The following is a 115,343-nucleotide window of genomic DNA, read 5'->3' as shown; positions in this document are numbered from 1 at the left end:
GGTATTGTTTAATTTAAAAAAAATATAATCCAACATACATTTGAACTATAAATTAATTAATCAAAAAACTATAATCTTAAAACAAACAAATCATGACCAAAATTATCACTACAATCGCTTTTTTTATCTGCAGTTTAATGTCTGCACAAACACAATTTGAACAAGGAATGGGCAAAGCTATGGGGCTTTGGAAAGAAGGAAAAAATACAGAAGCTTCGGCAATGTTTGAAAGAATCGCTTCTGCCGAAAAAAATAGTTGGTTGCCAAATTATTATGTTGCTTTGGTTAATACAACTGCTGCTTTTAAAGAAAAAGATAAATCTAAAGTTGATTTATTATTAGCAAAAGCTCAAGACGCCCTTGATATTGAAATGATAAAAGATCAAAGCAATTCGGAATTATATACGATGCAAGCTTTGCTTTATACAGCTTGGGTTGTGCAGGATCCAATGACGAATTCTCAAAAATATTCGAAAAAAATAATGGAAGCCTATGCTAAAGCTAAAGCAATAGATCCAAATAATCCGAGAGCAGTCTTTGGAGAAGCAGACTATCAATTGGGAGGAGCAAAATGGACAGGCGTAGATACCAAACCATTATGTGCACAAGTTGATAAAGCTATTGCGCTTTTTGCTACTTTTAAGCCTGAAACGCCTTTTTCTCCAAAATGGGGATTAGAAAGAGCATTAGAATCTCAAAAAAATTGTAAAAAATAAGTATTTTAAAAATGAATAAAATTTTCAAAGAGTTACCTAAGATTTTATTTTTATCGATAGTCATTTTCGTGGTTGTTCAGCTAATATATTTTTTATCTGGAACACAAGTGGTTCTAAATTTTAGGCTCTTTGTTTATTTTTTATTTACGTTCTTATACACATTTTCATTGTACACAGCAAATACAACTCTTTACACTTATTTGGATTCTGTTTTTGAGACTGATAGGTTTTCTAAAAAAAGATTGCTGATTGGGTTTGCAGGTTCATTTATGATTTCATTAGTAGTGATTTTTATATTGCGAATTTTTGAAGAAGTAGGGGTTAATAATAATTCATTTCAAGAGTTTTTGGAGAAAGAAAGACCTGTGAATTATATCGTTTCAATTATCATTACTTTTTTTGTTTTGTTAGGGACTCATGCCTTGTATTTTTATAAAGTTTACAATGAAAACCGTGTTAAGGAACAAAAGATTATTGCAGGAACAGCAAACGCAAAATTTGAAAGTCTAAAAAATCAAATCGATCCGCATTTTCTTTTTAATAGTTTGAATGTTTTAAGTTCCTTGATTGAAGAAAATCCGGATAATGCACAGCGATTCACTACTTCGTTGTCTAAAATTTACCGCTATGTTTTAGAGCAAAAAGATAAAGAATTGGTTTCTGTTGATGATGAATTGTCGTTTGCAAAAACCTATATGAATCTGTTAAAAATGCGCTTTGAAAACAGTTTGTTTTACGAATTGCCAACCACAAAGATTAATCCAGAAGCCAAAGTGGTTCCATTGTCATTACAGCTTTTACTAGAAAACACCGTGAAGCATAATGTAGTGAGTGAACAAAGACCGTTGCATATCAGGATTTTTGTTGATGGAGATTATTTAGTAATTCAAAATGATTTTCAAAAGAAAGAGGTTTTACAAGATAGGAAAGGAGTTGGATTGCAAAATATTGTAGATCGTTACGGAATCATTACTAATAGAAAAGTTCTAATTGAGCAAAATGAAGAAAATTTCACTGTAAAAATTCCAATTTTAACCAAACAAATTTCAGTTATGGAAGTAAGTGCAGCGTATAGCGATGAAAATAAATCGTATCTCAGAGCTAAAAAAAGAGTGGAAGAACTCAAAGGGTTTTACGGAAATGCAATTTCGTATTGTTGTGTAATTCCAATTTTGATTTTTGTGAATTTAAAATTTTCTCCCGGATTTCAGTGGTTTTGGTTTTCGGCTGGAGGTTGGGGAATTGGAGTTGTAATGCATGCTTTTAAAGTTTTTGGATACAGTTCCGGTTGGGAAGAAAGAAAAATAAGAGAGATTCTAGAAAAAGAAAAGAATAAAAAAACATGGGAATAAGTTGTTAGGAAATCTGAGTTAGTATACATTTTAAACTAAAAAATAGTCGTCATGGAAGCAAATTATAAAGAGGAAGATCAATACTACTTGGCAAAAAAGAAAGTAGAAAAAATAAAAGGATTTTATGGAAATCTGGTTTCCTATATTGCTGTAAACATACTTTTGATTTTTATTAATCTAAGCACAACACCTAATCATTTATGGTTTTACTGGCCATTAATTTGGTGGGGATTAGGAGTTGTTTTTCATGGATTGAAAACTTTTGAAGTATTTCCAGTTTTCGGGAAAGACTGGGAAGAAAGAAAAATAAAGGAATTGATGGAAAAAGAGAATGAAAGTAAAAATAAATGGCAATAATATTTAAACAAAATGGGACAATTTAGAAAACGCATGTACGAAGATTATAGACAGGAATTTGATACAGATGAGAGCTACAATTTAGCATACAAAAAGGTAAAACGAATAAAAGGGTTTTATTCGCATTTAACAATTTATGTTATTGTGAATGTAATAATCATTGCGACAAACTTGCATAGAGATGCATTAGGCGAAGATATTCTTTATAGCGGATTGCTAAACTGGAAAATATATTCTACAGCTCTATTTTGGGGAATTGGTTTAGTATCTCATTGGTTCTCCGTTTTTGGACGTGATTTGTTTTTTAGTCATGATTGGGAACAAAAGAAAATTCAAAAATACATGGAAATGGAAAAAGAGAATACCAACAAATGGGAGTAAAGAAAGAATCCATTTTTTAGTGTCATTATGTTTCCAAATTGCAAACTTTAAATTCAAAACCTTTACCTTAAAAAATGACCACAATAATTATAGAAGACGAAAAACCAGCCGCAAGATTATTGCAACGGAAACTTGAAAAGTTGAATGTTTCGGTATCTGAAATGTTGCATTCTGTAGAAGAAGCACTTCATTGGTTTTCGACTAATGAACACCCCGATTTGATTTTTCTAGACATACAATTATCGGATGGATTGTCGTTTGAAATCTTCGAAAAAATAGACATCAAAAGTGCCATAATTTTTACTACTGCTTATGATGAATATGCACTAAAAGCATTCAAATTAAATAGCATCGATTATCTTTTAAAGCCGATCGATGAAGACGATTTGGAGACTGCCGTTTTGAAATTTAGAGACCGTTTTGAGTCTGTAAATTTTGTAGGAATAAAATCGGTACAATTGGATTTTGAACAGATCAAAAAAATGTTTGCAAACCCTTTTGAGAAAACTTATAAAAAAAGGTTTACGGTCAAAATAGGGCAACACCTAAAAGTGATTTCTACTGATGAAATCGAATGTTTTTTTAGCGAAAATAAAGGAACCTATATTCACACTTTTGATAATCGAGATTATTTAATTGATACTACTTTGGAACTTTTGGAACAAGAAATTGATGATGAAGCTTTTTATCGGATCAGCCGAAAATTTATTGTTTCGCTAAAAGCAATAAAAGAAATCATGGTGTATAGCAATTCTAGATTAAAGATTATTTTGCCTACGTATAGGGAAGATGAGGTTGTTGTAAGCAGAGAAAAGGTCTCCGATTTTAAAAATTGGATTGGTTAATTTTTATTTAATTTTAAAGTTGAGGTAATTTTATTTAACTATCTGGAATTAAAATTTTTAATATAAGTATATAGATATTGTCTATGGTGGATTTTTAATCGTTTTTAGCGATTTTTAAACTGAAATTAAGAGCTAAAATGTATTTTTTGTTTTGTAAAAACACTAAATTAAAAAATTTGCTTTAGCGAGTTGATTTGTAAAAAAAGCAGTTTGGGAATCAATATTTCCAAGCTGCTTTTTTTGCTTTTTAATAATGTATAGTACCTACTCTTCCGTTGGTTTTAATTTTTGAAATAGTTTTTGTGAAAATGAAAACAGAGAATTCGATTCGTTTTTAGAATTTTGAAGAGCTGATAATGTTTTGTTAATTATGAATCTAATACAACTTGAAAATTGTAAATTAGACCGCATTTAAAAAATAATGAAATTATTATGAAACACATTTTTGCTTTGTTTTTTTTAGTTCTTTTTTCGAGTCAAATTGAGGCTCAAAATGTAAGAGTGTATGATGAATATTCGACTTTAGAAAAAGAAATTTTGAGTGATAAAAACACTATTTATGTAGTCAATTTTTGGGCGACTTGGTGTGCTCCTTGTGTGAAAGAATTACCCCATTTTGAAAAATTGAATTCGGAAAATAAGAGTGTAAAAGTGGTGTTGATAAGTCTGGATTTTAAGAATCAATATGAGACAAAATTGCTTCCGTTTTTGAAGAAAAAAAACATCCAATCGGAGGTAGTTTTGCTAACAGATAAAGATTATAATACTTGGCTTCCGATAGTAGATAAAGAATGGTCAGGATCAATTCCAGCAACCTTAATTATCAAAAATGGAAAGAAGGTTTTTGCAGAAAGAATCTTTTCAAGCGATCAGGAACTTAATGAATTTGTAACTAAAAATATTAACTAAATCATCTTATAACTATGAAAATTGTATCTTCTTTTTTAATGCTATTTACCGTTTTTTTTATTTCGGCATTTGCTCCTGTTGTTCCAACACCGTATAAAATCGGTGATAAAGCCACTGATTTTAAACTAAAATCTGTTGATGGTAAAATGTATAGTATGGCTGATTATAAAAGCGCAAAAGGCTTTATAGTGGTTTTTACATGTAATCATTGTCCTTTTGCTAAAAAATATGAAGACAGAATTAATGATTTGGCTAAAAAGTACAAACCACAAGGTTATATTTTATTGGCTATTAATCCAAATGATCCTGCTTTAGAACCTGCTGATAGTTTTGATTTAATGAAAGTAAGAGCTAAAGAAAAAGGTTTTGTTTTTCCTTATTTATTTGATGATGGACAAAAAATATACCCTCAATATGGTGCTACTAAAACACCACATGCCTTTTTGTTAGATAAAAATCTTGTTGTTAAATACATTGGTGCAATTGATGATAATGTTGATAGTGCTAGTGATGTAAAAGAAAAATATCTTGAGAACGCGATTGCGGCTTTAGAAAGTGGAAAAACGCCTTCGCCAGAAACAACCAAAGCAATAGGTTGTTCGATTAAAGCGAAGCAGTAATTTTACAAAATAAGATTTTAAGAAGAGTGAAAGCAAGTTTGTTTTCGCTCTTTTTTTATGCTGTATGTTTGATATAGGTTTTGAGGTTTACAAGGATATATCTATAGTTTTTATGTTATTGTTTTATTGTTAGTTCGTGTGCAATGTCATTAAGTTAGGGATTGATTGTTCTCGCAAAGGCGCTAAGACACAAAGAAACTGGCTCCGAACTTTGCGTCTTAGCGCCTTTGCGAGAAGTATTTTTTTAAACCTAGAAAAAGACCATTAACTTTTGATAATTAGTTAATTGATATAAAAGTAAGATTGGTTTATATTGGATTAATTAGTGGTTTTATGAATACTAAATTTTTAGTTTAGCCCCGATAGAAGTGAAAATCCTTGTTGGTCGGGGTTCGGACAACAAGATTGAAACGTATAGCGGGACTCAGGTTTCCTGAAAACCCTAATGTTTTTGCTTCTAATAATTCAAATAGATTCAGGTTTTATGAACTTTTTTCGAATGCCTATCAAAATAAAAATCAATAGGGAATAGCCGATGAAAAAGGGAACAATCATTTCTATTCTGTTTAATGATAATAGTAGCGCGATTAGAAGCAACTGAAAGCCTAATCCGTACAAAGAAACTAAAGTCATAAACCAATTTGGGAATGATTTTACTTTGTAAGCGTTGTGATCTAAACGATGAATAATGGCGTCGAAGATACCGTAAACTAAAGTGTAGATTTTGAACAAGACATCGACTGATTTTTGAGTTTCACCAGCCAAAGCTTTCGGAGAATTGTTTTCGAAAATTTTACTGGTTGTGTCTCCGCCAGCCGAGTGATGTCTTAAAATGACATAATAATAATTGTATAAAGTGCCTTGTAACTGGATGCAAAAGAAAGCAATTAGTGTCATTCCTAACGATGTTTTTGAAACGTAACAAATTGTTATGAGAAATAGTAGATTCAAGATGATATCAAATACACTGTCAAGATATCTTCCAACATAAGAAGGCGTTTTTTTGAGTCGGGCTAATTCTCCATCAACAGCATCAATTATCGATTTTAAAATGATGAAAAAGCCAGCTAAAAAGAAATGATTTTTTAAGATGCAGTAAATAGCAATCAAACCAGAAATACCAAAAAGCAACGTGACGTGAATGGGGGTAAATCGCGTATTTTTTAATTGATTAGCAAATAATTTTGCAATTGGTCTTCCATAATCTGATAAATCTAGAAATTGATTTTGTACAGCAAGTTTAGACATTTACTTTTTTTAATGTAGCATGCAACAATATAGTTGGACTGCAAAGATACTTTATAAAATCGTTTTCTTAGTATTTGATTCTAAAATCATATAGAATTGTACTCCAAAAAGGAGTGTCGCTAATACAACATGAATTGTTTGTGTCCCGAAAGGGAAATCAAAATAATACATGGAAATTCCAGAAATGATTTCGATAATTAGTAGAGTAATTACCCAATTTATTTTCGAGAAACCTAAGTTTAGATTTCTATTTAACGAGAGTAAATATAAGTTGGCTAATAAAACTACAATCGAAAATGTTCGGTGAATGTAGAAAGATATACTCGGATTTTGAAGCCATAAAATTTCAGGAGCACCAGTTTTTGATACTATGTCTATATGTTCGCGAACGTTTGTTCCTAAAACAACTTGAATTAGGGTTAAAGCCAATGTAATCAATAAGACCAATTTAAATTTGGGGTCAAAAATTACTGCTTTTTTATCCTTTTTAACGGTATAAATAGTGATTAATTGAAAAGCAATAATCAATAAAGCCGCCAACATATGTATTGTTATTTTTACAGGGTTTAGTACTGAATCGACAACTGTTTTGCCTAGCCAAGCTTGGAATCCCATTAAAATACAAACTAAAAAAGTAAGTAGAATTAGTTTTTTATTGTCTTTCCAAAAACCAAAAGAAAGTATAAAAGTCACAAAACAAGCTATTCCAGCCAATGCTCCACATAATCGATTGATGTATTCTACCCATGTATGTAACGGATTGAAAATAGCATAATCGTGTTTGGTATATTTTTCCCAATTTGCTGGTTCAAAAGTCGATTTTGATGTAAAATTGGCTTTTGCCACTAATAATGATTCGTCTTTTATAATTACTTGGCCTTTGTCATATTCTTTTCCAGCGGTAAAAAGTAATTCTTTTTCCTCTGTTGGCGGAATGTAATATCCAAAGCATTTTGGCCAATCAGGGCATCCCATTCCAGAACCAGTCAGTCGAACAAATGCGCCAGCAAAAATGACAAGATACACAAGAATTAAAGCTATTTTGGCTGATTTTAAAAAATATTTTTTCAATGGAATAGTGTGTTTTGTGAAATTATCTTTTTTATAATAGAAATAAAATAAACGAAAGTTAAACTTTTTTCAATCCTAATTTTGCTGCTTTCATCATCATAAATTCATAAGCTGCATCATAATCATTGGCGATTTCTCCTTCAAGTATTGCTTCTTTAATTGCTTCTTTAAGCATTCCGATTTCGCGGGAAGGTTTTAAATTAAAAATCTCCATAATTTCTTCCCCCGAAATTGGTGGTTGGAAATTACGGACATGGTCACGTTCTTCAACTTCTACAATTTTTTTACGAACAATTACAAAGTTGCTATGGTATTTCCTGAATTTATTTGGGTTTTTGGTGGTGATATCGGCTTCACAAAGTGTCATTAGATTTTCAACATCTTCACCGGCATCAAAAACCAAACGACGTACTGCTGAATCGGTAACAATATCTTGCGCCAAAACAATAGGGCGGGAGCTCATAATAACCATTTTTTGTACAAATTTCATTTTGTGGTTTAATGGCATGTGTAAGCGTTCAAATATCTTTTTTGCCATTTTTCCACCAAGAAATTCATGTCCATGAAAGGTCCAGCCTTGTTTTTTGTTGAAACGTTTGGTTGGAGCTTTTCCAATGTCGTGCAATAAAGCCGACCAGCGTAACCAAACATCATCAGTGTTTGGACAAATATTATCAACCACTTCGAGAGTGTGATAAAAATTATTTTTATGTGTATGACCTTCTATTTCTTCTACCTGATTCAAAGCCGTTAGCTCAGGAAGAATAATATCCAAAAGGCCAGTTTTATACAGCAATAAAAATCCAACGGAAGGTTTATCAGTAGAAAGAATTTTGTTCAATTCTTCGACAATACGCTCCCCAGAAATAATTTTGATACGCTCGGCATTTTTGGTAATAGAATCTAATGAATTTTGGTCTATTTCAAAGCCTAATTGTGTGGCAAATCGAATTCCTCTAAGCATTCGCAATGGATCATCAGAAAAAGTGATGTCTGGATCCAGAGGTGTTTTTATGGTTTTCTTGGTCAAGTCAGTTATTCCATCAAAAGGATCTAAAAGATCACCAAAATTATTTGAATTTAGCGATAAAGCCAATGCATTTATTGTAAAATCACGTCTGTTTTGATCATCTTGAAGCGTTCCGTTTTCTACAATAGGATTTCGACTATCAAGATTATAAGATTCTTTTCGGGCTCCTACAAATTCAATTTCGGTATCTTCAAAACGCAACATTGCAGTTCCATACGTTTTAAAAACCTGAACTTTTGGTTTTTTAGGAAGTAAATCGGATACTTTTAAGGCTAATTCGATACCGCTTCCTACTGCAACAATATCAATGTCTTTTTTTGAATTTCTGTTTAAAAGTAAATCGCGCACAAAACCACCAATCACATAACTTTCAACATTAAGTTCTTGGGATGCTTCCGAAATGACTTCGAATATTTTATTATTTAAGGCTTCTTTGTAATTCATGATTTTTGTTTAGAGTTTAAAGTTTAAAGTTGTTTAACTGAAAACTGAAAACTGAATACTGCAAACTATTTGCGAATTACTTTGACTTGTGAATCATTAGTCAATTTAATAATTGTAGACGGTTTTCCAGCAATTTTATCGCGGTGCAAATTTACAACATAGTCAACGCCTTTTATAATTTCGGGACTAATTTCTTTGAAACTTTTTGGAGTAGGCTGACCAGAAATATTTGCCGAAGTAGAGACCAATGGTTTTTTCATGCGTTCCATCAATTTGAAACAAAAAGGCTCTTTGACAAGACGAATACCCAAAGTATTGTCGGGAGCGATAATATTTGGAGCTACATTTCGCGGTTTGTCTAGAACTAATGTTGTCGGATTTTCGGAAAAATCCATAATTTGCCAAGCTACTTCTGGGATTTCCTTAAAAACATTGTAGATCATTTTTTCGCCATTCATTAGGCAAATCATACTTTGAGTTTCTGCTCGTTGTTTGAGTTTGTATATTTTGGCAACAGCTTCAGGATTAGTTGCATCACAACCAATTCCCCAAACGGTATCGGTAGGGTAGAGTATGATTCCGCCTTCTTTTATCACTTCGAATGCGTTAATTATTTCTTGATTGATGTCCATTTTGTTTTAATTTAATTGTCTTTTTCCTCTTATTTTATCAATTAAATTCCTGAAAAAATAAAAAATTGGATTGGCTTTTTTTAAAGAATCATTGCATTTTTTAAATAATTCTAGGTTGGTATTCGCTATTTTTTTAAAATTAACGGAACAGCCATTTTTTATGTTGTCGGAAATATTTTTGAATTTTAAATAATTACGAAAATAAGATTTTGATAATTGATCAAAATCTTGATATGATTTCGGAACAGTATTACCTAGGATATAATTACTGATTTTTAGATGTTTTTGGATAGTTTTGTTTGTAGTGCTACTTTTTCCACCGATTTGTTGTCCTGAGTGGATTCTGTAGGATATAAGTTCCTCCGTTATATAATTTAATTTTTTTCTTGAAGCGATAATAATGGCAATCCATTCGTCATGATAGTATTTTTTTATGTCTGGAAAAGGCAAAATCAATTCTTTCGTTTCATTTTTGATACAAAGTGTAGCACCAGTTACCATATTTCTTTTAGAACTAATCAGTTTTAATAAACTGATTGGCTTTTCTAATTGGTTTTCCAAAAAGAAAACAGAATCCCATAGTGTATGAATGTTGATTTTTTGGTTAGTTTCATCAATTAAATCCCCATTTGTAAAAACTGCCTCAGTTGATGGATTCTCTAAAAAATATTTAATGATTTTCTCGACTTTAGTTTCTTTCCAAATATCATCTTGATCACTTAAAAAAATATAATTGCCACTGCAAATAGTTATAGCTTTTTCGAAATTTTTTGTGCTGCCTAAATTTTCTTTGTTTTTATGTAAAAAGATTTTATTAGGATTTTCTATTTGAATTTGTGTTATAATTTCAATAGTTTTATCCTTTGATCCATCATCACATATGACTATTTCATCAATGGAGAAGGTTTGGTTTAAAATACTTTCTAATTGTTCTTTAATGTATTTTTCACCATTATAAGTACACATGGCAACAGAAGTTTTCATAGTATGCTTTCTTTTAAATGGAATAAAAAGATATTTTTAACTACAATCTTTTCATGATTTTATAATTGATATTGTAATGAAACTTGGAATTGCATGTTTATTTTATTGTCTCCATATTGATACTGGAAGTTTCTCATTTGGGCAAAGTTGAGTTTTGCTTGAACACCTAAATTGCCAAATTTTCGATAAGCATAAGTATTTAATCTTAAATCCACCCATTTGTGGTCATAATCGGTATAGGCATCATAATAAAAGTCCATATTATGAGCATAACGTTCTAGTTGTACTCCCCATACTTTATCTTTTTTCCAAACACTAAAGTCTAAAGTTTGTACATTACCACCTGGACCTATACCTGCCCCTATAACTTGCCCCTCATTAGTGTATCCGTGAGTTACAAGATCATGCACATACCAAGCTCCTGCGGGTCTTACAATGCGATCTGCGCTTTGTTCCAAACGAGTAGTTTCGAAGTTTACCTTTAAATATTTGTTTTTGTATTTATTAAGCATGAATAATTTGTTGAAACCAAACAAATAGGCTCTAGAGTGTTCAGGAGAGTCATATAAATCCCAAATGGTCGAAGAGTGATCATTCCAGCCAGTTTCTCCGTAAAATTCGAATTTTGATTCTTTCATTGCCCATCTAAAAAAGAGTGAAGCTACTTGATCTCTTCTTTTAGCATCTTCATTATTTAGGTTTTTTTTCTGGAAAGCATCAAATATTGGCATATAATCTGAGAAGGAATGTCCCATGTCATTACGATAAACCTGAATAGCTCGATTTAAGCCTATGAACAACCCGGGAACCCATTTTGGGTGGTAATTTATAGAAAGACCATTAATATAGCGCCAATCATTAGATTTAGGGACTTCATAATCTACACCATCAATAATAAATTGTGATTTTGGGCTAGAAAATCCAGATCCTTCTAGTTTTCCTGAGATAATTTGACCTTCAAAGCTTCCTATTAAAGTTTCTACAGGTTTTGTAGTATTTAGAGTGAAATGTAAAAAGCCGGGAGCCGTATTACTCATTGTTAATGAATTATTAATACCAGGTCCCCACCATAAATTTTCTGAAGATAAACCAATAGAGAACTTTTTAATATTCACTTTTATATTACTTTGTCCCCAATTTAATTTGCTGTATGATTTTTCGCCAAAAAGTAAAGGCATATCGGTATTGTTTTGATAATAGATGTTAAAAAAACGCACATAATTCGATTCTGTTAATGGAAAAATTTCATAATTAGGATTTGCAGCATATACATATTCGGGTTTTAATTGTGCACTCAAAATTCCATATTGAGCATACATACCAGTGCTTAGATAAGTTTGATATCCTTTTGCCGGAATCATAGCGCCATCATTCCAACCATAAGGTGCAAAAGTATTGTACTGTTGTTTTAATGTAATTGGTAGAATTTTTGTAATTATTTTTTTGGATCCTATTTCTGAGGTTTGTGTAGAATCCACCAATTCTATTGCTAGGGGTCTTAAAGTGTACGAAACGAAAGGATTTCCATTCCCTAATAATTGTTCGTTTCGACTTCTTTGTTCTATCATATCAATTGAACCAACAGTAATATTTTGAGCGTTTGATGAGAATCCTATTAAAATGAGTATTATTAATTTGAAAGGTGTTTTCATTGTTTTTTTTTAGAAAAAAGTAGGTAATAAAGCGTTTGTAAAAGAATTAAATTAAAAAAAGCAAATATACTTTATTATTTACTACTAATATGATTTAAGTAATAGTTGGATTAATTTAAAACTTCATTTATCCATCCTTCTATAGTGTACTTTTTTAGGATGTTTTCGGGGATTTTTTGGTATTTAGAATTCAGGAATTCTGATGGTATATTTGGATTTTTTTCATCAATTACTAAAATATTTTGTGGATTGTAAAAATCATAATTTTGAATATCCGGATTTGTTGTAATTAGTTTTTTTTCTAATCCAAGGCTTTCGAAAACTCTAAAAGTTAACCCCAATTGCCCTTTTCTATTGATATCTAGTAAAACTTTAGCATTGTGAATGTAATTATAGACATCAGACAAAGGGATGTGATTTGGAGTAAAATCAATACTCTTGTCTTTGCTTTTATTTTTGTTTTTTTTATCAAAAACTATGAATTTGTAATTTATTTTTTTCTCAAACAGATGAATTGCTATTTTGGATAATATTGGTAATCTATTATCTATAGAGCTTATATTAAATACCTGATACTTGAAATTACTTTCTTCAGTTTTTGGTATTTTACTATCATAAATCCAATTGGTTAAAAATTTCAAGTTATATTTTTTACAGTCTTCTTTTTCAAAGGAATAGACTTCATCAAAATTAGGGATTACTCGGATTATTTTAGGGCAACGAAAAGTATTGTCATTAAAAAAAGCAATTGATTTTTTAGTATAATTTTTAAAATGCAATATACTCTTAGGATCAATAAAATCCCCTTTTATTGTTAAAATTACATCTTGAATTTCATTGTTTTTCTCTAGTCTTTTTAGTATTTCTTTTCCATAATGAATGGTTTTAAGATTTTTTTTAAATAGAGTTTTTAGAATAAAGTTGTAGAGTCTATATAAAAAATTGGGATATTTATAAGTAAAATTACTAAAATTAATATGCTGTATAGTATGACCTGTATTTTGTAAATTAGTTACAATATGGTTGTTAAATCCCCAATTATCATAGCTTACGATCGTTATTTTCATCAAAAAAGTATATTAATTATAGCACATAAATTTAATGCAAATGTAGTTTTTAATTCAAGGTTTTTCTGTTATTTATACTATAAAAATATTTGCTTCAATGGAGTTGATTATCTTGATTTATATTGTCTTAGGAACTTGTTAAAAAGTTATATTAATTAACGATAGTAAGGAGCTTTATAAATTAATCTATTTTTTGTTCTGTTTTTAGTGATTTAGACAAAGGAGCTCCAATTAAAATTAAATAAAATAAAGACCAATTTTTAGGTTTGAAAATACTACTAAAAAAATATTTCACAATTAAAAATATGTGTACTAATTTATATCCCAAAAAGCTATAATGCTTTCTTATAATGTAAAGCAATGAAATTTTAAGTTCTTTTTTAATAGCTAAAGATTTTGTTGTACTGGCACCATGAAAATGAATGAACTCTGCTTCAGGGATTAAATAAGCGAATTTAGATTTTTTATTCAATCGAATACATAAATCTGTTTCTTCATAATAAAGGAAAATGTTGGTGTCAAATCCTCCAATTTCATTAAAATCATTAGCTCTGACAAACATAAAACTTCCAGATATGAAATTGACCTGAGTTGGTTCAGTATATTTTTTTTTTCGGTTTGGGTATTTTTTTGAATTTATAAGTTCTAAAAAGTTTCGTCCTAAAATTTCCCTTGCTGGTGATGCAAAATGATCCAAAGAACCTAGAAAATCGCCATTCTCTTTATATGCTTGAGCACCAGCAATACTAATTCTAGGATTGGTATCTAAGTTGTTTTTTAAAATTAGCAGACAATCGTTTATAAATAAGGTGTCATTGTTTACAAAAGCATAGTATTTAGCATTTGCGTGTTGTATGCCAAACATATTTCCTCCTCCGAAACCTGTATTAATTTTGCTTCTATAAAGAAAAAGGTTTGGGGAGTTTAAATTATCACAAAATGTTTTTAATTTTAAATAATCTTCACTAATAGATGAATTGTCAGTTATAATTATTTGATAATTAAGTGTGTTTGACGTTTTTTCTATTATTGAACGAATACAATTGATACTGTGTTCGCTTGAATTATAATTAATTAAGATTACGGCTATGTCAAACATTATAGATATTGATTTATTCCTTTTTCGATAAAAGTAAGTTTGTTTTCTGTAGTTTGTTTTAAAATCTCGTCATTGATGTCAAGTTGACTTCTTGATTGTTCTTTGTGATATATATGATAAGCTATTGCTGTGTTTTTTAATCTCTTTCCGTTAATTTCAATATTATGCAAGCGTTGAATCATTTCAGAATCATCGATTCCCCAACCTACTAAATTCTCATTAAAGCCATTGATTTTAATAAAATCACTTTTCCAAAATGACATGTTACATCCCCTAAGTTTTGAAGATCGCTCCGTTGTGATTTTTGCAAAATTCATCAAATAAGGAATTCTAATAGTTCTAGCTCTTTTTTTAATTCCTTTTGAAAAAAAATTAAAATGAATATTTTTTTTTGAAAAAAGCTCTGGTAAAAAGTTTTCCTGAATATTTACTCTAGAGCCATATAAGTAAATTCCTTTTTCCGCAAAAGACAAATGATCTTCTATAAAGTATTTATTCATGATAATGTCTCCATCAATTTCTATGATATAGTCATACTTTGCTGCGGCTATACCTTTATTCATAATTTTTGGCTTCTGATTTTTATTGTCTTCATGCCAAATATGAATTAAAGGAACAGGAAATGTGCTTTGAAATTTTTTTATTAATTCTTTTGTGTTTTCGTTAGAACCATCGTCGGCTATTATTACTTCGTTAGGTATAATTGTTTGGTTTAGAATACTTAAAAGTAGTAGCTCTAATGCTTCAGGCCAATTATATGTAGGCGTAATTAAGGTGCAACTTGGGTAGGACATAAACAGAAATTTGTGTAAAAATACATTAAAAATTTGAAGTCTAAAATGCAATACCTACTTTTGGTGAAAGTTAATTAAGCGTTTATAATGAAATCGCTGCTAAGGATAAGTTTCTCACAAGCTAACTCCAATAGATAAAAGGCGATACCATATATGACCTGTAACCAAAAATTTGCCATATATGAAATATGATATAAATATTGCTTTTAAAACAAGTACAACTGAGGTTTTTAGTTTTATAAAAAACTTCAATATAGAAGGTGTTCTCTTTGGTGATGGCAAAAGAAATGTCATCAAATTATTTGAATTAAATGATAAAACAATAAATATTAAATCATTTAAGATTCCTAATTTGATTAATAAAATTGCTTATAGGTATTTTAGAAAATCTAAAGCAAGACGATCATTTGAGTACGCAACACTTTTATTAGAAAAAGGAATTGGGACACCACAGCCTATTGCGTATTTAGAAAATTATAATTGGTTAGGTTTAAAAGATAGTTATTATGTAAGCGAACATCTTAGCTGTGATTTGACATATAGAGAACTGGTTGAAATACCAGACTATCCCGATCATGAAAACATTTTACGTCAGTTTACTCAATTTTCATATCATTTGCATCAAAAAGGAATTGAATTTAAGGATCATTCACCAGGGAATACATTAATTAGAAAAAGTACTGAAGGACATTATAAATTCTTTTTAGTAGATTTAAACAGAATGAATTTTCACGAACAAATGTCTTTTGAATTACGAATGAAAAATCTTTGCCGTCTAACTCCTGTAAAAGAAATGGTAGCTGTGATGAGTAATGAGTACGCTAAGTTATCAGGAGAATCTGAAAAAATGATTTTTGACACCCTTTGGAAATTAACTTCAGATTTTCAAGAAAAATTCGCTAGAAAAAAGAGGTTGAAAAAACAACTTAAATTTTGGAAATAACCGATTGATTACACTACTATAATTTAGTTTTTATAAGTTTCTATTTATAAAAAAATCAATTTTGTCAAAGAATAATTCAGGGTTAAATTGATTGTATAAAACAGTATGGTCTTTTTTTATCTCATCATGATTTACATTTGACAATAATTCGGGTTTATAATCATTTAAATGAACTGATATGTTTTTTGATCCATCTTCAAAAGTGGCCCATATATTCTTTTCTACAAATGGGGAAAAGATAGTAAATGCAGGTTTGTTTAGTGCTTTTGCCATATTTATTGCTCCTCCATCATTACCTATAATTAGAGAACACTGATTCATTATGGTGATAAATGATTTTAAATCTTTGCCGTATAAGTCAAAATGTATTTTTTCTTTTGTGCTTGTGGAGCATAAATTATAGATGAATTTTGCATCTTCAATTTGACTTTCAAAGTAATTAAAAAGGATAACTACATCTCTATCTTTAGCTACTTCTTCTACTACTTGAGCCATGTATTCAAGCGGGTATGTTTTGTTTTTTTCGCTTCCCAATAAGCTTATCATTATTACTTTCTTGTTAGGGTTTATTTTGTGCTTTTCAAAAAGTAAAATGGCTTCTTTGTTTTCTTCTGGGCTTAAAAATAATTTAGGATAAGGATCAATTTTGGTTGAGTCCAGTTTTAGTGGCTCTAATAATAGGAGTCTATTGTCAATTGCAAATCCATACTTAGGTTTAGTATTGTTATCAAAGCGTTTTAAATTATGGGTATAGAATAATGAAGTGTACCATTTGTGATACGCTATTTTAGTTTTTGCTCCTGTAAATAAGGTGATTAGATTGGTTTCTAATTTATTGTAAACATCAATTACAATATCATATTTCTTGGCTCTAATTTCAAAAATGAATTTAAATAATGGAATGTATGATTTTCTAACTTTATTAGATAGAGGAATTATAGTATCAATATTAGGATTTCCGATTAATACATCAATACTATTGGTGTAACACATGAAATCTATCTGAGATTCGGGATATTGTATTTTTAAATTATTACTTATAATCGTACTTGTAAGAACATCGCCAATTCTCTTTTGTTGAATTACTAAAATTTTCATATTTAATTAACTTATTTAGGGCACTAAAGTACAAAGTATTTGAAGATATTTATTAGAGATGCATTGTAAATGGTTTATTTATTTGATAAAAAAGCATAATTCGGTAATGATAAATAAATTAGTATAATGACAATTAGTGGCTTAGTAATTACTTTTAATAAAGGAAAAATCACACGGAATTATATTAGTACACTTTTTAGAATATGTGACAAAGTAATTATTGTTGTATGAAATTATTGCTAGAAATTCTACTTGTCAAAATTTTAACAACTCTTTTTTGTTAAATCGGTAAAATTTCTATTATATGTTAATGCTAGTTGCAAAAAAAAATTACTTTTGAAGTGTTAATAAAAATATAAAAAAGATATAATGTCCAAGTTGCCAATTTTGATGTATCATAATGTTGTCGAGGATGATTCGAAATCAATAAATTTAAGTATTTCTAAACAAAAATTAGAATCGCATTTTAAATATTTATCTGACAATAATTATAAAACTTTTTTTTTTAAGGATTTAGATAATTTAGATGAAATGCCTAAAAAAAGTGTTAGTATTACTTTTGATGATGTAACAGAATGTCAACTTATTTATGCTGTGCCTTTACTTTTGAAATACCAATTAAAAGCCACATTCTTTATTCCATTTTCTTTCGTTGGTAATTATGATTATTGGATTGAAGGAAAAGAAAAAATAATGAATGTTGAACAATTAAAGGGGTTGGATAGTAATCTGATAGAATTAGGATATCATTCTTTTGAGCATAAAAGATATGCATCTTTGTCTAAAGAGGAATTGGAAAGTGATTTTGTAAAATCTAAAAATTTTATAAAGGAAAATCAATTAAATATAGCACCTGTTTTAGCATACCCTTTTGGGAATTATCCCAAAAAAAATAATGATTTTGGTGTTTTTGAAAAAATAATGCATCAAAATGGTATAAAGTATGGTTTAAGAATAGGAAATAGAGTAAATAGTCTTCCGCTAAAAAATAACTTTTTAATAAAAAGAATTGATGTAAAGGGAGAAGATAATTTATTTAGATTTATGTTGAAATTAAGAATAGGAAAGCTTAAATTATTTTAAATGACTATATGAAAATTAGCGGATTAGTAATTACCTATAATGAAGAAAAGAATATAGGGAAATGTTTGGATGGACTTTTTAAAATATGTGATGAAGTAATAGTTATTGATTCATTAAGTAATGATAATACTGTGAAAATTGCTGAAGAAAAGGGAGCTGTTGTAATTTCACAGCCATTTTTAGGTGATGGACCGCAACGAATTTTTGGACTTTCATATTGTAAAAATGATTGGATTTTAAATCTTGATGCTGATGAAGTTTTAGCAGAAGATGCTGAAAAATTTATTTTATCTGGAGAATATGAAAATAAAGATTTTGATGCATATGCTTTTAGTTTGTACAACTATATGGATGGAAAATTAATTGATTTTTCTGGCTGGTATCCTGATAAAACAATTCGTCTGTTTAATAAAAAAACGGCTTCACCTTCTAAAGATATAGTGCATCAAAGAGTTGTAGGGAAGAATAAAACTAATGTAAATGTTCATATAAATCATTATGCGTGGGAGAATTTAGGGCAATTAATGACTAAGAAAAACCAATATTCAAGTTGGCATGCACAACAACTTTTTGATAAAGGAGTGAGAGTAAAGGCATTTAAACCGGTTTTGAATGGAACTGTGTCATTTGTACGTTGTTATTTCTTTAAAAAAGGTTTTTTGAATGGATTAGACGGATTTTCGATGGCTATGATTCAAGCTTTTTTCACTTATATGAAATATGCTAAACTTATTAAAATTCAGAAATTGAATAATTAATTTTCGTTTATTACAAAATATAAAAAAGGGCTTAATTTTAAAAATTAAGCCCTTTTTCTATTAAATATAAAGTTTTAAACTGCTACATCATATTCGCGTAAAGCATTATTCAACGAAGTCTTCAAATCAGTTGATGGCTTACGGGTTCCAATAATTAAAGCGCAAGGTACTTGAAATTCACCAGCAGCGAATTTTTTAGTATAACTTCCTGGAATTACTACTGAACGAGCAGGTACAAAACCTTTCATTTCTACAGGAGTTTCTCCAGTAACATCAATAATTTTTGTAGAAGCAGTCAAACAAACGTTAGCTCCAAGAACAGCTTCTTTTCCAACGTGAACACCTTCAACAACAATACATCTTGATCCAACAAACACACCGTCTTCAATGATTACTGGTGCAGCTTGTAATGGCTCTAAAACACCACCAATTCCAACTCCACCGCTTAAGTGCACGTCTTTACCAATTTGAGCACAACTACCAACAGTTGCCCAAGTATCAACCATTGTTCCAGCATCAACATACGCACCAATGTTTACGTAACTTGGCATCATAATTACTCCGCTAGAAATATAAGCGCCATAACGAGCAGAAGCTCCAGGAACTACACGAACTCCTTTTTCGGCATAATCTCTTTTCAATAACATTTTGTCATTGTATTCAAAGATTCCAGCTTCTAATGTTTCCATTTTTTGAATAGGGAAATACATTACAACGGCTTTCTTTACCCATTCGTTTACTTGCCAACTGTCTCCTTTTGGCTCAGCAACACGCAATTTTCCTGAGTCTAATAATTCAATAACCTCTCTGATAGCATCAGTAGTTTTTGTTTCTTGTAACAAAGCACGGTTTTCCCAAGCTTGTTCTATAATAGTTTGTAATTCGTTCATTTTTGATAAATTTTTGGCAAATATACCATTTTTAACCAATAGCAAAAAAGAGAAATCTGTTGAAAATGTTATATATTTGTATGTTAAAAATTTGGATTATGGAAACCATTAGATTAGAATTTCAGCCCAACATAAAAGAAAAAATTTTAGAATTATTAAGTTCATTTTCTTCAGATGAATTGAAAATAGTCCAGGAAGATGAAACTTTTACCGAGATTAAAAGAGAATTAGACGCCTCATTAGAAAAAATTCATAATGGTACTGCAAAGCTTTACTCATTTGAGGAGTTAGATGAAATTCTTGAAAAAACAATTTCAGAATATGAAAGTTAGTTTTGAGACAAGATTTATTGAAAAATTAAATGAACAAGTTAGATACATTTCACAAGATAAACCTCAAGCTGCTAGAAAATTTAAAGGTGATTTAATTAAAGCTTTAAGAAAAGACTTAAAGCAACCTTTTCAGTTTAAAAAATCAATTTATTATAAAAAAGAGAATATAAGAGATTATGTTTTTAAAGGTTATACCTGTGTTTATGAAATTGATGTTGAGCAAGATATTATAATTATCTTCGGTTTCATAAAACACAAAACCTCTTTATAAAATGCCAAGAATACTCTCCATAGATTACGGACAAAAACGAACAGGAATCGCTGTTACCGATGAATTACAAATTATAGCTTCGGGATTGACAACCATCCCATCTGCCACAGCCATTGATTTTTTAAAAGATTATTTTGCTAAAGAAAAAGTAGAAGCAGTGCTCATTGGTGAACCTAAACAAATGAACGGCGAACCTTCTCAAAGTGCTTCAATAATTAAAGGGTTTGTAACTCATTTTACCAATCATTTTCCAGATATGAAAGTCATTCGGGTTGATGAGCGTTTTACTTCCAAAATAGCTTTTCAAACCATGATTGATAGTGGACTGAATAAAAAACAACGTCAAAATAAAGCGCTTATTGATGAAATATCGGCGACTATTATGCTTCAAGATTATCTGAACAGAAATTAATGGCATTAATTTAACAAACACTTTTGTTATTCTATTGATTTGTAACTAAAAAATAATTTTTTTTTGTGATTTTTAGAGTTATTTTTGCAACTCCTTAAAAACATACTAAAATGTCAGATACAACAATACGTTCTAATTCCGATGTAGTCTTAATTGGTGCTGGAATTATGAGTGCTACTCTAGGTTTAATTTTAAAAGAATTACAACCTGATTTAAAGATTGATATTTACGAAAGATTAGATGTTGCTGCTGCAGAAAGTTCTGATGCTTGGAATAATGCAGGAACAGGACACTCTGCTTTTTGTGAACTTAATTATACTCCGGAAAGTGCTGATGGAACAATAAATCCAAATAAAGCGATAAGTATTGCTGAACAATATGAAGTTTCAAGACAATTTTGGTCTTATTTAGTTCAAGAAGGCAAAGTTTCATCTCCAGAAAATTTTATAAAAAGCGTTCCTCATATCAGTTTTGTTTGGGGTGATGCAAATGTTGCTTTTCTTAAAAATAGGTTTCAAACTTTGCAATCGAATCCTCTTTTTTCTGAAATGATTTTTAGTACTGATTTTTCTGTGTTGGAAAAATGGATGCCTTTAGTAATGGAAGGTAGAAATCCAGATGAAAAAGTAGCTGCAACTTCAATGAAAATTGGAACTGATGTGAATTTTGGAGAGTTGACTAGAAATATGTTTGCTTATTTAACAAAGTTGGATAATGTTACTATTCATTATAGTCATGAAGTCAATAAATTAAGACAGAGAGAAGATAAAACTTGGAGGATAAAAATCACCGATTTAGCTTCAGGTCAAAAGAAAAAAGTGTATACTAAATTTGTTTTTATTGGTGCTGGTGGAGGTTCATTACCATTATTAGAAAAAGCAAATGTACCTGAAGGAAAAGGATACGGAGGTTTCCCTGTTAGTGGTCAATGGTTAAAATGTACAAATCCAGAAGTTATTGCCAAACATCAAGCTAAAGTATATGGAAAAGCGAGTGTTGGTGCGCCACCAATGTCTGTTCCACATGTTGATACTAGAATGATTGATGGTGAAAAAGCATTGCTTTTTGGACCATTTGCAGGATTCTCTACTCGATTTTTGAAAAACGGATCTTATTCTGATTTACCGTTGTCGATAAAACCAGATAACGTAATTCCGATGATTGTTGCAGGGTATAAAAATATTCCACTTACTAAATATTTAATTGAGCAAGTACGCCAATCTCCAAAGGACAGAATGAATGCTTTACGCGAATATGTTCCTGGTGCCAGAACCAAAGACTGGAAATTGGAAAGAGCAGGACAACGCGTTCAGGTTATCAAAAAAGATGAAGAATTAATTGGAAAATTGGAGTTTGGTACTGAAATTATCAATACAAACGATGGTACTTTAGCTGTTTTATTGGGGGCTTCTCCTGGAGCTTCGACAGCGGTTTCTATTATGGTTGAGTTGGTAAGTAAATGTTTCCCTGAGTTATTTAATTCTGCTGAAGGACAAGAAAAAGTAAAAGCTATGATTCCATCTTTTGGGAAAGCTTTAAATGAAAATCCTGAACTTTTGGCAACACTTAGAAACCAAACTGCGGAAGTTTTAAAACTAAAATAATAAATTACTAAATACAAAATGCCTGCTTTCGTTTCCAAATTGAAAACGAAAGCAGGCATTACTTTTTTACTTAATCCTCCATTAGTTTTTTAGTGTTTTTTAGAATACTCTCGGATAAATTAGTTAGCCAAATTAATTGTTCTATCACCAATTGAGCTTCCTGCATTTTTAAAGCAAAATCTTCTTCATCTATTTCATTTCCTTCTTTTAATTCGTTTTGTCGAATGTTTTTTAATTCGGTAAATCGATTCGCTATTTCTTCATTAGAGATTTCATTAGGATCAATTATGCTTTCATTCTGTAAAAGAGCAACTGATTGTTCCAGATTTTTGAGAACTTTTTCGACCACAATGGTTAGTGCTCTAGAGGAAGCTGTAGTTTTGTGAGATTGAGTATAAGTTCCTAACGAAGCTGTTGATGAAAGCAAAGAATGATTAAGTTCGGTCAATTTATAAAGCAATACAATGTTCTTTTGTTTCGATTTCGGTTCTTGTGACATCCTTTGAAAAGAAGCCATAAGATTTCCTATTTCAATAAAAGCATTTTTTCGGGCTACGCGATAAGAGGTTGTAACTTCTCCTTTTTTTGTATAATAAATGAAGATTTCTTTTAAATAATTGCGATTTGCAATAATCGATTTTTCGAGGTATTCTGGAGCTTTGATATATTCCCACGATGGCCATAAAAAATGATTCGCAAAGAAGGCTAATAGTGCTCCTGTAAAAGTATCAGCAATTCTAAATTGGATGACATTAAAATAATCAGTAGTTAGAATACCGTAAATAAATACAATATACATAGTTACAAAAGTAGCACTAACCGTATAATTAATTTGTGTAAATGAAAAACCTAGGAGTATACAAAGTATTACTAAAAGACTTAATACAAAATGATTTGGTACTAATGACAAGATGCTAAATGCGATTATTCCACCAATAATAGTTCCAATGACACGCTGTATGGATCGCTGTTTGGTTAACCCATAGCCAGGCCTCATGATGATGATGATTGTCATCAAAATCCAATACACATTTTGAAAAGGAAGAAATTTACCAGCTATTCCACCTAAAATAAGAGCAAACGTTAATCGTAAAGAATGCCTAAATATAGTTGAAGAAAAACTGATGTTTTCAATAAGAGTACTAATCGGATAATATTGTGGAGTTAGAAATCTATCTAAATCTTTATCTTTTCCTTTAAAATCATATTTGTTAGAAACTGATGTAAAAGCACGTTCGATGACTTTAATTTTTTCGATTTGCTTTTCAGCATATTCCAACATCGTTTTTAGCATTAACACGCCTTCTGAAGCTTCTGCTTTTCCTAATTCATTTTCATAGTCAGTAATAGCAGTTTCCAAGGCTTCTAAATGCTTGCGTAATTTATGTTCAGGGATATAATTCGTTCTCTTTATAATATTTTTGGATAATTCTTTTAATGTAGAGGCCAGATTGTAGGCCAGATTTTGATAAGTAGCAAGAGTCTTTGGGTGCTTTTCGAATTTTTGATGCAATCTATTATGATCAAATGAAGTGGACAAAGCCAATTCTAAAATTTCTACTAGAGAAACAAAGACAATAAGCATTTTTCGATTTTGATGTGAAGTAACTGCATTCAACTGTTTTCCAATGAGTACTCTTCGGATATTATGGTGTATGTCGTTGAGTTCAACTTGCAAATGCAATTGTTTTTCAAGTATTACTTTTCTGTCGGCAGCACTATTCCATAAATCGCCTCTTAGTTTAAGGTATTTTGATGTTAATTTGATGCATTCGGCAACTTGTAATTCTGCATAACGATATGGTTTTATAAAATGGAACAGTAATGAAACAATTAAATAAAAAAATCCTCCTGAAAGCAACAGAGCCGAATATTGAATCATTTCTAATCCAGTATGCATGTGTGAAAAAGAGAGTGATGCTGTTAATAATGCCGAAAATGAAGTGAAAGTAGCTCTTTGCCCATACACAGATAACATGGCAAGAATGAATACCAATATGGAGAAAAACGGATAAAAAATAAAAGGAAAAGGATACGTGAGATTGATCGATAAATTTACTCCCGCAATTAAAAAGGCAGTGACAATAATTCCTTTTATTTTATGATTCAAACTACTTGGAATATCAGATGGATAGGTCAAAAAAGCACCAAGAGCAATAGTAAATCCGATTTCAAAGTGATTAAAATAGTTACATACTAATACAGGAATTACTGCTGCTATTGTTACTCTTAATGCATTGGAAAAATTGGTACTGTCAGTGAATTTTTCTATTTTGGTAAGCATGTAGTTTGATTTAATGCAAAGATAAGTTATAAACGTCTTTGTACGGTTTTATTTAATCTATCTAATGAATAATACAAAAATATGCTAATTATTATAGAGAGATAAATCATTACCTATTTTTTTACTACTTTTGCCACCTTAAATATGTGGATTTTTTCCTTTATTTACGCTAGTTATTAATAAAAATAAATCAGATGATATTACCAATTATAGGATATGGTGATCCAGTTTTAAGAAAAATAGGGGAGGAACTTACTCCGGATTATCCAAATTTGAAAGAAGTTATTGCAAACATGTATGAAACCATGTATAATGCAAGTGGCGTAGGTCTGGCAGCTGAGCAAGTAGGATTATCATTGCGCTTATTTGTTATTGATACCACACCATTTAGTGATGACGAGGATCTAGAAGATAATGAGCAAAATAAGCTGAAAGGATTCAAAAAGACTTTTATTAATGCTAAAATAATAAAAGAAGAAGGTGAAGAATGGGCTTTTAATGAAGGTTGTTTAAGTATTCCTGATGTACGTGAAGATGTATACAGAAAGCCAACCGTTACAATTGAATATTGTGAAGAAGACTTTGTAATGAAAACTGAAGTTTTTGATGGTTTGATTGCTAGAGTTATTCAACATGAATATGATCATATCGAAGGAATTTTATTTACAGATAAAATATCATCTTTGAAAAAAAGATTAATTCAAAAAAAATTAAAAAACATTACCGAAGGGAAAACATTTCAAGATTATAGAATGAAGTTTTTTGCCAAAAAGGGAAGATAGTTATACATTCGTTTAATATAAATAAGAAAAAATAAAATGAGTTTAGAGAAAATATTATCGATTTCAGGAAAACCAGGTTTATACGTTTTAAAAGTGCAAACACGTACAGGTTTTGTTGCTGAATCATTATTGGATGGAAAAAAAGTAACGGTAAGTTTAAAAAGTAATGTAAGTCTATTGTCTGAAATTTCTATTTATACTTATGATGCTGAAAAACCTTTGACAGAAATCATGCAAAATATTGCAAAAAAAGAAAACAAAGGTCAGACAATCTCTCATAAAGAAGACAATGCAACGTTGTTGACTTACTTTAGAGAAATATTACCAGAATATGACGAAGAAAGAGTATATGCATCTGATGTTAAGAAGATTGTAAACTGGTATAATACGCTTCAAGCAAAAGGATTATTAGTTGATGAAACTCCAGTTGTTACTGAAGAAGCTCCAGCAGTAGAGGAAGAGGTTGTTGCTGAAAAGAAAGCTCCTGCTAAAAAAGCAAAAGCAACTAAAGAGTAATTTTAAAAGTTATTCAAAATATATTTTAATCCTGTCAAGATGTTTTCCTGACAGGATTTCTTATTTTTACCAAAAACCAATACACTATGAACACAAGACAAAATCAACTCCAAGCCTTCGAAAGATTATTAGATATAATGGATGATTTGCGTGAAAAATGCCCTTGGGATAAAAAACAAACCATGCAAACGCTTCGTCATCTAACTATTGAAGAAACCTACGAATTAGGAGATGCGATTTTGGATAACGATTTGAATGAAGTAAAAAAAGAACTTGGAGATTTATTATTGCATATTGTTTTTTATGCCAAAATAGGCAGCGAAACCAATGATTTTGATATGGCTGATGTGTGTAATGAAATTTGTGAAAAACTCATTCACCGTCATCCGCATATTTACAGTGATGTTGTGGTTAAAGATGAGGAAGAAGTAAAGCAAAATTGGGAAAAACTAAAGCTAAAAGAAGGAAAAAAATCAGTTCTTGAAGGAGTTCCAAAAAGTTTACCTGCACTTGTAAAAGCTAGTAGAATTCAGGACAAAGTAAAAGGAGTAGGATTTGATTGGGAAGAGCCACACCAAGTTTGGGACAAAGTGCAAGAGGAATTACAAGAATTGCAAGATGAGGTTGCTGTTGGTGACCAAGACAAAATGGAATCCGAATTTGGAGATGTTTTATTTTCGATGATCAATTACGCCCGATTTTTAAACATCAATCCAGAAGATGCTTTAGAAAGAACTAATAAAAAATTCATTAAGCGTTTTCAATATCTAGAAAGCAAAGCCAGTGAATTAGGAAAACCATTAATGGATATGACTTTGGCGGAGATGGATGTTTTCTGGAATGAAGCAAAGAAACTTTAGTGTTCAGTTGGCAGAAGGCAGGAATCAGATGTAATTCTGCAAGCTGACCACTGCCAACGGATTACTATTATTAGTCCGCTATTTTTTTAAGCAACTTAATATCTTTTAAAATAATTTTTTTACCTACTAATTCAATCAATTCTAATTTTTTAAAATCAGATAATAATCGAATACAACTTTCGGTTGCGGTGCCAATCATGCTGGCTAATTCATCTCTGGAAAGTTGCATTTTTAATGTGTCATCAGCATTGGTACCAAAGCTTTCATGTAAATATAGTAAAGTCTCTGCCAATCGCTCTTTTACCGATTTCTGAGCCATATTTACCGTGTGATCATCTGCTGTTTTTAAATCACTGCAAATGGTTTTCATCACATTCATAGAAAATTGATTGTTTTTGTCAAAGAATCCTAATATTTCATTTTTTGGAATAAAACAAACTTGCATATCTTCTAATGCGATAGCGCTCAGATTTGCAGGTTCTTCACTTATCATAGATCGCTGTCCAAGTAATTCTCCTTTTGTAACTAATTTTACAATATGATCTTTTCCGTTTGGACTCAATTTAGTCAGTTTGCAAACGCCATCTTTGATACAAAATATACCGTTTACATTTTCGCCTTCTTCAAAAATGTTTTCGCCTTTTTTGATTGTCATTGAGGTTTTACATTCTGAAATTTTTATGAGTTCTTCTTTATTTAGTGCTTTCAAAGAACTAAATTCTCTAACAATACATTGTTCACATTTACTCATAACGGATAGGATTTTCATTGACAAAGTTATACATTTATATGATATTTGTCATTTTTTTGCTATAATCTATTTATGAAATTTGTATGCCTTAATTAAGTTTTGTTTATGGAGAAGAATAACTGTTTTCATTGTGGTTTAGAAATAATTAAAGAAGAACAAATTGTCTTTGATGAAAAAGATTTTTGTTGCAATGGCTGCAAAACGGTATACGAAATTTTTAGTCTCAACGATTTGACTTGTTACTATGATTTTGAAAAATCACCAGGAGCAACTCCGCAAGATACTAAAGGCAAATATGATTTTTTAGACAATGAAAGTATTGTTTCGAAATTGTTAGAATTTAAAGAAGATACTACGGCAATAATTTCGCTTAATATTCCACACATACATTGCAGTTCATGTATTTGGATTTTGGAGAATTTACAGCGTCTTCAAAAAGGAGTAAATACTTCTCAAGTTAATTTTCCTGAAAAAAAAGTTCGTATCAGCTACAATCCTGAGATAGTTTCCATTAAAGAAATAGTCAACATTTTAAGCTCAATAGGCTATGAGCCTTATATAAGTTTAGAAAATTACGAAACCGGAAAAAACAATATTGATAGAAGTTTGACATACAAACTTGGTGTTGCTTTCTTTTGTTTTGGAAATATTATGTTACTTTCTTTTCCCGAATATTTTGAAGTAAAAGAATTCTGGTTGGATAATTATCGTCCTTTTTTTAGAGGATTAATTTTTGCATTGTCTCTGCCTTCATTTTTATATTCGGCTAGTGGTTATTATGTTTCGGCTTATAAAAGTATCAAGTCCAAAATGCTTAATATCGATATTCCTATTGCTTTAGGAATAATAGTAATGTTTGTACGAAGCACCTTTGATATTGTGATGGATTATGGTTCAGGTTTTTTTGATAGTCTGACAGGTTTGATTTTCTTTATGTTATTAGGGAAAATGTTTCAAATAAAAACCTATAGTTTTTTAAGTTTTGAAAGAGATTTTAAATCTTATTTTCCAATCGCTATAACCAAAATAAATAATGATACAACGGAAGAAAGTATTCCCGTTTATGAAATCGAAAAAGGCGATCGCTTGCTCATTCGCAATCAGGAATTAATTCCAGTTGATGGTATCTTAATATCTGACAAAGCCGAAATCGATTATAGTTTTGTTACTGGCGAAGCGGTTCCAATTACAAAAAAATCAGGAGATAAAGTTTTTGCAGGAGGAAAGCAAATTGGTAAAGTGATTGAAATGGAAGTTTTACATTCGGTTTCCCAAAGTTATTTAACTCAATTGTGGAGCAATGATGTTTTTCAGAAAAAGGTTGAACAAAAACACAAAACTATTACGGATAGCATCAGTCGTTATTTTACACCAATTCTTTTATTAATTGCATTTGCAGGATTTGGATATTGGATATTTTTTGATGCTAATACCGCTTTCAATGTTTTTACGGCAGTATTGATTGTTGCTTGTCCTTGCGCTTTGGCATTAACAGCTCCTTTTACAATGGGTAATATGTTGCGAATTTTTGGAAACAAATATTTTTACCTCAAAAATGCTTTGGTCATAGAGCAATTAGCCAAAGTTGACACGATTGTTTTTGATAAAACGGGAACAATAACGACTAATATGAAATCGAATATTTCTTATGAGGGTGAAGAATTGGATGAATTTAATTCAGTAATAATTAAAAGTGTTCTTCGTGCTTCTAATCATCCTTTGAGTAGGATGCTGTATGATTTTTTACCAGAAGCCAAAAAAGTAAAACTAGATTTTTTTGAAGAAATTACAGGAAAAGGAATTCAAGCTGTGGTTGATGGAGTTTCTGTGCAAATAGGTTCTGCAGCGTTTATTGGTACAAAAGAAAATGAGGCGATACAACAACAGACCGCTGTTCATATAAAAATAGGTGAAGTGTATTTCGGGAAATATATTTTCAATAATGAATATAGAGAGGGTTTATCTGAATTATTCAACAAATTAAGTACTCAGTACCAAGTGAAGGTCTTATCTGGTGATAATGAGGGAGAACGAGGTTTGTTAGAGTCGATTTTACCTTTAGGAACAGAAATGATTTTTAACCAAAAACCAGAACAAAAGTTGCAGTTCATAAAAGAGCTGCAAGAGCAAGGCAGAAACGTTATGATGGTTGGTGATGGGCTTAATGATGCTGGAGCTTTGGCACAAAGTAACGTTGGAGTATCAATATCCGAGAATGTGAATGTTTTTTCACCTGCCTGTGATGCTATTTTGGATGCAAAAGAGTTTAAAAAGCTCCATTATTTTTTAAAATTATCTCAAAAAGCCATTTCAACTATCAAAATGAGCTTCATATTATCACTTTTATATAATGTAGTTGGTTTGTCTTTTGCTATTACTGGAAATCTCTTGCCATTGGTAGCGGCGATTATTATGCCGTTGAGTACCATTACTATAGTGAGTTTTGTGACATTGATGAGCAATTATTATTCCCGAAAAATAAAATAGTTTAACAGGTAATTGTTTAATATTTTTAATTAAATTTAACATATTCAGACTACATATGATAATTGTCATTTTTTATAAAAAGTGAAGCCTATACTTTTGTTAACTTAATATTTAGATATGAGCGTTATATACTTGTTAATCGCTATCAGCATTTTTGTCGCCATTGGATTTTTTATTGCTTTTGTTTTAGCCGTAAAATCTGGTCAATATGACGATGATTATACCCCTTCGGTCAGAATTCTTTTTGATGATGAATTAGTCAAACCCTCACCTAACAAACCTGAAATTGAAAGTTAAACCACTCTTAATCTTTTGATTTTAAACAAAACTAATCTTAAACAACTTTAAAAATAATTATAATATGGAAATGGAACAATTTTATTACGACAACAAAATTGTAAAGAAGTTCATTTATGCCACCATACTTTTTGGGGTAGTTGGAATGTTAGTTGGGCTTATATTGGCCATTATGTTCCTTTTTCCTAATATGACCGATGGAATTTCATGGTTAAGTTTTGGAAGATTAAGACCTTTACATACCAATGCGGTGATTTTTGCCTTTGTTGGTAATGCAATGTTTGCTGGGGTTTACTATTCGCTTCAGCGTTTATTAAAAGCCAGAATGTACAGTGATTTTTTGAGTAATCTTAATTTTTGGGGTTGGCAATTAATTATTGTTGCGGCAGCTATTTCTCTTCCATTAGGATATACTTCATCCAAAGAGTATGCAGAACTTGAATGGCCAATTGACATTGCTATCGCTTTAATATGGGTAACTTTTGGAATTAACATGATTGGAACCATGTTAAAAAGAAGAGAGCGCCACTTATATGTTGCCATTTGGTTTTATTTAGCCACATTTATTACCGTTGCCGTATTGCATATATTTAATAGTTTAGAGTTGCCAATTTCTGCTATGAAGAGTTATTCAGTTTATGCAGGAGTTCAGGATGCATTAGTTCAATGGTGGTATGGGCACAATGCAGTTGCCTTTTTCTTAACGACACCTTATTTAGGATTAATGTATTATTTTGTTCCTAAAGTAGCCAATCGTCCTATTTACTCTTACAGATTGTCTATTATTCACTTTTGGTCATTAATATTTTTATATATCTGGGCAGGACCTCACCATTTGCTGTATTCTGCTTTGCCTACTTGGGCTCAAAATTTAGGAGTAGTATTCTCTGTGATGTTGATTGCTCCGTCATGGGGAGGTATGATTAATGGGCTTTTAACCTTAAGAGGTGTTTGGGATAAAGTACGTGAAGAACCTGTTTTGAAATTCTTTGTTGTCGCTATGACTGGTTATGGTATGGCTACTTTTGAAGGGCCAATGCTTTCTCTTAAAAATGTAAATGCTATTGCGCACTACACGGATTGGATTATTGCTCACGTACACGTTGGTGCATTAGCATGGAATGGTTTTATGGCTTTTGGTATTATTTATTGGTTAATTCCAAGAATGACAAAAACGAGTTTGTATTCTACTAAATTGGCAAATTTCCATTTTTGGATAGGAACTCTAGGAATCATATTATACACATTACCAATGTATTTGGCAGGTTTTCTACAAGCTTCTATGTGGAAACAATTTAATCCTGATGGTACATTAACGTATGGTAATTTCCTTGAAACGGTTACTCAAATTATGCCAATGTATTGGATGAGAGCTATTGGAGGGACGATGTATCTAGTTGGTATGTTAACATTGGTTTATAATATTATTCAAACAGTAAGAGTTGGTTCAGAAGTAGAAGATGAATTGGCAGAAGCTCCTGCATTACAAACTATTAAATCAGGAAGACTTAAAGGCGAAAAATACCACTCTTGGTTGGAAAGAAAACCAATTAAGATGGCAGTTTTCGCTACGATAGCGATATTAATTGGTGGAATTATTCAAATTGTTCCAACGATTATGGTGAAATCAAATATACCAACTATTTCAAGTGTTAAACCTTATTCACCGCTGGAACTTGAAGGACGCGATTTATATATCCGAGAAGGTTGTGTGGGATGTCACTCCCAATCAGTTCGTCCATTTAGAAGTGAAGTAGAACGTTATGGACCACAAGCAAAAGCAGGAGAGTTTGTTTACGATCATCCATTTTTATGGGGTTCAAAACGAACTGGTCCAGATTTATTGAGAGTTGGTGGAAAATATAATGACAATTGGCATTTTAATCACTTTTGGAGTCCGCAAAGTATATCTGCAGGTTCAATTATGCCTAGCTATAAATGGTTGTTTGATAATAAAGCTATGGATGTTTCAATGACCGAAAAAAAAATGAAAGCTATGAAAACTCTTGGCGTACCTTATAGTGATACCCAAATTACAAATGGTTTAAAAGAGTTAAGAACTCAAGCATTAGCCATTGAAGAAAGCCTTAAAAATGACCCTGACTTTGTAAAAAGTTATGAGGATAGCAAAAAGAAAGCTATTGCAAGAGGTGAAAAATTTGTTCCAATGAACGAAAGAGAAATTGTTGCATTAATTGCATATATGCAAAGACTTGGTACTGATATTAAAGTAAAAGAATAATAAAATTAAACAGTTATGTTCGAACAAATTAAACACAATATGGAAACCATTGCGGGAGTTGCAATTTTTCCAATACTATCGTTGTTGATTTTCTTTTTCTTTTTTCTTGGTTTAGGGCTTTGGGTTTATTCGTATAAAAAAGAGACGATAGACGAAATTAGCCAAATTCCATTAGAAGATTAAATTGTACAATTTAAAATATATAGATAATGAAGTCGCCATGATTCAAAAAAGAACATTAAAAATGATGAATGGCGATACCATATTCCTTTAAAAAATTAAATATTAACTACGTATGAAAAAAATAATTCCACCTTATATAAGAGTTCTAGTTCTATTTTTCTTCGTTTTTGGAGCGATGGAATATTTTATCGATTCGGGAAATCAGCCTGCTTTTATAAGATATCCTATGGTTTTGGTCTTTTTGGTTGTTTTTATCTTTGTTTTGGTAGCAATCGAAATAACATTATCAGCCATTAATAAAATGAGTTACCTTTTATTGACAGATGCTGAGAAAGAGAATCTGGCTCGTGAAGAAGCGTTAAATCCACAAAATAATTGGTACCAAAAACTAGTGCAAAATTTTACTCAATCAGTTCCAATTGAAGAGGAAAAGCAACTATTGATGGATCATGATTATGATGGAATCAAAGAATTGGATAATAATTTACCGCCATGGTGGGTGTATTTATTCTACGCCTGTATTATTTTTTCTGTAATATATTTGGTTCGTTTTGAAATTATGGGAGCTCCAAATCAAGAAGAAGAATTGAAAGCTGAAATGGCTCAAGCCAAAATTGATGTGGCTGAATATATGAAAACAGCACCCGATTTGATGGACGAAAAAACGGTTACCTTATTAACTGATGGTGAATCTATAAGTAAAGGGAAAGAAATTTTTGCAACAAATTGTGTGGCTTGCCATAGAGCCGATGCCGGAGGTCAAATTGGACCAAATTTAACCGATGATCATTGGATTTTAGGTGGTGGAATTAAAAATTTATTCCATACAATTACAAATGGAGGTCGTGATGGTAAAGGAATGATTGCTTGGAAAGGAACTTTAAAACCAAAAGAAATTCAAGCAGTTGCCAGTTACGTAATCTCATTAAGAGGAAGTAATCCAAAAGATCCCAAAGCTCCCGATGGTGAAATTTGGGTCGATGAAAATGCTCCTAAAACCGATACAGCTGTTGCAATTCCAGTTGTAGATAGTACAAAAGTAAAGTAGTAATATATTAAAAGGAGCTTTGTCAAAATTAAATTTTTCGCAAGGCTCTTTTTTTTAATGTTTTAAAAACAAAAAAATGGCAGCCAATCTAGACGAATCTTTTAGAGATACCATAGGGACTATTGATGAAGAAGGTCATAGAAAGTATATTTATCCCAAAAAACCTTCGGGTAAGTTTTATGATTATAGAAAAGTGGTTAGCTATTTTTTGTTAACCATCCTTATTGTCAATCCGTTTTTGAAAATAAATGGAAATCAATTTATGATGTTTAATGTGTGGGAACGGCGTTTTAATATTTTTAGTTTCTCTTTTTGGCCTCAGGATTTTTATCTTTTTGTATTGTTTATGGTCATTGGGGTCGTTTTTGTTATTCTGTTTACGGTCATCTTTGGAAGGATCTTTTGTGGGTGGATTTGTCCACAAACCATCTTTATGGAAATGGTTTTTCGCCGAATAGAATATTGGATTGAAGGAGACAGAGGAGCGCAAATCCGTTTAGAAAAACAAGAATGGAATGGAGAAAAAATTCGAAAAAAATCAATAAAATGGTTTTTGTTTTTAGTGATTTCATTTTTAATAGCCAATGTATTTTTGGCTTATCTTATTGGTAGTGACGAATTGTTTCAGTTGATAGATGACGGGCCTTTTGCTCATAAGAGTACCTTTATATCATTATTGATTTTTACAAGCGTTTTCTATTTTGTATTTGCATGGTTTAGAGAACAAGTGTGCATTATAGCTTGTCCTTACGGAAGATTACAAGGTGTTTTATTGGATAAAAAATCTATCAATGTTGCTTATGATTTTGTTCGTGGTGAAAAAGAGGTTGGAAGAGCCAAATTCAATAAGCAAGAAGACAGAGCCGCATCAGGAAAAGGGGATTGTATCGATTGCAAACAATGTGTAAATGTTTGTCCAACAGGAATTGATATTCGCAATGGGGTACAACTTGAATGCGTGAATTGCACAGCTTGTATTGATGAATGTGATGATATTATGAAAAGTGTGGGATTGCCATTAGGATTGATTCGTTATGCTTCGGAAGATGAAATTGAAACCAAGGCCAAGTTTAAATTTACAGCCAGAATGAAAGGATATACAGCTATATTAGTAATATTAGTTGGTATACTTACAGGTTTATTGTTTTTGAGGACTGAGGTCGAAGCAACCATTTTTAGATTACCTGGGCAGTTGTTTCAGCATAAAGGAGATAATATTAGTAATGTTTATACTTTTAAAATCATTAATAAAACAAGCCAAGATATTAAGGATATGCATTTCGAATTGGTTGGAATTAAAGGAACTTTGAAGGTAGTTGGGATTCAAGAATTGAAAGTTCCAAAGCAAGGAATGTCTAGCGGAACAATGTTTATTGAGATTAATAAATATTTATTGGAATCAGATAGAACTAATTTAGAGATTGATCTTTACGAAGGGAACAAAAAAATTGAAACAACTCATACCAGTTTCTTAAGCCCTCGAAGTTTTGATTAGCTTTAATGATTGTTTGAAAAATATTTTAAAAAATAAAAAATGAAAAATAATTGGGGAACTTATATCGTGATTGCCTTTGCTTTATTCATAAGCTTTATCATGTATTTTGTTGTAAAAGTGCAATCAGACAGTAAGTATGATAATGATTTGGTAGTCGAAGAATATTATAAACATGATGTGCACTTTCAAGATGAAATGGCACGCATTCAAAATGCTCATGATTTAAAAGAAAAGCCTGTGATTACTGTTGATGCTGATGGTGTTTCGATTGTATTTCCTGTAGATTTTTCTCCAAAAGATATTAAGGGAACAGTTGCTTTATATAGGGCTTCCAATAAGAAATTTGATTTTCAGGTGCCACTTTCATTTACGGATTCGGCTTCATTGTTTATTCCTAAAGATAAGTTGATTGGCGGCGAATGGAATATAAACATGGAATGGAAATACAATGGAAAGTCTTATTTGACCAAGGAAGAGATTTATATAAAATGAAAAGAAAATAGAGAAAATAGTTTTAAATCACTTTACTTTAAAATCTGCATTCTAAAGTCTGAAATCTTTAATCAAAAATTACAATGCTTTACACTGCCTTTTTATTTGGATTAATAAGTAGTTTTCACTGCATAGGAATGTGCGGTCCTATTGCTATGATGTTACCTGTAGAGCGTAATAATCCTGCAAAAAAAGCAATTCAAATTATCACGTATCATTTAGGTAGGTTAACAGCTTATGGAAGTATAGGTTTGCTTTTTGGATTGCTGGGCAAAGGATTTTTTCTGGCAGGAATTCAACAACAATTATCTATTTTTATTGGAGTCGCCATGATTTTAGTAATTTTAATTCCCGAAAAAGTTTTGGCTAGATATAATTTTTCTAAACCAGTTTATAAATTGATTTCAAAAATAAAGCAAAATCTTGGAAGCCATTTCAAAAATAAAAGTTTTAAATCTATTTTTATAATTGGGTTACTGAATGGGTTTTTACCATGTGGGATGGTGTATGTAGCCTTGTTTGGAGCCATAGCCATGCAAAGTGCTGGTTTTGGAGTTTTGTATATGTTGCTTTTCGGTTTGGGAACTGTACCATTAATGAGTTTGGTGGTATATATTAATTCATTCCTTACTATTCCAATCAGAAATAGAATTCAAAAAGTGATTCCTTACGTTGGAGTTATAATTGGAGTTTTGTTTATTCTGAGAGGGTTAGGACTTGGAATTCCCTACGTTTCTCCTTCAAATATGAGTTTATTTATACAAGAAAAAGCCAATTGTCATTAATGAGTTCCTAAGCTTCTAAGATACTAAGTTTCTAAGTTTCTAAGTTTCTAAGTTTTGAGATTCTTAGGGAATTAGTATCTTCGAAACTTAGCCTCTTTTTCTAAATAGTCATTGAAAATAATGCCGTTTCAGGTGTTTTTCTTTTTAATCTTAAATCGAATGCCATGCAAATGTTGCGCACGTATGGTTTTCCTTTTTCGGTGACTATAATTTTGTTTTCTGTTATAACCAATAAAGAATCCTTTTCCATTTCTTCGAGTTGAGTTAAAATTTCAGGGATTTCAGAAACATAATCCATGGGGTTTTTCCAACTGGTTTCAAAATGACACATTAAATTCAAAATGTGTTTTCTAATGATGAGGTCTTCATTAGATAAATGATGCCCTTTAGATATTGGTAATTTATCCCATTCTAATAATTGATAATAATCTTCGAGATTCTTAACGTTTTGAGCAAAACTGTACCAACTATCACTTATGGAAGAAACTCCCAATCCAATCATTAATTGAATTTTGGAGGAACTATAGCCCATAAAGTTTCTGTGTAATTTTTTAGTGTCAAAAGAGTGATACAAACTATCCGATTTTAATGCAAAATGATCCATTCCAATTTCATAATAGTCATTTTCGAAAAGCAATTCTTTTCCAACTTCATACAATTTTCTTTTAGTATCATCCTTTGGAATATCTTCATCATGAAATCCACGTTGTCCATTGCCTTTTATCCAAGGAACATGAGCATAACTATAAAACGCCAATCGATCGGGCTGTAATGAGTTTGTTTTTTCGATAGTATCAACGATGTTTTCAACTTCTTGAAATGGTAATCCAAATATAATATCATGCCCAATGGAAGTATAACCAATTTGTCTTGCCCAAAATGTTACTTTAGCGACATTGTGAAAAGGCTGTATTCTATTGATGGCTTTTTGCACTTTTTCGGAGTAGTCTTGCACTCCAAAACTGACTCTCCTAAAGCCTAAATCGTATAGTTTCTGCAAATGACCAAAAGTTGTATTATTTGGATGGCCTTCAAAACTGAATTCATATCCTTCCGCTTTTTCTGCATAAGATAATATTCCGTTTATTAAGTTTTCTAGACTTTTTATAGAGAAAAATGTTGGAGTTCCTCCGCCTAGATGGATTTCTTTAATTTTTGGTTTTTCGTCCAGGATTTTACAATAAAGCATCCATTCTTTTAAAATTGCTGCAATGTATGGATTTTCAACCTCATGATTTTTGGTGATACGTTTGTTACAGCCGCAAAATGTACACAAGCTTTCGCAAAATGGTAAATGAATATATAAACTAATGCCTTCTTTGTTATTACTTTCCAGGAAAGACTTTTTTAGAGTTTGAATCCAAATTTCATTTGTAAATTCCAACTCATCCCAATAAGGAACACTAGGATAACTGGTGTATCTGGGACCTGGAACATTGTATTTTTGAATAAGTGAGATTTCCATAGTTCGATTTTAATATAAATCAAAAATAGGATTACTCTTTATTATTTAAAATGATATTTATCATATTAGAAAATAGCTATATATAAACAAAGAGGTTCGCTAGAACCTCTTTGTTGAGTTGTTATAATATGCATTCATTGATTATGTCGACCCATTTTTCTGCTAATTTGTGGTCTTCATACAGGCAATTAAAGTCTAGAAAATGATTTTCAATATTATAAATCGGAATCATTTCTTTTTTCATGGTGTCTTTATGAACCAATTCAATTTCAACTTTTAATACAGTAGTTGATTTATTTTCATGTGTTACTACGATATTACACAAAAGGATGTTATTTAGATTTGCGAAGTAAACGGTCTCTTTATTATAACTAAAATCAATGAATAAAAAACCTTTGTTCTTTTGATCTATAGCTATAATTTTCTTGTTTTGTGTTTCGGTTAATTCAAAATTGTAATTACTATATTGCTTTTTTATTTGTGTTATTCTCTTTTTGTTTAGAAAATTTGAACGAAATGCTAAAGTTAGCGGAATGCCAATTAATATTGCGATTGCAAGTCCTATGAGTGTTACGGAAGTATCCATTTTTTATTTTTTGATAATTATACATAATGATTTGACTTCTTAGTTCGAGATGAATCAAGAAAGAATTAAAAGTTGAGTTAACTTTTATAATACGGAATCAAAGTATGGGATCACCAAAAATAATGAAATGGAAAAAGTAAGATAGAAACTCCATTATATCTGTCGATATCTTGGTTTGATAAGACTATTTTAGGGGTAGTGTCTCTTAAAACAGAAAGAGATTGGAGTTCAGTAGGATAGTGGCCAATGCCAACTGGAATGCGATTGTTATTTTTTAAATCTAATGTAACTCTTTCAATGCTTAATTGAACAAGCTGAAAAGCACTTGAGTTTTCTTTAGTTAAGCTAGTGTTGTCTTTCTTTTGGAAGGAAGGTGTTGATTGTTGATTTGTATTATAAGCGAAGCCAAACTGCGTAAGCAGGCAAGCCAATACAATAAACTTCCAAAAGTTTTTCATGCGACAAATTTAAATAATTGGTTTTTGATTTGCTTTGTTAATATGGTAAATGAAAGTTAAAACTTGTTTTTGTTGACCTTATTTATGTAAAAACCTCAAACGTTTTAAAGTTTGAGGTTAGTTTATTTTTGAAGATTCTAAAAACTTAGAAACTTAGTTTCTTAGAATCTCAGTAACTTATATCTAAATCTATTCTTGACCTAAATTTCTCAATTGTTTTAATTTTTCTTTCCAAACATCTAAGCTTTCTTTGTGAATAGCAATGTTTTTTCGAACTTCTAATACAATTGAATTTTCTTTCTTCGCATTTCTTGTATTGGTAAAAAACTGAATATTATTCTCTAATTGGAAAATTTCGTTTTGTACTTCTTCAATTTTTCGCATTAAGAAAATCTTCTCGTTATCTAATTTTCGAGTATCATTACTTTCAGATAAATGATCCATTCTGTTAGAGAAACGCATCATTTCAGTATCTTTTTTGCTCAAGCTTAATTTTTCAAATAAAGCATCTAAGATTTTGTTGAATTTACCTTCGATATGTCTTCTTGGGAATGGAACTTTACCAAAATTTTTCCAAGTTTCTATATGTAATTTAATGGCATCCAAATCAGTTTTGTGGTCACCAGTCAATTGAAATTCTCTTAGTGTTTCTAAGTATGCTTTCTTTTTATCAAAAGCTTCTACTTCGTCAACGTTTTCGACACTTTTGTGTTCTTTTAACTTGTCAAAATAATGATTGCAAGCTTCTCTAAATTCATTCCAAATTTTGTCAGAGTATTTTCTTGGTACATGACCAATTTTTTTCCACTCTTCCTGGATTTGTTTCATTACAGGAGTTGTGCTAGCAAAATCAACACTTTCTTGTAATTCTTTTGCCTTTTTTACAAGAGCAATTTTTTTATTAAGATTGTCGTTTTGGTCTTTTTTAATGTCTTTGTAAAAAGAATTTTTAAAACTATTGAAGTTTCTTACAGCTGTTTTGAATGCTGCCCAAGTTTCTTCATTTACATCAGATGGAACTTTTCCTGCGGAGAAAAATGCAGTACGCAATGCTTCTACTTTTTCAATTTGAAGTAACCATTGTGAATGAGCATTTACTTTTTCAGTTGCTAAAACTTCAATTTTGGCAATAATTTCTTTTTTCTTTTCAAGGTTTTCAAGTTCGGTCCCTCTTAAGCTTTCAAACAATAATTCGCGCTTATCATGCATTTTTTTTGTTAGTTCACTAAACTGGTTCCAAATTTCATCACGGTGTTCTCTAGAAACTGGACCAATATCTTCTTTCCAAATACGATGAAGATCTTGAAGTTCTCTAAAAGCTTTATTAATATCCGCCTCTTTTAGTAATTCTTCAACGCGAGCTACGATTTTTTGCTTTTGTTCCAGATTGTATTTAAAGTCAATATCTCTAGCTTCTCTATCCAAGTGTAAATAATCATAAAAATTCTCTACGTGAAAATGATAGTTATTCCAAACGTGGTTGTATTTGTCTTTTGGAATTGATCCCGCATTTTTCCATCTTTCTCTTAATTCATTAAAATGATTTAAAGTGTCTTTGATGTTGGCCTGAGGATTAATTAATTCTTTTAACTCTTCTACAATTGCTAATCGAACCTCTAAATTGGTTTTTAAATTAGATTGTAGACTTTTAAAGTGAACGTTTTTATTGTCTTTGTATATCGTATAATACTGATCAAACTTCGATTTTAATGGAGAATGATATTGGAATTCTTCGTTAGGATCTTGATTTTCGTGATTAAATTCCTCTTTTTTCTCTTCAATAAGGTGATTGTATTTGGCTAAAAATGCTTTTCGAATTTCTTCAACATGCTCTTTAATAGACATTACTTTTTCATTTGTAACTAAATTTTTCAATTCATCTACAAGTTTTTCCATTGGTAATGCTTCATAATCCAACAACGGAATATCATGACGCTCCTTTAATGTTTCATCTTCGCTTTCCTCAGCATTTGTTTCAGCAATTGCGTCGATAACAGTTTGCTTTTCATCCGCAACAGTTTCAATTTCCGATACAATTTCTTCATTTGCAACTACGGCATTTCCCTCAACAATTGAATCACTGATTTCAATTTCGTCCACTATAGGCGTTTCAGACTGAATTGTTTCTTGCAATTCATTGATTGTTTTTCCGTCTGTCTCATTGTTATTAAGAGACAGGTTGTCGTTCTTTTCTTCTAACATTTTGTAAATGTATAAGGTTTTTAATTTTTGAATGCGAAAGATACTAAAGGTGCGTTACAATACAAAATAAAACTATTGATTAAAGCTTTTATTTTAAGAAAATACTTTCTTTATAAGCGTAATTTGGTTTGATTCTAGTTTGTTAATTAGCTTTTTGACGTTTTGATGCAAGTTGTGAATGGCTTTCAACATTGTATTTTTACTTACAACTCCCGACTAATAAGGATTATTCCGTTGTTAAAACATTCGAGGCGGCCTTAAAAGGGGCGATTTTTTATGAAAAAAAACCTCAAAAAGGAACTCCATTTTGAGGTTTTTAGTATTTTATAAATTGAATATAAAACAGTATAATTAATCTGGTTTTTATTTATTCCAAATTTTCCATGATTTTTCAGCTTGAAAAATAAGCATGTCTAAACCATTTTTTGTAATAGCTCCTTGTGCTTTAGCCTTACTTAAAAATTGAGTTTCAGCTGGATTATAAATTAAGTCGTAGGCAATGTGTTTTTCTGTGAAATATTCATATGGAATAAGTGGAAATAAATCGATATTCGGACTAGTTCCTACTGGAGAGCAATTAATGATAATTTGATAATTGTCAAAAGTAGTAGCGTTTATTAAACTGTAATCAATGCAGTTTTCTTTAGACTCACGAGATACAAATGTATAAGTGATACCTAATTTGTCTAATGCAAAAGCAACGCCTTTTGATGCGCCTCCAGTGCCTAAAATAAGTGCTTTTTTATGATGCGGTTCTAATAATGGTTGTAATGATTTTTGGAAACCATAATAGTCAGTATTATACCCTTTTAATTTTCCTTTTTTTGTAAATTTTATAGTGTTTACAGCTCCGATTTCTTTTGCGTTTTTAGATAATTTATCCAAAAATGGTAGTATTTCCTGTTTGTAAGGAATTGTTACATTTAGCCCGCTAAGGTCGGTATTATTTTTTCTTAACTCAGTGAAATAATTAATCTCAGAAATATCAAAATTTTCATAAGAGCAACCTTCAAAATGTTCTTTGCTGAATTTTTCTGTAAAATATCCTTTTGAAAAGGAATAACTAATATTACGGCCTAATAAACCAAAACGTTTTCTTAAAACTTCAATCATTATTGTTTGTTATGTTTGTCAATATAATTTCTTACCATTTTCTTTTGCCATACTACTGGGAATAAATCTTCAAGGAGGATGTAGTTTTCAGGATTCAAACGTAAAGCATTACTTAAGTGAAATTTTGCTTTGATATTCTCTGAAATCATGAAATACAATCCTGCTAATCTATATTCAACTTCGTTTTCCTCAGGGAAATATTCTGAAGCTTGTAATAATGTTTGAATAGCACTTTCGAATTCACCTAAAAATTGAAGAATATCTACCCAAAATAACCAAGTGTCCAATTGATAATCTCCAAATTCTACTGCTTTTCTATAACCAAGTTCAGCTTCTTCAAACAAGTTCATTTGTTTGTTAATAGCAGCAAAACGTTTCCAATATAGTTTATTTTGATTGTCTATAGCTAATGCTTTATTGACAAAAAACAATGCTTTTTGGAAGTTTTTTTGGCGTACATAAAAATCGGTAATAGCAATCCAGCCTTTATCTAGTAATGGGTCTTCATGTACGGTTTTATTAAAATATTTAAGAGCGAGAACTTTGTTACCTAATCGTTCGTAGCATTTACCTATTCGAAGTAATGCATAAGAAGTAGCATCGTCTAATTCTAAAGTTCTATTGTAACTTTCAATTGCTAAATCATATTTTTTTAGACGTTCTAGTGCTTTTGCTTTTTCCATAAAAGCACCAAGAAATTCTTCATCAATAAGAGTTGCATAATCAAATGCGCGAATGGCACTTTCATATTCTTTTACACCATAGAACAAACGCCCCAGCTGATGCCAGGCAATTTCGCTATACGGATTTTGGTTAATATATTTATTCAGATAGGCAATCGCTTCTTGATTTTGGTCTAAAAATTCAAAACAATAAACCACATTATACAAAGCAGATTGATCCTCTAAATCTTCTTCTAGACATTTAATAAAGCTTTCTTTGGCTAATTCAAGATTGTCCATAAAAAGATACTCCATGCCAATTAAGTTGTAAACATCGGCAAAGTCATCAGTGTATTGTAATGCTATTTTAAGTATTTCAACGGCCTTTTCATGCTGATCTCTTTTAGAACAGATATTAGCTTTCTGAATGTAAATTTCTTCGTTGGTTGGTTCTATTGCGTACAACTCATTCAATAACTTTTCGGCTATTTCGAGTTTATCATCATAAATTAGCATTTCTACCTGGACTAATTTAAGACCAGTAGATCTTGGATGTTGCTCAAGAGCTAATTTTAGAGCTTTTTTGGCCAATGCAGTCTTGCCCATATCGAGATAATGAAGAATAATTTCTTCAAATTCTTCGGAATCAAAAAAGAGTACTTTGTTGGTTTTCAACATAGACTCAAATTTTGATAGGGATAAGTTATAATCTTCTTCTTCGTTGCTTAATTGCATACTGTGTGTTTTTAAATTATCCTAAAATAAAATTAGGAAAACGTATTGTTGAAATGAGGAAGATTACTATTTGTTGTGAACAATTTAATTAACAGGTTTTTCAATTACAATGTCAATTACAATGTCAATTTTTCAATTTATTTTCTATTTTCTAAAAATCAAAATCAAAAATTAAAATCAAAAATCTTAATTCTGAAATCTTAATTCTGAAATCTTAATTCTGAAATCTTAATTTCGTCCATTACTTCGAGAATTATGGCACAGCCTTCTCTAATTTCTTTTTCAGAAATAGTCAATGGAGGAGTAATTCGGATGGCACAGCCTTCAAACAGCAACCAAAATAGAATTAGACCTCTGTCTTGGCATTTTAAAATCACTTCATTCGTAATGTCAGCAGTTGCAGTCATCGCTGCAAGCATTAATCCTCTTCCTCTTATTTCTTGTATCAAAGGATGTACCAAAAGTGATCTAAAGAGTTTTTCTTTGTTTAAAGTATCTGTAATTATATTAGTTTCAGTTAATTCTTTCAAAGTCGCTAAGCAGGCTGACGCAATGACAGGGTGTCCTCCAAAAGTGGTGATATGACCTAATTTTGGATTTTCGGTCAGTAAATCCATCATTGCTGAGGATGCGGTGAAAGCGCCTACTGGCATTCCGCCACCCATTCCTTTTCCCATAACGACAATATCGGGTACAACATCGTAGTTTTGAAATCCAAAAAGAGCTCCCGTTCTTCCAAATCCTGGTTGAATTTCGTCTAATATCATCAAAGCGCCTACTTCGGTACATCGAGCTTTAACTTTCTTTAAAAAGTCATTATTGGGTTCAATAAAACCAGCACCGCCCTGAATAGTTTCTAATAAGATTCCAGCGGTTTTGGTAGTTATTTTTTGTAAATCGTCTTCGTTATTGAATGTTATAAAATCAATATCTGGGAGTAAAGGTCGAAAAGCTTGTTTGCGTTCTTCAAATCCCATTACGCTCATAGAGCCCATTGTATTACCGTGATAGGCATTATGACAGGAAATGAGTTGGCTTCTTCCTGTTACTCTTTTGGCTAATTTTAAAGAACCTTCGATTGCCTCGGTTCCAGAATTGACCAAATACGTTTTGTCTAAAGGTGCAGGAAGTAGCGAAGCCATTAATTTGCAATATTCAACAGCTGGACTTTGTGAATATTCCCCATAAACCATTACATGTGAATATTTATCCAATTGATCTTTGATAGCGTCATTTACCCTTTTATTTTGATGTCCTAGGGTACAAGCGGAAACACCTGCGACAAAATCTAAATATTTTTTATTATTTGTGTCAAAGATATAAGAACCAATAGCATGCGAAACCTCCATACCCAACGGATAAGGAGAAGTTTGTGCTTGGTATTTTATGAAATCTGGATTCACTTTTTTAAGAGTTTAAAGGTTTAATCGTTTAAAATGTTTTAATTATAAGGCCTGGAAACTGAGACTGAGCACTGTAATCTGATTACTTCTTCGAATTCTTCTTGTCGTAATTCAAAGTTTCTTTTCTAACTTTTATCGGAACACTTTTTTTGGCTTTGTCTTTTGCAGTTGCTTCGATGATTTTGAGTTCTTCAGCATCTTCTTCTTTGCTAAAAACATCGTCTTTCGATTTTATTCTTTCCTCTCCACGCCAATTGAGACCACGGAGAGTCCTAGCATTTTCGGGTAATTCAGCTTCGGGATAAATGATACCATCTACTTGTTTGAAAAAAGTAATAGTATCAATTGCGTTGTTGTCAAAAATAATATTGATTTTGCTACTTACATTTTTATTGATTCCAATGAGTTCTTTTGCATCATTTCTCATATAGTAAATGACTTCGGCGCTTTTTATAATATCGACCTCATGGAGTTTTCCATCTTTGAATTTACCAAATAAATTTTGACCTTTTGTTTGATTATAACCAGTTCCGAGGGTGTCCTTCGAGACCAGAAAAGTATTATTGAGCACTTTGAGAGAATCCAGTTTTTGCGTGTTTTTATCACCAATTAGATGCATTACATCACCAGTAATTTGGCTGTCTCCATTCCAAAGTATCGGGTTTCCTATCAATTTTGTCAAAGAAATTTTAGCACTAGAATGAATAGAATCACATTTCCCACTCATGTCAGTTTTGTAAAATCGAACGTTATTAAAAGCACGAATGATTCTATCATTTTCTTTACCAGTAACCATGAGTTTTTTCCCATGAATATACACAGAATCATTATCTACAAAGTTGACAGCCAAGGCTCTTTTTGTTACAAACATCGAGTCTTTCTTTTTGTATAATTCAGCATAATGTCCCCGAATAACTCCTCGATTAATGGAATCGGTTATTTTTACGTTTCGTGTTGCCGATGCAAATTCTTTATTCCGATCATAATACAAACTATCTCCTTTTATAATTCGATCATCATATTTGATGTAGGATTTGTCTAAAAAATGGGCTAGATTTTTTTTGGTATCATAGAACCCTTTTTCGGTATAAATATAATTGGTTTTACTTGTAATTGTGGATGGCCCAAATAAATAGGAATGTCCCGAATTGCTGTAATAATCCAAATGATTGGATTTGATTTCGTATGTTTTATTAGTAAGTGTAACTGCCGTTAAGAATAGGAATTTCTTCTCTTTTACAAAGTATCTACCTGATTTACTTTTTAAAGTATTGTCTTTGTTGATAATAGTTCCGGGTGTGTTGTAATATACTTCTTGAATATTTCTGTCAAAATTAATGGTGTCAGTTGCCAAAGTAGCATCTGGCGAACTCATTACTGCATTACCAGTTGCAAAAGCTTTTTTTAATTCTCCACTATATTCTGCATAATTACTATTTAAATATAAAGTATCACCTTGTACTAATTGTACATTTCCAAATGCTTTTAAATAATTTTCTTTTTGAAAAAAATACGCTTTGTTACAGGTTAAGACTACGCCATCATGACTTACTTTTACATTTCCAGTAAGTAAAAGAGCATCTGGAAACTTAAGTTCGTCGACATCGGCAAAGTCAGATTGTTCAATATGTATTTTTTTTGGGGCTTGTGCCAAAACAAAGTTTACACTAAGTAATACTAGGCAATAAATAATGAAATATAAAGATTTCTTCAATGGTCTTAATTTTTTTGTAAATTTATGAAAATTGAAACAAACCCTAAGTATATTAGGATTTATTTATAAAATATTAGCATTAAACACAAAAGGAATTTAGGATTGAAAATAATAAAACCTAAAAAAAGCAATGGGATTATAAGTCTCGAGTTAATAGTTACAAGATTTATAATAAAACATAGAACTTAAAGAGATAATAATGAGTGTACAAAAGAATGAAACCAGTTCCGAAAGTAAAGCAGTAGTTTATCAAGTTTTTACTCGATTATTTGGTAACAAGAATACAACGAATAAACTATGGGGAACAATTGAAGAGAATGGAGTTGGCAAATTCAATGATTTTACGGATAAAGCGCTTCAGGAAATAAAAAATCTTGGAGTTACTCACATTTGGTACACGGGAGTTCCGCATCATGCTGTAATTCGGGATTATACTGCAATAGGAATTTCAAATGATAATCCCGAAGTGGTAAAGGGTAGAGCAGGTTCGCCTTATGCTGTCAAAGACTATTATAATGTTAATCCTGATTTGGCAGTTGATCCTGAAAAGCGTTTGGAAGAATTTGAAGCATTGATAAAACGTACTCACAAAGCAAATCTTAAAGTGATTATTGATATTGTGCCTAATCACGTTGCTCGTAAGTATGAAGGGAAAAGTAATCCAGCAGGTATACGAGATTTTGGTGCTGATGATGATGTTACTGTAGAATACAAACGGGATAATAATTTTTATTACATTCCAAATACTCCATTTGAGTTGCCAGATAGTGATAATCCTTTAAACGGTGAAAGTAATCCTCTTATTGATGGAAAGTTTTATGAAAACCCTGCTAAATGGACAGGAAATGGTTCTAGATTGGCAAAACCAGATGTGAATGACTGGTATGAAACTGTTAAAGTGAATTATGGTATTCGTCCAGATGGTTATAAAGATTTTCCTGAATTGCCAACTGGTTTTAATGTACTTTCTTATAAAGAGCATTTTGAATTTTGGAAGGATAAAAGCGTTCCAAGTTCTTGGATTAAATTTAGAGATATTGCCTTGTATTGGACTTCTAAAGGCGTGGATGGTTTTCGATATGATATGGCCGAAATGGTTCCTTACGAGTTTTGGAGTTTCATGAATTCAGCTATAAAAAATGCTAATCCGGATGCTTTTCTAATGGCGGAGGTTTACAATCCAAATGAGTACCGAAATTATATTCATTTGGGTAAAATGGATTATTTGTATGATAAAGTAGAAACATACGATAAATTGAAAGATATTATTCAGGGAAAAACACCTCCGGATGGATTGTCTTATATTCAAAGTGTATTGGCAGATATTGATATTCATATGTTGAAGTTTTTGGATAATCATGATGAACAAAGATTGGCAAGTCCAGAATTTGCCGGATCTGCCGAGAAAGGGAAACCAATGATGGTTGTTTCAACTATGATAAGTTCAGCGCCTATTATGATTTATTTTGGACAAGAAGTAGGGGAGGCTGCAAATGAAAATGGTGGATTTGGTACGCATTCCAGAACTTCAATTTTTGATTATGTTGGTGTTCCAAATCATCAAAGATGGATGAATGATGGCGCTTTTGACGGAGGAAAACTTACTCAAAGCGAAAAAGATTTACGAGATTTTTATAAAAGATTATTAAATTTTTCTGTCAAAAGTTCGGCAGTAATGGGGCAATTTCAAGATCTCCAAGAATTAAACCGTCATGGAGGACTTGGGTATGATCCAAACTATGTTTATTCCTTTGTTCGTTGGTCCGAAAATCAAAAATTAATTGTGTTGACTAATTTTTCTTCGGAAGTATCAAATACTTTTGAATTAAAAATTCCGGAAGATATTATTAGTAAATGGAATTTGAAAGATGGTAGTTATACTATAAAAGACCAATTGTACGGTAGTACAGTTCCATTGATTGTAAATGGTGAAGGAAGAGCGGCAATTACAATACATCCTTTAGAATCATTTATTTACCAATTGTAAATATAACGACTGAGAATAAAAAAAGCTGATGTTAAAATCAGCTTTTTTGTTTTTTATTTTTTGAAAGTTGCTTTGTAATTTTCGTTTACTTTATCCCAATTCACAATATTAAAAAAGGCATCAATATAATTTTTCTTTTTGTATTGATAATCTAAGAAATATGCATGTTCCCAAAGGTCTATTCCTAAAATAGGAGTTCCGTGGAATCCAACAACTGGCGCATAAGTCATTAATGGATTATCTTGATTCTGTGTAGTTGATAATTGAAGTACTCCTGTTTTGTCTACTACAAGCCAAACCCAACCTGATCCAAATTGTTTTAAAGCGGTATCTTTAAATGCCGTTTTGAAATTAGAGAAAGATCCAAAATCTTTATTAATACTCGAAGCCAATGTATCTATTGGCTCACCTCCAGCTTTTGGTGAAATAGTTTTGAAATATAAACTATGATTGTAATATCCTCCTGCATTATTACGTATTACAGGATCATTAATGTCTAATGTTTTTAGTAACTCTTCAATTGTGAGGTTTTCAAATTTAGTTCCAAGAACGGCTTTGTTTAAATTATTAGTGAAGTATAAATAATGCTTTCCGTAATGAGATTCTAGAGTTATAGCAGAAATATCTGGTGCTAAAGCATCATAACCAAAAGAAATTTTTTCCATTTGAAAAGAACCTTCGGCAGCTTTGACATCATTTGGGTTTCCTATTTTTACTTTTTCCTGTACTGATGGAAGCGGTACTTCTACAACCTCTGTCATTTTTTTGTCTTTACAAGAAATCAAAACCAAAATAAAGAGCAAATTTGCTAATATAAAAGTGTTTTTTTTCATATGTTGATATATATTGTTTTTTATCGGTCATATGGAATTTGCATAGCTGCTATTAATGTTTATCACAAATTTGCGGTCATGCTTATTTCATAAAAAGAATACGATTACTTTATTAGGGAATGAATTAGGGTTATATATTCTTTTTTGGCCTCTTCTTGCGTAAGATGACTGATTTGAATCCATGCATTGGTTTTGAATGCATTTCTTAAATCTGAATTATCTGTTATGTTAAACTTTGTTTTGTCAAATGTAGCCTGTTTATAGAAGGCATAAAGACGTAGCTGCACATCCTGCGGCAAAGATGCTTGTGTCATAGCAGAAGCTATTTTTACAGCTTCTAGAAATTTTTTGTCTAAATCTTGTTCGATCATTAAGCTTTAATTGCAATTATAGTTTTTCCTCCAATTGCTTTTTGATTTAGTTCTACATTAATTGGAGTACCTAAAGGTAAAAAAATATCTACTCGTGAACCAAATTTAATAAAACCAGCATCAGTACCTTGTACAACTTGCATACCTTCTTTGGCATAATTTACAATTCGCTTTGCCAATGCACCAGCAATTTGGCGGTACAAAATTGCTCCGAAAGTTTGATTTTCAACAACAATTGTTGTTCTTTCGTTTTCTTCACTTGCTTTTGGGTGCCAAGCCACAAGAAATTTACCTGGATGGTATTTACTAAACTTTACCAAACCACTTATGGCATAACGAGTAACATGGACATTTATAGGAGACATAAATATAGAAACCTGAATTCTTTTGTCTTTAAAATATTCGCTTTCAAATACCTCTTCAATAACCACCACTTTTCCATCAACGGGAGCAATGATGTGATTTTCATTGATTGCTACAGTTCTTTTTGGATTTCTAAAAAATTGTAAAATGATAATCAATAATAATAAAGTTACAATTTCAATAGCCATTTTAATCCATTCCGTTTGAATAAAATAATCTGATGCTAAGATAATTACAGCTGTAAAAATAGTGCCTAATAAAATACTTTGAGTTCCTTCTTTATGAAACATAATTTAAAATTTGATAAAATAAAAATATAATTGGTGCTACAAAGATAACACTATCTAGTCGATCTAGGATACCTCCATGGCCCGGCATGATGTTTCCACTGTCTTTTTTTTCTGAAATTCGTTTAAATTTGGATTCTACTAAATCTCCAATAGTTCCGAAAATACCAACGATAGCAGCTATTATGAGCCAAATGTATGTGTTCTTTTCTGGAAGCATCAAAAAATATTTTGAAATAAAATAACTTGCAATTAATGCAAATCCAATACCGCCAAGAAATCCTTCAATCGTTTTTTTAGGAGAAATCCTTTCAAATAATTTATGCCTTCCAATTGATTTTCCAACTAAATAGGCAAAAGTATCATTAGTCCATATTAAAATGAAAATACTAATTAGAATGTTTGGATTGTAGCCCTTAATTCCAAAAGGTATTTTTGTAATAATAATAAAAGGAAGAATGATGTATCCAATTAAATAAGCAAATTTTGAAAAGGAATCTACTTTTAAGTTTTTATTATCAAATAAAAACACAATGCATTTTAAAGAGACAATAAGAGATAAAAATAATACGGCTAAATCAAAATCTCTATTGTATCTGAGTATATAGAAAAGACCATCATCTTTTATAGCTATTGCAATTTTATAAAAAATGCAATAGAATAAAATAGCTATTATAATTGGTAGGATTTTGTTTAGATGAACTAAGTTGCAAAATTCACTTACCGCTATTAACAAAAAAACACCAAATAGAATAAAAAAAGTTTCTATAGAGTATTGTATTGATGCTATTAGTAATAAGATATATACAGCACCAGATATTGATCTTTTTAGCGTTTCATTCATTTTAAAGATCTTCTAAAAGCAATAAATATAAATTTTTAGCAGAACTTCCGTACTGAGTAAAATCTTCTTCTTTGGCTTTTTCAAAATATTTGATTGTTGTAATATTGGTAGGGTATTCTGTTAAATATTTTTTTCTTATAGCACTAAGACCTTCACTTTTGCCTTCAACGATTTGACTAGTTTTTCCTAAAATCACAATATTAGCAGGCAATTCGTTTGGTTTTTTTTGTTTGATTTGATTAGATGAAAATAGTACAGAACCTTCTTCGGTTACGAGGTTTTCACAACTTGACAATAAAAATTTAGGATTTAAATTTTGACCGTATGTTAGTTTGTTTTCATCTAGTAAGAAAAATAATTTAGGCTCGTAGCACAAAGCTTCACATTCAAACCAATCATTTTCTTCGAGTATGTTTTCAAATTGTTCTTTTACTTCATTTAAATTTTCGCAGTATAAAAATTTACCACCATTTTTTTTAAAATTATAGATAAATTGTTCATCCAAAGGGGCATTAATATCTGGATTTGGTTTACTTGAATTATCATTCCTGCCTTCATCAGATGAAGGGTCGTTAGAACCGAATAATTTTTTAAAAAGATTCATAATTTGTTACTAATCGTTTTGTGTTACTTGAAAACGTTCAAAGATAAAAAAATCTTAATTCAAAACGAGGTTTTGAATTAAGATTTTAAATATTTGTTAATTTTTTAAATTATGAAACTACTTCACCTAAGTTTTTGTCGAAAGTTCTTTTTCCAAATATAGCTTCTAAATCATCTTTAAAGATTACTTCTTTTTCAATCAAGATATCAGCAAGTTGGTTTAACTTATCTTTATTTTCTTCTAAAATCTGAATAGCTCTTTCGTATTGTCCTTCAATTAATTCTGAAATTTCAGCATCTATTATTTTGGCTGTCTCATCAGAATAAGGTTTAGAAAAACTGTATTCACTTTGTCCAGATGAATCGTAATAAGTAACATTTCCTATTTTGTCATTCAAGCCATAAATTGTTACCATGGCACGAGCTTGACGAGTTACTTTTTCCAAATCACTAAGCGCTCCAGTCGAAATTCTGTCAAAAGTAACTTTTTCAGCAGCTCTTCCTCCCATTGTAGCACACATTTCGTCTAACATTTGGTCAGTTCTTACGATTTGTCTTTCTTCAGGAAGATACCAGGCAGCTCCTAGACTTTGTCCACGAGGTACAATAGTCACTTTGATAAGGGGAGCAGCATGTTCAAGCATCCAGCTTACAGTTGCATGACCAGCTTCGTGAATAGCAATTGCTCTTTTTTCTTCAGGAGTAATGATTTTATTTTTCTTTTCAAGACCCCCAATAATTCTATCAACGGCATCAAGAAAATCTTGTTTGTCAACAGCAGTTTTGTTGTTACGAGCAGCTATTAATGCAGCTTCGTTACAAACATTGGCAATATCGGCACCAGAAAAACCTGGAGTTTGTTTGGCAAGAAAATCAAGATCAAGACCTTCTACTTTTTTGATAGGTCCTAAGTGAACTTGAAAAATTTCGGCTCTTTCACGAATATCTGGTAAATCAACAAAAATTTGTCTGTCAAAACGACCAGCACGCATTAAAGCTTTGTCTAAAACATCGGCTCTATTAGTTGCAGCTAAAACAATTACATTAGAATTAGTTCCGAAACCGTCCATTTCTGTTAGTAATTGATTTAAAGTATTTTCTCTTTCATCATTACCGCCAGACATATTGCTTTTTCCTCTAGCTCTACCAACAGCATCGATTTCATCAATGAAAATAATTGCTGGAGATTTTTCTTTAGCTTGTTTGAAAAGATCACGTACACGTGAAGCTCCAACTCCGACGAACATTTCAACAAAATCAGAACCTGATAAAGAGAAGAATGGTACTTGAGCTTCACCGGCTACGGCTTTGGCTAGTAAAGTTTTTCCTGTTCCTGGAGGTCCAACAAGTAATGCTCCTTTCGGGATTTTACCTCCCAAATTGGTATATTTTTCAGGGTTTTTAAGGAATTCTACAATTTCTTGTATTTCTTCTTTAGCACCTTCTAATCCAGCTACGTCCTTAAAAGTAGTTTTGATATCTGTTTTTTCGTCAAAAAGTTTTGCTTTTGATTTTCCAATATTGAAAATCTGTCCACCTCCGCCACCAGGACCACCAGACATTTTTCTCATAATAAAAATCCATACACCAATAATGATTATTATAGGTAATAGGCTTATTAAAATATCAGACCAGTTACTTTTTGGTAAGAAATTAAAATCTTTCAATTTACCTTCGGCAACTGCTTTCTCTAATTTTGTTTGAAAAATTTGATCGTTACCAATATCAAAAGAATAATGTGGTCCTTTATTGATATTGCCTAATAAATCTTTAGCTACTTTTTTGTGTTCAGGGTCGCTTAATGCTTTTTGATTTAAAAAAACTTCTGCTTCACTTTTGTTGTAAACAATTACTTTTTCAATTTGTCCTTTTTCTAAAAAGGAATTAAATTTTGAAGATGTTAATTGAGCAGGTTCTTGAAAATTTGACCCACCAGTTGCAAAACTAATTGCTAAAAAAATCAATATTATTGCGGTATAAATTAACCAAGGACTTACCTTAAATTTATTTGAATTTGGATTATTCTCTTTAGCCATTATAAGATTGTTTCTTTAATATTTATTTTCGATTTTAGTGATTTTGGCATCCCCCCAAAGGCTTTCTATATTGTAATATTCACGAATGTGCTTTTGAAATACATGTACTACAATATGTACGTAATCCATTAATACCCATTCGGCTACATCAGAACCTTCTACATGCCAAGGTTTGTCTTTTAAATCTTTGGAGACTGTTTTTTGGATTGAATTTACAATAGCATTCACTTGAGTGTTAGAATTTCCATTGCAAACCACAAAATAGTCACAAACTGCAGTGTCTATTTCTCTTAAATCCAAAATATCGATATCACTTCCTTTTACTTCTTCTATTCCTTTTATGATGTTTGCCAACAAAACATCATTGTTTATAATCTTTTTCGCCATTTATTTTTTTATATGAATTTGTAAAGTTACCATTTTTTGTGATTAATTTTGAACCTTAACATAATATTAAATTATGTTTTGCAAAAAATGTATAGATGAAGTTAATCAAACTCGATGCCATAGATTCAACAAATGATTTTCTAAAAGGTATATCGAACAAACAAGAGGTTCAAAATTTTACAGTTGTTACTGCCGAGAATCAAATGAAAGGTAAGGGGCAGATGGGGTCTAAATGGGATTCTGAGTCAGGTAAGAATCTTATTATGAGTGTTTTGGTAAAGGGGTTCTTGTTTGATAATGAAGCTGTTTTTGATCTTAATATCGTGATTTCTCTTGCTGTAATTCGGGTTTTAAAAAAATATAATATTCCTGAATTAAGTATCAAATGGCCTAACGACATTATGTCAGCCAATAAAAAGATTGGTGGCATATTGATAGAAAATAGTATTAAAGGTGATGGAACAATTACTTCTATTGTTGGATTGGGTCTGAATGTGAACCAAGCAGATTTTCAAAATTTGCCTAGAGCTTCTTCGTTAGCTTTAATTTGTAACACTACTTTTGATAAAGAAGAGATTCTTTTTACTATCGTTTCTGAAATGGAAGAAATAATTACTGATTATGCATCAAAGTCTTCCGTCTTATGGGAAGAGTATGTTAGTGAATTGTTTAGAATAGGCATTCCTACTGCTTTTACAGATGAAAATCAAAACAATTTTATGGGAATTATAAAAGGTGTTTCGAATATAGGAAAGCTTCAAATTTTATTGGAAGATGATAGTGTTTGTGAATATAATCTGAAAGAAGTACAGATGCTATATTAATAAAAAAAAAGCCTTTTAGATCGAGAACTAAAAGGCTATACTTTTTATTTAAACAGTATGTTATAGTTTTGTCATGTTGTTGGCTAAGGTTTCGATAAATTTCGAAATAGGTCCTTTGATCATCATTGCCATCATAGGATTAAAATCACCTTCAAAATCTAGTTTTACCTCACTTGATTGCTCCGAAACAGTATTGATGTTAGCGACTAAAGTAAATGGAAGTTTATCGCTCGCAGCACCTAAAACGACTTTGTTTGGAGCTACTTTTTCTTTCATTTTTAATTTAATTTCAGGCATTCCTTTTAATCCAAAAATAAAAGCATCTTCTCCTATAATTTCGAATTTTGCAATGTTATCTGGCATTAATTTCTCGAAGTTTTTTACATCACTTAATAAATCGAATAATTCTTGTGCAGATTTTTCAATAGTAACCTTTGGGCTCTCTAAATTCATAGTTGTCTTTTATTTTTATTCTGATTATGCGATCCCAAAATTATATATTCCAAGTTGATGGACTCACATTCCATTCTCTAAGAGTTTGTTCTTCATTTTCGGTTATATACTTTTTTGCAACTGCCAAATTCAATAAGTTTTGGTAATTACTAAGAGTATATAAATCAATATTTGCATTTTGGAAATTTTTGTCAGCAACATCAAATCCATAAGTAAATATTGCTGCCATCCCTTTTATAACGGCTCCTGCTTCTCGTAAGCCATCAACGGCAAGCAAACTACTGTTTCCAGTACTGATTAAATCCTCAATTATTACTACGCTTTGTCCTTTTTGTAAAAAACCTTCTACTTGGTTTTGACGACCATGTTTTTTCGGTTCTGGACGTACATATACAAAAGGGAGTCCCATACTCTCGGCAACGAGCATTCCAATGCCTATTGCGCCAGTGGCTACACCTGCAATAACATCTGGTTTACCAAATTGTTTTTCAATGTTTTTAGAAAATTCGTCTCTAACATAATTTCTTATGGCTGGAAACGAGAGTATTAAACGATTATCGCAATATATTGGCGATTTCCATCCAGAAGCCCATGTAAAAGGATTTCCTGGATTCAATTTAATTGCATTTATTTGCAAAAGCAATTCGGCTGTTTTTTCGGCTGTATCTTTATTAAAAATCATAATACAAATGTATAAAGTTTTTGTTAACGACAAACCACTTTTTTTGACAAATCAAATCTCTAAGGAGACCGATTTTCAACTTTTCTTGTTGGACAGTATTGATGTCGAGCAACTTATTGTAAAAATGTTTCAAAATAAAATTAAGAAAGCTTGTCTTTATCATCCCGATGAGAGCTTGATTATGAAAACTTTGAAAGCAAAAATAGCTGTAAATAAAGCTGGAGGTGGACTAGTATATAATAAAAATAGAGAGGTTTTATTTATTTTTAGAAATGGAAAGTGGGATTTACCTAAAGGAGGTTCTCAAAAAGGGGAATTAATTGAGGATGCTGCTACACGAGAAGTGGAAGAAGAAACTGGAGTAAACGGATTGAAAATTATAGAGAAACTTCAGAAAACTTATCATGTTTTTAAACGCAATGGAAAATATAAATTAAAAATTACGCATTGGTTTGAAATGGAAACAGATTTTGAAGGAACACCAATTGGTCAAATTGAGGAAGGTATTGAAAAAGTGGCGTGGTTAAATCCGGAGCAGATTAAAGAAGCATTGAAAAACTCGTATGAAAATATAAAATTACTTTTTGAAGAAGAAAATGATTAAATAATTACTTTTAAATAAAGTCTTTAAGGTAAAATAGTTAAAACAAATTGCATAGATTTTCACGAATTAGTTAGTGAAAATTTGTGCAATTTTTGCTTTAAAAAGTATGCCATAAAAGCGAATGTAATTTTTAGTTACCTTTGCAAAATGAATAAGAAACACCATTCCAACAATATATTATTGAATTTAGGTATCGAAAGCCTAAACGAAATGCAAGAAGTTGCTCAAGACGTTATTTTAAATGACAATAATGTTTTATTACTTTCTCCAACCGGTTCTGGAAAAACATTAGCGTTTTTGCTTCCTATTTTCGAAATGTTACAGCCTGAGATTCTATCGGTTCAATGCCTGATTCTAGTGCCTTCACGTGAATTAGGTTTGCAAATTGAACAGGTTTGGAAAAAAATGGGAACTGATTACAAAGTAAATGTGTGCTACGGCGGACACTCTATTGATACTGAAATTAAAAATTTGAGTAATCCTCCTGCGGTTTTAATAGGAACTCCGGGTCGAATTGCAGACCATATTGATAGAGGAACTTTTCGATTAGATAAAATCCAAACGCTAGTTTTGGATGAGTTTGATAAATCTTTACAATTGGGTTTTCATGAACAAATGTCTTTTATTATCGGAAAACTGAGTAAACTGAACAAGCGTGTTTTGGTTTCGGCAACTTCGGATATTGAAATTCCAAAATACACAAGGGTTGTCAATCCTACTATTTTAGATTTTATTCCAACAGAAGAAGAACAAGAAAGCAACTTGACTACCAAAATGGTTGTTTCTGTAGCAAAAGATAAAATAGGTAGTTTATTCAATTTGATATGTTCGTTGAAATCACAATCGGCGATTGTTTTTTGTAATCACAGAGATGCTGCTGAACGAATTAGTGATACTCTAAATGAAAAAGGAATTTATGCCACATATTATCATGGTGGTATGGATCAGGAAGAACGAGAACGTGCATTAATTCAATTTCGCAACGGAAGTGTAAGTTATTTAATCACTACTGATTTGGCCGCTCGTGGGCTTGATATTCCAGAAATGAAACACGTAATTCATTATCATTTGCCATTAAAAGAAGATGAATTCACACATAGAAACGGAAGAACGGCTCGTATGCAGGCTTCGGGAACGGCTTATCTTATTGTAAACGATAGTGAAAAAAAACTCGATTACGTTGATTACGGAATGTCAGTTCTAAATGTAGATAACAATACAACTTTACCAAAACCACCCGAGTTTCAAACTATTTATATTAGTGGTGGAAAGAAAAATAAATTAAACAAAATTGACATTGTGGGTTTCTTTTCTCAAAAAGGAAAACTAGAAAAAGGCGATTTAGGTTTAATAGAAGTGAAAGATTTTATTTCGTTTGCGGCAGTAAAATTCAATAAAGTAAAAGATTTATTGCATGCGATTAAAGACGAAAAAATGAAAGGTAAGAAATTTAAAATCGAAGTTGCCAGAAAGGTAATCAAGAAAGAGGAAGAGTAATTCTGCTCTACTTTAAATTGCAATAATTCGTTTCAGAACATTTTATCGAAAATTATTGAGTGCTATTTTGTTTTTGAAAAATGGTGTCCAAAAAGGCTATGTATCAACGTATGAAAAAACTATTTAATTTATTTGATTTCTCACAAAAAGTAAATTATAAAACGGAAGTTTTAGCTGGTTTTACTGTGGCGATGACGATGATTCCTGAATCATTATCATTTGCAATTTTGGCAGGATTTCCGCCTTTGACAGGTTTGTATGCTGCATTTATTGCGGGTTTTGTTACGGCGATATTCGGCGGAAGACCTGGATTGATTTCAGGCGGAGCAGGAGCAACGGTAATTGTTTTGATTGCTTTGATGAAATCAAATGGTTTGGAATATGTTTTTGCAGCTGTTGCTTTAGCAGGAGTTTTACAGATTCTTGTTGGGCTTTTTAAACTTGGTAAATTTATTCGGTTAGTACCACATCCCGTAATGTTTGGATTCGTAAATGGATTAGCTATTGTTATATTCATGTCTCAATTGGAGCAGTTTAAAACTATTGTTAATAATCAAAGTGTTTGGCTTTCTGGAAGTTCAATGTACATCATGGCAGGTCTAGTTGCATTGACTATTGGAATTGTGATGTTGGTGCCCAAATTAACTAAGGCAGTTCCAGCTTCGCTAATAGCTATTATGGTTGTGTTTGCTTTGGTTTTTTTCTTTGGAATTGAAACCAAAACAGTAAAAGATATTGCATCAATAAGCGGTGGTTTTCCACCATTTCATATTCCGAATATTCCAATTAATTGGGAGACTCTGAAATTAATTTTTCCATATTCTTTGATTATGGCAGCTGTTGGGTTGACTGAAGGCTTGCTGACTTTAAATTTAGTAGATGAAATAACAGGAACGAAAGGAAACGGAAATCGTGAATGTATCGCTCAAGGAAGTTCTAATATATTGAATGGTTTTTTCTTTGGAATGGGTGGTTGTCCTATGATTGCTCAAACGTTAGTGAATCTTTCGGCAGGTTCAAGAGCTCGTTTGTCGGGGATTGTAGCTTCATTGACTATTCTTCTAATTATTTTATTTGGAGCACCTATAATCGAGCGATTGCCGATGGCGGCCTTAGTAGGCGTAATGTTTATGGTTGCTATTGGTACTTTTGAATGGGCTAGTTTGAAAATAGTAAACAAAATGCCAAATCACGATGTTTTTGTGGTGGTGATAGTGGCGTTAATCACGGTTTTACTCCATAACTTAGCTTTGGCAGTTTTGATTGGAGTTGTAATTTCGGCTTTAGTTTTTGCTTGGGAAAGTGCTAAAAGAATACGAGCAAAAAAATATGTAGATGCCAATGGAGTGAAAAATTATGAAATCTACGGACCTCTTTTTTTTGCATCAACAGCTGGGTTTGCAGAAAAATTTGATGTCTTAAATGATACCAACGAAGTGATTATTGATTTTAAAGAAAGTAGAATAGCTGATATGTCGGCTATTGAAGCTTTAAATGCAGTTACGCAACGATATAATAAACTTGGAAAAAAAGTACATTTACGACATTTAAGTCCAGATTGTATTCGGTTATTAAAAAATGCCGAAGCTATTATTGATGTGAATATTATGGAAGATCCTAATTATATGGTAGTTGCTGTGAATTAGAGGATGAAATAGCCATTAATTTTATAATGATATATTCGTTGTTGTTCGTTTGTGTTTGGGTTTATAAATAAAAAATGAGCAAATGTTTTAAAAAACAAGATTGATAAAGGGGGTAATTTTTATTATTATTGTTATGTTTGTGAATGAATACTTAACCTATTAGAGTATAATCATTAAACCCCAAATAAATTATGAAAAAAGTTTTTGCGATTGCTATTTTATTTATTAGTGCTGCTGGTTTTAGCCAAATTAAAGTTGTTGAAACGGTGCCTGTAGAGAGATTAGGTAGAATAAATAATAGTTTTTATGTGCAAAAAATAGGAGATGATTTCACCTTTTTCTACACAACTCAATCTACAAATGATGAAGAAGCAGCATTGAAGAATTTTACATTTAAAAATGTGGATAATGCATATCAAAGTTTGTACAGCATTATTTCCAAAGGTTTTACGTCAAGCCCTTTGAATGATGTTAAATTAGAATTACCTAATAATTTTGTTTGGTTGCATTATATTGCTAGTTCAGATAAAACGACGGTACAATTTATGGTAACGAGTAAAGATGCTAGTACAACTAATGTTTCAGAGCCTTTATCAAAAGAGCAAATTGAAAAGTTATTTCAAAAAAGCTAGAAAAACAAGTGCTCAGTGTTCATGAATTTAGTATTCAGTAAACATTGATAAGTATAAAAAAATCGTTAACAGACAATTTTCTGTTAACGATTTTTTATTTAAACCTTTTGTTACGTTTAATCAGATAATAGTTTTAGAATGTCTGATCACTTGTTTGTTATATTTTCTTAACGTATTGTGTAATGATTACAATTTGTTGACCATCAACTTTTCCTTCAATATATTCGGCATTTTCATGGTCTAAACGGATGTTACGTACCGAAGTTCCTTGTTTGGCAACCATACTTGAACCTTTTACTTTTAAATCTTTAATCAATACTACAGAATCTCCGTGCGTTAAAATAACACCATTTACATCGCGGTGTATAATCTTATTTTCATCGTCTTCTCCTTCACCTGTAGCCTGAGCCCATGCTAGAGTATCTTCGTCAAAATACATTTGCTCCAGTAAATCTTGATTGCGCAAACGGCTTAACATTCTCCAAGCTACTACTTGCACTGGAATATGTTCATTCCACATACTATCATTTAGACATCTCCAGTGGTTTAAATCTTCATTGCCTGGATTGTCTATTTGATTAATACAAGTAGTACAAGCATAAATACTTTCGTCTAAACCTCCTTTTTGAGTTGGTAATACTTGGTATTCTTTTAAATTTTCGGTGGCAGCACATAATTCACATTGTGAACCGCTGCGTTTATTTAATTCTCTTTCGAAACTCATTGTAAAGGATGTATTTTTTAGGTTGCGAAATTACGTTTAAATGGTAGGTTTCGCAAGTTTATGTTTTGAGGTTTTGACTGTTCAGTTATCAAGATTTAGAAATGGAAAACTATTTACAATACTCAAATTAATTGTAGTGTCTGTTGATATAGCCAATAATTGCGTTTAGTTAAAATTATAATTCGTTTTTTCACTCCATTCTAATTCGTTTGGTAACTTTTGATTGCTAAACTCAATATGAATTACTCTTCGTCTTTCATTATTTGTAGTTTTGTTTGATGCGTGAAAAAGTAGAGGTTTCATTATCATTATACCGCCTTTTTCAACTTCACAAAACGTTTCTATTTCTTTTTCTATTTCTATATTTTCAGTTCTAAAAATTCCTTTTTTGTGTGATTTATTCAATACTTTCAACGCTCCGTTTTCTTTTGTTGTTTTATCAATATGGATTCTTATTGTAAAGTTTTGGTCTAAAATTTCTTTTGGTGGCTGTACAGCAAATTGATTTTGTTTGGTTGTCCAATTCTCATAATTTTCAATTTCTACTTTCTGATTAACCGAAATTGTCAAATCTTGATGATAGCCAACAAACCAATTCGATTTTTCTGGTTTGTCAAAGTAAATAGATTTAGTTATGAAATAATTTTCTCCAAAGTTTAATTTTATTATTTCTCTCAATTTTTGGTTAAAAATAAAACCTAGTGTTTCTGGAATTTCTTTGTGAAATTGTCTGATAGCAAATAAATCTTCAGATTTTCTAAACGTTGAGTTTGCAGTTTCGTTTTCTATAACTTTTTCTATTTCTGAAATTATTGTATTGATTTCATTTTCAGAATAAACTTCGTTAATAATTGCAAAGCCCTCAGAATTAATTTCGTTTAAATAGTTCATTTTTAATTTGCTTTTCCTTATTTCCTAATTCTTTTCATTGTAGTCGGCCAAATAATTGTTAACTACTTATGCAACTTAACCCTTACAGCATTAGGGACCAGCATTTCATATTCTCCATGATTTCGGATAACGTCTCTCACGATGCTAGAGCTGATATAGGAAGTTCGGGCTGCAGTTAATAAGAAGACTGTTTCAATTTTTGATAATCGTCTGTTGGTGTGGGCGATAGCTTTTTCAAATTCAAAGTCGGCTGGATTGCGTAGTCCTCTTAGGATAAAATCCGCTTTGATTTTATGGCATAAGTCGATGGTTAAGCCTTCGTATGTAATGACCGTAACTTTGGGCTCGTTTTTGAATGTTTCCTCGATGAAACGTTTTCTTTCTTCGAGGCTAAACATGTATTTTTTTTCGGCATTTATTCCAATTGCAATTACTATTTCATCAAAAAGCGAAATACTTCTATTAATGATATCTTCATGACCTAAGGTAATAGGATCAAACGAACCTGGGAATATGGCTTTTTTCATATGAATTATATATTTTTTATTAGCGGAATATAGAATCGCCATTCTTTATTCTTATTTGTAATTTGGAAGCATGGCGATTTCATTTTCATTTTAATTTAGTTGTTTTTCAATTCTCGAATCTGGAACAATCCACAGCATCGCTACTGCAATATATAGGAATCCAGAAATCCAAGGTGATACAAAAGCTAACGGGATTGCCAAGAGGTATGCTAAAGTTGACAATTTACCTTTGAGGTCTTTTTCAACGGCTTTGTTCAAAATAGAATCTTTACCCTCTAGTTTTATGATTTTATTTTGAAGCAAATTATAAGCTATAGCACACATCAATAAAACAAAACCATAAATGCTCATGGGAACTGCTGCAAAGTGATGCTCTCCAATCCAACTGGTTGCAAACGGAATCAAAGACAACCAAAAAAGTAAAAAAAGATTACCCCACAAAATAGAGCCATTCACTCTTTTAACGACTTGAAACATGTGGTGGTGGTTATTCCAATAAATTCCAACATAAATAAAACTCAAAACATAACTTAAAAAAACTGGAATTAAGTGTGTTAAGGATTCAAAACTATCTTCTTCAGGTGCTTTTATTTCCAATACCATGATGGTAATGATAATGGCTAATACACCATCACTAAAGGCTTCAATTCTGGTTTTGTTCATTGTTTTTTCTTTGAGTTTCTAAGTTACTGAGATGCTGAGCTTCTAAATTTTTTTTTGAGTTTCTAAGACTCTAAGTTACTTAGTAGCTTATAGGTCTTAGAAGCTCAGCAACTTAATTAAGTGCTAACTCAATCGCATTTGTAAATAAATCTGTTAATGAAATTCCTGCGGCTTTGGCTTGTTGCGGGATTAAACTTTCTGTGGTTAATCCTGGAATAGTATTCATTTCGAGCATGTAAGGTTCACCATCTACAAAGATGAATTCACTTCTTGAGAAACCTTTCATTTTTAATACTTCGTAGGCACGTTTTGCAGCGTCGCTTACTTTTTGAGTCATTTCGTCAGAGATTCTGGCAGGCGTAATTTCCTGAGATTTTCCTTGGTATTTGGCTTCGTAATCAAAGAAATCATTTTCTGAAACAATTTCGGTGATTGGTAAAACGATTATTTCACCTTGGTAATTGATAACTCCAACAGAAACTTCGGTTCCGTCTAGGAAACTTTCGATGATGATTTCGTTGTCTTCTTTGTAGGCAACTTCAATAGCGATTGGTAATTCAGCTTCGGTTTTTACTTTTGAAATTCCAAAACTAGAACCTGATTTGTTTGGTTTTACAAAACATGGTAAACCAAGGGATTTTACGATTTCGGCGGTATTGATTGCGTCGCCTTTGTTTAAATAATAGGAGTTTGCCGTTTTGATTCCGTATGGTTTTAAAACTGAAAGCATATCACGTTTATTGAACGTTAATGCTGCTTGGTAATAGTCGCAAGATGATTGTGGTATCCCAATTAATTCGAAATAAGCCTGCATCAAGCCATCTTCTCCTGGTGTTCCGTGTATGGCATTGAAAACGCAATCGAAAGTGATTTTGGTTCCGTTTACGCTTGTTGAAAAATCATTTTTATCAATTGGAAATTCATTGTCTTGGTCATCAACATAGACCCATTTTTCTTTGAAGATGTGGATTCTAAATCCGTTGTATTTGTTTTTGTCTAAGAATTGGTAAACTACGTTTCCGCTAATAAGTGAGATCTTGTATTCGCTGGAATAGCCGCCCATGATGATGGCAATGTTTTTCATATTTTTTTGTTTTTTTGCTACAAATTACACGGATTGCACAAATTTTTTGAATGTGTAATACTGTGATTTTAATTTTAAATGTTGTTTTGAAGACTGATGCCCTAGCCCTGATGGAAGCGGTATCCTTTTGCTTAAAAAAAACTAATTTTTCCTGACAGAAAAGAGCGACCAGCGGAAGCTCCTTTTATGGCTTTGGAAAAATGTTTTTTTAAGCAAAAGATACAAGCGTACAGCAGGAATAGCTCCTTACAAAAATGATGTTCGGAGGGACAAGTACTATTAAACAAAATTATCATTTTTTTTGAAACGAAATAGCTTTATCTTTGCGGGAAATAAAAATATTTATGAGCTTAAAAAAATATCTTACGAGTCGCGTATTTTTTGGGCAGGTGCTTATAGCATTTGCTATTATTGCAGTTTTTGCTTATTTATTTATGCATTGGTTGACTTTTACTACAGATCATGGGCATGAAATTTCGGTACCAGATTTGAGAAAATTGACTGAAGAACAAGTAGAAGAAAAGCTAGACGAATTGGATTTGGATTATGAGTTATTGGATAGTGTTGATTTTAGAGGAGATTATCCAAAATATAGTGTAGTAGAGCAAGATCCTATGCCTGGAACAAAGGTAAAAGTAGGTAGAAAAGTATATATTAAGATTAATTCTTCTGGATTTTCGTCTGTACGAATTCCAGATTTAATTGAAAAAACATATCGTGAGGCTGTACCAACTTTAAAAGCTTTAGGACTTGAAGCGGGGACAATTACTTATGTTCCTAATTTAGGAAAAGACATGGTCTTGGAAATGCGATACAAAGGAAGAAATGTAAAAGCAGGAGATCGTGTTTTGAAAGCCTCTAAAATTGATTTGGTTTTGGGAGATGGAAAAGAGAGTTATCAAGAAGAAGAACCAGTGGACAGCACGGCTGCTCCAGCAACAGATACAGAAGCACCTAATGAACAATAATATTGAACCAATAGAAGACTTAGACGAAGAATTATTTGAACATTTTAGGTTCGATGTTCCTAAAGGTCAAACGTCTTTGCGAATTGATAAATACTTGATGAGTTTGATTCCAAACGCTACAAGGAATAAAATTCAGAATGCCGCTACCGAAGGCAATATTTTTGTGAATGACGCCACGGTAAAGTCGAATTATAAAGTAAAAGCTTTTGATGTGGTGCGGGTAATGTTATCGCATCCTCCTTTTGAAAATAGGGTAGATCCAGAGGATATTCCGCTTGATATTGTGTATGAAGATGAAGCACTTTTGCTAATCAACAAACCGCCTGGTTTGGTTGTACATCCTGGTCATGGGAATTATACAGGCACTTTGGTGAATGCATTGGCGTTTCATTTTGAGAATTTACCAATGAACAGCAGTGAACGTCCTGGATTAGTTCACAGAATTGATAAGGATACTTCAGGTTTATTGGTTATTGCCAAAACCGAAGCTGCAATGACACATTTGGCTAAGCAATTTGAAGCTAAAACTTCTGAAAGAGAATATATCGCCCTGGTTTGGGGTAATGTCGCTCAAGATGCAGGAACTATCGAAGGGAATTTAGCAAGACACTTGAAAGACCGCATGCAAATGGCTGTTTTTGCAGATCCTGAAATAGGGAAACCTGCGATTACTCATTATAAAGTGTTGGAACGTTTTGGGTATGTGACATTGATTTCATGTAAACTGGAAACGGGTAGAACACACCAGATTCGTGCGCACTTGAAGCATATTGGACATCCGCTTTTTAACGATGAACGTTATGGAGGTCACTTGATTTTGAAAGGAACTACTTTTACGAAATACAAACAGTTTATTGAGAATTGTTTCAAAGCATTGCCAAGACAGGCGTTACATGCTAAAACACTTGGTTTTGTACATCCAAATACAGGTGAATTGATGCGTTTTGATACTGAATTGCCTCAGGATTTCCAAGATTGTATTGAGAAATGGAGAGGATATTCAAAATCGCACCATGTGGATGATGAGGAATAAAATAGACTTTTTTACATAAAAAAATGAGGCTGTCTTTAATAGATAGCCTCATTTTTTTTGTTTTACCGCAAAGCCGCAAGGAGAAATTATTTTTTATTAAAAAACGCAAGGAACGCAAAGCTTTGTGTACTTTGCGTAATTCCTTGCGTTCTTTGCAGTTAAAATTGCATAAATTATTCAGTTTCAGTTTCAGTAGTTGGATTTGAAGTATCCGACGGATTATAATCTATAGATGTGTGATCAGTTTTTTTAACACGTGGTTTTTGTTTTTTCATTTGCTCTCCAATGATGTTTGAAGCGGAAAAACTAGTTACCATATTATTTAACATATCACTTGCTGCTTGTGGAGAATTTGGCAGCAAAATTAAATTCGAATTTGTATCGGCACCAATAGCTTGCAAAGTATCATAATGCTGTGTAATTACAATAAGGGCAGATGCTTCTTGCGAATTAATCCCTACTTCGTTCAAAACTGCAACACTTTCTACTAACCCGCGTGCAATTTCTCTACGTTGGTCTGCAATACCCTGACCTTGCAGTTTTTTACTTTCGGCTTCCGCTTTTGCTTTTGCAACAATTCTAATTCTTTGTGCTTCAGATTCGAACATTGCTGCTGTTTTTTCTCTTTCGGCAGCATTAATTCGGTTCATTGCATTTTTTACCTGAATATCCGGGTCAATATCAGTAACCAAAGTATTGATGATATCATAACCATACGCCATCATTGCCTCGTTTAATTCTCTTTTTACGGCAATAGCGACATCATCTTTTCTTGCGAAAACATCATCCAAAATAAGTTTAGGAACTTCTGCACGCACTACGTCAAAAACGTAAGCCGTGATTTGGTCATGCGGATATTCTAATTTATAAAATGCTTCGTAGGCATGTTCAGGAATAACTTTAAACTGCACCGAAATTTTCATTTTCACAAACACATTATCTTTGGTTTGTGTTTCAATAATTACATCCAATTGTTGAATTCTAAAATTTACACGACCAGCAATTCTGTCAATAATTGGAACTTTGAGTTGTAAACCAGAGTTTCGAATACTTAAAAACTTACCAAAACGTTCTACAACAACCGCAGTTTGTTGTTTTACAGTAAAAAATGAAGAAAAAAGAATAATCAGTCCGAAGACTATAATAAAAATCATAAATGGTGCCATGAGTTTTTTTTGGTTTTAAAGTTAAAGTTATTATACGTGGTGTTAGAATAAAAGTTACAAACTTTATAAAATCATTCTTACCTCATAAAGTAGTATTTTTCTATTTTACGATTGTTCAAAAAATATTTAGGAGCAGAAAGATGGGGTATTTTTGGATAGATGGTTCCTGCTCTCCACTATATTCCCGATTAACAAAAACTACGGCAAAAATGCCTTGTTTTTCTAAATCGGGAGATGCCGTTTCGATCAGGGCTAAAGGCAGAGATAAGGTTTCTTTGTTATTATTTTTTTCGCTTCGAATATCTTTGTGAGGAACGAAGCAATCACATTTGCTGGAGTTGTATTTCTTAGTGTGTTTGCTTCGTTCCTCGCAATGACGTTGATTGCGGAATTGTTTATGGGGAATTCTAATTTACTAAACATAAGGCCTTATAACACCCTTAGATCCCGTTGGACTTGTTTCTAATTCTAAGACCGAATTAGGAGCAAGATTCGGTTCCATTCTGTGTGAAACAAATAGAATGGTAATATTGGTTTCTCTTTTAATTGTATTTATAAGTTGAATTACCAATGCCACATTATGATCATCCAATCCTTCAATTGGTTCATCCAAAATTAATAATGGCGGATGTTTGAGAACCGCACGGGTAATGAGTGCGACTCTTTGCTGACCAATAGAAAGACGATTGAAGATTTTATTTTTCAAAGGAGTCATTTCAATTAAATCTAGCCATTGAGAGACGATTTTTCTTTGTAGGGTTGTTGGCTGCCTGTATAAACCAATAGAATCAAAGAAGCCTGAGAGAATCATTTCTTCCAAAGTTGTATTTCTGTTGAATAAATCGGTCATAGAGGTTGAGAAAGACCCGATTTTCTTCTTGATTTCCCAAATGCTTTCACCACTGCCTTTTTTTCTTCCAAAAAGTTCAATATCCTGACCATAACCTTTGGTGTTATCGCCCGTAATTAATGATAAAAGAGTGCTTTTTCCAGAGCCATTCGGACCAATAAGTTGCCAAAATTCACCCTGTTTTATTGTCCATGAAAGTGAATCAATTATAGGTCTTTCGTCATAAGAAACGGATATTTTATTCATTTTTATAAGAACACCATCTTTAAAAACCTCTTTGTGAATAGGTATTTTATATTCATTATCTTCAATCGAATGATCTTCCGTTGTTTTTATATCATTCAATTCAAATGAATTATTCTCTATTTGTGCTTTATTTGAAATAAATGGAAGCAAATCGGCCGTTCGATTTACCAATTGAATAATACAAACCGAATTTGAGATTGTTGCAATCTCAGTTGTTAATTCTAATCTTGATTTTTGGTCCAGATGATCCATAGGATTATCCAGAATAATATAATCGGGTTTTTGTCTGAGGCAATATTTTAAAAATTCCTTTTTTCGCTCTCCCGATGAAAAAGTGCGCAGGTTTCGATGAAAGTCAGGGGTTGCTTCAATAGAGTCGTGTATGTATTCTTCTTCTATTAATTTTTGAATGGATATGTCAGAAAATAAAATTCCTTTTTGGTTATTGAAATCGGATAATTTTCCTTGAATTTTTCCTGATAATAAAGTTTCTATGAAGTTTTTTTTATCAACTTGATTGGATAAAAGTATGTCCCAATGTTTCATTTTGTGCGTATTGAAAGTAGAATATCTAATTTGGTGAAATTAGCCATAATAATGCAAATCTGAAAGAGGATTTATGCAATAAAAAAAGCCTCAAAAAATGAGGCTTGTAATTGTTTTGTATCGAGTTGAAATAATTTATTTCATTGAAAAATTAGCTTCAAAAGTTTTGAAACGGACATCTAAATCTTTGATTAATTGCTTTTTTACCGTTGCATCTTGTATAAAACTGAAGTTGATGCTGTTGTAAACAAATTGTTTGATATCAGTATAGGAAATGTTTGGATATCTTTTGGCCAATAAAACATATTGCTCGGTCATATTGGTTCGCAATATTCCGGCATCATCTGTACTTATGATTATGGGAACGTTAAATTCTTTGTACAAGAGAATAGGGTGGCGGTTTTCTTTTACTTTTAAAATAAATTCATTGCTAACCAAATTGATTTCGACAGGAATATTATTTTTTGCCATATAACGCATTAGATCATAGCTTTTTTCTTCGTAAGGGATATCAACCCCATGCCCAATTCTGTTGGCTCCAGCGGTATAAACAGCTGCATTGATATGCCATGATAATTCTTCTGGGCGCACTAATCCTAAGGTAAGTTCTCCAGCATGCAACGTATATTTTACTTTTGGAAAACGACTGTGACAATACTTGAACATTAGCATGTGCAATTCATAATCTTTCATAGATGTTTCGCCATCTTCGGGAGAAACGATATTGACACCCGCCATCAATGGACTACTATCTGCCGAGATAAAAGCCACGACTAGATTTTTGAATAAATCTACAGGTTCCATAAATCGCAAAACAAAATTTTGATAGCGCATTGTAAATTGGCTATCATCGATTTTAAGCTCTTTGTGCATCTTGCCAACAAAATTGCTGTTAAAATCGGAAGCGTATTTTTTGGCGTCTTTTTGGTTGAAAATTGCATACAAAGAATCCAAAGATTGCATAATGGCTTTTTCGTTTTTATTAGCAACCATTTTTCGCAATTGCGAATTGTATTTGGCTAAATCATCAGTTTTTATAGCACAAGGAATAGTCGATAATTGTGTTTCGATATAGCTTACATTTTCTTTGATAGCTCTGTTTTTTAGTTCCAATAAACCGGCTCCAAAATTACCAATGGTTGCAGGCTCAAATTTCATAAAAGAGTCAAAAAACTGTTTGTCCGAAGGGTAATCGACATTGTTATAATCCTTAATCGACCACGTGTGCATTATTTTTTGTTTGTAAGCTTCTAATTCTCCATTTTTTTGTAAAGTAGAGAATAATACCCAATCAGTTCCAGTTTGTTTTTCCTGGCTGACAGTCATGGTTTGAGTGTTCAGATACAAATCATGGGCGATGGCGTGGGCCAATAAAGGTTCTGCATAAATAGAACCAGAATAGTGATGGTGTAAATCACCACCTTTTGGCATTTGAGAAAAAAAAGCAGTTAAAGCGGCTTCGTTATTTCTAATTTTTTCGAAATACTGATCTGCCGATTGCGCAAATCCCAGTTGAAATAGGATACAAAAAAGGAATGTATAAAATAATTTCATGTTCTAAATTTCGCTCAAATATAACAAATATCGATGAATTTGTTCAGCTTTGTATTAAATTGCATGCTAAAAAGAGGTTTCGACTCTCTATCTGAATTTTCTATGATAGTATTAAACAATTCAATTCATTGTTTCTTGATTCTAGATTTCAATTTGTATTTTTGAAGTAATAAATAGCCCTATATGAAAATTGTATTATCGCCAGCCAAATCACTGAATTTCGAACAAGAATTACCCACTTCTCAATATACTTCCTCTTCTTTTTTAAAAGAATCCAGACAAGTTCATAAAGTTTTGAAACAACAATCACCAAAAACCTTGTCGGAATTAATGTCCATTTCAGATAAATTATCCGATTTGAATTGGAAACGAAACCAAGATTGGAAAACACCTTTCACACCCGAAAATGCTAGACCTGCGGTTTATGCTTTTGACGGAGATGTGTATACAGGATTGGATGCTTACTCGATTCCGATGGAGAAACTAGAACAGCTTCAAGATACTTTAAGAATTTTATCGGGTTTGTACGGTTATTTGAAACCGTTGGATTTAATTCAGCCTTACCGTCTTGAAATGGGAACGAAATTACCTATTGGCGAAAGCAAAAACTTATATGAGTTTTGGAAAAAGAACCTCACAGCTTCGTTGAACAAAGAACTTAAAAAAGGGGAGTTGTTTATTAATTTGGCAAGCAACGAATATTTTTCGGCGGTGGATGTGAAGGCTTTGAAAGTTCCAGTTATTACTCCCGAATTTAAAGATTACAAAGACGGAAACTTGAAGATTATCAGTTTTTTTGCCAAGAAGGCTAGGGGATTGATGGTGCGCTATATTTTGGATACCAATGCTCAAACGCTTGATGATTTAAAAGGCTTTAATTATGAAAGCTATCAGTTTGATGCTAATTTGTCTAAAGGAAATAATTTGGTTTTTACGAGGTAGTTTTTAGGTGACAGAGGGCAGATTTCAGAAGGCTTTATTTGAACAAAGAAGAGAGTTAGTTGACGGAGTAAATCTGTTTAATCTAATTCAATATCCATTCTTCGTAGCAAGTTGTCTTGTAAAGTGTAAATGTGCTTTACAGTTCCATCAAAGAGCGAATTGCCCTGTAAGTCTTTTACTTTTTGATGAACTTCGACTTCTAAATTCCCGTTCGGTCTTTCGTTAATTTCGATTGGTTCTACATTTGGGTTAATCTCAGTCCATTGTCTTGTCCAATATTCTCTAATTTCGTTGTGTCCGCTTACATATCCGCCTTCAAATGCTTTTGGCCATTGAATGTCAGGATGCATTGTTGAAAGCGCCTTATCAATATCTCTTTCGTTGAAAGCTGTATATGCTGTTTTGATTAAATTTTTTAATTCTGTTGTCATATTTGTTTTATTCAATTTCTATGTATTCAGATTTTCCTTTGTCGTTTCCGTTTGTTAGCCATTCCCAATCTAAAGACAATTTAATTTTGCCGTTCTCTGTCAGTGTAATTTGTGCTAATGCTTTACCAGCTTTCAGTTGATTATCTGTTGTTAAGCATTGATAGAGCATATTTAATTCGTCACCTTTTAATTCAGCAATAATTTTTCCATATTTTATTGTTCCTCCAAAATAGTCGGCAGTCACAAGATTGTCATCTTGCTTATAATTAAAAATGGTTTCTGTATTCACCTGCCCATTATCAGAATTTTGAATAAGCGCAAATCTTTTATTATTAAAGTTAAATTTAGTCATTTTGTTTGTTAGTTTTTGTTGACGTTGTTTTTCACTCCTTTGTAAAGATTGTAAATAGGTTATCCGGTTTACTACACAAGCGATAGCGAATAAGCGAAGCAAATAATACTAAATACAAAACTATTTTCACAGTAAGGCAATTGCACAAATTTGTTGTAGTTGTTATGCGTAGTTATTTAATGTTTTGTAATTCTTTAGTTATGTGCTTTTGCATTTCTTGCGCGTCACTGGCGTTTGGGCTTAATTCCAAAACTTTTTTAATATTCTTATCTGCATTTTTAAAATCCTTAATACTTGCATAAGCAGCCGCTAAATTAAAATAGCCATTTTCAAAATTTTTATCTCTTGAAACTGATTGTTCATAATAAGAAATTGCAGATTTAAAATTTCCATTAGATTCTTCCACAACTCCTATACTGTATGGAGGAAGTGGATTTGATGGTTCAATTTTGTCAGCCATTTTATAGTATTCATTTGCTTTTGCAAAATCATTTTTTAAAGCATACCCATTTCCAAGATTTATATATGCCATACAATATTTTGGATTAATTTGAATTGCTTTTTTTGCCCAAGATATTTCATTTTCTGAATTCCCAAGTTGACCATATAATCCTGCAATAGAATTTGCAGATTGAAAACTTTTTGTATTTATTTTTAGTATTTTTTCGTGTGTAGTTATTGCATTTTGTATATCTCCATTTTGTTCATACACCAAAGCTTGTTTGATTAATTCTTTAGTTTCTGGAGTATATTGACTATATGTAAATTGATAGATTAAAAAAAGAAAGTAAAATGTTTTTTTCATAATTATAATGTTTATTACAAGTTTATTTGATTAATTTTTTAGTTTATATTGTTGTTTTTTAATTAGTTATGTGCAATTACGTCTGGTGTTCTGGTACTAAAACAGATTTAGGATTAATTTAAGCCCATTCTTCGGATTTGCCAAATCATCCCAAATACAAAAACAACTTGCTGTTAAGGCTATTGCCTAAATCCTTTATAGTAGGTAGTAGTTTTTTTAATCTTCTATAGGTAAAAAATCTAATTCTTTTTTCTTTTGAGTTTCACAATTATTTTTGATAATCCTGAAACTTTTAAAGTTTTCTTTTGGCGTCATTAACCATTTATTACCGTTAAATTCCCATAAAACGATTCCGTTTTTATAATCTATAATTCTTGCTTTTATTTCGAATCCTATTTTATTTTCAACATCGTATGCGTCAGCTCTGAATGCATCATTTTCAGTTAGTCTTGTGAATTTTTCAAGTTCAAATTTCTGTGAATTTTCTATTCTCCAATTTATTGTTAGGATTGCACCTTCAAGTTTGACTGTTTCTGTTATTCCATCACAAGGTTGGTATATTAAATAACCATTTTTATCCTTATCAACTTTAATCCAATCTTTTTGAATTGTATTAAGACTTTTCCAAGTTTTTGGAATTTTACGAAGATTTATTTTTGGATAAGTTATAGTTAGATCTAATTCAGCATTATGCTTTTCGTTGGTTTTTTTATCTTCAGTTTTAGATTGTCCATGACAAGACAATATGACAAATGAAACAAAAATGTAGATTAGATTTTTCATATTTTTTATTTTTAGTCAAATTACTGCCAACATTCTAGTACTACAGCGGGTTTGGGACTAAATTAAGCCCTATTTTCGGATTTGCCTAATCATTCCAAATACAAAAACAACTTCCCATTAAGCCAATCGCCTAAATCCGTTGTAGCATCTATATAAGCGGTATTTTTATACAACTTTCATTATCAAGTAAATTAAACAACATATTGAAAGAAAAAGAGCTAATAATGATAATAGGGTTTGATTATTGATTTTCTTACCGTAATTATCTCTTTCCGAATCATTCCAATCTTGTTCTCCAGTTGCATATCTATGAATTTCTATTTGTCGAATGTCAATATAGATTATAAATACCATATTTAATATTGGAAATATAATTGTCCAAAGTTTAACTTGAGGCGCATTACTTGGAAATGTTCCTAAAACTAGAAACGCACCAATTAAAATGTTATTGAAGTTGAAAATTTTATCGTGAATTCTGTCGAATGTACTTTGAATTTGTTGACTTGAATATTCTACACGTTTGTCAGATCTGTCCAATATTTTATTAACATCTTCCATTTCTTCGGCAGTCTTCTGACGAATATTTACTTCAGCAAGAGATTTATTGATTTGTTCAAGTAATTTAATTACGTCTTTGTCCATTTTGGGTTTCTGAATATTGCTCACAACTTGTATATACTAGAAACAAACCTTCGCCAATCCATCCAATAAATAGACATAGACACAAGAAGCTTGTTTGTTATTTTTTCAAATATAGAAAATAATAGTTGTTAACCTACAAAGTGTGAATTTGTTTGCTGTAGTTGTTTTAATTAAAATAGAACTTCTGAAATACATAACGAATTACTGATTTTCGATGATTTTTTACGGAATAGTTTTAATTATAATCAAAACTTGATTGTAATTGAGGTTAATAAGAAAAATGCCAAGTATTTGTCTTTAGCCCCGATCGAAGTGATATCCTTTTTGTTTTTTCTTTAAAAACAAAAAGATAAAACGTAGAGCGGGAACCCATATTTTCTGAAATGCCCTTTGTTTCTGCTCCTAAAAAAAACTAATATTTATAAAAAAAATCCGAATTCATAATGAATTCGGATTTTCGGTATTATATAATGAGAACACTTCTTTTAGTGCATAGCATCGGCAGGGTTGATTTTGTTTTTTCCTTTTTTGACCAAAAGGATAATAGGAATACAAAACAAAAACATGATTCCTAAATAAATAAAAATATCCATGTAGGCTAAAACAGTACTTTGTTTCATTACAGAATAATCCAATACTTGATAGGCTTTGTCTAAGGCTTCGTTGCTGGTAAAACCTTTCGACATAAAACCTCTTTGCAGTCCAAGGATACGCTGTTGTACCTGATAGTTGCTTGGATCTAAATGAGAAACTAAATTCACTCTGTGTTCCTGACTCCAACGGGTGATAAATGTGGTAATGATTGCAATACCAAATGAACCACCCAATTGACGCATCATTCCTGTAAAAGCAGCTCCTTCGCCAATGTGTTTCCCTTTTAAGGTTGACAACGACAGCGTGGTAATGGGTACAAATAATAATCCCAATCCAATTCCTCTTAAAATTAATGGCCAGTATAAATGTTCTACTCCAGTATCGGGAGTCATATTGCTGTACATCATAAAACAAAAGAAGAAGAAGATTAAAAATCCAACTGCTACCATATAGGTTTGCGGCACTCCTTTTTGAATTAAATTACCAATAATTGGCATCATAAAAGCTGTAGTTATCGAACCTGGAATTAGTAATAATCCCGCATCAGTTGCTGTCCAACCTAAGATAGATTGCGTGTAAATTGGTATAATTAATGTCGATCCATACAATCCGAAACCAAGAATAAAACACATAACAGTTCCTATTCTAAGATTTCCGTCTTTTAAAACACTTAAATTTACAATAGGGAATTTATAGGTGAGCTCTCTCCAAATAAAAAGAATCAAACCTGCGATAGTTACTACACTTAAACCAGTAATTAGCGGGTCATTAAACCAATCGTCCTGTTGTCCGTGTTCTAAAACAAATTGCAAAGATCCAATGAATGAAGCTAATAATACAATTCCCCACCAATCGACCTGATTTGCTTTTAATTTTTCTCCATATTTTGGACTTCTTACGAAAGAAATTGCCAAAATGGTTGCAATAATTCCCAACGGAATATTGATGTAAAAGATGTAAGGCCAAGAATAATGATCGACCAAATAACCTCCCAATGGCGGACCAAGTGTTGGTCCAACAATTACACCCATTCCGTAAATTGCCTGCGCCATTCCACGTTTTGCAATAGGGTAACTTTCGGTAATAATTGTTTGTGCGGTTACTAATAAGGCTCCACCTCCCATACCTTGTACGAATCGAAAGGCTACTAATTCCCAAATGTTTGTTGCATTTCCGCAGAGGAACGAACACACTGTAAAAAGTATAATCGAGGCTACAAAGTAATTACGTCTTCCAAATTGTTGCGATAACCAACTCGTCATTGGAATTACAATAACATTTGCAATAGCATAAGCGGTAATTACCCAAGCTACATCGGTTAAGGTCGCTCCAAGGCTTCCTCGCATGTCGGTAAGCGCTACGTTTACGATGGTTGTATCAACGATTTCCAGTAAGGCACAAAGTACCGCTGTAATCGTAATAAGAATACGCCTGTAACCGTATTCGACTAAATCGTCGTCTGGTGCTTGTACTGTTTTTGTCATTTTATTTTTATCAATTATAAAGTGTATTTTCTAATAAAGAAATGATGTTAAAAAGGGTATTATCCTTAAAATCTAAAATCTTTTATTAGTATCACTAATCTGAAATCTAAAATTTGAAATCTGCAATCTTACTTCAAGTGTACGTCAACATCAGCATTCATTCCAGGACGTAATAATTTTACTTTTTCAGGATCATTTGTTGCATCTAAACTGATTTTTACTGGTAATCTTTGTATTGTTTTTACGAAGTTTCCTGTAGCATTATCAGGAGGCAATAAAGAGAAACGAGAACCTGTAGCTGGTGAAAATGAAGTTAAAGTAGCTTGAAAATCATAGTCAGGATAAGCATCAACTTTTATCGTTACTTTTTGACCGATAACCATTTTGTTTAGTTGCGTTTCTTTGAAATTAGCAACAACCCAAGCTTCATTATTATTGATGATATAAAATAAAGATTGTCCTGCTTGCACTAATTGTCCAGGTTGAATATCAATTTTAGAAACTTGACCATCAATAGCGGCAGTTACAACAGTGTAAGTTAAATTTAATTGAGCAACTTCCAATAAAGCTTTTGCTTTTTTAATATTTGCGGCAGCTACTAGTGTTTGTTTATCAGAAACTCTTGATTTTGCTTCAATAGCAGATTTTTGATAAGAACTTGCTTTTTGTTGTTGCTCCAAAATACGTACTTGACTTTCAGCTTCTTGTTTAGTAGCCAAAGCTTGTTCGTATTGTTGTTTAGTGATTGAGTGCGTTTTGTATAAATTTTCATAACGAGCATAATCACTGTTTGCTCTTCCCAATCTAATTTTTGCAGTTTCAATATTTCCTCCTGCAGATTGAATATTGGCATTCGAAACAGCGACATTAGCCATTGCGCTTCCAATTTCTTCTTTGGCAGATTCAAAACTACTTTCAGCACCTACAAAAGCTGCATTGGCTTCTTCTATTTTCAATTGATAATCTCTTTTGTCAATTGTAAATAAAGTATCTCCTTTTTTTACAAAGTCGTTATCTTTAACATAAACCTTACTAACATATCCCGAAACTCTTGGGATTATAGGGTTCATGTTTTTCTCTATTTGAGCATCATCTGTTTCTTCGTGTTTTTGAGAATGTAGGTATTTTGTAACTCCATATGTTCCACCTACAAGGATTAAAACCGTTAGGATTATAATGAATTTGGTGTTTGTTTTTTTCTTTTCCATGGTGATGGTTATATTTTAGAAAGGTTGAAGGTTTGTGATAGTTGGCCAGTTGTTGATAGTAATTCGTAATATTTTTGAATAACATCTACTTTAGAAATAGTTTCGCTAATTTTTGATCTAAGTTGTTCTACATCGGCATCTAACAAATCATTGGTATCAGCAAGTCCATTTTCGTTTTTGTCTTTTACAATGCGATAATTTTCTACAGATTGTTCTACAGCTTGGGTCAAAACAGTATTTTGTTTTATAGCCAAATCGTAATTAGTAATGGCTTGTTGAACTTGAACTCGGATATTATCTTTCAACAATTCTTCTGTGTCTTTTACTTCAAGTGCTTTGCTTTTTGCAACTTTTACCTCAGTTCCATTTTTTAGAATACCGCTAAGATCGTAGGATACACCTACACCTATAAACATTGCATTTTGTAATGTCATGACGTTGTTTAAATTCAAAGCTGCATATCCTCCTGTCAAAGCAATACTTGGATAATAGTTTGATTTAGCTATCTCAACATTGTTTTGAGATGCTTTTTCCTGATACTGAATTGCTTCTAAATCTTTACGATTTTGCAATGCTGGTTGTTCATCCGTAGGAATACTGTTTTTAGGAAAATTAATCAAATCACTTTCATTCACCACTAATTTTGTTCCTGATGGTAATTTCAACAGAGTAACAAGATAGTAATTGATTATTGTTTCATTATTAAGAGCCTCATCAAGTGATAATTGAAGTTTAGAAACCTGAAGTTGTGCTTTTAATAAATCATTTCGTGGGATGATTCCATTTTTTTCCAAAGCAATATAATCAGTTACACGCTGTTCTGCGCTTTTTTGATTTTCTTTTATTAATTCAACGGTTCTTTGTGATTTGTACAAATTGGCATAATAGTTTATAACTCTCATTGCCACATCTTCTTTTGTTTTAGACGCCATTGCATTTTCTGCCTGGAACAAATTATCCTGAAGTTTGATACCATTTTGAATTTTCAATCCAGAATATATAGGAACTTTCAAGCTGGCCTGACCAATAAGCATTTGATCGGGAACTGGAAAAGATCCTGAACCTGCATCAAAATCTAGGTGTAATGTCGGTTCAGTTAAATGAATATATTGTCCAGTAAGTTTTAAATCTGGATACTGATTGTTTTTAACCGATTGTAATTCGTGTTTTTTAGTGTCGACTTTGGTGTTCGCCAATGAAACTTCATTACTTTTTGTCCAAGCCAATTGTATAGCCTCTTCGAGCTTTAAATTGGTTTTCTCTTGGGCAGTTATTGATGAAATTCCAACGAAGAAACCTCCAAAAAGTATTAAATAACTAACTTTCATATGTTAAGAGGGCTTTAATGGTTTGTTGAATGTGCATTGTTAAAGTTGTTTTTATATATGTATTGTATTCTTCTTCTGTATTTAGATTTAAAATTTCTTCAAAAAAAGGTTTGTTCATATAAAAATGAAAATATGTACCTAGAATTGTGGGAGTTAAGAGTTCAATGGTGATGTCTTTTCTAAAAACTCCTTTGTCTTGACCTTCTCGAATTATAATTTCCAATGACTTTAGGTTTGCCTTTTTTATTTCTGAAAAAGATTCTAGTTCTAAAACTCTTTTTTTAGACGCTAATTCAAAATGTAAAATGCGATAAATTCCTTTGTTGCAATTAAGTCGATTGACATAAAGGTCAATTAGCTTGAATATTTTTGCAACGGGCTCTAGTTCCTCGTCAATCAAATCGCTTAAAAGCTCTTTAAGTCCAGAAGTTTTATATAAGACCAAAGATTCCAGTAACTTTTCTTTACTACCAAAATAATAAGAAATCATGGCCACGTTAATCTTCGCTTCTTTCGAAATGTCCCGAATCGAAGTGCCATCAAATCCCTTTTCGGCAAATAGCGTTTCGGCTACTTGTAAAATTTGAATTTGTTTTTCGTTTAAATCGTTTTCCACAGCTTTTTTATTTTAACGGTACAAAATTAAACACTTGTTTAAATTAAACACTTGTTTAATTTTATTTTAACTTTATTTTAACGTATTTAAATTGAAGCTTTAATTGTATTTAAAATTACATAAATTAACTTTAAATCGTATTAATTGATGTGTAATTTTCTGATTTTCAAAGATTAAGTAAATTGTGAATATCTATTTTGAGAATTAGATTTTATTTTTTCTTTAAAATCTATCTTTGGCATCCTTAAAAATAAATATATGAGCACAATTTGGTACGAATGCAAAATTAAGTACAGAAAAACTGATGAAGCAACAGGAACACAAAAGGTTACAACAGAGCCTTATTTAGTAGATGCTTTATCTTATACAGAAGCTGAGAGTAGAATTACCGAAGAGATGTCTGCTTATATTAGTGAAGAATTTAAAATCACAAATATAAAAATGGCGAATTATGCTGAAATTCACCCTTTTGAAAATACAGATCGTTGGTTCAAAACAAGAGTTTCTTTAATGGCTTATGATGAAGAAAGTGGTAAAGAAAGAAAATCGAATATGTACTTATTGATTCAAGCCAATGATGTAAAAGAAGCTTTTGATAATACGGTTCATGTTATGAAATCAACGATGGGCGAATATTCGATTCCGGCTATTTCAGAATCTCCTATTATGGATGTTTTCCCTTATTTTTCGGGTGAAGATGGAGAATTAGAGGAATTAGAAAAATTTAATGCCCGCAAAGCTTCAAAACCTGTAATTATAAAAGATGCTGATTTTGAAGATCCAATGGAGTTTGAACCTGCTTTGGAAGAAGAGCAAGATGCTTAAAATAAAGTGTTTAACAGGGGTTGTAGTCTTTTTTAGAAGATAATCCCTGTTATTTTTTTCTTTTAGCATTTAAGTGTTTATTATATTGACAGACTATCTTATATTTATAAAAAATATTAAGGACATTGAAGTTACAATTATTTTAAAGTTAAATAATGGAAAAGTCAATAAGAAAGTTAAGCTATGATGAACTACTGGGAAAAATTGAACAGCAGGAGTTATTAATAAATGAGTTAAGCGATAAAAAGTATAGTATAACCAATTTTGAATATTTCGCAAAAGAATCTCCAGACATAGTCTGTATTGCTGATTTTAATGCGCATTTCAAAGTGGTTAATGATGCTTTTATTGAAGTGCTTGGATATACCAGAAAGGAATTATTATCCAAATCTTTTTTAGAATTTATACATCCTGATGATTTAGAGGCTACTCAATCTGAAATCAGTCATTTAGCAAAAAATCGTCCTACAGTTGCTTTTGAAAATCGATATATTAAAAAAAATGGTGAAATAGTTTTTTTTCAGTGGAAAGCTAATTTGAATTCAAACAATAATTTAATGTATGCAACTGCTAGAGATGTTACTGATATTCGAAAAACCCAGGAAAAATTGCTAGCAAGCGAAAGATCACTTAATGAAGCTCAAAAAATTGCAAAAATTGGAAGTTGGGATTTTAATTTAACGACTCAAGAATTAAATTGGTCCAACGAATTATATGAAATTTTCGAATTTAAAAAGATTCCAAACGATTCCGAACTTTACAGCAAATTCTTATCTTGTTTTTTACCAGAAGATAGCAAAAAATTACAAAATAATATTAGTAGTACCATTGCTAGTGGATTGCCTTACGAAATGGAACATCGAATTATTTTGGCAAATCAAGTAGTAAAATGGGTTCTTTGTACTGGGATTGCGGTTTTTGATAATAATAACGCAGTTGCTTTAAGAGGAGTTGTGCAAGATGTTACTCAAAAAAAACAGATAGCCGATGCGATAAAAGCTAAAGAAAAAGCAGAAGCTTCTAGTAAAGCAAAATCTGATTTCTTAGCCAATATGAGCCATGAAATACGTACACCTCTTAACGGAATTGTAGGTTTCACCGATTTATTACTGAAGACAAAATTTGACAAAGATCAATTAGAATACCTCAATACAGTAAATGAATCTGCCAATACGCTGATGGAAATCATTAATAATATTCTAGATTTTTCTAAAATTGAATCGGGAAAGTTAGAATTGAGTATCGAAGAAATTGATGTGTACGAATTAGCAAATCAAATAATAAATTTATTCAAATACGAAGCCAATTATAAAAATATTGATATGATTCTCCATATCGATCATAATGTTCCGCAGTTTGTATTAGGCGATTCTTTTCGATTGAAACAAATATTGGTGAACCTATTGAGTAATGCTATGAAGTTCACTTTTTCAGGACATATCAAATTAAATATAACGCAGGTTGATAGTAATGAAACGGTTTCGAATATTAAATTTTCGGTAATTGATACAGGAATTGGTATCAAAACGCAAAATAAGAAGAAAATTTTTCAATCGTTTATTCAGGCAGATAATACTACTACAAGAAAATACGGAGGAACAGGCTTAGGCTTAGCTATTTCAAGTCAACTTTTGTCATTAAAAAATAGTGAACTGCAATTAAACAGTTCTTATGGCGAAGGTAGTGAGTTCTTTTTTATAATTGCTTTTAAAAAAAGAAATCAAAAGCAAAACGATTTAACAATCAAACCAAATTTAGTAGAAAGCAAGGCTCCCGAAACTCCCAAGACGCTTGATAAATATAAAATATTAATCGCTGAAGACAATAAAATAAACATGCTTTTGGCTAAAATATTAGTTCAAAAGATTGTTGCCAATTGTACTATAATTGAAGCTACAAATGGTTATGATGCTGTTGTTTTGTCTGAAATTGAAATACCGGATCTTATTTTAATGGACATACAGATGCCTATACAAAATGGTTATGACGCAACTACGGCTATTAGAAAATCTAAAACTATTATGCATATTCCAGTAATTGCTTTAACAGCTGGAGTTTTAAATGGTGAAAAAGAGAAATGTATTAGCCACGGAATGTCGGATTATATAACAAAGCCAATTGTACATTTTGATTTGGAAGAAGTATTGAATAAATGGTTAAAAAAATAAACTTTTTTTCATTCATAAAATAGTATAACATTATTCCGAATCAAAGATATTGCTTTCCAAACGGCAATAGTAATCGAGATTTTTTAGAATTCAAAAGAGAAATAATTTTTTTAAAAAAAACTATATAAAAACTTCTAATTTGTATAGGTTTTTATTTCTGTATGCAAAATACTTATCAGTTAAGACTTATGTTTAATTATCTGATTTTTAGTGTTTTGGTTTGAGTAAAATGCCTACCTTTAATAAGTGTTATTGTATGTAATATTTCAAATTTTCTTTTAAATAGAAGTATTATGAATTCGTTGCTAAACATAATCGAATAGTAATTAATTACCATTATAATAAAAAAAATAATCATCATTTATAAGAAGCAATTTGGTAAGTTGGTTGTGACTTTTTTAAAACATTACTTATAGTATTGTAAGATTCAATGGGAAAAATGAATGATTTCTGATTTTTATCAAATACTAAACATCAACCTATGAAAGAAATTTTACCATCAGTAGAGGAGTTGATGCAAACTGTAAATCAGCAAAAAAATAAAATCTCGATATTACAAAGAAAGATTGATTCTATTGCAAATTTTGAGTTTTTTACTAGGGAAACCTCTGATTTTATATGCATTTCAGATTTAAATAGAAACTTAGTCAATTTCAATCTAGTATTTATTAATAAACTAGGCTATTCAAAACGAGAATTAATTTTATATAGCTTTGAAAAATATATTCATCCAGAAGATTTAGCCAAAACTGAGGAGGCAATATTAGGGCTTTTGGAGGAAAAGAAAACCGTAATTTTTGAAAATAGAATCCTTACCAAAAAAGGTGGTCACATTACAGTACAATGGACATCAATAATCAATCCTTCAAAAAATCTAATTTATTCGATAGGAAGAGATATTACTGAAATTAGAAAAATTCAAGAGAAATTATCTGCAAGTGAAAATTTATTAAACGATGCTCAAAGAATTGCTAAAATTGGAAGTTGGGAATTTAATATTGTAAGTAATGAATTGATCTGGTCTAATGAGTTGTATCGTATTTTTGAAATGGAGAATAGTTCAATTACAAATCTATATGGGCGCTATTTAAATTATTTTACCGAAGAAGATAAAGAGTTAATTAGTAGTAGGATAGACGAATGTATAAAAAATAAACAGCCTTACGAAGTAACCCATAAAATAGTGTTTCCAGATAATCGAATCAAATGGATTTATGGAACAGGAATTCCGGTACTAAATGATAAAGAAGAAATTATAGCCTTAAGAGGTACTGCTCAGGATATCACCGAAAAAAAACGAATTGAAAGTGAAATTTTAGAGAAAGAAAAAGAAGTTGCGGCAATCAAAGAAAAAGAGCGAGAATTAGAAAGTAATGCCAAATTTAGAAACTATGTTGAGAATGCGCCAGATGGCGTTATGGTAGTCGACAAAGAAGGGAACTTTCTTGAGGTAAATCCAGCAGCATCTAAGATTACGGGCTATTCCAAACATAAATTATTAAAAATGGCGTTGAAGGATGTGACACCATCTGATTTTCTCAACAATATTGAATCTATTTTTAAAACACTTTCTTTAAAAGGCATCTCAAATGATAGTATACCTTTTATACATAATAATGGAACCATACGGAGCTGGTCAATTGACGCTATTAAACTTTCAGAAAAGCAAATTTTATTATTTGTAAAAGACGTTACCGAAAGGGAAAAAGCGGAAATAAAACTCAAAGAAAGCGAGCTATTTTTAAAAGAAACACAGAGTATTGCTCAACTAGGAACTTATAGTATCGATATGTATACAGGGAAATGGACACGAACCCATTTGTTGGATACAATTTTTGGCATTGATGCTGATTATGATTTGAATGTAGAAACTTGGATGACTCTGGTACATCCTGCTTGGATAGAAAATATGGAAAAGTATATTCGAGAAGAAGTTATCAATAATAAAAAACCATTCGATAGAGAATACAAAATTATACGGGTAAATGATAAAGCCGAACGTTGGGTACATGGAATGGGTGATTTAAAATGGGATAATGAGGATAAACCTTTTGTTATTTTAGGAACTATTCAGGATATTACCGAGCACAAACTATTAGAGTTAGAATTGATAAGTGCCAAAGAAAGAGCTGAAGAAAATGAAAAACATTTATATATAAAATATATTGAATACTAGGAAATAAATGAACGAATAAAACAAACGAACAAGGAGCTTAAAAAGGCTAAAACTCAGGCGGAAGAAGCCAATAAAGCCAAATCGGATTTTTTATCCAATATGAGTCATGAAATTCGAACTCCATTAAACGGGATTGTAGGTTTTACGGATTTATTGATGAAAACAAATCTAGATAAAAACCAATTAGAATACATGTCAACGGTCAATGTTTCTGCTAATTCATTGATGGAAGTTATTAATGATATACTCGATTTTTCAAAAATTGAATCTGGAAAATTAGAGTTGCATATAGAAGATGTTGATCTTTTTAGACTATTACATCAAGTAATTGAATTGTTTAAGCACCAAGCCAATCTAAAAAATATTAATTTAGTTCTTGCTATCAAAGAAAATGTATCGCAATATATTTACGCAGATTCAGTTCGGCTAAAACAGATATTAGTGAATTTAATAAGCAATGCATTAAAATTCACTTCTTTTGGGCATGTAAGGTTGGATGTAGAAGAAGTGAAAACAGGCAAAAAAAATGCGATAATAAAATTCTCTATAAAAGATACGGGCATTGGAATTAAGCAATACAATCAAAAGAAAATCTTTAATTCATTTGTTCAGGAAGATAGTGCTACTTCCAGAAAATTTGGAGGAACAGGTTTAGGTTTGGCAATTTCTAATTTACTGTTGGGACTAATGAAAAGCAATTTGGAACTCAAAAGTAAATATGGAGATGGAAGTGATTTTTTCTTTTTTATAAAATTTAAAAAAGCAGAACCTATAAAAGATATTTTTGTTGAATTGAATACGCCTAGAGTAATTCAAAAAATAGAAAGAGAAAAAACAATAGGTGCATTTCGAATTTTGATTGTTGAAGACAATAAAATCAATATGTTTTTAGCTAAAACTTTAGTCAAAAGAATTGTTTCAAATGCAGTTATTTTGGAAGCAGGGGATGGTCAGGAAGGGATTGAGCAATTTGAAATAAATAAACCTGATTTGATTTTAATGGATATCCAAATGCCTATAAAAAATGGATATGATGCCACTCGTGAAATCAGAGCTCTTAAAAATGGTTGTAAAATACCTATTATTGCTTTGACTGCAGGAATTATGGTTGGAGAAAAAGATAAGTGCATAGAGTTTGGCATGAATGATTATGTTTCAAAGCCAATAATAGAGGACGATCTGGATATTATTATCAATAAATGGTTGCCAAAAAATAGTTTTTAATTATCAGCCCAATGCAATAATTTAAGTTTTGACTGCTAATTAAATTTAAAAAAAAGAGTGTTTGAAAAAACAAACACTCTTTTCGGGACATTATAAATTAATTACATTACGCTTTCTTTTCAGTTTTAGCAGTACAACAAGACTTTTTAGATTTGTCGCATGCTTTTTTTTCTTTAGCAGTACATTCTTTTTTGGGAGTTTCTTTTGCCTTTGTTTCTTGGGCGCTTACATTCATACCAACTGAAAAAAGAGTTACTGCTACAATGGTGATTAGGTTTTTCATTTTTTTTGATTTTTGATTTTAAAGTGATTCAAAAGTATTATTTTTTTTAAATCAGAATCATTAATTAACTTTTTTATAACGTAATGAAATCAACTGGTAATCTATTCTTTAGGGTATTTTTGCATTACCAAATATTTTAATTCGGTATCTCCAGCATTGCTAATTCCATGTTCTATATTGGAGGGACAGTAAAAACTGGTGTTAGCTCCTCCTGTTATAGTTTTTCCATCCAAATAAAAAGTAGCTGTTCCTTCTAAGATAAAAAAGAATTCTTCTTGAATATGTTTATGTGGCGGATGTGTGGATTGATGAGGGTTAACAATACTCATTTTAATGGTATTTCCATTAGCAAAATCTTTGTCAATAAACCAATATTGATAACCTACGTTTGTTTTCTTGGCTTTATCTAATTCAAAATGATTGACACAATTTTCGACTGTATATTTTTTGTCGTTCAAATTTGTATCTGTTTTTGACTCTTGAGCGATGAGTGATTGTTGTGTTGCCAGAACAATAATTAGCACTTTGATAATCTGTATTAATTTCATAATAATTAAAAATTTAGATACTTTAAGTTTAATACTTTTGAGTAATGATTTTAATCAAATCGGCACTGCTTAAAACACCCGATTGTCTCCACAATTGTTTTCCATTTTGAAAAAGAATCATGGTTGGAACTCCGCGTACTTGATATTGTGAAGCAATTTGCTGGTTTTTGTCCACATCAATTTTGATGATTGAAATTCGGTCACCCAAACTGTCTTTTACTTCTTTTAAAATAGGTGCCAATGTTTGACATGGTCCACACCAAGTCGCGAAAAAATCGACTAAAACTGGTTTTTCTGATTGAATAATGTTGTTGAAAGTACTCATCTTTTATTGTATTTATTTTTGGGAACAGAACAACCTTTTGATCCGCAACCTGAATTGAATAGTGCTTGAATAAAGAAAAATAATCCAAAGATAATAAAAAACCATTCGTGGGTATTATAAGCTTGTATGAATAGAAATACGCCAAAAGCTAAACGAAAAATCCTCATGGCGTGCCAGTTGGTAAATAGTAATTATTTCATTTTTTCGGTTTATTTTTTTTGAAATTCTATCCATAATTCGGATCCAGCTCTTGGTGCGACTGAATTTTGACATATTTCCATTTTTAGAAAGTCGAAAGTATCTTTAAAAAGTATTTCGTATTCTTTTTGGCTTCCGCCAAAGGGTGGGCCGCTTTCGAATGTTCTGTTGAATAAAAGGCCGACGATTTTTGCTTCTTTGGCTAAAAGTTGATGCATTTTCGAAACGTATTTTTCACGCATTGTTGGAGGCAAAGCACAAAAGAAAGTTTGCTCGATTATCAAATCATATTCCCCTTTATGTTCAAAGAAGTCTCCTAAAACTATATTGATATTGGGATTATTTTGGAATTTGGTTTTTAGATTTTTAACCAAAGTAGGAGCGATATCAATAACAGTAATATTTGTAAATTCTTGTTCTAAAAGATATGCTGCTTCATAGCTATTACCACATCCTGGAATTAAGATTCGGATGTTTTTATTTTCTAAGGTATTGATGTAATTTTCTATTGGCGGTGAAACTTGGCCTAAATCCCAACCTGTTGTATTGGTTTGGTATTGATTATCCCAAAAAGTTTGATTGTTGTTTTCCATTTTTTGGTGGTGTAGGTGGTTTGCGTGAGGGATAGAAGCTAGCTACCGAAGTAGCGCATTCTATGATAAAAAACAATTAAATTTAAAAGATTAACAGGCAAATTTATATGTGTTTATATATGGTGTTTGTCTGTTAATTACAGAGAAAACACGTCCTATTATTTTGCATTTTACATTGTTTAAGATTAACATAGCATTTTTGCCTTCCCTTTTTTTTCTTTCATAATATTCTTTGAGTTGCGGATCATGTTTTACTGCTACTAAAGCACACATTTGTAATATTGATTTCATTTTTTTATCTGCCATATGATTTACTTTGGTTCGTCCTTTTATACTCGAACCCGACGTATGTTCAAAAGGGGCGGTTCCAGCGTAACAAGCCAATTTCCTCGCATTATCAAATGCTGTAAAACCTCTTGTAACAATTAACATATAGATAGCCGTTTTATCTCCAATGCCAGGAACACTTTTAATCAATTCAAATTGTTTTTTCAATTCAGAATGACTAGATATTATTGCTTCCATTTCCTTCTCAATAGATTTTAATGTTGCTTTTAAAAACTTCACCGTTTTATTATTTATTCCTTTAATTGATTGATAAATCTGTTTTGGCATAAAAGCAGCATTCTCTTTTGTCCTCTCAAAAATTTTAAATGATTTCATTACTTTTTCTCTTTCAGTGAAAAGCAATTTTAATTGTTGAATTACTGTTTCTGGCAAAGTAGAGAGTTTTAGTTTATCAACATTTCGGAGGCTGTACAAAGCAATGTCTTTAGCATCTGCTTTGTCATTTTTGCCTCTCGAGATTCCTTTAGATCGTTTGATTTCAATGGCTGGTACAACCCAGAAATCAAGATTGCTTTCAGATAGACAGCTACTCAAAGGAAAAGTATAAACCCCGGTGTTTTCACAGCAAAACAAAACAGCAGTTAAATCTATCTTCTGTTTTGTTAAGTTTTTTAAAATTTCCTTAACACCTTTTAAATTGTTTTCTACAATGAAATGATTAATTACATTTGGCTCTTCTTTTTTTAAAAGCACTACATCTAATTTTGATTTTGAAATATCAACACCTACATAAAATAAATAGTTTTTCATAACTTTGAATTTAGGATAAACAAAAATGTTGAACTTCTTTAGAGCCTTTATTAGACCTTGATGTCTATCATTCTATTTGAAGCAATTCAACGGGATTCAAGGAGAAGACAGAGGACTAATGCGCTACATAAGTCACAAGCTTGGCGGATAGCATAGTTCACCTCTGTTTTCCTTTGAATAAAGTTACTGTTTTTATTAAACACAAAGTAAAGGCGTATAGCCCGACAGCATCCCAATAAAAGGGTGAATACCCACAAAGATTGATAGCCCTTTTATTGGGATGGTGGCACGCCCTAATTGTTCTTTTTACTTTTTGAAATTGCCATTGAAATTGTCATTGAAATTGAATTTTGCTATTGCATCTTGCTTTGACAAACAAAATCGGTTCTGGGAATATCAGTTTTGGTAATGGCATTGAAGCCACCTTCGATTTCACTAAAATTTCTAAACCCGCGAGCTTGCAATATCGATGCAGCAATCATACTGCGATAACCGCCGGCACAATGCATAAAAAATGGCTCGTTTGGATTGATGTCTTTGATCCAATCGTTGATGTTCGCTAGTGGTTTGCTGTAGGCTTCGGAAACATGCTCGGCACAGTATTCTGTTTCTTTACGAATGTCTATCACTTTGCTTTCGCCAATTTTTACTTGTTTTTGAAATTCCTCGACGGTGATTCTGTTTATGGTGTCAATATCTTTTCCTGAATTTTTCCAAGCTTCAAAACCGCCTTCTAAATGCCCAATTAAGTTGTCAAAACCCACACGACTCAAGCGAGTTACGGTTTCTTCTTCCTGTCCCAGTTCGGTAATGAGTAAAATAGGTTGTTTTACATTGGCAATTAAAGCGCCAACCCAAGGGGCAAAATCGCCGTCAATGCCTATGTTTATGGATTGCGGAATAAAGCCTTTGGCAAAATCGTCGTTTTTTCGGGTGTCTAAAATTAAAGCTCCGGTTTTTTCGGCAATAGACTCAAATTCGGTAACCGATAAAGCGTTCATTCCATGTTGTAAAACTTCCTGAAAGCTGTCGTAGCCTTTTTTATTCATGGCAACATTCATTCCAAAATAGGCTGGGGGAGGTAGTAATCCATCGGTTACTTCAGCTATGAATTCAGCTTCGGTCATGTTGGCTCTCAAAGCATAATTGGTCTCTTTTTGATTTCCAATGGTTGAAACCGTTTCTTTGCTCATGTTTTTGCCGCAAGCGCTTCCAGCTCCGTGCGCCGGATATACAATAACATCATCAGCCAGTGTCATAATTTTGTCTCTTAGGGAATGAAACAGCAGTCCAGCTAGCTCTTCCTGAGTCATTGAAGCCGCTTTTTGAGCCAAATCGGGCCTTCCTACATCGCCAATAAACAAAGTGTCTCCAGAGAAAATAGCGTGATCTTTTCCGTTTTCGTCAATCAGTAAATAAGTAGAGCTTTCCATTGTATGGCCTGGAGTGTGCAGAACTTTTATTTTGACATTGCCTATTTCGAATAGCTGATTGTCAGTTGCAACTATGGCTTCGAATTCTGGTTTTGCTGTTGGTCCATAAACGATAGGAGCACCAGTTTCTTTGCTTAAATCAAGATGTCCAGAAACAAAATCGGCATGAAAATGGGTTTCAAAAATATATTTCAGTTTCACGCTATCGCGGGCAATTCTGTCCAAATAAGGCTGCGTTTCTCTTAACGGGTCAATTATAACTGCTTCGCCATTAGAAGTGATATAATAAGCACCTTGCGCTAAACATCCAGTATATATTTGCTCTATTTGCATGATTTCTTTTTTAAACTCTTGACATTTCCGCTTTATTTAGAAATTGGTTGAAATTCAACCTTGTAAAAATACTAAAAATTGGATTTATTTATAATTGAAATTACGTGGGGTACCGTGTTAAAATATTTTCTGTATTACGAAAACGTTTTCTTTGATTTATTGTTTAATTCATAAAAAACAGGTGTGTTGTTTGAGAAAAACCTCGTATTTTTACAAAAAAATATATATTATGAATTTATCACAAGAAGAATGGGTTTCTAAAATGGAAGCCGATGAGAATGCAGTTTTGTTGGATGTGAGAACCGAAGACGAATGCGATCAAGGTATAATTGAAGGTTCTATTAATATTGATATCCATAAAGGTCAAGAGTTCGTTGATGCTATTGCTGCATTAGATAAGAGTAAAAATTATTATGTGTATTGCCGTTCTGGAATGAGAAGTGCAAAAGCATGTGAAATTATGAACGAGTTAGGGATAGAAAATGCTTATAACTTGCTTGGTGGAATTATAGAATGGGAAGGTGATATAGTTTAATATCACATGAAAGGGCATCGGCCCTTTTTTTTAATGAAATAGGAATAACCAAAATAACCAAAGAATGAATACAATACCTCAGGAATTTCAAATTACGTCTCTGCTTAATCAAGATACTTATTTGGTAAATGGCGAACTAAAAAAATGGACTGGAAAAACTACTCCAGTATATTCTACGATCTCTTCTACCGAAAAATATGAACCAACATTATTAGGTTCTATTCCGTTTATGGGAGAAGCAGAAGCACTAGAGGTAGCAGAATCTGCCAGAGCAGCTTTTGACAACGGACAAGGATTATGGCCAACGATGAAAGTGGTTGATCGTATCAGATGTATGGAAAAGTTCGTTGCTAAAATGAAAGAAACCCGCACCGAAGTGGTTAAACTTTTGATGTGGGAAATTGGCAAGACATTAGGAGATTCTGAAAAAGAATTTGACAGAACGGTAGAATACATTCAGGATACTATCGAAAGTTATAAAGAATTAAATAGCCGTTCAGCATATTTCTCTAAAGTACAAGGGATTAATGCGATGGTACGTAGAGGACCAATTGGAGTTGTATTGTGTCTTGGACCTTATAATTACCCATTAAATGAGACCTTTACATTGCTTATTCCAGCTTTGATTATGGGGAATCCAGTTATTTTTAAACCTGCTAAACACGGTGTTTTATTGATTTCTCCATTGTTGGAAGCTTTTAGAAGTAGTTTTCCAAAAGGAGTAATTAGTATTGTTTACGGTAGAGGTCGTGAAATCGCTTCGCCAATAATGAAATCTGGAAAAGTTGATATTTTGGCTTTGATTGGAAACAGTAAATCGGCTATCGCTTTGCAAGATCAACACCCAAACAAAAACAGATTGCGTTTGGTATTAGGATTAGAAGCAAAAAATCCAGCGATTATATTACCAGATGCCGATTTGGATTTGGCGATTCAAGAATGTATTGCGGGAACTTTATCTTTTAATGGTCAGAGATGTACAGCATTAAAAATTATATATGTTCACGAAAATATAGCAGCTGAATTTAACAAACGTTTTGCAGAGAAAGTAGATGCATTGAAATTTGGAAATCCTTGGGAAAAAGGAGTTTCATTAACGCCGCTTCCAGAAACTGAAAAGCCAGCTTATATTCAGGAATTAATTGATGATGCTACCAGTAAAGGAGCTAAAGTGATTAATGCAAAAGGAGGAGAGCACTCGGATAATTTTATATTCCCTGCGATTTTGTTTCCAATTAATAAAGAGATGCGAGTGTATCATGAAGAGCAATTCGGACCAGTTGTGCCTGTTTTGACTTTTAAAGATATTCAAGAGCCTTTAAATGATATGGCCGAATCAAACTACGGACAACAAGTAAGTTTGTTTGGTAAAAACATCAAAACAATTGCTCCACTTATTGATACTTTGGTAAATTTAGTTTGTAGAGTAAACTTGAATAGTTCTTGTCAAAGAGGACCAGACGTTTTCCCTTTCACTGGAAGAAAAGATTCGGCTTTTGGGACATTGAGTATCCATGATGCTTTACGTTCGTTCTCTATTAGAACTTTCGTTGCTTCAAAAGATAATGCTTATAACAACGAAATATTACAAGAATTGTTAAACAGCAAAGAATCGAATTTCATCAATACGGATTATATTTTGTAATCGTTTTTTATATCTTTTAAAAGAGGCTGTCAAGTTTTTCACTAGACAGCCTCTTTTGTATTATACGGTTGACTTAATTAATCTGTGAAATAAGAAGCGAAAAAAGGTTTTATTATTTTTTTTTTCAAATAGGAGATTAAATTATAAGTAGTTGTAATTAATTGTTTTTTAATGGTATACTGATATGCTGCTTTTAAAATGCTTATCTTTGTTAAGATAGTTTTTTTAGTTAATCTACATGAAAACTAACTTTGGTTTTCTTCAATTTTGATTAATTTAAATTAAGTAGTATTATCAAAAAGAGAGCAAAAATAGTCGCCAATAATGTTCACGAATATCTACATCGCGAGCCTTGTTATGTACATCCCAAATTGAAATTCATTCCTAATATAATTGTTAATAGCCTTACTTTTTTTGTCGCAATTGGCATAATTAGCGCAGTTTTATATGTAATATTTCGATATCTGATAAAGGCTTTTTATCATTTGTAGATTTAAAACAATAAATAGTAAAAGGCCTGTTTTTATTTATCATTCCTTATTGAAAACGGATAATTTGAAACAGATTTTATATCAAAATCCGGCTATTTGGGAAACTAATCAAAAAACACAGTAATTTCTATTGAAATAATAAAATCAATTTCTCTTGATTATGATATATTTACGAATGCTGCCTTGTTAAAACACATGTGTAATGTTTAGTTTATGTGCTTTTTTATTGGTAATTTAATAATTTTAACTATGTGTATTGCTTTTTGTTTGATGATAATGTAATTTTGCATCAGATATCAGATTTTACTTTTTGTCATTATATTACCTTTAATATAATTACTATTTGGGTATTACTTTGAGTTTTAAATTGATAATCAACAATATAGAAGAGTTAGAAAAAATAGTTTTGAATTAGTACCTGAAAATATTTTTTTTTTAAGAAAACCGTTACTACTTATTAGGTAAGAAGTAACGGTTTTTTTTATGATAATGTATTCTATAATATATGCTACAAAAAAAGAGGATATCGCTATTTGGGCACCCTCTTAAAAAATATTTAGAAATGTTTTTTAATTAATATAGACGAGTAAATAAACCTTGTCCATTTCCAGATCCAGTGCTGCCAGTAATTGTAATGTGACCTGTATTTCCGTTACCATCATACCCCCATGCTAAATTGTTTGTAGCTGTATTATTGGTTACAGTATGTGCTACAGTTTGTCCAGCACTTCCAAGTTTAAATCCATTACCATCTCCATTAGTACCAAAACCATTGTTGCTTGCTGTACAACTTTTGATTGTTACAGTATACGGCTGACCATAAAGATCCCATCCATCATCAGAATTGTGATTAGCAGTACAGCTTTCGAATACATTATTTTTTCCAGCTGATAATTTGCAAGCAAAACCATCTGCGTTTTCACCTCCATTTGCAGCATCATAATTGTCATTAGATTTACAAGATTTGATGTAATTGTCATGTGATGCATTGTAAATTTGTAATCCTGAATCTCCATTGGCTGAAGTCGTTACATTATTGGCATAATTATAACCTCCTATTTGAAAAACTATCCCGCAATCTGGAGCATTTTTTACTGTCATATTTGTGATGTTCCAATAGCTTCCATTTACTTTTACTCCCCAGCTTCCTGATGGTAAAGCGGAGCAATTTAAAACACCTCCAGTTAGGTTTATTTTTGAGCTTGAAGTACCGCTATTTGCTAATTCTAAAGTTTTGGTCAAATTTATGGTACCGCTAATTGTTATAACATCTCCGCCAACCGCAGCAGCAACGGCAGATCTTAAAGCAGCTTCAGTTGTAACTGTTGATGATTTTGCAGTAAGTGAATGGGTTGAGGTGTTGGCTTCCTCTGAAGTAATGGTCGTATTAGTTGTTGCTTCATTTTCCGCTAATGGAGTGTCATTGTTTTCACACGCAGTAAAAGAAATGATCGAACATAATACTAGTAATTTAAAATTTGTTTTCATAATGGTTAAAGTTTTTGATTAAATAAATAATTTTTTAAAAATTAATATTTGTTCCTGGCCAAAAGACAAAATTAAAATATAATTAATTGATTATCAGAATGCAATCGATTACGCAAATCTATGTGAAAAAAATAATACAAACAAGATATTATTTAAAAAAAATGATAAAAAATAATTATTAGTAAAATTTTATTCTTTAAAAATGGGAATATATTTAATAAATTAACTAAAAAAAATACTATTTATTAATTATAAGTTTTGACTTATATTAATGAGCATTTTACTTTGAAAAACCTTTCAAACTCAGTAATACCCTGCGAAATTTTTTTGCTCTACATTTTTTAAATCTTTATAAAATTTGAAAGTGGAATGATTTATTATGCCTTTTTTTATTCTGAATAGAAATTGAATTTTTAAAAGATTTACGATAATGAAATAAGTGTTTTTTTTACGCTTTTTAAATAAGATTGAAAAGCAAAGTGTCTTTTTTTTAAAGAAAAAAGCTATTAATTTTAATGTATAAAGTCACGTTTTTTTGCCAGTTTTGTTTTTTTTAGAGAAAATCGTATTCATTTCGATAATCATAAAGGCATAACATTTAAAAAAAATATGTGAAATTGATATTGAAGTAAGTTTGTTATATTTGGCTAAATTAGGGTTACATTCAATTTTATAAAAGATGTAGCCATTTCACTCAGTGTATTCTATACCTGATAAATTGTAATTTTTTAAATATGAATAATTTAAAAGTACTATTGTTTATAGCTTTTATTTTTTGCTTGCCTTTATTTTCACAGCAAAAAGAAAAATCGAATACTGTTTTTGAAATTGTAAAACCTAATTATGATTTGAGCCCTCAAACAGGAATGACAAAGCAACATTGGAAAGATGCCGCACTTTATATGTTAGAAGGCGCATTTAGTTATATTCATACGCTAGATGATCCAATGCAGTTTCCAAAGCAGCCTGGTAAATCTTATCCGCAAAAAGATGAACAAATTCCAACAGAAAAACTGGAAGGACTTTGCAGAACCTTATTTATAGCCTCTCCATTATTGAAAGAGAATCCTTCATTAGTAATTAATAATATAAAAGTCGCCGATTATTATCGCTACCAGATAGTCAAATTGACCGATCCTACGAGTGCATCTTATATTGCACCACGTCCTATAAATGGAGGTGCAAATCAAAAATTAGTCGAATTTGGTGCCTTGGCAGTTTCAATGATTACCAATCCAGAGGTGTTATGGGAACCATTAACCAAAGCTCAAAAAGACGAGTTGGCAAAGGTGATGCTTAGCTATGGAGATGGCCCAACAGTAGATTCTAACTGGAAGTTTTTTAATGTTTTTGTGCTTAGTTTTTTTAAACAGCAAGGCTATACAGTTAATGAAAAATTATTGGTTGAGTATTTAGAAAAATCACTAAAACATTACAGAAGCAATGGCTGGTACAATGATAGTCCTGCTTATGATTATTATAGTATGTGGGCTTTTCAGATGTATGGGGCAATTTGGTCAGAGTATTTTGGGAAAGCAAACTATCCGGAGATTGCTGCTAAATTTGAAAAGAATTTTAGCGATTTGAATACTAACTATCCGTATTTGTTTAGCAAAAATGGTGAAATGATTATGTGGGGTAGGAGTATTAGTTATAGAATTGGTGCTATTATACCTTTTCCTTTGATGGGATTTCAAAACGATCCCACTATCAATTATGGATGGATGCGAAGAATTTCATCGGGTGTGATTAAGCAATTTTTAACTCATCCGGATTTTATGAAAGACAATGTGCCTACACTTGGTTTTTATGGTGCTTTTGAGCCAGCAGTTCAAAATTATAGTTGTAGAGGAAGTGTGTATTGGATGGGGAAAGCTTTTTTAGGATTGCTTGTTCCAGATAACAATCCTTTTTGGACAGCCAAAGAAAACAATGGAGATTGGGATACTGAGTTTAAAAAGAATGAAGTTTACAATAAATTTCAGGGAGATTCACAGATTTTAATTACCGATTATCCAAACATTGGAGCTTCAGAAGTAAGAGCCTGGTGCAAAGAGAAAGTAAAAAGCGATTGGCAAAAGTTTAGATCAACAGAAAACTATAACCGCTTATCGTATAATAGTGCTTTTCCTTGGCAGGCGGATGGAGCCAATGGTGAAGTAGCTATGAATTACGTCATAAAAAACAAAGATAATAATTGGGAAGCCTTTAGATTATACACTTTTAAAAAGTTTGAAAATGACGTCTATTACCGTGATGTTGTTTTGGAAACAGATGAAAATATCAAATTTAATTTGGCCGATATTCCTTTAGCAAATGGAATTTTAAGAGTCGATAAAAACAATAGTGACAAAGCTATTTCGATGCGTTTGGGGCATTATGCTTTGCCTAAATTAAATACAGTAATTAAGACTACAAAAACAAAAGTGCAAGGGTATGAGGTGACTATTATTGATAATGGAAAATACCAATTAGCAATGATTCCAATTTTAGGTTGGGACAAAACGGAGGTGGTAACTGCAAAAGGATTGCATCCAGTAAGTACTGAAAGTAGGGTGATTGATATAACTGCTAATTTTACGCCTCAAACAGAAAAATCACAGATTTATGCCACTTTGATGTTATGGAAAAAATCGGGAGAAAAATGGAGTTCAAAAGAATTAGTACCAATAAAAAGTCTTCAACAGACTAATGGTACGGTTACAATTCTATTTAATAACGGTACGACCAAACTAGTTGATTTTAGTAAATAACAGTTGTTCTTTACTGTATCGAAAATCCGTTCAATACATTTTCATTGTACCAAAAAGGAGTAAAATTATCGTCTGCTAATTCGCAAGATACTTTAATACTTGTTGATGTGGCATTCCCAAAAATGTTTGCTACAGCCGCATCAGCCGCATCACGGCCATTAGCGATTTTTACCAGACTGTTTAGAGGAACAAGTCGTGTTGCATCAAATACAATCCAATTACCGCCAATATAGGCCTCAAAACAAGCATGGAAATCGGGTGGTTGTAAAGTATAGGCATAACAGGTAAGATAGCGTGCAGGTATCGACAATGCCCGACACAAAGTTATGCCCAAATGTGCAAAATCACGGCACACTCCAACTCGCTCTGTTAGCGTATCAAGAGCTGAAGTTCCAGAGTTGGTACTTCCGCTTACGTACTCCACATTATTATAGATCCAATCTGTTATAGCAAGTACTTTTGAATAAATATTCTCTATTGATCCAAATTCTTTATAAGCTAATTTTTGTAATTTATCAGATTGGCAATACCTGCTCGGAAATAAGAAAGGTATTATTTCGCCATCGAGTTTTGCTACTGGCACAGTTTGAAATTCCTGACGTTGATCAAAAACAGTATAGTTGGTATCAACAGTAGCACTATAAGCAATAGAGAACGTTGTATTCCCAATAGATTCTAGTCTCAAAAATCGACCAGCCCCAGAGTTATATGAAAACTCTTCAACATCTATCGGAGGATTCAAAGTAAGGGATTCGGTAATGATTTGTTGGCTATTGGTTCGTAATGCATGTATGTTGAATATGAATGTAGTGGGTGAAACTACTTCATATATGATCTCGCTTTGTATATTGAATTTCATAAGTCTGTTAATTAATGAATTCTGTGATTTTCATAGCAATATTAGAGAAACTTAAATTAGGAACTATTACATCATTATTGAGTTTTGTTATAGGATTATTTAAAATTCTAAATTAATTACTGCTTTAATTTATAGGAGGTTTGCGAAATTTTAAGGCTCATAAAGATACTGCGTTTTTGGTCAATTATTTACCATTAAGCTAAGGAACTAAGGGGGGTGATAATTTTTAGGAGCAGAACATTCATTTTCATAAAGACCTTTAGTCCCGCTGTCCGCTAAATCTTTTCCTGTCTAAAGAAGCCAGGAAAAGGATACCGCTTCCATCGGGGCTAAGCGAGAAATTTAGTTTTTCATAAAAACTTTAGCCGATGGGATTGTTGTACTTTACGTGCACAAACAAAACTATTAAAGCATTGCATTTAAATATGTTTTAATGTATTTGTACAAGTATATAATGGATATTTACAATTTTTAATATTTAGATTGTCTCTATCTTTGTAATATAAATTTCAATTAAAATAATTAGGATATGAAAGCAGTAGGATTTAAAACCTCGTTACCCATAACTGAACAAGACAGCTTTGCTGAATTTGAAATTCCAAAACCGATTCCGGGTGCAAATGATTTATTAGTTAAAATTGATGCCGTTTCTGTCAATCCGGTTGATTTTAAAATTCGACAAGGCAGTGCCAAAAATACCGTTTTGGAAACACCCAAAATCATTGGTTGGGATGCTGTTGGAACTGTAGAAGCCATTGGCGAAAATGTAAAATTATTCAAAGTTGGCGACGCGGTTTATTACGCAGGCGATATTACCAAACAAGGCAGTAATGCCGAATATCAAATTGTAGACGAGCGCATTGTGGGCAAAAAGCCAAAATCGCTAAGTATTGAAGAAGCGACTGTAATGCCATTAACAGGCTTAACTGCTTGGGAAATACTTTTTGACAGAATTCGCATCAATCCGGAAAAAGACAAAGGCAAAACTATTTTGATAATTGGCGGAGCAGGAGGAGTGGGTTCGATTGCTATTCAATTGGCAAAAAAAGTAGCGGGATTAACCGTGATTGCGACAGCTTCTCGTCAAGAATCTATTGATTGGTGTAAAGAGCAAGGAGCCGATTTTGTTGTCAATCACAAAAATCTAGTTGATGAGGTTCGAAAAAATGGTTTTAATCAGGTTGATTTTATTGTCGATTTTGTAGATATAAATCAATATTGGTCTGCATTTGTCGAGTTGATAAAACCACAAGGGCACATTGGTTCAATCAGTGATCCTCTAGAAAATGTAAACCTTCGTCAGCTAAAAGGAAAAAGCGTAAGTTTTCATTGGGAATTGATGTTTACGCGTTCGATGTTTCAAACAGAAGATATGATCGAACAGCATAATATCTTAAATAAAATAACCGATTTACTGGATAACAGAACGATTCAATCTACTTTAAAAACAACATTGGTTGGTTTAACAGCAAATAATTTTAAAGAAGCACATCGGTTATTAGAATCGGGAAAAACAATAGGAAAAATTGCAGTTAAATTTTAAATAAAAATAATAAGATATAATTTTTAAAATAATAAAACCCGGTAAGTTTTTAAAAGCTTATCGGGTTTGCTGTTTGTATTTGGATGTGCGATTTATTCCTTTATATTGCCATTCCGATAGCGCAGAATTGCATTCTGTGCCCATAAAGTAAATCAAAATACTTGTCTTTTAATTTTTGAAATATCTAAACGATAGCGCAGAATTGCATTCTGTACCCGCAAAGCAAATCAAAAATAATTTGTAAAAACATCAAAACAAATCCGATAGCGCAGAATTGCATTCTGTGCCCGTAAAGTAAATCAAAATACTTGTCTTTTAATTTTTGAAACATCTAAACGATAGCGCAGAATTGCATTCTGTGCCCGAAAAGCAAATCAAAAATAATTTGTAAAAACATCAAAACAAATCTAGCAACACTACATCTAAATCATTTTCTAAACCTGCATAATTTCGTGCAGAACTAAAATAATAATCTTCAGCTAAAGTCACAATTTTGTCTTTCACAGGATTGTTGTGGATATAATCTATTTTTTGCTTAATAAAAGAATTGCTATAAATGTGTTCTGCATGATAACCATTTTGCCAAACTTTGTAAGTTTGATCCTTTTTTAAATGCTCACAGGCTTTTTGAAAATAATCCAAGATCCATTCTCTTCTGCTCTCCGGTTCTTCAATTATTGTCTGAATTATTTTCTTTGATGTGAATTTTTTGAAATCTCTAATGATATCAGACAATATAAATCCCTCAGTTCCTTTGCACAATAAATGTATATGACTGCTCATTATGCAATAGCCATAAATTTCTAAGCCTTTGTTTTTCTGACAGTATTGCAATGCATTAATTATTATATTTTTTTGATTGAGTCTTGTGAAAACATCAATCCAGCCGACTGTTGTAATGGTAATAAAATAAGCTTCTTCTGTAGTTGTTGCTTTGTATTTTGTTGACATATTATTCTTTATTCTTACAAATATAAGAAGTACAACATTGATATTGGACAATTTTATATGCTTTGTTTGCTTTACTTTGCGGGCACAGAATACAATTCTGCGCTATCGTTGTGCAGATCTGTGCGGTTGGGATAGTATAAAATTCCTAAAAATTCTCTGTTTTACAAAAGCCCCGCTCCGCAAAATCTCGCCGTTAGCGCAGTTTTGCAAACTGTGCCCATTCCAATTGGCAATTAAATATTTTTTTGCCTGCTCTCTTTGTGGGCACAGAATGCAATTCTGCGCTATCGTTGTGTAGATCTGCGCGGTCGGGGTTCTTGCCATGTTTTTTCAAAATATAGCTCACGCAAAGACGCGAAGTCGCAAAGGAATCAGTTCTAAAATTTGCGCCTTTGCTAGAAAAAACAAAGCTTAACTTAATAAGATTGCCTGAGCGATAACAAACTGACGAAGTAATTCTGCTATATGGTTTTGGTAGCTTGCCTACCAAAACCATAGGAGCACCTAAAAACCATAGGAGCACCTACCAAAACCATAGGAGCACCTACCAAAACCATAGGAGCACCTACCAAAACCATAGGAGCACCTACCAAAATCATAGGCGAGCCTACCTGAAATTATGGTTCGCCTAAACAATCATAAGGCACGCCTATTAAAACCATAGGAGCGCCTATCAAAATCATAGGCGAGCCTACCTGAAATTATGGCTTGCCTAAACAATCAAGAGGCACGCCTATTCAAACCAAATGCGATGCCTGCAAAAAGTATAGGCGAGCCTATCAAAATCAAATGCGATACCTATGAAATCGATAGGCGCGCCTATAAAAGAGGTAGGCGTGCCTATCAAAAATGAAGGCGACGCCTACACAATCGATAGGCACGCCTTGATATTATTATGGCGTTCCATTCTTATAATGTAATTGTGGATTTATAATCGTGCCCTCGCTCCGCAAAGTCTCCTGACTTTGTGCCTCTTTTAAATACTTTTCAAAGTTGTAAATCTGATAAAAGTCTCCCGACTTTTTCCGTAATTATCTTTCAAATTCAAAGCCTTTGCTATAATGAATGTTTATAAATCGAAATATCCCTTAATCTATTGAAAAGAAAAACTGCAAAATAAAAGCTTTGTTACTTTGCAGTTTTTTATAACTTTTGAAATTTATACAATTCTAAAATCATTCACGGAAAAAGTCGGGAGACTTTTATCATGTTTAGGATTTTTCAATAACTTTTTAAGAAATGCAAAGTCAGAGACATTTGCGTAGCATTCACGTTTCTATAGAACTCTTGGGGGAGCGGGTATTTCTTCCTGCTCCGCAAAGCTCCCGTTAGCGCAGTTTTGCAAACTGTGCCCATTCCAATTGGCAATTAAATATTTTTTTGACTGCTCTCTTTGAGGGCACAGAATGCAATTCTGCGCTATCGTTGTGCAGATCTGCGCGATCGGGTTGGTGTCTTGTCCTAAAATAGGTTTCCCCGCTTCGCAAAGTCTCCTGACTTTGTGCCTCTTTTAAATACTCTTCAAAGCTGTTAATCTAATAAAAGTCTCCCGACTTTTCCCGTAATTATCTTTCAAATTCAGCGCCTTTGCTAGTATGATTGCTTATAAATCGAAATGTTTATTATTTATTGAAAAGAAAAACTGCAAAATAACAGCTTTGTTACTTTGCAGTTTTTTATAACTTTTGAAATTTATACAATTCTAAAATCATTCACGGAAAAAGTCGGGAGACTTTTATCATGTTTATGATTTTTCAAGAACTTTTTTAGAAACGCAAAGTCAGAGACATTTGCGCAGCATTCACGTTTCTATAGAACTCTTCGGGGAGCGGGTATTTCTTCCTGCTCCGCAAAGCTCCCGTTAGCGCAGTTTTGCAAACTGTGCCCATTCCAATTGGCAATTAAATATTTTTTTGACTGCTCTCTTTGAGGGCACAGAATGCAATTCTGCGCTATCGTTGTGCAGATCTGCGCGATCGGGTAAAAGTCGGGAGACTTTTATCATGTTTATGATTTTTCAAGAGCTTTTTAAGAAATGCAAAGTCAGAGACATTTGCGTAGCATTCACGTTTCTATAGAACTCTTGGGAGAGCGGGTATTTCTTCCTGCTCCGCAAAGCTCCCGTTAGCGCAGTTTTGCAAACTGTGCCCATTCCAATTGGCAATTAAATATTTTTTTGACTGCTCTCTTTGAGGGCACAGAATGCAATTCTGCGCTATCGTTGTGCAGATCTGCACGATCGGGTTATTTCTTCATATAATATTCTAATTCTTTGAATGCCTCTTTGTAAACTTCTTTTCGTTTTTCTAAATCATAAGGAATAACGAAATCATTTTTTATATATTTTGCGAATAAATCATTTAGGACTTTACCACCTTTTGTACTAAAAAAATCATGGGTAATTTCTTGAATTGAAAGGACTTTAGAAAGAAGGTCAGAATCAACTTCGTTTAAACTTTTTAATAAGCTTGGTTCAAGCTTGTAATAATAAATTGAATAAATAACATAATCATCATTTTCTTCAATGATCTTGATATTATTTTTTACATAAAGAGGTAATCTTTTTACTTTGCTTTTAAAAAGTTGGTTAAAATTTTCTTTTTTTAAAATAATTCTACCTCCAGAATGTGGAGCAACGTTAGATTCTTGGTAAGATAATAGGATTTTTTCATTAAAAACTATGTGAAATAAGCAATTTTTATATTTATCTAAATCAATTTTTATTTTTGTTGTTTCAGTAATTAATCTAATTATGTTGAATTTATCTTTTAAACCATTTAAAAAATAGTCACAATCTAAGGTGAATCCTTCAGAGGTATAAAGAATATTTACATCATGTAATAAATCATATTTTTTTTGTTCCTTCTGATTTATTTCAAAATTCAATAATTGTGCGATAAAGTGTTTTGCAGTTTCTAAAAACAATTCTTCTTCAAAAGGAAATTCATCGCAATCTATATTGTTTCTATCTAATTTGACTGGAAAAATTCCTTCTTTGTCGGTTACTAAAATATTTGGTTTGTCACTTATTAGATTATGAGGGTCGTCTTTTTCGTTTTTAAATCTATTTATGGAATATTTTTCAGTAATTAAAATTCCGTTACAAGCTATTAATTTAGAATATGATCCATTTTCTTTATAAAACCAACTAATTTTTTCAAAGTTTTCTGTTGAAAATTCAAATAAATTGATGTCTTTTAAACTGTTTTTTATTTCAACAATCTTTTGATCAATTGAATATGTTATTTTTGGTTCGTCATATAAATACCACTTCGTCCATTCTAGTGATTTATCATAATAATTTTCTGTGGTATGATTTAATAATTTGTTTCGATTTTCATCATCTAATAAAATTGTAATAATTGTTCCAAAATCACCTTTTTCTACTGTCTTCGAGATGTTTATAAATTGCGAATCTATGCTAGCTTTAAATGAATGAGCTTCACTATTTAATAAACTTTTGGAAATAACATTAATCTCTTTCCCTAGTAAAAATGACGCCAATACTCCAACTCCAAATTTACCATTTCTATTGATTTTTGATTTTCCATCTTCATTTACGAACTGTTTTTTCCAATCCATACTTTTTCTAAATGAATTGCCAACATTTAAAAAATAATTTATTATTTCATTTGAAGACATTCCTTTTCCATTGTCCTTGATAGTGAAAACACTCTGATTTTCATCAATTCTTTCGATTGATATTTCGATTAAGGGAATATAATTAAAATTTTTATTGAAATATTCAATTTCTTTTCTTTCTAAACAGGCATCAATCGAGTTTTGTAATAATTCTCTAACTCCAAAAGTAGGTTTGTCTCCATATAGAGGAGCTACTAATAATTTAGATAAATTATTATCAACTTTAAAGGTTATTTTTTCAGGAATGAATTTTAGTTTGTTTAAAAAAGATTTACTCTCCAAATTAGAAGTAATTCTTCGAAATTTTATTGCTGGTTTATTGTTTGGAATAAAACCATAAATTTCTCCTAATATCGCCCAAGATTTATCAAATTCATTTTGTATATCTCCTATAAGAGTTTTTATTTTAACATACATTTCACTATCATTCGGACTACAATCCACAAATATATTTTCTTTATCAATTTGATTAAAATTGATAGAATTTATTGCAAGGTGAGTTTCGTTTTCAATTTTAGAAATTGGGCTGTTAAATGATTTTAATTTTAATAGAAAAGGGTCAATTCGGGTATTATCGATTTGAATATAATCTGAAATTCTTAAAATTATCATTAAATAAATAATATTAATATTATGAGGATTTCTCCAACTATCATGATAATTATCATTTAAAAAATCAAAAGTATCCCTAATATTCATACTATGACTTCTTGCTAAAATACCCGCTAATTCTTTTGTTTTAGTGTCTAATTTGTTTGTTCCAAATTCAAGTAAACCATTTTCTCCTTTTAATCCAAATAGTGCAACTTCATGAGCAAATCTTCCATGATTTCTTCTTATGAATTCTCCAATTAGTTTTCTATCATAACCAGTTAAATTATCTTTGTTTGAAAGGTTAGGTATGTTGAAAGGGATTGATTCGTTTCCGAATATGTTTTTCTTTTGAATAGAATTAAATCGCTTTACTTCACTTAAGTAATCTTCCCATAATTCTTTCCATGTTTTTGAATCTATTATATCAACTTTGTATTTATCATATTCTCCGTTTAATAAGGAATTAAAAGTTGGCAACTCAATCTGCATACCCAAATCATGGAGTATTATTGAATATATCAAAATAGCAATTTCGCTTGAAGTTATATTCTTAAAGGATTCATCCGTAATAATGAATTTGGAAGCCTCTAAAACACTTTCAATATGTTTTATGCCATGATTAGTATATTCATCAAAAAAATATAAATTACTATCATTTAAAATAGGTTCGAAAGAAGATATTACATCTAATACTATAGAGTAATTGGTTTGATTTGTTTTTAATATTTCTTCGAATTGGGTTGGTATCTTCATTGTTTGGTTTGTGAGATATAAATTTTATGATTGTAGTAAATATATGTATTTAATTTAAAAAAGGAAATCTCCTTTGAAAAACTAAACATTTCATCTAGCCCTGATAGCAATGAAAATCCTTTTGTGCCGGGGTTCGGCACAAAAGATTGAAACGAATAGCAGGACACGAGCGAAGCGAACTGACGAAGTAATCAGCTCCTAAAAAAAAGTGCCATAAAACCTAAGTCTTACAGCACTTTTCAACCCAATTAACCTAATTAACTATTCCTTTATATCATCACTTTCCTTAATTTCTTCGCTGGCAATTTTTACCAGTTTATCATTTGAATTCAAATCACCGAATATTTCAATTTTATCATCAATTTCTCTTCCTTTTTTGACATCGATTCGAGTGGCTTTGTGGTTTAAGACTTTAATCACAAAAGTTCCTTCGGCCGAATTCACCAATGCCGATTTTGGAATTACAAATGTGCTGTCTTTTGCATTAAGCGGTAATATAACTTCGGCAACCATTCCGGGCAATAAATTCCCTTTGGTGTTGTGTACGTCCATTTCTACACGCTCCGAACGCAGTTTCAAATCCAAAGCGCCGGACATTCTCTGAATCGTAGCTTTGAAAGTGTCGGGCAATGATTTTACATTAAAACTCATTTCGTCGCCTTGGTGCAGATAACCTGTGTACAGCTCGGGAATAGAAACTGCCAAACGCAGTTTATCCTGTTGCTGAATCGTTAATAAAGGCAAAGTAGAGCCAGGACCAACAAGAGTTCCTAAATTTACATTTCTTGCAGCCACAACTCCGTCAAAAGGAGCGCGGATTTCAAGATATCCTCTCATATTCATAACTTCTTTATGTGTCGCAATTGCTGCTTGGTATTGCGCATAATCAGAGTTTTTCTTGCCGCTTGCCATTTCCAGATCATTTTTGGAAATCGTTCCTTCTACTTTGCTGGTTTCATACAAACGGTTGTAGGTGCTTTTGCTGGTTGTATAAATGGCTTCCATCGATTTTAATCTCGATTCGGCTGCAGCCAATTGTGAACTGATTTCGGGAGCTTCCAAAACTATCAAAAGCTGTCCTTTTTTGACTTCTGTTCCAATATCAACCTTTAATACCTTAACAAAACTGCTCACTTTTGCGTATAAATCCACTTGCTGAAAACCGGATAATTCGGCTGGCAAACGCAGTTCGGTTGTTAGTTTTTCTTTTGCTAAAAGAAAAGTCTCTGTTTTCGGTTCAATTTCTGTGACAACAGTTTCTTCTTTCTTTGAATTACAGCTGCTTAGAAAAAACAATGCTATAAAGAATAGCGCGGTCGATTGTATAATTTTAGTTTTTTTCATTTTCTTATTTTATGTAATAGATATGATGTAATGTCTTGTTTAATAAATAGGTGAAAAGGATAAAAGGTTTTACCACGATAGGACTTTCAACTTTATGACTTTCAAACTTTTGACTTATTTATTGATGAGATATAATGGATGCTTTCTTCGTCTTCTGGATCTAAAGAAACGGATTGTGTTGTGGTGTGTTCTTGTGCCCAAGCAAAAATCAAAGGCAAAATAAGAAGCACTGCAAAGGTCGAGAATAATAAGCCACCGATAACGGCTCTTCCTAACGGAGAAACCTGATCGCCTCCTTCGCCGTGACCAATTGCCATTGGCAGCATTCCCGCAATCATAGCTACCGAAGTCATGATAATCGGACGAAGACGAAGTGCCGCAGCTTCACGAGCCGATTCTAATGCATTGCCATTTATTTTTCGCAATTGCTCGGCATTGGTAACCAATAAAACGGCATTCGCAATCGAAACCCCAACCGACATAATGATTCCCATATACGATTGTAAATTCAGCGTTGAACCTGTAATTGTAAGCATTAGCAATGAACCTAAAACTACGGCTGGAACTGTCGTTAAAATAACTAACGAAACCTTGAACGATTGAAAATTAGCGGCCAGCATTAAGAAGATTACGAAGATGGCAACCAATAATCCAACTTGTAAACTGCTTAATGTTTCTTCCAATACTTTACTCATACCAATTGGACTGATAAATAACCCCCGAGGTAATTCGCCCAATGAGTTTATCGTTGCAGCTACATCCTTTGTAGCCGTCCCCAAGTCGGTTTCGTGGATGTTTGCTGTAACAGTAATGTATGGCATGGCCCCTAAATTGTCATTTTCACCGCTTACAAAACCGGGTGTAATTTTGGCAACGTCGCTCAAAACAGGACGAAGCGAATTTTTCAATACTGGAATTTCTCCGATATCGGTTTTGCTTTTCATTTGATTCAGCGGCACCTGAACTTGAACGTTTACGGATAAACCTGATTTTTCATCAATCCAGGTGTTTTTCTCCGTATATCTTGACGATGAGGTCGAAGCGATCAGCGAACGCGAAATATCATTCATATCCACGCCCAATTCGGCGGCACGAGTTCGGTCTATGTCAATATTCATCGCCGGATAATGAATTGGCTGTCCAATCTGCACATCTCTGAAATAAGAGAATTTTTGAAGCTTTTCTACAATTTGATTGGCATAGGTTTCATTTCGCTTTTTGTCTTTTCCTGCAATTCGAATTTCGATTGGAGTAGGAGAGCCTTGACTCAAAACTTTGTCAGTCAATTCAATAGGTTCAAACGAAATTTTTACATCCGGAAGAATCTTTTTGATTCGAGCTCGAAAATCATCTTTAAATTCGTCCATATCCGCTTCATAATCTTTCAGACTCACTTGGAAAACGGCTTCGTGAGAACCAGCCATGAACAAATAAATCGGGTTGATAGAGAACAACGACGGATGTGAACCTACATATATCGAAGAAATTCCGATGTGTTCGCTACCGACCATTTTTTTCAATTCTTTCAGTACCAATATTGCTTTTTCTTCGGTGCGTTCGATACGGGTTCCATCGGGAGCGCGCATTCTCAGCTGAAACTGACTTGAATTTACTTTAGGAAAAACGTCTTTTCCAATAAACGAAATAAACACAATGGCAAGAGCAGTTATTGCAATCAAATAGGTTAAAGCAGCAGCTTTTTTGAACGGAAATAATCGATCTAATGTTCTCATAAATCGGATTCTAAAACGCTCAAAAGCACCAATTTTTCCGTTATTATTAGTATCGTCTTTTTCGATATAGGCTTTTTTCTGCGTAATCAATTCTTTCTCCGATTCTGGAGTCAGTCCGCAGGCGTTAAATTCGGCTTCATCATCCGTTATATTCGATGCATGTTCGTGTTTTGGATGGTCTTTCATCAGCCAGTTTGCCATTACAGGCACAAATGTCTGCGAAAGCAAAAACGAAATTACCATAGAAAATCCAATGGCTAATGCCAAAGGCAAAAACAAAGCTCCCGGAATTCCAACCATTGTAAATGCCGGAGCAAATACGGCAAGAATACAAAGCAAGATCAATAATTTTGGCAATGCAATTTCCTGACAGGCATCCCAAATGGCGAGTGCTTTGGGTTTTCCCATATCGAGATGCTGATGGATATTTTCGATCGTTACGGTACTTTCATCCACTAAAATTCCAATTGCCAGAGCCAGTCCGCTCAATGACATTAAGTTGATCGTCTGCCCAAATAATTTCAAAAACAAAACGCCCGAAATAATCGAAATTGGAATCGTCAAAATTACAATCAAGGCCGCGCGTCTGTCTCCCAAGAATAACAAAACCATTAAACCAGTCAAAACTGCTCCGATGATTCCTTCGGTTATTAAACTTTTAACCGAGTTGATTACATAAACCGACTGGTCAAATTCATAAGATAATTTTACATCTTCGGGAAGTGTGCTTTGTATTTTAGGCAGTTCAGCTTTTAATTTCTGAACCACATCCCAGGTCGAAGCGTCTCCCGCCTTGGCAATACTGATATAAACCGAACGTTTTCCGTTTACCAAAGCGTATCCATTGGTAACATCGGCACCATCTTTTACAGTGGCAACGTCTCCTAATTTTAAGTTTTGAACACCGCCTTTAAACAAAGGAATCTGCTCAAAATCTTTAATTTCTTTAATCGTATTATTGGTAGGCGTGAGGTAGTTGGTATTTCCAATTCTAACATTTCCCGAAGGAGCTGTCTGGTTGTTCACACGAATCGCTTCAACAATCTGATCAGGCGTCATATTGTGTGAACGCAATAAATCAGGATCTACGTTAACCTCCACTGTTCTTGGGCTTCCTCCAAAAGGTGCCGGAGATAATAAACCTGGAATGGATGTAAAGGAGGCACGAACATATACGTTGGCCAAATCCTGTAATTCATTATTGGAACGTATTTTACTGCTCAATACCAATTGTCCGATCGGCAACGAAGAAGCATCAAAACGAATGATAAACGGAGGCTGTGTTCCTGGAGGAAATGCCGCCTGTATCCTGTTGGAAAGTGCACCCAACTCGGCAGCGGCCTGCGCCATATTGGTGTTTTCATAATAGGTTAATTTCATAATCATTAACCCTTGAATATTCTTGGTTTCTACCGATTTTATACCGTTGGCAAAAGGTAAAATATTCACGTAGTTTTTAGCAAAATAAGCCTCCATCTGATCTGGTGTATAACCTCCAAAAGGATGCGCAATATAAATTACCGGCAAATTCATTTTCGGAAGAATATCTACCTTGATGTCTTTGATGGCACCAATTCCGAAGAAAAATAAACCTGCCACCAATACTAAGATAGAGATGGGTTTGCGGAGTGCAAAACGTATTAAATTCATATAATTTTAAATTAAAATTCCCATTTAGTTGTAAGTATTAAGAAAAAAATGAAACACATAGAGGCATAGAAAAAAAAGATTTTGATAGACCAATAATTGGTTTCACATAGACTATGTATTCTAAAATAAAGTGAAACGACTAATTAAAAATTAATACTGCCTATGTTTCTATGTGTTTAAAATATTTTTCAAAATATTAAAATTCATTTGTAAATAAGTCAAAATTGCCCGTGGCCGCCACTTTCAGCAAATACGATTGCCACACATTATTATTGATGATGTCACGATCAATTTCGGCACGATTCAGCGTAAACATGGTTTGCGTTAAATCGGTTAGATCGGTCAGGCCATTTTTATATAAAGTTGATTTTTGCAGATACGCTTTCTGTGCCGCATTTACCTGAATCGGAGCTTCCGCATAATTTTCCAGCGTGATTTTTATTTTATCATCAGCTAATGCCAATTGTGACTTTAATTCTCTGTCCGTCTGATTGTATTCTTCCTGCAAAGCTGCAGACACAAACTTTTGAGCGCTCACTTGTTTGCTCATTCTGAAAGGAGTCGTCAGATTCCAGCTGATTCCGATTCCAACCAAATAATTAGAGCGGTCCGGATTTACGCCGTCCCAATAGTTTCTGGTAAAATTAGTCTGATCGATGGCATAGCCAGTATTAAAACCAGATGCGCGAGTCTGCATAACGCCAAACGCACTCATCGTTGGATAATAAAAACGTTTGTATAATTTGACCTGCTGATTGCTGTAATCAACTTTTGTTTTATAGAATTGCAATAGCGGATGCAGGCTGTCTGATGCTTTTTCGTCGAAAGCCAATTGTTTTGGTATCTGATTCACAAAAAGCGTATCGGCAATGAAATCCTGTGGAGCAACGCCCATCAAATCCACTAGTTTGTTATTTTGTTCTTTGACGAAATTTCGAGCCAGATTCAAAGCGATTTTAGCTTTAGAAACTTCGGCAGTCGCCAATGTTGAATCGACTCCGGCCAATAATCCGTTTTTAACTCGGGCTACAGCTGTCTTTTTGAAAACTTCGGCGCGGGAAAGATTCTTTTGCTGTGAAATCAATAATCTTTGGCTTGCCAATAAATTTAAATAAGCAGAGGAGATTTTGATTTGCTGTTGGAATTTTTCCTGGTTCAAATCTTTTTCTTTTATCTGAATATCAACTTTAGCCAAATTGATTTTCTCCTGAATTTTCCCGAAAGTGAAAAAATCCCAGTTCATATTGACCAAATACAAAGCCCCAAAAGCGGCGTTCCAGTTTTGCTCAGGAAGTGCTGGCCCGGAAGAAGCGGTTCCCAAACCATTGAAACCGTATAAAGCACCGTTTTGCCCGTTGATTGTTCCGTAATCCTGTTGAGCCGATAAATTCAGATTAGGCAGATAATCGCGTTTGGATTGTTTCAGTGTTTCCTGCGAAGCGCTACTGTAATTGGTTTTTGCTTTTATAGAACCATAGTTTTCAAGACCTGTTTTTATCGCTTCTTTTAAAGACAGGGTTTGTGAAAAGCCAGAGGTGGCAAAAATCAAGAAAAATAATAAAGTAATTTTTTTGAAATACATAAAACTCAAATATGAAATTATCCTTCAAAATTATTTCTCTTAAGTCGATAAATGCCTCCTTAAATGATGAACAAATATTATAAATGACGAATTCAATTGGTCATTTATTGGGAATAATAATTAAAAAAATGTAGTTAATTTGCAGACTATTTGAGTATTAAAATGAATAAAAAGTTTAATGATATAATGGAGAATAAATGGTGGCAGGAAATTGCCGTCGTTGCTTTTTCATTTACAATTTATACCTTAAAAAATGATTGGATGTTATTTAGTTCTTTCATTTCTATTTTGATGGGTATTTTTTTCTACTGCATTTTATACATGCATGCCCAATTCAACCGTTTTTTTATACTACCTATATTATTCAAAGAACAAAGACCATTAACTTATATTGGTTTGACCCTTTTAGGAGTGTTTGTATTTTCGATAATTTTATATGAAATTACGTCTTTAAAGATGTTTGCGAATTGCCATTTGTACCAAAACTCGCATCAGCGAAGTTATATTTATCAATTGGCGAGTGTTTTAGGAACGTTGGTTTGTATTTTGAGTCCAATAATTGTTTTTAAATTCTACAGAATCAATAAAAGACAAACAGACGAAACACTTCTTTTCAATCAAATGCAGCTGAATTCTTTAAAAGGACAATTGAATCCTCATTTTTTATTCAATACCTTTAATACGCTTTACGGAATCAGTCTGGAATTTCCTGAGAGAACGCCCGATTTGATTATGAAAGTGTCACAATTGATGCGTTATCAATTGGAAAGCAATAACAAGCAATGCGTTTCTCTAGAAGACGAATTGGAGTTTATTAATAGTTATATTCAATTGGAAAAAGAGCGGGTTGGTTATCGTTGCGATATTACTTACGATTGCAAAATTGACAATGAAAATGCTTATAAAGTATCTCCCATGCTGTTGATTGCTTTTATCGAAAATGCTTTCAAACACGGAACCTGCGCTATTGAAAAATGTTTTGTCCGCATCATTATTACGGTCGAAAACGGCTTACTGCATTTGCATGTTGTCAATTCAATTCCGAAGAAAACCGATGTGGTTTCGACAAAAATTGGTTTGAAAAATACCATCGAACGTTTAAATCTGATTTATGGGAAAGACTATAAATTGGATATTAAAGATGATAAAAACACCTATATTGTAGATTTGAAACTGCAACTTAAAAAGACGGTGTAATGAAAGAACCAAAAAGATGCATTATTGTTGACGACGAACCAGCAGCGCATTATGTTTTGGCAAATTATATCAAGCAAAATCCACAATTAGAATTGGTTTTTCAAGGGTATAATGGCATTGAAGCGATGGATTATCTTCGGGAGAATAAAGTTGATTTGATGTTTTTGGACATCAATATGCCCGAAATTTCAGGAATGGAATTATTGAAGATTATTCCCAATCACCCGAAAACCATTTTGACTACCGCTTATTCTGAATTTGCATTAGAAAGTTATGATTATGGCGTGATTGACTATCTTTTAAAACCCATTTATTTTCCAAGATTTTTAAAGGCTATTGAGCGCTTTTTCTCTATTGAAACTATTAAATCCGAGCCCGAAGAAGTTATTGTCAATACCATAAGCGTAAAAGTCGACGGGTATTTGATGGATATCGAATTAGACCAGCTTTTATATGCGCAGAGTTTCGGCAATTACGTGAAAATGCATACAGCAAAAAAAACGTATTTGGCTTCGATTACCACCATTGAATTAGAAAAATGCCTTCCCGAAAAAAACTTTATGCGAATTCATAAATCATATATTGTAGCTATCGATAAAATTGACGATGCCGACAAAGATTTTGTTTTTATCAAAAAAGAAAAACTCCCAATTGGCATTACCTACAGAAGAGAGCTGATGGACCGATTGAAGAAAAACTAGAAATAAAGTGCTTACTAAATCAATTATTTCGAAAATGAAG

Annotated in this window: 105 protein-coding genes; 44 read left to right on the top strand and 61 right to left on the bottom strand. The window is 32.0% G+C overall.

Going from position 1 to position 115,343, the window contains the following annotated elements; all coding sequences use genetic code 11:
* The first annotated feature begins 92 nt into the window (after positions 1–92).
* The 7 genes from ACUN3A_RS03560 (at position 93) to ACUN3A_RS03530 (ending at position 5,180) form a co-directional block, all read left to right on the top strand.
* Complete coding sequence (locus tag ACUN3A_RS03560) at positions 93–716, top strand: hypothetical protein (protein WP_445549981.1); 624 nt, start codon at positions 93–95, stop codon at positions 714–716.
* An 11-nt stretch (positions 717–727) separates the two neighbouring features.
* Positions 728–2,068: a histidine kinase gene (locus tag ACUN3A_RS03555; protein ID WP_445549980.1), complete on the top strand. Its 1,341-nt coding sequence runs from the start codon at positions 728–730 to the stop codon at positions 2,066–2,068.
* A 51-nt stretch (positions 2,069–2,119) separates the two neighbouring features.
* A complete protein-coding gene (locus tag ACUN3A_RS03550) occupies positions 2,120–2,425 on the top strand; it encodes a 2TM domain-containing protein (RefSeq protein ID WP_445549979.1) in 306 nt (101 codons plus the stop codon).
* A gap of 12 nt (positions 2,426–2,437) precedes the next feature.
* Positions 2,438–2,806: a 2TM domain-containing protein gene (locus tag ACUN3A_RS03545; RefSeq protein WP_445549978.1), complete on the top strand. Its 369-nt coding sequence runs from the start codon at positions 2,438–2,440 to the stop codon at positions 2,804–2,806.
* A 74-nt stretch (positions 2,807–2,880) separates the two neighbouring features.
* The gene (locus ACUN3A_RS03540; RefSeq protein WP_445549977.1) at positions 2,881–3,651 is read left to right on the top strand and encodes a LytR/AlgR family response regulator transcription factor; all 771 of its coding nucleotides are present in this window, start codon (positions 2,881–2,883) and stop codon (positions 3,649–3,651) included.
* Positions 3,652–4,083: 432 nt separating this feature from the next.
* Complete coding sequence (locus tag ACUN3A_RS03535; RefSeq protein ID WP_445549976.1) at positions 4,084–4,560, top strand: TlpA family protein disulfide reductase; 477 nt, start codon at positions 4,084–4,086, stop codon at positions 4,558–4,560.
* A 14-nt stretch (positions 4,561–4,574) separates the two neighbouring features.
* Positions 4,575–5,180: a thioredoxin family protein gene (locus tag ACUN3A_RS03530; RefSeq protein ID WP_445549975.1), complete on the top strand. Its 606-nt coding sequence runs from the start codon at positions 4,575–4,577 to the stop codon at positions 5,178–5,180.
* A 465-nt stretch (positions 5,181–5,645) separates the two neighbouring features.
* On the opposite strand, the gene ACUN3A_RS03525 is transcribed toward ACUN3A_RS03530, so the two are convergent.
* The 9 genes from ACUN3A_RS03525 to ACUN3A_RS03485 form a co-directional block, all read right to left on the bottom strand.
* A complete protein-coding gene (locus ACUN3A_RS03525) occupies positions 5,646–6,428 on the bottom strand; it encodes a CDP-alcohol phosphatidyltransferase family protein (protein ID WP_445549974.1) in 783 nt (260 codons plus the stop codon).
* A 51-nt stretch (positions 6,429–6,479) separates the two neighbouring features.
* Positions 6,480–7,499, bottom strand: coding sequence for a COX15/CtaA family protein (locus ACUN3A_RS03520; RefSeq protein ID WP_445549973.1), 1,020 nt, complete (start codon positions 7,497–7,499; stop codon positions 6,480–6,482).
* Positions 7,500–7,557: 58 nt separating this feature from the next.
* A complete protein-coding gene (locus ACUN3A_RS03515; RefSeq protein WP_445549972.1) occupies positions 7,558–8,973 on the bottom strand; it encodes a CCA tRNA nucleotidyltransferase in 1,416 nt (471 codons plus the stop codon).
* A 65-nt stretch (positions 8,974–9,038) separates the two neighbouring features.
* Positions 9,039–9,605 (bottom strand): L-threonylcarbamoyladenylate synthase, encoded by a 567-nt coding sequence (locus ACUN3A_RS03510; RefSeq protein WP_445549971.1) that lies wholly within the window; start codon positions 9,603–9,605, stop codon positions 9,039–9,041.
* A gap of 6 nt (positions 9,606–9,611) precedes the next feature.
* Positions 9,612–10,589: a glycosyltransferase family 2 protein gene (locus ACUN3A_RS03505; RefSeq protein WP_445549970.1), complete on the bottom strand. Its 978-nt coding sequence runs from the start codon at positions 10,587–10,589 to the stop codon at positions 9,612–9,614.
* A gap of 59 nt (positions 10,590–10,648) precedes the next feature.
* The gene (locus tag ACUN3A_RS03500) at positions 10,649–12,241 is read right to left on the bottom strand and encodes a capsule assembly Wzi family protein (protein ID WP_445549969.1); all 1,593 of its coding nucleotides are present in this window, start codon (positions 12,239–12,241) and stop codon (positions 10,649–10,651) included.
* Positions 12,242–12,351: 110 nt separating this feature from the next.
* Entirely contained in the window at positions 12,352–13,308 is a 957-nt protein-coding gene (locus ACUN3A_RS03495; RefSeq protein WP_445549968.1) for a hypothetical protein, read from the bottom strand.
* 181 nt (positions 13,309–13,489) lie between these two features.
* Positions 13,490–14,407, bottom strand: coding sequence for a glycosyltransferase family 2 protein (locus ACUN3A_RS03490; protein WP_445549967.1), 918 nt, complete (start codon positions 14,405–14,407; stop codon positions 13,490–13,492).
* Complete coding sequence (locus ACUN3A_RS03485) at positions 14,407–15,201, bottom strand: glycosyltransferase family 2 protein (protein WP_445549966.1); 795 nt, start codon at positions 15,199–15,201, stop codon at positions 14,407–14,409. The genes ACUN3A_RS03490 and ACUN3A_RS03485 overlap by 1 nt, the downstream gene beginning before the upstream one ends.
* Positions 15,202–15,382: 181 nt before the next feature.
* Here ACUN3A_RS03485 and ACUN3A_RS03480 point away from each other — a divergent pair, with 181 nt between their 5' ends.
* A complete protein-coding gene (locus tag ACUN3A_RS03480) occupies positions 15,383–16,144 on the top strand; it encodes a lipopolysaccharide kinase InaA family protein (RefSeq protein ID WP_445549965.1) in 762 nt (253 codons plus the stop codon).
* A 30-nt stretch (positions 16,145–16,174) separates the two neighbouring features.
* On the opposite strand, the gene ACUN3A_RS03475 is transcribed toward ACUN3A_RS03480, so the two are convergent.
* Complete coding sequence (locus ACUN3A_RS03475; RefSeq protein WP_445549964.1) at positions 16,175–17,242, bottom strand: glycosyltransferase family 9 protein; 1,068 nt, start codon at positions 17,240–17,242, stop codon at positions 16,175–16,177.
* A gap of 369 nt (positions 17,243–17,611) precedes the next feature.
* Here ACUN3A_RS03475 and ACUN3A_RS03470 point away from each other — a divergent pair, with 369 nt between their 5' ends.
* Positions 17,612–18,325, top strand: coding sequence for a polysaccharide deacetylase family protein (locus ACUN3A_RS03470; protein ID WP_445549963.1), 714 nt, complete (start codon positions 17,612–17,614; stop codon positions 18,323–18,325).
* 8 nt (positions 18,326–18,333) lie between these two features.
* Positions 18,334–19,083: a glycosyltransferase family 2 protein gene (locus ACUN3A_RS03465; protein ID WP_445549962.1), complete on the top strand. Its 750-nt coding sequence runs from the start codon at positions 18,334–18,336 to the stop codon at positions 19,081–19,083.
* A 74-nt stretch (positions 19,084–19,157) separates the two neighbouring features.
* On the opposite strand, the gene ACUN3A_RS03460 is transcribed toward ACUN3A_RS03465, so the two are convergent.
* Positions 19,158–19,973: a 2,3,4,5-tetrahydropyridine-2,6-dicarboxylate N-succinyltransferase gene (locus ACUN3A_RS03460; protein ID WP_445549961.1), complete on the bottom strand. Its 816-nt coding sequence runs from the start codon at positions 19,971–19,973 to the stop codon at positions 19,158–19,160.
* A gap of 98 nt (positions 19,974–20,071) precedes the next feature.
* Here ACUN3A_RS03460 and ACUN3A_RS03455 point away from each other — a divergent pair, with 98 nt between their 5' ends.
* The 4 genes from ACUN3A_RS03455 to ACUN3A_RS03440 all read left to right on the top strand — a co-directional run bounded on the left by ACUN3A_RS03455 (position 20,072) and on the right by ACUN3A_RS03440 (position 22,592).
* Entirely contained in the window at positions 20,072–20,305 is a 234-nt protein-coding gene (locus tag ACUN3A_RS03455; protein ID WP_445549960.1) for a hypothetical protein, read from the top strand.
* A complete protein-coding gene (locus tag ACUN3A_RS03450) occupies positions 20,295–20,576 on the top strand; it encodes a type II toxin-antitoxin system RelE/ParE family toxin (RefSeq protein WP_445549959.1) in 282 nt (93 codons plus the stop codon). The genes ACUN3A_RS03455 and ACUN3A_RS03450 overlap by 11 nt, the downstream gene beginning before the upstream one ends.
* A 1-nt stretch (position 20,577) precedes the next feature.
* Complete coding sequence (gene ruvX / locus ACUN3A_RS03445) at positions 20,578–20,988, top strand: Holliday junction resolvase RuvX (RefSeq protein ID WP_445549958.1); 411 nt, start codon at positions 20,578–20,580, stop codon at positions 20,986–20,988.
* A 110-nt stretch (positions 20,989–21,098) separates the two neighbouring features.
* Entirely contained in the window at positions 21,099–22,592 is a 1,494-nt protein-coding gene (locus tag ACUN3A_RS03440; protein ID WP_445549957.1) for a malate:quinone oxidoreductase, read from the top strand.
* 70 nt (positions 22,593–22,662) lie between these two features.
* Here ACUN3A_RS03440 and ACUN3A_RS03435 read toward each other — a convergent pair whose 3' ends face one another.
* Complete coding sequence (locus tag ACUN3A_RS03435) at positions 22,663–24,876, bottom strand: FUSC family membrane protein (RefSeq protein ID WP_445549956.1); 2,214 nt, start codon at positions 24,874–24,876, stop codon at positions 22,663–22,665.
* 194 nt (positions 24,877–25,070) lie between these two features.
* On the opposite strand from ACUN3A_RS03435, the gene def reads away from it, so the two are divergent.
* The 3 genes from def (at position 25,071) to mazG (ending at position 27,034) form a co-directional block, all read left to right on the top strand.
* Positions 25,071–25,658, top strand: coding sequence for a peptide deformylase (gene def / locus ACUN3A_RS03430; RefSeq protein WP_445549955.1), 588 nt, complete (start codon positions 25,071–25,073; stop codon positions 25,656–25,658).
* A gap of 36 nt (positions 25,659–25,694) precedes the next feature.
* Positions 25,695–26,174: a DUF5606 family protein gene (locus tag ACUN3A_RS03425; RefSeq protein WP_445549954.1), complete on the top strand. Its 480-nt coding sequence runs from the start codon at positions 25,695–25,697 to the stop codon at positions 26,172–26,174.
* Between the two features lie 86 nt (positions 26,175–26,260).
* Positions 26,261–27,034: a nucleoside triphosphate pyrophosphohydrolase gene (mazG, locus tag ACUN3A_RS03420; protein WP_445549953.1), complete on the top strand. Its 774-nt coding sequence runs from the start codon at positions 26,261–26,263 to the stop codon at positions 27,032–27,034.
* Between the two features lie 70 nt (positions 27,035–27,104).
* On the opposite strand, the gene ACUN3A_RS03415 is transcribed toward mazG, so the two are convergent.
* Positions 27,105–27,785, bottom strand: a complete 681-nt coding sequence (locus ACUN3A_RS03415) for a Crp/Fnr family transcriptional regulator (RefSeq protein WP_445552806.1) — start codon at positions 27,783–27,785, stop codon at positions 27,105–27,107.
* Between the two features lie 105 nt (positions 27,786–27,890).
* Between ACUN3A_RS03415 and ACUN3A_RS03410 the strand changes: the two genes are divergently transcribed.
* The 8 genes from ACUN3A_RS03410 (at position 27,891) to ACUN3A_RS03375 (ending at position 36,814) form a co-directional block, all read left to right on the top strand.
* The gene (locus tag ACUN3A_RS03410; RefSeq protein ID WP_445549952.1) at positions 27,891–30,272 is read left to right on the top strand and encodes a heavy metal translocating P-type ATPase; all 2,382 of its coding nucleotides are present in this window, start codon (positions 27,891–27,893) and stop codon (positions 30,270–30,272) included.
* Positions 30,273–30,389: 117 nt separating this feature from the next.
* The gene (gene ccoS / locus ACUN3A_RS03405) at positions 30,390–30,569 is read left to right on the top strand and encodes a cbb3-type cytochrome oxidase assembly protein CcoS (RefSeq protein WP_445549951.1); all 180 of its coding nucleotides are present in this window, start codon (positions 30,390–30,392) and stop codon (positions 30,567–30,569) included.
* Between the two features lie 64 nt (positions 30,570–30,633).
* Positions 30,634–32,811: a cytochrome-c oxidase, cbb3-type subunit I gene (gene ccoN, locus ACUN3A_RS03400; RefSeq protein ID WP_445549950.1), complete on the top strand. Its 2,178-nt coding sequence runs from the start codon at positions 30,634–30,636 to the stop codon at positions 32,809–32,811.
* A 15-nt stretch (positions 32,812–32,826) separates the two neighbouring features.
* On the top strand, positions 32,827–32,994 hold the full coding sequence (locus tag ACUN3A_RS03395; RefSeq protein WP_035640388.1) for a CcoQ/FixQ family Cbb3-type cytochrome c oxidase assembly chaperone: 168 nt from the start codon (positions 32,827–32,829) through the stop codon (positions 32,992–32,994).
* Positions 32,995–33,106: 112 nt separating this feature from the next.
* The gene (locus ACUN3A_RS03390) at positions 33,107–34,042 is read left to right on the top strand and encodes a cbb3-type cytochrome c oxidase N-terminal domain-containing protein (RefSeq protein ID WP_445549949.1); all 936 of its coding nucleotides are present in this window, start codon (positions 33,107–33,109) and stop codon (positions 34,040–34,042) included.
* Positions 34,043–34,118: 76 nt separating this feature from the next.
* Positions 34,119–35,537, top strand: a complete 1,419-nt coding sequence (gene ccoG / locus ACUN3A_RS03385) for a cytochrome c oxidase accessory protein CcoG (RefSeq protein WP_445549948.1) — start codon at positions 34,119–34,121, stop codon at positions 35,535–35,537.
* 39 nt (positions 35,538–35,576) lie between these two features.
* On the top strand, positions 35,577–36,029 hold the full coding sequence (locus ACUN3A_RS03380; protein WP_445549947.1) for a FixH family protein: 453 nt from the start codon (positions 35,577–35,579) through the stop codon (positions 36,027–36,029).
* Positions 36,030–36,112: 83 nt separating this feature from the next.
* Complete coding sequence (locus ACUN3A_RS03375; RefSeq protein WP_445549946.1) at positions 36,113–36,814, top strand: sulfite exporter TauE/SafE family protein; 702 nt, start codon at positions 36,113–36,115, stop codon at positions 36,812–36,814.
* A gap of 100 nt (positions 36,815–36,914) precedes the next feature.
* Here ACUN3A_RS03375 and hemN read toward each other — a convergent pair whose 3' ends face one another.
* From hemN to ACUN3A_RS03335, 8 genes are all read right to left on the bottom strand, one after another.
* Positions 36,915–38,279, bottom strand: coding sequence for an oxygen-independent coproporphyrinogen III oxidase (hemN, locus tag ACUN3A_RS03370; protein ID WP_445549945.1), 1,365 nt, complete (start codon positions 38,277–38,279; stop codon positions 36,915–36,917).
* Positions 38,280–38,400: 121 nt separating this feature from the next.
* Positions 38,401–38,865, bottom strand: a complete 465-nt coding sequence (locus ACUN3A_RS03365) for a hypothetical protein (protein WP_445549944.1) — start codon at positions 38,863–38,865, stop codon at positions 38,401–38,403.
* Positions 38,866–38,975: 110 nt separating this feature from the next.
* The gene (locus tag ACUN3A_RS03360) at positions 38,976–39,323 is read right to left on the bottom strand and encodes a hypothetical protein (RefSeq protein WP_445549943.1); all 348 of its coding nucleotides are present in this window, start codon (positions 39,321–39,323) and stop codon (positions 38,976–38,978) included.
* Positions 39,324–39,512: 189 nt separating this feature from the next.
* A complete protein-coding gene (locus tag ACUN3A_RS03355; protein WP_445549942.1) occupies positions 39,513–41,525 on the bottom strand; it encodes a DUF349 domain-containing protein in 2,013 nt (670 codons plus the stop codon).
* Positions 41,526–41,888: 363 nt separating this feature from the next.
* A complete protein-coding gene (locus ACUN3A_RS03350) occupies positions 41,889–42,638 on the bottom strand; it encodes a shikimate dehydrogenase family protein (RefSeq protein ID WP_445549941.1) in 750 nt (249 codons plus the stop codon).
* On the bottom strand, positions 42,638–44,035 hold the full coding sequence (locus ACUN3A_RS03345; protein ID WP_445549940.1) for a tetratricopeptide repeat protein: 1,398 nt from the start codon (positions 44,033–44,035) through the stop codon (positions 42,638–42,640). The genes ACUN3A_RS03350 and ACUN3A_RS03345 overlap by 1 nt, the downstream gene beginning before the upstream one ends.
* A 200-nt stretch (positions 44,036–44,235) precedes the next feature.
* A complete protein-coding gene (locus ACUN3A_RS03340; RefSeq protein ID WP_445549939.1) occupies positions 44,236–45,438 on the bottom strand; it encodes an aspartate aminotransferase family protein in 1,203 nt (400 codons plus the stop codon).
* A gap of 82 nt (positions 45,439–45,520) precedes the next feature.
* Complete coding sequence (locus ACUN3A_RS03335) at positions 45,521–47,152, bottom strand: OstA-like protein (RefSeq protein ID WP_445549938.1); 1,632 nt, start codon at positions 47,150–47,152, stop codon at positions 45,521–45,523.
* A gap of 199 nt (positions 47,153–47,351) precedes the next feature.
* Here ACUN3A_RS03335 and ACUN3A_RS03330 point away from each other — a divergent pair, with 199 nt between their 5' ends.
* Positions 47,352–49,139 (top strand): alpha-amylase family protein, encoded by a 1,788-nt coding sequence (locus ACUN3A_RS03330; RefSeq protein ID WP_445549937.1) that lies wholly within the window; start codon positions 47,352–47,354, stop codon positions 49,137–49,139.
* Positions 49,140–49,192: 53 nt separating this feature from the next.
* On the opposite strand, the gene ACUN3A_RS03325 is transcribed toward ACUN3A_RS03330, so the two are convergent.
* The 7 genes from ACUN3A_RS03325 to rsfS form a co-directional block, all read right to left on the bottom strand.
* A complete protein-coding gene (locus ACUN3A_RS03325; protein ID WP_445549936.1) occupies positions 49,193–49,972 on the bottom strand; it encodes a superoxide dismutase in 780 nt (259 codons plus the stop codon).
* Positions 49,973–50,076: 104 nt separating this feature from the next.
* A complete protein-coding gene (locus ACUN3A_RS03320) occupies positions 50,077–50,343 on the bottom strand; it encodes an acyl-CoA-binding protein (protein WP_445549935.1) in 267 nt (88 codons plus the stop codon).
* Positions 50,343–50,996, bottom strand: a complete 654-nt coding sequence (locus ACUN3A_RS03315) for a phosphatidylserine decarboxylase family protein (RefSeq protein WP_445549934.1) — start codon at positions 50,994–50,996, stop codon at positions 50,343–50,345. The genes ACUN3A_RS03320 and ACUN3A_RS03315 overlap by 1 nt, the downstream gene beginning before the upstream one ends.
* The gene (locus ACUN3A_RS03310; RefSeq protein ID WP_445549933.1) at positions 50,986–51,837 is read right to left on the bottom strand and encodes a phosphatidate cytidylyltransferase; all 852 of its coding nucleotides are present in this window, start codon (positions 51,835–51,837) and stop codon (positions 50,986–50,988) included. Before ACUN3A_RS03310 ends, ACUN3A_RS03315 begins: the two co-directional genes overlap by 11 nt.
* 1 nt (position 51,838) lies before the next feature.
* Positions 51,839–52,441, bottom strand: coding sequence for a lactate utilization protein B/C (locus ACUN3A_RS03305; protein ID WP_445549932.1), 603 nt, complete (start codon positions 52,439–52,441; stop codon positions 51,839–51,841).
* Positions 52,442–52,550: 109 nt separating this feature from the next.
* Positions 52,551–54,476 carry an ATP-dependent zinc metalloprotease FtsH gene (gene ftsH / locus ACUN3A_RS03300; RefSeq protein ID WP_445549931.1) on the bottom strand — a complete coding sequence of 642 codons (1,926 nt, stop codon included), beginning with the start codon at positions 54,474–54,476 and terminating at the stop codon, positions 52,551–52,553.
* A gap of 15 nt (positions 54,477–54,491) precedes the next feature.
* Positions 54,492–54,863: a ribosome silencing factor gene (gene rsfS / locus ACUN3A_RS03295; protein ID WP_445549930.1), complete on the bottom strand. Its 372-nt coding sequence runs from the start codon at positions 54,861–54,863 to the stop codon at positions 54,492–54,494.
* 95 nt (positions 54,864–54,958) lie between these two features.
* Here rsfS and ACUN3A_RS03290 point away from each other — a divergent pair, with 95 nt between their 5' ends.
* On the top strand, positions 54,959–55,687 hold the full coding sequence (locus tag ACUN3A_RS03290; RefSeq protein WP_445549929.1) for a biotin--[acetyl-CoA-carboxylase] ligase: 729 nt from the start codon (positions 54,959–54,961) through the stop codon (positions 55,685–55,687).
* A gap of 60 nt (positions 55,688–55,747) precedes the next feature.
* Here ACUN3A_RS03290 and ACUN3A_RS03285 read toward each other — a convergent pair whose 3' ends face one another.
* Together ACUN3A_RS03285 and pyrE are read right to left on the bottom strand one after the other, a co-directional pair.
* The gene (locus tag ACUN3A_RS03285; protein WP_445549928.1) at positions 55,748–56,140 is read right to left on the bottom strand and encodes an SRPBCC family protein; all 393 of its coding nucleotides are present in this window, start codon (positions 56,138–56,140) and stop codon (positions 55,748–55,750) included.
* A 40-nt stretch (positions 56,141–56,180) separates the two neighbouring features.
* The gene (gene pyrE, locus ACUN3A_RS03280) at positions 56,181–56,822 is read right to left on the bottom strand and encodes an orotate phosphoribosyltransferase (protein ID WP_445549927.1); all 642 of its coding nucleotides are present in this window, start codon (positions 56,820–56,822) and stop codon (positions 56,181–56,183) included.
* 7 nt (positions 56,823–56,829) lie between these two features.
* Between pyrE and ACUN3A_RS03275 the strand changes: the two genes are divergently transcribed.
* The 4 genes from ACUN3A_RS03275 (at position 56,830) to ACUN3A_RS03260 (ending at position 61,201) form a co-directional block, all read left to right on the top strand.
* Positions 56,830–57,426, top strand: coding sequence for an NUDIX hydrolase (locus ACUN3A_RS03275; protein ID WP_445549926.1), 597 nt, complete (start codon positions 56,830–56,832; stop codon positions 57,424–57,426).
* 147 nt (positions 57,427–57,573) lie between these two features.
* Complete coding sequence (locus ACUN3A_RS03270) at positions 57,574–58,923, top strand: DEAD/DEAH box helicase (protein WP_445549925.1); 1,350 nt, start codon at positions 57,574–57,576, stop codon at positions 58,921–58,923.
* A 110-nt stretch (positions 58,924–59,033) separates the two neighbouring features.
* Entirely contained in the window at positions 59,034–60,569 is a 1,536-nt protein-coding gene (locus tag ACUN3A_RS03265) for a SulP family inorganic anion transporter (RefSeq protein ID WP_445549924.1), read from the top strand.
* A gap of 191 nt (positions 60,570–60,760) precedes the next feature.
* A complete protein-coding gene (locus ACUN3A_RS03260; protein ID WP_445549923.1) occupies positions 60,761–61,201 on the top strand; it encodes a hypothetical protein in 441 nt (146 codons plus the stop codon).
* A gap of 157 nt (positions 61,202–61,358) precedes the next feature.
* Here the strand turns inward: ACUN3A_RS03260 and ACUN3A_RS03255 are convergent, their stop codons facing one another.
* The 5 genes from ACUN3A_RS03255 to ACUN3A_RS03235 form a co-directional block, all read right to left on the bottom strand.
* A complete protein-coding gene (locus ACUN3A_RS03255) occupies positions 61,359–61,925 on the bottom strand; it encodes a PhnA domain-containing protein (protein ID WP_445549922.1) in 567 nt (188 codons plus the stop codon).
* Between the two features lie 165 nt (positions 61,926–62,090).
* The gene (locus ACUN3A_RS03250; protein ID WP_445549921.1) at positions 62,091–62,816 is read right to left on the bottom strand and encodes a phytanoyl-CoA dioxygenase family protein; all 726 of its coding nucleotides are present in this window, start codon (positions 62,814–62,816) and stop codon (positions 62,091–62,093) included.
* A 62-nt stretch (positions 62,817–62,878) separates the two neighbouring features.
* Complete coding sequence (gene coaD / locus ACUN3A_RS03245; RefSeq protein WP_445549920.1) at positions 62,879–63,343, bottom strand: pantetheine-phosphate adenylyltransferase; 465 nt, start codon at positions 63,341–63,343, stop codon at positions 62,879–62,881.
* 90 nt (positions 63,344–63,433) lie between these two features.
* On the bottom strand, positions 63,434–64,006 hold the full coding sequence (locus ACUN3A_RS03240; protein WP_445549919.1) for a TMEM175 family protein: 573 nt from the start codon (positions 64,004–64,006) through the stop codon (positions 63,434–63,436).
* A gap of 112 nt (positions 64,007–64,118) precedes the next feature.
* Positions 64,119–65,090 (bottom strand): D-alanine--D-alanine ligase, encoded by a 972-nt coding sequence (locus tag ACUN3A_RS03235; protein WP_445549918.1) that lies wholly within the window; start codon positions 65,088–65,090, stop codon positions 64,119–64,121.
* Between the two features lie 344 nt (positions 65,091–65,434).
* Here ACUN3A_RS03235 and ACUN3A_RS03230 point away from each other — a divergent pair, with 344 nt between their 5' ends.
* The gene (locus ACUN3A_RS03230; protein ID WP_445549917.1) at positions 65,435–66,058 is read left to right on the top strand and encodes a PASTA domain-containing protein; all 624 of its coding nucleotides are present in this window, start codon (positions 65,435–65,437) and stop codon (positions 66,056–66,058) included.
* The gene (locus tag ACUN3A_RS03225) at positions 66,048–67,091 is read left to right on the top strand and encodes an RluA family pseudouridine synthase (protein WP_445549916.1); all 1,044 of its coding nucleotides are present in this window, start codon (positions 66,048–66,050) and stop codon (positions 67,089–67,091) included. Before ACUN3A_RS03230 ends, ACUN3A_RS03225 begins: the two co-directional genes overlap by 11 nt.
* Positions 67,092–67,264: 173 nt before the next feature.
* Here ACUN3A_RS03225 and ACUN3A_RS03220 read toward each other — a convergent pair whose 3' ends face one another.
* The 3 genes from ACUN3A_RS03220 to ACUN3A_RS03210 form a co-directional block, all read right to left on the bottom strand.
* Positions 67,265–68,257: an SPFH domain-containing protein gene (locus ACUN3A_RS03220; protein WP_445549915.1), complete on the bottom strand. Its 993-nt coding sequence runs from the start codon at positions 68,255–68,257 to the stop codon at positions 67,265–67,267.
* A 415-nt stretch (positions 68,258–68,672) separates the two neighbouring features.
* The gene (locus tag ACUN3A_RS03215) at positions 68,673–69,899 is read right to left on the bottom strand and encodes an ATP-binding cassette domain-containing protein (RefSeq protein ID WP_445549914.1); all 1,227 of its coding nucleotides are present in this window, start codon (positions 69,897–69,899) and stop codon (positions 68,673–68,675) included.
* 135 nt (positions 69,900–70,034) lie between these two features.
* Positions 70,035–71,453, bottom strand: coding sequence for an adenosine deaminase (locus tag ACUN3A_RS03210; RefSeq protein ID WP_445549913.1), 1,419 nt, complete (start codon positions 71,451–71,453; stop codon positions 70,035–70,037).
* A gap of 183 nt (positions 71,454–71,636) precedes the next feature.
* Here ACUN3A_RS03210 and yaaA point away from each other — a divergent pair, with 183 nt between their 5' ends.
* The gene (yaaA, locus tag ACUN3A_RS03205) at positions 71,637–72,395 is read left to right on the top strand and encodes a peroxide stress protein YaaA (RefSeq protein ID WP_445549912.1); all 759 of its coding nucleotides are present in this window, start codon (positions 71,637–71,639) and stop codon (positions 72,393–72,395) included.
* Positions 72,396–72,472: 77 nt separating this feature from the next.
* Here yaaA and ACUN3A_RS03200 read toward each other — a convergent pair whose 3' ends face one another.
* From ACUN3A_RS03200 to ACUN3A_RS03160, 9 genes are all read right to left on the bottom strand, one after another.
* Positions 72,473–72,826 carry a nuclear transport factor 2 family protein gene (locus ACUN3A_RS03200; protein WP_445549911.1) on the bottom strand — a complete coding sequence of 118 codons (354 nt, stop codon included), beginning with the start codon at positions 72,824–72,826 and terminating at the stop codon, positions 72,473–72,475.
* Between the two features lie 7 nt (positions 72,827–72,833).
* On the bottom strand, positions 72,834–73,178 hold the full coding sequence (locus ACUN3A_RS03195; protein WP_445549910.1) for a hypothetical protein: 345 nt from the start codon (positions 73,176–73,178) through the stop codon (positions 72,834–72,836).
* A 172-nt stretch (positions 73,179–73,350) separates the two neighbouring features.
* On the bottom strand, positions 73,351–73,983 hold the full coding sequence (locus ACUN3A_RS03190; RefSeq protein ID WP_445549909.1) for a tetratricopeptide repeat protein: 633 nt from the start codon (positions 73,981–73,983) through the stop codon (positions 73,351–73,353).
* A gap of 216 nt (positions 73,984–74,199) precedes the next feature.
* The gene (locus ACUN3A_RS03185; protein WP_445549908.1) at positions 74,200–74,766 is read right to left on the bottom strand and encodes a hypothetical protein; all 567 of its coding nucleotides are present in this window, start codon (positions 74,764–74,766) and stop codon (positions 74,200–74,202) included.
* Positions 74,767–74,931: 165 nt separating this feature from the next.
* Entirely contained in the window at positions 74,932–75,408 is a 477-nt protein-coding gene (locus ACUN3A_RS03180) for a hypothetical protein (RefSeq protein WP_445549907.1), read from the bottom strand.
* A 485-nt stretch (positions 75,409–75,893) separates the two neighbouring features.
* A complete protein-coding gene (locus tag ACUN3A_RS03175) occupies positions 75,894–77,486 on the bottom strand; it encodes an MDR family MFS transporter (RefSeq protein WP_445549906.1) in 1,593 nt (530 codons plus the stop codon).
* A gap of 128 nt (positions 77,487–77,614) precedes the next feature.
* Complete coding sequence (locus ACUN3A_RS03170; RefSeq protein ID WP_445549905.1) at positions 77,615–78,694, bottom strand: HlyD family secretion protein; 1,080 nt, start codon at positions 78,692–78,694, stop codon at positions 77,615–77,617.
* A gap of 8 nt (positions 78,695–78,702) precedes the next feature.
* A complete protein-coding gene (locus ACUN3A_RS03165) occupies positions 78,703–80,022 on the bottom strand; it encodes a TolC family protein (protein WP_445549904.1) in 1,320 nt (439 codons plus the stop codon).
* A complete protein-coding gene (locus tag ACUN3A_RS03160) occupies positions 80,012–80,638 on the bottom strand; it encodes a TetR/AcrR family transcriptional regulator (protein ID WP_445549903.1) in 627 nt (208 codons plus the stop codon). The genes ACUN3A_RS03165 and ACUN3A_RS03160 overlap by 11 nt, the downstream gene beginning before the upstream one ends.
* A gap of 258 nt (positions 80,639–80,896) precedes the next feature.
* Here ACUN3A_RS03160 and ACUN3A_RS03155 point away from each other — a divergent pair, with 258 nt between their 5' ends.
* The 4 genes from ACUN3A_RS03155 to ACUN3A_RS03140 all read left to right on the top strand — a co-directional run bounded on the left by ACUN3A_RS03155 (position 80,897) and on the right by ACUN3A_RS03140 (position 87,031).
* Positions 80,897–81,463, top strand: coding sequence for a DUF4494 domain-containing protein (locus tag ACUN3A_RS03155; RefSeq protein WP_445549902.1), 567 nt, complete (start codon positions 80,897–80,899; stop codon positions 81,461–81,463).
* A gap of 155 nt (positions 81,464–81,618) precedes the next feature.
* Complete coding sequence (locus ACUN3A_RS03150) at positions 81,619–83,631, top strand: PAS domain-containing protein (protein ID WP_445549901.1); 2,013 nt, start codon at positions 81,619–81,621, stop codon at positions 83,629–83,631.
* Positions 83,632–84,112: 481 nt separating this feature from the next.
* Positions 84,113–85,807, top strand: coding sequence for a PAS domain-containing protein (locus tag ACUN3A_RS03145; protein ID WP_445549900.1), 1,695 nt, complete (start codon positions 84,113–84,115; stop codon positions 85,805–85,807).
* Between the two features lie 3 nt (positions 85,808–85,810).
* On the top strand, positions 85,811–87,031 hold the full coding sequence (locus tag ACUN3A_RS03140) for a response regulator (protein WP_445552805.1): 1,221 nt from the start codon (positions 85,811–85,813) through the stop codon (positions 87,029–87,031).
* A gap of 106 nt (positions 87,032–87,137) precedes the next feature.
* On the opposite strand, the gene ACUN3A_RS03135 is transcribed toward ACUN3A_RS03140, so the two are convergent.
* The 6 genes from ACUN3A_RS03135 to ACUN3A_RS03110 form a co-directional block, all read right to left on the bottom strand.
* On the bottom strand, positions 87,138–87,314 hold the full coding sequence (locus ACUN3A_RS03135; RefSeq protein ID WP_445549899.1) for a hypothetical protein: 177 nt from the start codon (positions 87,312–87,314) through the stop codon (positions 87,138–87,140).
* A 101-nt stretch (positions 87,315–87,415) separates the two neighbouring features.
* Positions 87,416–87,862, bottom strand: coding sequence for a cupin domain-containing protein (locus ACUN3A_RS03130; protein ID WP_445549898.1), 447 nt, complete (start codon positions 87,860–87,862; stop codon positions 87,416–87,418).
* 28 nt (positions 87,863–87,890) lie between these two features.
* Complete coding sequence (trxA, locus tag ACUN3A_RS03125; RefSeq protein ID WP_445549897.1) at positions 87,891–88,187, bottom strand: thioredoxin; 297 nt, start codon at positions 88,185–88,187, stop codon at positions 87,891–87,893.
* Between the two features lie 209 nt (positions 88,188–88,396).
* Entirely contained in the window at positions 88,397–88,978 is a 582-nt protein-coding gene (locus tag ACUN3A_RS03120) for a methyltransferase domain-containing protein (protein ID WP_445549896.1), read from the bottom strand.
* A gap of 90 nt (positions 88,979–89,068) precedes the next feature.
* On the bottom strand, positions 89,069–90,076 hold the full coding sequence (locus ACUN3A_RS03115) for an IS110 family transposase (RefSeq protein WP_445549790.1): 1,008 nt from the start codon (positions 90,074–90,076) through the stop codon (positions 89,069–89,071).
* Positions 90,077–90,429: 353 nt separating this feature from the next.
* Positions 90,430–91,842 (bottom strand): MBL fold metallo-hydrolase, encoded by a 1,413-nt coding sequence (locus tag ACUN3A_RS03110; protein WP_445549895.1) that lies wholly within the window; start codon positions 91,840–91,842, stop codon positions 90,430–90,432.
* A 229-nt stretch (positions 91,843–92,071) separates the two neighbouring features.
* Between ACUN3A_RS03110 and ACUN3A_RS03105 the strand changes: the two genes are divergently transcribed.
* Both ACUN3A_RS03105 and ACUN3A_RS03100 read left to right on the top strand, forming a co-directional pair.
* On the top strand, positions 92,072–92,377 hold the full coding sequence (locus tag ACUN3A_RS03105) for a rhodanese-like domain-containing protein (protein ID WP_445549894.1): 306 nt from the start codon (positions 92,072–92,074) through the stop codon (positions 92,375–92,377).
* A gap of 64 nt (positions 92,378–92,441) precedes the next feature.
* Positions 92,442–94,022, top strand: a complete 1,581-nt coding sequence (locus ACUN3A_RS03100; protein ID WP_445549893.1) for an NADP-dependent glyceraldehyde-3-phosphate dehydrogenase — start codon at positions 92,442–92,444, stop codon at positions 94,020–94,022.
* Between the two features lie 1,064 nt (positions 94,023–95,086).
* On the opposite strand, the gene ACUN3A_RS03095 is transcribed toward ACUN3A_RS03100, so the two are convergent.
* On the bottom strand, positions 95,087–96,001 hold the full coding sequence (locus ACUN3A_RS03095) for a right-handed parallel beta-helix repeat-containing protein (RefSeq protein ID WP_445549892.1): 915 nt from the start codon (positions 95,999–96,001) through the stop codon (positions 95,087–95,089).
* Positions 96,002–96,735: 734 nt separating this feature from the next.
* Between ACUN3A_RS03095 and ACUN3A_RS03090 the strand changes: the two genes are divergently transcribed.
* Positions 96,736–98,754, top strand: a complete 2,019-nt coding sequence (locus ACUN3A_RS03090) for a DUF2264 domain-containing protein (RefSeq protein WP_445549891.1) — start codon at positions 96,736–96,738, stop codon at positions 98,752–98,754.
* Between the two features lie 10 nt (positions 98,755–98,764).
* Here ACUN3A_RS03090 and ACUN3A_RS03085 read toward each other — a convergent pair whose 3' ends face one another.
* Positions 98,765–99,613, bottom strand: a complete 849-nt coding sequence (locus tag ACUN3A_RS03085; protein ID WP_445549890.1) for a transglutaminase-like domain-containing protein — start codon at positions 99,611–99,613, stop codon at positions 98,765–98,767.
* A gap of 529 nt (positions 99,614–100,142) precedes the next feature.
* Between ACUN3A_RS03085 and ACUN3A_RS03080 the strand changes: the two genes are divergently transcribed.
* The gene (locus tag ACUN3A_RS03080) at positions 100,143–101,156 is read left to right on the top strand and encodes a zinc-binding alcohol dehydrogenase family protein (protein ID WP_445549889.1); all 1,014 of its coding nucleotides are present in this window, start codon (positions 100,143–100,145) and stop codon (positions 101,154–101,156) included.
* Between the two features lie 396 nt (positions 101,157–101,552).
* Here ACUN3A_RS03080 and ACUN3A_RS03075 read toward each other — a convergent pair whose 3' ends face one another.
* The 6 genes from ACUN3A_RS03075 to ACUN3A_RS03050 all read right to left on the bottom strand — a co-directional run bounded on the left by ACUN3A_RS03075 (position 101,553) and on the right by ACUN3A_RS03050 (position 113,405).
* Positions 101,553–102,107 (bottom strand): REP-associated tyrosine transposase, encoded by a 555-nt coding sequence (locus ACUN3A_RS03075; protein ID WP_445549888.1) that lies wholly within the window; start codon positions 102,105–102,107, stop codon positions 101,553–101,555.
* Between the two features lie 461 nt (positions 102,108–102,568).
* Entirely contained in the window at positions 102,569–102,706 is a 138-nt protein-coding gene (locus ACUN3A_RS03070; RefSeq protein WP_445549887.1) for a hypothetical protein, read from the bottom strand.
* A 1,645-nt stretch (positions 102,707–104,351) separates the two neighbouring features.
* Entirely contained in the window at positions 104,352–107,096 is a 2,745-nt protein-coding gene (locus ACUN3A_RS03065) for an HD domain-containing protein (RefSeq protein ID WP_445549886.1), read from the bottom strand.
* A 261-nt stretch (positions 107,097–107,357) separates the two neighbouring features.
* Positions 107,358–108,440, bottom strand: a complete 1,083-nt coding sequence (locus ACUN3A_RS03060) for an efflux RND transporter periplasmic adaptor subunit (protein ID WP_445549885.1) — start codon at positions 108,438–108,440, stop codon at positions 107,358–107,360.
* Between the two features lie 101 nt (positions 108,441–108,541).
* Complete coding sequence (locus tag ACUN3A_RS03055) at positions 108,542–111,823, bottom strand: efflux RND transporter permease subunit (RefSeq protein WP_445549884.1); 3,282 nt, start codon at positions 111,821–111,823, stop codon at positions 108,542–108,544.
* Positions 111,824–112,019: 196 nt separating this feature from the next.
* A complete protein-coding gene (locus ACUN3A_RS03050; protein ID WP_445549883.1) occupies positions 112,020–113,405 on the bottom strand; it encodes a TolC family protein in 1,386 nt (461 codons plus the stop codon).
* A 162-nt stretch (positions 113,406–113,567) separates the two neighbouring features.
* On the opposite strand from ACUN3A_RS03050, the gene ACUN3A_RS03045 reads away from it, so the two are divergent.
* On the top strand, positions 113,568–114,602 hold the full coding sequence (locus tag ACUN3A_RS03045; protein ID WP_445549882.1) for a sensor histidine kinase: 1,035 nt from the start codon (positions 113,568–113,570) through the stop codon (positions 114,600–114,602).
* Positions 114,602–115,303 carry a LytR/AlgR family response regulator transcription factor gene (locus ACUN3A_RS03040; protein ID WP_445549881.1) on the top strand — a complete coding sequence of 234 codons (702 nt, stop codon included), beginning with the start codon at positions 114,602–114,604 and terminating at the stop codon, positions 115,301–115,303. Before ACUN3A_RS03045 ends, ACUN3A_RS03040 begins: the two co-directional genes overlap by 1 nt.
* The last annotated feature ends 40 nt before the right edge of the window (positions 115,304–115,343 follow it).

Source organism: Flavobacterium sp. WC2509, from assembly GCF_052683105.1.
The sequence above is the reverse complement of the archived record's forward strand: the minus strand, read 5'-3'. Positions and strand labels throughout refer to the sequence as shown.

Excerpts from the sequence above, each read along its gene's own strand:
- ACUN3A_RS03560 (WP_445549981.1), top strand. The coding sequence starts at position 93 with ATGACCAAAATTATCACTACAATCGCTTTTTTTATCTGCAGTTTAATG.
- ACUN3A_RS03055 (WP_445549884.1), bottom strand. The coding sequence starts at position 111,823 with ATGAATTTAATACGTTTTGCACTCCGCAAACCCATCTCTATCTTAGTA.
- ACUN3A_RS03250 (WP_445549921.1), bottom strand. The coding sequence starts at position 62,816 with ATGAACTATTTAAACGAAATTAATTCTGAGGGCTTTGCAATTATTAAC.
- ACUN3A_RS03120 (WP_445549896.1), bottom strand. The coding sequence starts at position 88,978 with ATGGAAAACAACAATCAAACTTTTTGGGATAATCAATACCAAACCAAT.
- ACUN3A_RS03100 (WP_445549893.1), top strand. The coding sequence starts at position 92,442 with ATGAATACAATACCTCAGGAATTTCAAATTACGTCTCTGCTTAATCAA.
- ACUN3A_RS03435 (WP_445549956.1), bottom strand. The coding sequence starts at position 24,876 with ATGCTTACCAAAATAGAAAAATTCACTGACAGTACCAATTTTTCCAAT.
- ACUN3A_RS03185 (WP_445549908.1), bottom strand. The coding sequence starts at position 74,766 with ATGAAAAATCTAATCTACATTTTTGTTTCATTTGTCATATTGTCTTGT.
- ACUN3A_RS03505 (WP_445549970.1), bottom strand. The coding sequence starts at position 10,589 with ATGAAAACTTCTGTTGCCATGTGTACTTATAATGGTGAAAAATACATT.
- ACUN3A_RS03220 (WP_445549915.1), bottom strand. The coding sequence starts at position 68,257 with ATGGCACCATTTATGATTTTTATTATAGTCTTCGGACTGATTATTCTT.
- ACUN3A_RS03075 (WP_445549888.1), bottom strand. The coding sequence starts at position 102,107 with ATGTCAACAAAATACAAAGCAACAACTACAGAAGAAGCTTATTTTATT.
- ACUN3A_RS03175 (WP_445549906.1), bottom strand. The coding sequence starts at position 77,486 with ATGACAAAAACAGTACAAGCACCAGACGACGATTTAGTCGAATACGGT.
- ftsH (WP_445549931.1), bottom strand. The coding sequence starts at position 54,476 with ATGGCTAAAGAGAATAATCCAAATTCAAATAAATTTAAGGTAAGTCCT.
- ACUN3A_RS03165 (WP_445549904.1), bottom strand. The coding sequence starts at position 80,022 with ATGAAAGTTAGTTATTTAATACTTTTTGGAGGTTTCTTCGTTGGAATT.
- ACUN3A_RS03485 (WP_445549966.1), bottom strand. The coding sequence starts at position 15,201 with ATGTCCTACCCAAGTTGCACCTTAATTACGCCTACATATAATTGGCCT.
- ACUN3A_RS03045 (WP_445549882.1), top strand. The coding sequence starts at position 113,568 with ATGAATAAAAAGTTTAATGATATAATGGAGAATAAATGGTGGCAGGAA.
- ACUN3A_RS03365 (WP_445549944.1), bottom strand. The coding sequence starts at position 38,865 with ATGGATACTTCCGTAACACTCATAGGACTTGCAATCGCAATATTAATT.
- ACUN3A_RS03305 (WP_445549932.1), bottom strand. The coding sequence starts at position 52,441 with ATGAATCTTTTTAAAAAATTATTCGGTTCTAACGACCCTTCATCTGAT.
- ACUN3A_RS03395 (WP_035640388.1), top strand. The coding sequence starts at position 32,827 with ATGTTCGAACAAATTAAACACAATATGGAAACCATTGCGGGAGTTGCA.
- ACUN3A_RS03040 (WP_445549881.1), top strand. The coding sequence starts at position 114,602 with ATGAAAGAACCAAAAAGATGCATTATTGTTGACGACGAACCAGCAGCG.
- ACUN3A_RS03490 (WP_445549967.1), bottom strand. The coding sequence starts at position 14,407 with ATGTTTGACATAGCCGTAATCTTAATTAATTATAATTCAAGCGAACAC.
- ACUN3A_RS03155 (WP_445549902.1), top strand. The coding sequence starts at position 80,897 with ATGAGCACAATTTGGTACGAATGCAAAATTAAGTACAGAAAAACTGAT.
- ACUN3A_RS03215 (WP_445549914.1), bottom strand. The coding sequence starts at position 69,899 with ATGAAACATTGGGACATACTTTTATCCAATCAAGTTGATAAAAAAAAC.
- ACUN3A_RS03060 (WP_445549885.1), bottom strand. The coding sequence starts at position 108,440 with ATGAAAAAAACTAAAATTATACAATCGACCGCGCTATTCTTTATAGCA.
- ACUN3A_RS03150 (WP_445549901.1), top strand. The coding sequence starts at position 81,619 with ATGGAAAAGTCAATAAGAAAGTTAAGCTATGATGAACTACTGGGAAAA.
- yaaA (WP_445549912.1), top strand. The coding sequence starts at position 71,637 with ATGAAAATTGTATTATCGCCAGCCAAATCACTGAATTTCGAACAAGAA.
- ACUN3A_RS03510 (WP_445549971.1), bottom strand. The coding sequence starts at position 9,605 with ATGGACATCAATCAAGAAATAATTAACGCATTCGAAGTGATAAAAGAA.
- ACUN3A_RS03475 (WP_445549964.1), bottom strand. The coding sequence starts at position 17,242 with ATGAAAATTTTAGTAATTCAACAAAAGAGAATTGGCGATGTTCTTACA.
- ACUN3A_RS03540 (WP_445549977.1), top strand. The coding sequence starts at position 2,881 with ATGACCACAATAATTATAGAAGACGAAAAACCAGCCGCAAGATTATTG.
- def (WP_445549955.1), top strand. The coding sequence starts at position 25,071 with ATGATATTACCAATTATAGGATATGGTGATCCAGTTTTAAGAAAAATA.
- ACUN3A_RS03235 (WP_445549918.1), bottom strand. The coding sequence starts at position 65,090 with ATGAAAAACATTGCCATCATCATGGGCGGCTATTCCAGCGAATACAAG.
- ACUN3A_RS03265 (WP_445549924.1), top strand. The coding sequence starts at position 59,034 with ATGAAAAAACTATTTAATTTATTTGATTTCTCACAAAAAGTAAATTAT.
- trxA (WP_445549897.1), bottom strand. The coding sequence starts at position 88,187 with ATGAGTACTTTCAACAACATTATTCAATCAGAAAAACCAGTTTTAGTC.
- ACUN3A_RS03135 (WP_445549899.1), bottom strand. The coding sequence starts at position 87,314 with ATGAAAAACCTAATCACCATTGTAGCAGTAACTCTTTTTTCAGTTGGT.
- ACUN3A_RS03195 (WP_445549910.1), bottom strand. The coding sequence starts at position 73,178 with ATGACTAAATTTAACTTTAATAATAAAAGATTTGCGCTTATTCAAAAT.
- ACUN3A_RS03260 (WP_445549923.1), top strand. The coding sequence starts at position 60,761 with ATGAAAAAAGTTTTTGCGATTGCTATTTTATTTATTAGTGCTGCTGGT.
- rsfS (WP_445549930.1), bottom strand. The coding sequence starts at position 54,863 with ATGGCGAAAAAGATTATAAACAATGATGTTTTGTTGGCAAACATCATA.
- ACUN3A_RS03325 (WP_445549936.1), bottom strand. The coding sequence starts at position 49,972 with ATGAAAAAAAACACTTTTATATTAGCAAATTTGCTCTTTATTTTGGTT.
- ACUN3A_RS03070 (WP_445549887.1), bottom strand. The coding sequence starts at position 102,706 with ATGATTTTGGTAGGTGCTCCTATGGTTTTGGTAGGTGCTCCTATGGTT.
- ACUN3A_RS03255 (WP_445549922.1), bottom strand. The coding sequence starts at position 61,925 with ATGAGTTTCGAAAGAGAATTAAATAAACGCAGCGGTTCACAATGTGAA.
- ACUN3A_RS03230 (WP_445549917.1), top strand. The coding sequence starts at position 65,435 with ATGAGCTTAAAAAAATATCTTACGAGTCGCGTATTTTTTGGGCAGGTG.
- ACUN3A_RS03270 (WP_445549925.1), top strand. The coding sequence starts at position 57,574 with ATGAATAAGAAACACCATTCCAACAATATATTATTGAATTTAGGTATC.
- ACUN3A_RS03050 (WP_445549883.1), bottom strand. The coding sequence starts at position 113,405 with ATGTATTTCAAAAAAATTACTTTATTATTTTTCTTGATTTTTGCCACC.
- ACUN3A_RS03320 (WP_445549935.1), bottom strand. The coding sequence starts at position 50,343 with ATGATCGAACAAGATTTAGACAAAAAATTTCTAGAAGCTGTAAAAATA.
- ccoS (WP_445549951.1), top strand. The coding sequence starts at position 30,390 with ATGAGCGTTATATACTTGTTAATCGCTATCAGCATTTTTGTCGCCATT.
- ACUN3A_RS03145 (WP_445549900.1), top strand. The coding sequence starts at position 84,113 with ATGAAAGAAATTTTACCATCAGTAGAGGAGTTGATGCAAACTGTAAAT.
- ACUN3A_RS03105 (WP_445549894.1), top strand. The coding sequence starts at position 92,072 with ATGAATTTATCACAAGAAGAATGGGTTTCTAAAATGGAAGCCGATGAG.
- ACUN3A_RS03355 (WP_445549942.1), bottom strand. The coding sequence starts at position 41,525 with ATGTTAGAAGAAAAGAACGACAACCTGTCTCTTAATAACAATGAGACA.
- ACUN3A_RS03240 (WP_445549919.1), bottom strand. The coding sequence starts at position 64,006 with ATGAACAAAACCAGAATTGAAGCCTTTAGTGATGGTGTATTAGCCATT.
- ACUN3A_RS03480 (WP_445549965.1), top strand. The coding sequence starts at position 15,383 with ATGAAATATGATATAAATATTGCTTTTAAAACAAGTACAACTGAGGTT.
- ACUN3A_RS03095 (WP_445549892.1), bottom strand. The coding sequence starts at position 96,001 with ATGAAAACAAATTTTAAATTACTAGTATTATGTTCGATCATTTCTTTT.
- ACUN3A_RS03380 (WP_445549947.1), top strand. The coding sequence starts at position 35,577 with ATGAAAAATAATTGGGGAACTTATATCGTGATTGCCTTTGCTTTATTC.
- ACUN3A_RS03130 (WP_445549898.1), bottom strand. The coding sequence starts at position 87,862 with ATGAAATTAATACAGATTATCAAAGTGCTAATTATTGTTCTGGCAACA.
- ACUN3A_RS03450 (WP_445549959.1), top strand. The coding sequence starts at position 20,295 with ATGAAAGTTAGTTTTGAGACAAGATTTATTGAAAAATTAAATGAACAA.
- pyrE (WP_445549927.1), bottom strand. The coding sequence starts at position 56,822 with ATGATTTTTAATAAAGATACAGCCGAAAAAACAGCCGAATTGCTTTTG.
- ACUN3A_RS03190 (WP_445549909.1), bottom strand. The coding sequence starts at position 73,983 with ATGAAAAAAACATTTTACTTTCTTTTTTTAATCTATCAATTTACATAT.
- ACUN3A_RS03500 (WP_445549969.1), bottom strand. The coding sequence starts at position 12,241 with ATGAAAACACCTTTCAAATTAATAATACTCATTTTAATAGGATTCTCA.
- ACUN3A_RS03180 (WP_445549907.1), bottom strand. The coding sequence starts at position 75,408 with ATGGACAAAGACGTAATTAAATTACTTGAACAAATCAATAAATCTCTT.
- ACUN3A_RS03065 (WP_445549886.1), bottom strand. The coding sequence starts at position 107,096 with ATGAAGATACCAACCCAATTCGAAGAAATATTAAAAACAAATCAAACC.
- ACUN3A_RS03465 (WP_445549962.1), top strand. The coding sequence starts at position 18,334 with ATGAAAATTAGCGGATTAGTAATTACCTATAATGAAGAAAAGAATATA.
- ACUN3A_RS03350 (WP_445549941.1), bottom strand. The coding sequence starts at position 42,638 with ATGATTGAAGTTTTAAGAAAACGTTTTGGTTTATTAGGCCGTAATATT.
- ACUN3A_RS03455 (WP_445549960.1), top strand. The coding sequence starts at position 20,072 with ATGGAAACCATTAGATTAGAATTTCAGCCCAACATAAAAGAAAAAATT.
- ACUN3A_RS03090 (WP_445549891.1), top strand. The coding sequence starts at position 96,736 with ATGAATAATTTAAAAGTACTATTGTTTATAGCTTTTATTTTTTGCTTG.
- ACUN3A_RS03440 (WP_445549957.1), top strand. The coding sequence starts at position 21,099 with ATGTCAGATACAACAATACGTTCTAATTCCGATGTAGTCTTAATTGGT.
- ACUN3A_RS03225 (WP_445549916.1), top strand. The coding sequence starts at position 66,048 with ATGAACAATAATATTGAACCAATAGAAGACTTAGACGAAGAATTATTT.
- ACUN3A_RS03360 (WP_445549943.1), bottom strand. The coding sequence starts at position 39,323 with ATGAAAAACTTTTGGAAGTTTATTGTATTGGCTTGCCTGCTTACGCAG.
- ACUN3A_RS03535 (WP_445549976.1), top strand. The coding sequence starts at position 4,084 with ATGAAACACATTTTTGCTTTGTTTTTTTTAGTTCTTTTTTCGAGTCAA.
- ACUN3A_RS03415 (WP_445552806.1), bottom strand. The coding sequence starts at position 27,785 with ATGAGTAAATGTGAACAATGTATTGTTAGAGAATTTAGTTCTTTGAAA.
- ACUN3A_RS03200 (WP_445549911.1), bottom strand. The coding sequence starts at position 72,826 with ATGACAACAGAATTAAAAAATTTAATCAAAACAGCATATACAGCTTTC.
- ACUN3A_RS03085 (WP_445549890.1), bottom strand. The coding sequence starts at position 99,613 with ATGAAATTCAATATACAAAGCGAGATCATATATGAAGTAGTTTCACCC.
- ACUN3A_RS03555 (WP_445549980.1), top strand. The coding sequence starts at position 728 with ATGAATAAAATTTTCAAAGAGTTACCTAAGATTTTATTTTTATCGATA.
- ruvX (WP_445549958.1), top strand. The coding sequence starts at position 20,578 with ATGCCAAGAATACTCTCCATAGATTACGGACAAAAACGAACAGGAATC.
- coaD (WP_445549920.1), bottom strand. The coding sequence starts at position 63,343 with ATGAAAAAAGCCATATTCCCAGGTTCGTTTGATCCTATTACCTTAGGT.
- ACUN3A_RS03470 (WP_445549963.1), top strand. The coding sequence starts at position 17,612 with ATGTCCAAGTTGCCAATTTTGATGTATCATAATGTTGTCGAGGATGAT.
- ACUN3A_RS03080 (WP_445549889.1), top strand. The coding sequence starts at position 100,143 with ATGAAAGCAGTAGGATTTAAAACCTCGTTACCCATAACTGAACAAGAC.
- ACUN3A_RS03310 (WP_445549933.1), bottom strand. The coding sequence starts at position 51,837 with ATGAATGAAACGCTAAAAAGATCAATATCTGGTGCTGTATATATCTTA.
- ACUN3A_RS03525 (WP_445549974.1), bottom strand. The coding sequence starts at position 6,428 with ATGTCTAAACTTGCTGTACAAAATCAATTTCTAGATTTATCAGATTAT.
- ACUN3A_RS03550 (WP_445549979.1), top strand. The coding sequence starts at position 2,120 with ATGGAAGCAAATTATAAAGAGGAAGATCAATACTACTTGGCAAAAAAG.
- ACUN3A_RS03460 (WP_445549961.1), bottom strand. The coding sequence starts at position 19,973 with ATGAACGAATTACAAACTATTATAGAACAAGCTTGGGAAAACCGTGCT.
- ACUN3A_RS03390 (WP_445549949.1), top strand. The coding sequence starts at position 33,107 with ATGAAAAAAATAATTCCACCTTATATAAGAGTTCTAGTTCTATTTTTC.
- mazG (WP_445549953.1), top strand. The coding sequence starts at position 26,261 with ATGAACACAAGACAAAATCAACTCCAAGCCTTCGAAAGATTATTAGAT.
- ACUN3A_RS03345 (WP_445549940.1), bottom strand. The coding sequence starts at position 44,035 with ATGCAATTAAGCAACGAAGAAGAAGATTATAACTTATCCCTATCAAAA.
- ACUN3A_RS03115 (WP_445549790.1), bottom strand. The coding sequence starts at position 90,076 with ATGAAAAACTATTTATTTTATGTAGGTGTTGATATTTCAAAATCAAAA.
- ACUN3A_RS03170 (WP_445549905.1), bottom strand. The coding sequence starts at position 78,694 with ATGGAAAAGAAAAAAACAAACACCAAATTCATTATAATCCTAACGGTT.
- ACUN3A_RS03515 (WP_445549972.1), bottom strand. The coding sequence starts at position 8,973 with ATGAATTACAAAGAAGCCTTAAATAATAAAATATTCGAAGTCATTTCG.
- hemN (WP_445549945.1), bottom strand. The coding sequence starts at position 38,279 with ATGGAAATCTCACTTATTCAAAAATACAATGTTCCAGGTCCCAGATAC.
- ACUN3A_RS03210 (WP_445549913.1), bottom strand. The coding sequence starts at position 71,453 with ATGAAATTATTTTATACATTCCTTTTTTGTATCCTATTTCAACTGGGA.
- ccoG (WP_445549948.1), top strand. The coding sequence starts at position 34,119 with ATGGCAGCCAATCTAGACGAATCTTTTAGAGATACCATAGGGACTATT.
- ACUN3A_RS03375 (WP_445549946.1), top strand. The coding sequence starts at position 36,113 with ATGCTTTACACTGCCTTTTTATTTGGATTAATAAGTAGTTTTCACTGC.
- ACUN3A_RS03285 (WP_445549928.1), bottom strand. The coding sequence starts at position 56,140 with ATGAATTTAGAGAGCCCAAAGGTTACTATTGAAAAATCTGCACAAGAA.
- ACUN3A_RS03315 (WP_445549934.1), bottom strand. The coding sequence starts at position 50,996 with ATGTTTCATAAAGAAGGAACTCAAAGTATTTTATTAGGCACTATTTTT.
- ACUN3A_RS03545 (WP_445549978.1), top strand. The coding sequence starts at position 2,438 with ATGGGACAATTTAGAAAACGCATGTACGAAGATTATAGACAGGAATTT.
- ACUN3A_RS03425 (WP_445549954.1), top strand. The coding sequence starts at position 25,695 with ATGAGTTTAGAGAAAATATTATCGATTTCAGGAAAACCAGGTTTATAC.
- ACUN3A_RS03495 (WP_445549968.1), bottom strand. The coding sequence starts at position 13,308 with ATGAAAATAACGATCGTAAGCTATGATAATTGGGGATTTAACAACCAT.
- ACUN3A_RS03275 (WP_445549926.1), top strand. The coding sequence starts at position 56,830 with ATGTATAAAGTTTTTGTTAACGACAAACCACTTTTTTTGACAAATCAA.
- ACUN3A_RS03290 (WP_445549929.1), top strand. The coding sequence starts at position 54,959 with ATGAAGTTAATCAAACTCGATGCCATAGATTCAACAAATGATTTTCTA.
- ACUN3A_RS03410 (WP_445549952.1), top strand. The coding sequence starts at position 27,891 with ATGGAGAAGAATAACTGTTTTCATTGTGGTTTAGAAATAATTAAAGAA.
- ACUN3A_RS03330 (WP_445549937.1), top strand. The coding sequence starts at position 47,352 with ATGAGTGTACAAAAGAATGAAACCAGTTCCGAAAGTAAAGCAGTAGTT.
- ccoN (WP_445549950.1), top strand. The coding sequence starts at position 30,634 with ATGGAAATGGAACAATTTTATTACGACAACAAAATTGTAAAGAAGTTC.
- ACUN3A_RS03530 (WP_445549975.1), top strand. The coding sequence starts at position 4,575 with ATGAAAATTGTATCTTCTTTTTTAATGCTATTTACCGTTTTTTTTATT.
- ACUN3A_RS03110 (WP_445549895.1), bottom strand. The coding sequence starts at position 91,842 with ATGCAAATAGAGCAAATATATACTGGATGTTTAGCGCAAGGTGCTTAT.